The 115,343-nt window shown below is 75.2% G+C and carries 67 protein-coding genes and 4 pseudogenes (2 of these 71 cut by a window edge); 34 read left to right on the forward strand and 37 right to left on the reverse strand.

The window, feature by feature from the left end:
• Positions 1–169 carry the 5' end (the start) of a tyrosine-protein phosphatase gene (locus tag ACFVVA_RS01175; RefSeq protein WP_387684465.1) on the reverse strand. Its footprint begins 650 nt before the window's first position, so the window shows 169 of its 819 coding nt (coding positions 1–169); the start codon lies at positions 167–169; its stop codon lies beyond the left edge, outside the window.
• A 174-nt stretch (positions 170–343) separates the two neighbouring features.
• Positions 344–955 carry a TetR family transcriptional regulator gene (locus ACFVVA_RS01180; RefSeq protein WP_387684467.1) on the reverse strand — a complete coding sequence of 204 codons (612 nt, stop codon included), beginning with the start codon at positions 953–955 and terminating at the stop codon, positions 344–346.
• Positions 956–1,267: 312 nt separating this feature from the next.
• Between ACFVVA_RS01180 and ACFVVA_RS01185 the strand changes: the two genes are divergently transcribed.
• From ACFVVA_RS01185 to ACFVVA_RS01225, 9 genes and pseudogenes are all read left to right on the forward strand, one after another.
• Positions 1,268–2,833 (forward strand): ABC transporter substrate-binding protein, encoded by a 1,566-nt coding sequence (locus ACFVVA_RS01185; RefSeq protein ID WP_387684469.1) that lies wholly within the window; start codon positions 1,268–1,270, stop codon positions 2,831–2,833.
• Positions 2,830–3,798: an ABC transporter permease gene (locus tag ACFVVA_RS01190; RefSeq protein ID WP_387684471.1), complete on the forward strand. Its 969-nt coding sequence runs from the start codon at positions 2,830–2,832 to the stop codon at positions 3,796–3,798. The genes ACFVVA_RS01185 and ACFVVA_RS01190 overlap by 4 nt, the downstream gene beginning before the upstream one ends.
• Positions 3,785–4,768, forward strand: coding sequence for an ABC transporter permease (locus tag ACFVVA_RS01195; RefSeq protein WP_387684473.1), 984 nt, complete (start codon positions 3,785–3,787; stop codon positions 4,766–4,768). The genes ACFVVA_RS01190 and ACFVVA_RS01195 overlap by 14 nt, the downstream gene beginning before the upstream one ends.
• Positions 4,765–5,787 (forward strand): ABC transporter ATP-binding protein, encoded by a 1,023-nt coding sequence (locus ACFVVA_RS01200; RefSeq protein ID WP_387684475.1) that lies wholly within the window; start codon positions 4,765–4,767, stop codon positions 5,785–5,787. The genes ACFVVA_RS01195 and ACFVVA_RS01200 overlap by 4 nt, the downstream gene beginning before the upstream one ends.
• The gene (locus tag ACFVVA_RS01205) at positions 5,784–6,830 is read left to right on the forward strand and encodes an ABC transporter ATP-binding protein (RefSeq protein WP_387684477.1); all 1,047 of its coding nucleotides are present in this window, start codon (positions 5,784–5,786) and stop codon (positions 6,828–6,830) included. Before ACFVVA_RS01200 ends, ACFVVA_RS01205 begins: the two co-directional genes overlap by 4 nt.
• Before the next feature lie 284 nt (positions 6,831–7,114).
• Complete coding sequence (locus tag ACFVVA_RS01210) at positions 7,115–8,170, forward strand: NAD-dependent epimerase/dehydratase family protein (RefSeq protein WP_387684479.1); 1,056 nt, start codon at positions 7,115–7,117, stop codon at positions 8,168–8,170.
• 131 nt (positions 8,171–8,301) lie between these two features.
• Positions 8,302–9,024: pseudogene (locus ACFVVA_RS01215) on the forward strand (glycosyltransferase family 2 protein); the annotation flags it as partial.
• Between the two features lie 99 nt (positions 9,025–9,123).
• A complete protein-coding gene (locus ACFVVA_RS01220; RefSeq protein ID WP_387684791.1) occupies positions 9,124–9,651 on the forward strand; it encodes a DUF2064 domain-containing protein in 528 nt (175 codons plus the stop codon).
• Positions 9,648–10,322 (forward strand): SAM-dependent methyltransferase, encoded by a 675-nt coding sequence (locus ACFVVA_RS01225; RefSeq protein WP_359903868.1) that lies wholly within the window; start codon positions 9,648–9,650, stop codon positions 10,320–10,322. Before ACFVVA_RS01220 ends, ACFVVA_RS01225 begins: the two co-directional genes overlap by 4 nt.
• A 67-nt stretch (positions 10,323–10,389) precedes the next feature.
• On the opposite strand, the gene ACFVVA_RS01230 is transcribed toward ACFVVA_RS01225, so the two are convergent.
• The 12 genes from ACFVVA_RS01230 to ACFVVA_RS01285 all read right to left on the reverse strand — a co-directional run bounded on the left by ACFVVA_RS01230 (position 10,390) and on the right by ACFVVA_RS01285 (position 59,552).
• Positions 10,390–11,757, reverse strand: a complete 1,368-nt coding sequence (locus ACFVVA_RS01230; protein ID WP_387684481.1) for a hypothetical protein — start codon at positions 11,755–11,757, stop codon at positions 10,390–10,392.
• A 64-nt stretch (positions 11,758–11,821) separates the two neighbouring features.
• Entirely contained in the window at positions 11,822–12,676 is an 855-nt protein-coding gene (locus ACFVVA_RS01235) for an S-methyl-5'-thioadenosine phosphorylase (protein WP_387684483.1), read from the reverse strand.
• 122 nt (positions 12,677–12,798) lie between these two features.
• On the reverse strand, positions 12,799–13,287 hold the full coding sequence (locus ACFVVA_RS01240) for a hypothetical protein (RefSeq protein WP_387684485.1): 489 nt from the start codon (positions 13,285–13,287) through the stop codon (positions 12,799–12,801).
• Positions 13,284–14,501 (reverse strand): molybdopterin-dependent oxidoreductase, encoded by a 1,218-nt coding sequence (locus ACFVVA_RS01245; protein WP_387684793.1) that lies wholly within the window; start codon positions 14,499–14,501, stop codon positions 13,284–13,286. Before ACFVVA_RS01245 ends, ACFVVA_RS01240 begins: the two co-directional genes overlap by 4 nt.
• A 478-nt stretch (positions 14,502–14,979) precedes the next feature.
• Positions 14,980–15,492, reverse strand: a complete 513-nt coding sequence (locus ACFVVA_RS01250) for a GNAT family N-acetyltransferase (protein WP_387684487.1) — start codon at positions 15,490–15,492, stop codon at positions 14,980–14,982.
• Between the two features lie 148 nt (positions 15,493–15,640).
• Complete coding sequence (locus ACFVVA_RS01255; protein ID WP_316528801.1) at positions 15,641–15,844, reverse strand: MbtH family NRPS accessory protein; 204 nt, start codon at positions 15,842–15,844, stop codon at positions 15,641–15,643.
• Positions 15,845–15,893: 49 nt separating this feature from the next.
• Positions 15,894–35,777 carry a non-ribosomal peptide synthase/polyketide synthase gene (locus tag ACFVVA_RS01260; RefSeq protein ID WP_387684490.1) on the reverse strand — a complete coding sequence of 6,628 codons (19,884 nt, stop codon included), beginning with the start codon at positions 35,775–35,777 and terminating at the stop codon, positions 15,894–15,896.
• A 10-nt stretch (positions 35,778–35,787) separates the two neighbouring features.
• Positions 35,788–53,439, reverse strand: a complete 17,652-nt coding sequence (locus ACFVVA_RS01265; protein WP_387684492.1) for a non-ribosomal peptide synthase/polyketide synthase — start codon at positions 53,437–53,439, stop codon at positions 35,788–35,790.
• Between the two features lie 191 nt (positions 53,440–53,630).
• On the reverse strand, positions 53,631–54,998 hold the full coding sequence (locus ACFVVA_RS01270; RefSeq protein ID WP_387684494.1) for a serine hydrolase domain-containing protein: 1,368 nt from the start codon (positions 54,996–54,998) through the stop codon (positions 53,631–53,633).
• Between the two features lie 797 nt (positions 54,999–55,795).
• Positions 55,796–56,347 (reverse strand): gluconokinase, encoded by a 552-nt coding sequence (locus tag ACFVVA_RS01275; RefSeq protein WP_387684496.1) that lies wholly within the window; start codon positions 56,345–56,347, stop codon positions 55,796–55,798.
• 8 nt (positions 56,348–56,355) lie between these two features.
• Positions 56,356–57,726, reverse strand: coding sequence for a glucose-6-phosphate dehydrogenase (locus ACFVVA_RS01280; protein WP_387684498.1), 1,371 nt, complete (start codon positions 57,724–57,726; stop codon positions 56,356–56,358).
• A complete protein-coding gene (locus ACFVVA_RS01285; RefSeq protein WP_387684500.1) occupies positions 57,723–59,552 on the reverse strand; it encodes a glycoside hydrolase family 15 protein in 1,830 nt (609 codons plus the stop codon). The genes ACFVVA_RS01280 and ACFVVA_RS01285 overlap by 4 nt, the downstream gene beginning before the upstream one ends.
• 275 nt (positions 59,553–59,827) lie before the next feature.
• Between ACFVVA_RS01285 and ACFVVA_RS01290 the strand changes: the two genes are divergently transcribed.
• The gene (locus ACFVVA_RS01290; protein WP_387684502.1) at positions 59,828–60,874 is read left to right on the forward strand and encodes a lactonase family protein; all 1,047 of its coding nucleotides are present in this window, start codon (positions 59,828–59,830) and stop codon (positions 60,872–60,874) included.
• Positions 60,875–60,910: 36 nt separating this feature from the next.
• Here ACFVVA_RS01290 and ACFVVA_RS01295 read toward each other — a convergent pair whose 3' ends face one another.
• The gene (locus ACFVVA_RS01295; protein WP_387684503.1) at positions 60,911–61,369 is read right to left on the reverse strand and encodes a universal stress protein; all 459 of its coding nucleotides are present in this window, start codon (positions 61,367–61,369) and stop codon (positions 60,911–60,913) included.
• A 313-nt stretch (positions 61,370–61,682) separates the two neighbouring features.
• Between ACFVVA_RS01295 and ACFVVA_RS01300 the strand changes: the two genes are divergently transcribed.
• The 4 genes from ACFVVA_RS01300 to ACFVVA_RS01315 all read left to right on the forward strand — a co-directional run bounded on the left by ACFVVA_RS01300 (position 61,683) and on the right by ACFVVA_RS01315 (position 66,786).
• Positions 61,683–62,441, forward strand: coding sequence for a class I SAM-dependent methyltransferase (locus tag ACFVVA_RS01300; RefSeq protein ID WP_387684505.1), 759 nt, complete (start codon positions 61,683–61,685; stop codon positions 62,439–62,441).
• 293 nt (positions 62,442–62,734) lie between these two features.
• Positions 62,735–64,252 carry a Y4yA family PLP-dependent enzyme gene (locus ACFVVA_RS01305; protein ID WP_387684507.1) on the forward strand — a complete coding sequence of 506 codons (1,518 nt, stop codon included), beginning with the start codon at positions 62,735–62,737 and terminating at the stop codon, positions 64,250–64,252.
• Positions 64,249–65,583 carry a pyridoxal-phosphate dependent enzyme gene (locus tag ACFVVA_RS01310; RefSeq protein ID WP_387684509.1) on the forward strand — a complete coding sequence of 445 codons (1,335 nt, stop codon included), beginning with the start codon at positions 64,249–64,251 and terminating at the stop codon, positions 65,581–65,583. Before ACFVVA_RS01305 ends, ACFVVA_RS01310 begins: the two co-directional genes overlap by 4 nt.
• Before the next feature lie 12 nt (positions 65,584–65,595).
• On the forward strand, positions 65,596–66,786 hold the full coding sequence (locus tag ACFVVA_RS01315) for an aminotransferase class V-fold PLP-dependent enzyme (RefSeq protein ID WP_387684510.1): 1,191 nt from the start codon (positions 65,596–65,598) through the stop codon (positions 66,784–66,786).
• A 101-nt stretch (positions 66,787–66,887) separates the two neighbouring features.
• Here the strand turns inward: ACFVVA_RS01315 and ACFVVA_RS01320 are convergent, their stop codons facing one another.
• Entirely contained in the window at positions 66,888–67,598 is a 711-nt protein-coding gene (locus tag ACFVVA_RS01320; RefSeq protein ID WP_387684511.1) for a BTAD domain-containing putative transcriptional regulator, read from the reverse strand.
• A 505-nt stretch (positions 67,599–68,103) separates the two neighbouring features.
• Between ACFVVA_RS01320 and ACFVVA_RS01325 the strand changes: the two genes are divergently transcribed.
• From ACFVVA_RS01325 to ACFVVA_RS01355, 7 genes are all read left to right on the forward strand, one after another.
• Positions 68,104–70,611: a S8 family serine peptidase gene (locus tag ACFVVA_RS01325; protein ID WP_387684513.1), complete on the forward strand. Its 2,508-nt coding sequence runs from the start codon at positions 68,104–68,106 to the stop codon at positions 70,609–70,611.
• Positions 70,612–70,679: 68 nt separating this feature from the next.
• Entirely contained in the window at positions 70,680–70,862 is a 183-nt protein-coding gene (locus tag ACFVVA_RS01330) for a hypothetical protein (RefSeq protein ID WP_387684515.1), read from the forward strand.
• A 67-nt stretch (positions 70,863–70,929) separates the two neighbouring features.
• Positions 70,930–71,121 (forward strand): hypothetical protein, encoded by a 192-nt coding sequence (locus tag ACFVVA_RS01335; RefSeq protein ID WP_380545120.1) that lies wholly within the window; start codon positions 70,930–70,932, stop codon positions 71,119–71,121.
• 112 nt (positions 71,122–71,233) lie between these two features.
• Positions 71,234–71,584: a hypothetical protein gene (locus ACFVVA_RS01340; protein ID WP_380554559.1), complete on the forward strand. Its 351-nt coding sequence runs from the start codon at positions 71,234–71,236 to the stop codon at positions 71,582–71,584.
• A 42-nt stretch (positions 71,585–71,626) separates the two neighbouring features.
• Positions 71,627–71,818, forward strand: a complete 192-nt coding sequence (locus ACFVVA_RS01345) for a hypothetical protein (RefSeq protein WP_387684518.1) — start codon at positions 71,627–71,629, stop codon at positions 71,816–71,818.
• A gap of 178 nt (positions 71,819–71,996) precedes the next feature.
• The gene (locus tag ACFVVA_RS01350; protein WP_387684520.1) at positions 71,997–72,281 is read left to right on the forward strand and encodes a hypothetical protein; all 285 of its coding nucleotides are present in this window, start codon (positions 71,997–71,999) and stop codon (positions 72,279–72,281) included.
• Positions 72,282–72,307: 26 nt separating this feature from the next.
• Positions 72,308–74,614 (forward strand): SAM-dependent methyltransferase, encoded by a 2,307-nt coding sequence (locus ACFVVA_RS01355; protein WP_387684522.1) that lies wholly within the window; start codon positions 72,308–72,310, stop codon positions 74,612–74,614.
• A 63-nt stretch (positions 74,615–74,677) separates the two neighbouring features.
• Here the strand turns inward: ACFVVA_RS01355 and ACFVVA_RS01360 are convergent, their stop codons facing one another.
• Both ACFVVA_RS01360 and ACFVVA_RS01365 read right to left on the reverse strand, forming a co-directional pair.
• Complete coding sequence (locus tag ACFVVA_RS01360) at positions 74,678–75,547, reverse strand: PIG-L family deacetylase (RefSeq protein ID WP_387684524.1); 870 nt, start codon at positions 75,545–75,547, stop codon at positions 74,678–74,680.
• Positions 75,548–75,661: 114 nt separating this feature from the next.
• The gene (locus ACFVVA_RS01365) at positions 75,662–76,333 is read right to left on the reverse strand and encodes a hypothetical protein (RefSeq protein ID WP_387684526.1); all 672 of its coding nucleotides are present in this window, start codon (positions 76,331–76,333) and stop codon (positions 75,662–75,664) included.
• A gap of 171 nt (positions 76,334–76,504) precedes the next feature.
• Here ACFVVA_RS01365 and ACFVVA_RS01370 point away from each other — a divergent pair, with 171 nt between their 5' ends.
• From ACFVVA_RS01370 to ACFVVA_RS01380, 3 genes are all read left to right on the forward strand, one after another.
• Positions 76,505–76,933, forward strand: coding sequence for a hypothetical protein (locus ACFVVA_RS01370; protein WP_387684528.1), 429 nt, complete (start codon positions 76,505–76,507; stop codon positions 76,931–76,933).
• A complete protein-coding gene (gene fxsT / locus ACFVVA_RS01375) occupies positions 76,930–79,710 on the forward strand; it encodes an FxSxx-COOH system tetratricopeptide repeat protein (RefSeq protein ID WP_387684530.1) in 2,781 nt (926 codons plus the stop codon). Before ACFVVA_RS01370 ends, fxsT begins: the two co-directional genes overlap by 4 nt.
• A 121-nt stretch (positions 79,711–79,831) precedes the next feature.
• Complete coding sequence (locus ACFVVA_RS01380; protein WP_387684532.1) at positions 79,832–80,647, forward strand: SAM-dependent methyltransferase; 816 nt, start codon at positions 79,832–79,834, stop codon at positions 80,645–80,647.
• Positions 80,648–80,713: 66 nt separating this feature from the next.
• Here the strand turns inward: ACFVVA_RS01380 and ACFVVA_RS01385 are convergent, their stop codons facing one another.
• On the reverse strand, positions 80,714–81,793 hold the full coding sequence (locus tag ACFVVA_RS01385) for an inosamine-phosphate amidinotransferase 1 (RefSeq protein WP_387684534.1): 1,080 nt from the start codon (positions 81,791–81,793) through the stop codon (positions 80,714–80,716).
• 527 nt (positions 81,794–82,320) lie between these two features.
• On the reverse strand, positions 82,321–84,144 hold the full coding sequence (locus tag ACFVVA_RS01390; protein WP_387684536.1) for a hypothetical protein: 1,824 nt from the start codon (positions 84,142–84,144) through the stop codon (positions 82,321–82,323).
• Between the two features lie 264 nt (positions 84,145–84,408).
• Here ACFVVA_RS01390 and ACFVVA_RS01395 point away from each other — a divergent pair, with 264 nt between their 5' ends.
• From ACFVVA_RS01395 to ACFVVA_RS01405, 3 genes are read left to right on the forward strand one after another with little or no spacing between them, the layout of a single operon-like run.
• The gene (locus ACFVVA_RS01395; protein WP_387684538.1) at positions 84,409–85,368 is read left to right on the forward strand and encodes an HpcH/HpaI aldolase/citrate lyase family protein; all 960 of its coding nucleotides are present in this window, start codon (positions 84,409–84,411) and stop codon (positions 85,366–85,368) included.
• A 2-nt stretch (positions 85,369–85,370) separates the two neighbouring features.
• A complete protein-coding gene (locus ACFVVA_RS01400; protein WP_387684540.1) occupies positions 85,371–86,606 on the forward strand; it encodes an aminotransferase class I/II-fold pyridoxal phosphate-dependent enzyme in 1,236 nt (411 codons plus the stop codon).
• Between the two features lie 18 nt (positions 86,607–86,624).
• The gene (locus ACFVVA_RS01405) at positions 86,625–87,155 is read left to right on the forward strand and encodes a MaoC family dehydratase (protein WP_387684542.1); all 531 of its coding nucleotides are present in this window, start codon (positions 86,625–86,627) and stop codon (positions 87,153–87,155) included.
• Between the two features lie 91 nt (positions 87,156–87,246).
• Here the strand turns inward: ACFVVA_RS01405 and ACFVVA_RS01410 are convergent, their stop codons facing one another.
• The 4 genes from ACFVVA_RS01410 to ACFVVA_RS01425 form a co-directional block, all read right to left on the reverse strand.
• Positions 87,247–88,278, reverse strand: coding sequence for a zinc-binding alcohol dehydrogenase family protein (locus ACFVVA_RS01410; RefSeq protein WP_387684543.1), 1,032 nt, complete (start codon positions 88,276–88,278; stop codon positions 87,247–87,249).
• Between the two features lie 29 nt (positions 88,279–88,307).
• Positions 88,308–89,633 carry a peptide ligase PGM1-related protein gene (locus tag ACFVVA_RS01415; protein ID WP_387684545.1) on the reverse strand — a complete coding sequence of 442 codons (1,326 nt, stop codon included), beginning with the start codon at positions 89,631–89,633 and terminating at the stop codon, positions 88,308–88,310.
• A 209-nt stretch (positions 89,634–89,842) separates the two neighbouring features.
• Positions 89,843–91,531, reverse strand: a complete 1,689-nt coding sequence (locus tag ACFVVA_RS01420) for a CocE/NonD family hydrolase (protein ID WP_387684547.1) — start codon at positions 91,529–91,531, stop codon at positions 89,843–89,845.
• Between the two features lie 283 nt (positions 91,532–91,814).
• Complete coding sequence (locus ACFVVA_RS01425; protein WP_387684549.1) at positions 91,815–92,939, reverse strand: RICIN domain-containing protein; 1,125 nt, start codon at positions 92,937–92,939, stop codon at positions 91,815–91,817.
• A gap of 263 nt (positions 92,940–93,202) precedes the next feature.
• On the opposite strand from ACFVVA_RS01425, the gene ACFVVA_RS01430 reads away from it, so the two are divergent.
• The 4 genes and pseudogenes from ACFVVA_RS01430 to ACFVVA_RS01445 all read left to right on the forward strand — a co-directional run bounded on the left by ACFVVA_RS01430 (position 93,203) and on the right by ACFVVA_RS01445 (position 95,428).
• Positions 93,203–94,246 (forward strand): NAD(P)-dependent alcohol dehydrogenase, encoded by a 1,044-nt coding sequence (locus ACFVVA_RS01430; RefSeq protein WP_387684550.1) that lies wholly within the window; start codon positions 93,203–93,205, stop codon positions 94,244–94,246.
• A 48-nt stretch (positions 94,247–94,294) separates the two neighbouring features.
• Positions 94,295–94,582, forward strand: coding sequence for a hypothetical protein (locus ACFVVA_RS01435; protein WP_387684552.1), 288 nt, complete (start codon positions 94,295–94,297; stop codon positions 94,580–94,582).
• A gap of 91 nt (positions 94,583–94,673) precedes the next feature.
• Positions 94,674–94,797, forward strand: a pseudogene (locus ACFVVA_RS01440) (IS5/IS1182 family transposase); the annotation flags it as partial.
• 505 nt (positions 94,798–95,302) lie between these two features.
• Positions 95,303–95,428 carry a hypothetical protein gene (locus ACFVVA_RS01445; protein ID WP_387684554.1) on the forward strand — a complete coding sequence of 42 codons (126 nt, stop codon included), beginning with the start codon at positions 95,303–95,305 and terminating at the stop codon, positions 95,426–95,428.
• A gap of 180 nt (positions 95,429–95,608) precedes the next feature.
• Here ACFVVA_RS01445 and ACFVVA_RS01450 read toward each other — a convergent pair.
• The 6 genes and pseudogenes from ACFVVA_RS01450 to ACFVVA_RS01475 form a co-directional block, all read right to left on the reverse strand.
• Positions 95,609–96,568 (reverse strand): annotated as a pseudogene (locus ACFVVA_RS01450) (chitinase); the annotation flags it as partial.
• Positions 96,569–96,763: 195 nt separating this feature from the next.
• Positions 96,764–97,312 (reverse strand): annotated as a pseudogene (locus ACFVVA_RS01455) (carbohydrate binding domain-containing protein); the annotation flags it as partial.
• Positions 97,313–97,594: 282 nt separating this feature from the next.
• Positions 97,595–98,962 carry a hypothetical protein gene (locus ACFVVA_RS01460; protein WP_387684556.1) on the reverse strand — a complete coding sequence of 456 codons (1,368 nt, stop codon included), beginning with the start codon at positions 98,960–98,962 and terminating at the stop codon, positions 97,595–97,597.
• An 84-nt stretch (positions 98,963–99,046) separates the two neighbouring features.
• Positions 99,047–100,666 (reverse strand): S8 family peptidase, encoded by a 1,620-nt coding sequence (locus tag ACFVVA_RS01465; protein WP_387684558.1) that lies wholly within the window; start codon positions 100,664–100,666, stop codon positions 99,047–99,049.
• A gap of 318 nt (positions 100,667–100,984) precedes the next feature.
• Entirely contained in the window at positions 100,985–101,482 is a 498-nt protein-coding gene (locus ACFVVA_RS01470; RefSeq protein WP_387684560.1) for a MarR family winged helix-turn-helix transcriptional regulator, read from the reverse strand.
• 162 nt (positions 101,483–101,644) lie between these two features.
• Positions 101,645–103,006 carry a DUF3533 domain-containing protein gene (locus tag ACFVVA_RS01475; RefSeq protein ID WP_387684562.1) on the reverse strand — a complete coding sequence of 454 codons (1,362 nt, stop codon included), beginning with the start codon at positions 103,004–103,006 and terminating at the stop codon, positions 101,645–101,647.
• A 270-nt stretch (positions 103,007–103,276) separates the two neighbouring features.
• On the opposite strand from ACFVVA_RS01475, the gene ACFVVA_RS01480 reads away from it, so the two are divergent.
• Complete coding sequence (locus ACFVVA_RS01480; protein ID WP_387684564.1) at positions 103,277–103,951, forward strand: MerR family transcriptional regulator; 675 nt, start codon at positions 103,277–103,279, stop codon at positions 103,949–103,951.
• A gap of 45 nt (positions 103,952–103,996) precedes the next feature.
• Positions 103,997–104,920: an endonuclease/exonuclease/phosphatase family protein gene (locus ACFVVA_RS01485; protein WP_387684565.1), complete on the forward strand. Its 924-nt coding sequence runs from the start codon at positions 103,997–103,999 to the stop codon at positions 104,918–104,920.
• Between the two features lie 55 nt (positions 104,921–104,975).
• Here the strand turns inward: ACFVVA_RS01485 and ACFVVA_RS01490 are convergent, their stop codons facing one another.
• The 3 genes from ACFVVA_RS01490 to ACFVVA_RS01500 form a co-directional block, all read right to left on the reverse strand.
• On the reverse strand, positions 104,976–106,535 hold the full coding sequence (locus ACFVVA_RS01490; RefSeq protein ID WP_387684567.1) for a sialidase family protein: 1,560 nt from the start codon (positions 106,533–106,535) through the stop codon (positions 104,976–104,978).
• Between the two features lie 506 nt (positions 106,536–107,041).
• Positions 107,042–107,635: a hypothetical protein gene (locus ACFVVA_RS01495; protein WP_387684569.1), complete on the reverse strand. Its 594-nt coding sequence runs from the start codon at positions 107,633–107,635 to the stop codon at positions 107,042–107,044.
• Positions 107,636–107,921: 286 nt separating this feature from the next.
• The gene (locus ACFVVA_RS01500) at positions 107,922–109,466 is read right to left on the reverse strand and encodes an FMN-binding glutamate synthase family protein (protein ID WP_387684571.1); all 1,545 of its coding nucleotides are present in this window, start codon (positions 109,464–109,466) and stop codon (positions 107,922–107,924) included.
• A 356-nt stretch (positions 109,467–109,822) separates the two neighbouring features.
• Here ACFVVA_RS01500 and ACFVVA_RS01505 point away from each other — a divergent pair, with 356 nt between their 5' ends.
• Positions 109,823–110,590 (forward strand): SpcZ, encoded by a 768-nt coding sequence (locus tag ACFVVA_RS01505; RefSeq protein WP_387684573.1) that lies wholly within the window; start codon positions 109,823–109,825, stop codon positions 110,588–110,590.
• Between the two features lie 75 nt (positions 110,591–110,665).
• Here ACFVVA_RS01505 and ACFVVA_RS01510 read toward each other — a convergent pair whose 3' ends face one another.
• From ACFVVA_RS01510 to ACFVVA_RS01525, 4 genes are all read right to left on the reverse strand, one after another.
• Positions 110,666–111,538 carry a TauD/TfdA dioxygenase family protein gene (locus ACFVVA_RS01510; RefSeq protein WP_387684575.1) on the reverse strand — a complete coding sequence of 291 codons (873 nt, stop codon included), beginning with the start codon at positions 111,536–111,538 and terminating at the stop codon, positions 110,666–110,668.
• Positions 111,539–111,571: 33 nt separating this feature from the next.
• Entirely contained in the window at positions 111,572–112,267 is a 696-nt protein-coding gene (locus tag ACFVVA_RS01515) for a hypothetical protein (RefSeq protein ID WP_387684576.1), read from the reverse strand.
• The gene (locus tag ACFVVA_RS01520; protein ID WP_387684578.1) at positions 112,230–113,279 is read right to left on the reverse strand and encodes a GSCFA domain-containing protein; all 1,050 of its coding nucleotides are present in this window, start codon (positions 113,277–113,279) and stop codon (positions 112,230–112,232) included. The genes ACFVVA_RS01515 and ACFVVA_RS01520 overlap by 38 nt, the downstream gene beginning before the upstream one ends.
• A 67-nt stretch (positions 113,280–113,346) precedes the next feature.
• A protein-coding gene (locus tag ACFVVA_RS01525) for an amino acid adenylation domain-containing protein (protein ID WP_387684579.1) crosses the window boundary here: on the reverse strand, positions 113,347–115,343 show its final stretch. Its footprint extends 7,573 nt past the window's final position; only the last 1,997 of its 9,570 coding nucleotides appear in the window; its start codon lies beyond the right edge, outside the window — the gene reads right to left on this strand; the stop codon is at positions 113,347–113,349.

Below are 115,343 nucleotides of genomic sequence, written 5' to 3' on the forward strand. Positions count from 1 at the left end.
CGCCCCGGAGGTCGACGACGGTGGTGACGCCGTGCTCGCGCAGCTGGGCGACGATGTCCGCGTCGGCGGCGGGGAAGGGCTGGGCGGAGCGGAACACGGCGCCGGGACGGATCCAGCGGCTCGCGGGGTCGGCGAGCACGGCGGGGTCGCGGAAGTTGACCAGGGACATGCGGGGGCCTTTCGGGATGTGCGAAGGGTCTTGCGAGGGGTGTGGCGAAGGTGCGCGGCGGGGCCACGCGAGGGGTGAAGAGAGCTTGCGGAGGGGGGAGTTGGGCGTGCGGTGCCGTCCGGGCGGCCGGTGGCACGCCCGGGGACGGGAACAGGAACGGTGACGGGGCTCGGGTCAGCCCGCCGCGGCGAGCACGTCCCGGTAGGCCCTGACCCAGTCGGCCAGCGTGCCGCTCTCCTGGCCGATCAGGATGTGGCGCCGCACCATGCCGCCGAACATCGCGCCGAACGCGGTCGGGCGCAGATCGGTCTCCGGATCGGTGCCCGGGTCGGTGCCGAGCCGCTCGGCGGCGATGGTGACGGCGTGTTCGATGAAGGCGTCGATGACGACCAGGGCGTAGTTGTGGACGGAGTGCACGTCGAGCAGGCCCCTGCGCAGCCGCCGGCGGCGCTCGGTGTGCTCGACGGGCTCCTCCAGCCGTCCGCCGGTGACGGTCAGCGCGTGTTCGAGCGCGGCCCAGAGCGGGAGTTCGGCGGGGGCCGCGGCGAAGGCGTCGAGGACGACGTGGCCGAAGTCCCAGCCGAACAGCAGGGCTTCCTTGGCCGGGTAGTAGCGGAAGAAAGTGCGGTGGGCGACGTCGGCGCGGCGGCAGATCTGGTCCACGGTGGTGCGTTCGTAGCCCTGCTCCTCGAAGAGGTCGAGCGCCGCGGAGCGGATGCTGTCGCGGGTGCGCGCCTTCTTGCGGTCGCGCATGCCCGGCTCCGCCGCGGTGTCCGTCCCCTGCATCGTTCTTCCGCTCCTGTTCGGTGAGTTGGGTGTCCGAGCCGGTCCGAGTCGGTCTGTTCCGGTCCCGGGCGAGTGCCCGAGTCGGCCCGGGCGAGTGCCCGGTCCGGGTGTCGGTGGGGCCGCCGAGGGGGCGGCTGTCAGTACCGAATCACGTCCGACCGTGCTCGCTCAAGGCGGGAGCCGACTCTTCCGGGTTTCGTCATCCGAAGTTTGCACAACTGCCTTTTGGCAGTACTGCCACTTCCGAAATGGTGTGGACGTCGGCGGCCGCACTCCCCCTGGCCGCCCCCGCACCCCCCGAACCGAGGAACCATGAAGCGGCACACCCACCTCCTGGTAGCCGCGGCCTGCACGGCCGCGGTCACGCTCACCGCCTGCTCCGCCTCCGACGACGCCCTGTCCGGCACCGGCACCGGCACCGCCGCCGGGAACACCGGCGCGGCGGCCGACGGGCCGGCCGTGGACGGCGGCAAGCTCAAGATCGGCCTGGACCGGCCGTTCGCCAAGCTCGACCCGGCCGACGGAACGCTGATCCAGATGCCGATGATGGTCCTCGCCAACGCCCTGTACGACCCGCTGATGGTCAACGGCGACAACGGCACCGTCCAGCCGTACCTCGCCAAGTCCTTCACCCCCAACGCGGACGCCACGGTCTGGACCCTCGACCTGCGCGAGGGCGTGACGTTCAGCGACGGCAGGCCGCTCGACGCCCAGGCCGTCGCCGACCACGTCACCCGGCTCGCCAAGCCGGAGAGCAAGTGCGCCTGCGCCCTCGACGCGGCCGCCATCGGCTCCACCGCCGTCACCGGCCCGACCTCCGTCGCCTTCACTCTCAAGGCGCCCGACGCCGCCTTCCCGAACCTGTTCACCCGCTCGCTCGGCTACGTCTCCGAGGCGCCGTCCGGCGACTCCCCCGCCGTCGGCTCCGGCCCGTACACGGTCGAGAGCGTGCAGCCCGGAGTCTCCGTCACCCTGGCCCGCAATCCCGCGTACTGGGGTGCCAAGGGCCACGCCGACAAGCTCGTCTACCGGGTGCTGCCCGACGCCGACAGCCGCTACCAGTCGCTGCGCTCCGGCGACACCGACCTGATCTGGACCGAGACGCCCAGCCAGCTCAAGCAGGCCGCCGCCGACGGGCTGCGCACCGCCACCGGGCCCGGCTCCACCAGCACCGTGCTGTTCAACACCAAGGCCGCGCCCTTCGACGACGTCCGGGTCCGCCGGGCGGTGCAGTACGCGATCGACCGCGAGGCCCTGGAAAAGGTCGTCTTCCTCGGTCAGGGCTCCGTCGCGGACGGCCCGATCGGCTCCCGCTCCCCGTACCGCACCGCCGCCGGGTACCCGGCCCACGACCCGGCCAGGTCCCGTGCCCTGCTGGCCGAGGCCGGCCACCCCGACCTCGCCTTCGAGTACCTCGTCGACAGCCGCCCCGAGGCCCAGCAGCGCGCCACCGTGCTCCAGCAGATGCTCGGCGAGGCCGGGATCAGGATGACCGTCAAGCCGCTCGACAACGCGGGCCTGGGCACCGCGATGCTCCAGCGCAAGTTCCAGGTGATGGACTTCATCACCAGCATGTTCGGCGACACCGACACCGCGCTCAGCAGCCTCTACCTGCCGAACTCGCCGTACAACTTCATGAGTTGGTCGGACCCCGAGGCCCAGAGGGCGATCACCGAGGGCCGCGCCTCGACCGACCCGGCCAAGCGCTCGGCCGCCTACGGCCAGGCCGCCGCGCGGGTCGGCGGCGAGGCGCCGATGGTCTTCCTCACCGAGAACACCGTCGGCTTCCTCGGCACCGCCAGGGTCGGCGGACTGCCCGACCTGTCCAGGCGCACCGTCCTCAACGTCTCCCCCGCCACCCTGTGGGTGAAGCGGTGACCCCCCGCGCCCGGACCGCCCTGCGGTACGGCGGGCAGCTCGGCCGCGCCGCGGCCGTCCTGCTGCTGGTCACCGTCGGCGCGCTCGCCCTGCCCCACCTGATGCCCGGCTCCCCCGCCGTCGCCGCCCTCGGCCCCACCGCCACCCCCGAGCAGATCTCCGCCTACGAGGCCGGGCTCGGACTGGACCGCAACGTGCTCGCCGCCACCTGGCAGTGGATCGGCGACGCCCTGCACGGCGACCTCGGCCACTCGCTGTCCACCGGAGCGGCCGTCACCGGCGAACTCGCCGACCGCATCCCCGTCACCCTCGAACTCTTCCTCGCCGCCCAGCTGGTGGCGCTCTGCCTGGCCGTGCCCGTCGCCCTGCTCTCCGCCTGGCGGCCCGGCGGCACCTTCGACAGGCTCGCCACCACCGCCACCTTCGGCTGGCTCGCCGTCCCCGGCTTCGCCCTCGGCCTACTGCTCATCTGGATCGCCGCCGTCCAGCTGCGCGTCCTGCCCGCCACCGGCTGGACCCCGTTCACCGAGAACCCGGCCGAGAACCTGCGCCACCTGGTGCTGCCCGCCCTCACCCTCGGCCTCACCGAGGCCGCCGTGTTCACCCGCACCCTGCGCGGACAGCTGCTCGACACCCTCGACCAGCCGTACATCGCCGCCGCCCGCAGCCGCGGCATGGGCACCACCCGGCTGCTGCTGCGCCGCGCCCTGCGGCCGTCCAGCCTGCCGCTGGTGACGCTGATCGGGATCGGCATCGGGACCTCGCTGGGCGGCTCGGTGCTGGTCGAGTCGCTGTTCGCGGTGCCCGGGGTCGGCGGCCTGGTCTCCGGGGCCATCGCCGGCCGGGACTTCCCGGTCGTCCAGGCCGTGGTGGTGGTCAGCGCCGTCGCCGTGGTCGCGGCCACCTTCGCGGTCGACCTGCTGTACCGCACGATCGACCCGAGGATCGCCCATGAGCACCGCTGAGACCACCACCGCGACCGCCGAGAGCGCCGCCGGGTCCGTCAAGACCGTTGGGAACGAAGCCGGGACCGCAGGGAGCACCGACACCGCCGGGACCCCCACCGCCCGCCGCCGCCCGCCGGCCGGCGTGCTCGCCGCCGCGGCCTGGCTGGCCGTGGTCGCCCTCGCCGCCCTGCTGCTGCCCCTGCTGCCCGGCTTCGACCCGCTGCACGGCGACTTCGCCCACCCCTCCGCCGCCCCCGGCCCCGGCCACTGGCTGGGCACCGACGGCTCCGGGCGGGACATCCTGCAGCGCACCGTCGCCGGCGCCCGCGCCTCCTTCACCGTCGCCGCCCTGACCGTCCTGGTCGGGCTGCTCGGCGGCGGCGCGCTCGGCCTCGCCGCCGGCTGGTTCCGCGGCCCGGTCGACAAGGCCATCGGCTTCGCGACCGACCTGCTGATGTCCGTGCCCAGCCTGATCCTGGTGATGATCGTGGTCTCGATGCGCGGCCCCGGCCTCACCGTCATCGGCGGCCTGATCGGGCTGTTCACCGTCCCGCACTTCACCCGGGTGGTGCGCGCCGTCGTGCTCTCGCTCGCCGAGCGCGGCTTCGTCCAGGCCGCCCGCATGATCGGCACCGCCCCGCTGCGCATCCTGCGCCGCGAGATCGTCCCGCACGTCCTGCCGATCGCGCTCACCTTCGCCTTCACCGCCACCACCGTCGCCATCGTCGCCGAGGGCTCGCTCAGCTTCCTCGGCTTCGGGCTGCGCCCGCCGGAGCCCTCCTGGGGCGGCATCATCGCCGAGGGCCGCACCACCCTCGGCAGCGCGCCGTGGATCTCGCTGGCGCCCGCGGCGGTGCTCTGCCTGACCGTCCTCGCCCTCAACTACCTCGGGGAGCACCTGCGTTCGGGCGCTCCCGCCGCAGCCAGGCCCGCCGTCGCGAAGCCCACCGCTGCGAAGCCCACCGCCACGAAGGGAGCGCGCGGATGACCTCCGCCCCCGTCCTCGACGTCCGCTCGCTGGACACCGTCCTGCACACCCCCGACGGGCGGGCCCTGCACGTCCTGCACGGCGTCAGCCTCGCCATCGCGGCCGGCGAGTGCCTCGGCGTGGTCGGCGAGTCCGGCTCCGGCAAGTCCGTGCTCGCCCGCACCGTCCTCGGCGTCGAGTCGCGCACCACCAGGGCCGTCGCCACCGGCGAGATCCGGCTGAACGGCGAGGACCTGCTCGCCGCCACCCCCGCCCGGCGCGCCGAACTGCTCGGCACCGGCATCGCCATGGTCCACCAGGATCCGATGACCTCGCTCAACCCGGTCGTCCGGATCGCCGACCAGGTCACCGAGTCGATCACCAACCGGCGCCGCCTGTCCCGGCGCGAACGGCTGCGCACCGCCGCCGAGTTGCTCGCCGCCGTCGACGTCCCCGACCCCGCCCGGCGGGCCCGCGCCCACCCGCACGAACTCTCCGGCGGCCTGCGCCAGCGCGTCGGCATCGCCGCCGCCCTGGCCGGCGAACCCGCCCTGCTGCTCGCCGACGAACCCACCACCGCCCTCGACGTCACCGTCCAGCGCACCGTCCTCGACCTGCTCGACCAGCACCGGGTCGACCGGGGCCTGGCCACCCTGCTGATCACCCACGACATCGGCCTGCTGTACGGGCGGGCCCGCCGCATCGCCGTCATGTACGGCGGCCGGATCGTCGAGACCGGCCCCACCGAAGCCGTCACCCGGCACCCCCGGCACCCCTACACGGCGGCGCTGCTGCGCTCCGTCCCGCGCGTCACCGGCCCGCTGCGCCGCACCCTGCCCGCCATCCCCGGCTCACCGCCCGACCTCACCCGGCCCATCCCCGGCTGCCCCTTCGCCCCGCGCTGCGAGCGGGCGGCCGAACTCTGCACCACGACCGCGCCACCCACCCGCACGGCGGCGGACGGACACACCGCCGACTGCCACTTCCCGCTCACCGCGGCCGACAGCACCGCTCCCGAGGAACTGGAGTCCGCGGCATGACCACCGCACCCGACACCGCCGCACCCGGCACCGCCGGCGCCGGAACTGCCGCCGCCGGAACCACCGACGCCGGTACGGCCGTCCTGGAGGCCACCGGCCTCGGCGTCGTCCACCGCACCCGCTCCGGCCCGCTGCACGCCGTCAGCGGCGTCGACCTGGCCCTGTACCCGCGCCGCACCCTCGCCCTGGTCGGCGAGTCCGGCTCCGGCAAGAGCAGCATCGCCAAGGCCCTGCTGCGGCTGCCCCCGCCCACCACCGGCACCGTCACCCTCGACGGCACCGACCTCGCCACGCTCTCCCCGGGGGCCCTGCGGGCGGTCCGGCCCCGCCTCCAGATGGTCTTCCAGGACCCGCTCTCCTCCCTCAACCCGCGCCGCCGGGTCCGCGACCTCGTCGCCGAACCCCTCGACGCCCACCCCGACCCGGCCCGCGACCGCGACCGCGACCGCGAGGAGATCGTCACCCGGCAGCTGGAGGCCGTCGGCCTGCCGCCCGCCCTGTTCGGCGACCGCCGGCCCCACCAGCTCTCCGGCGGACAGGCCCAGCGGGTCGCCATCGCCCGGGCGCTGGCCGCCGGGCCGCGCGTCCTGATCGCCGACGAGGCGGTCTCCGCCCTCGACGTCTCGGCCCAGGCCACCGTGCTCAACCTGCTGCGCGACCTCACCGAGGAGCGCGGACTGGCCGGCCTCTTCATCTCCCACGACCTCGGCGTGGTCCGGGCGGTGAGCGACGAGGTGGCCGTGCTCCAGCTCGGCCGGATCTGCGAGCGCGGCCCCACCGAGGCCGTCCTCGCCGCCCCGGCCCACCCCTACACCGCCGCCCTGCTCGCCGCCGTCCCCGAACCCGGCCGCCCGCTGCGCGACACCGGCCTGCTCCCCGCCGACCCGCCCTCCCCGCTCGCCCCGCCCAGCGGCTGCCGCTTCCGCACCCGCTGCCCACTGGCGGACAGCCGCTGCGCCACCGAGGAGCCCCGGCCCCGGGAGGTGGCGCCCGGCCGTACGGTGGCCTGCCACCGCCCGCTGGTCGGCGCCGCGGAGGCCTGACCGGCCGGGGCCGTCCCGGTGCCCGATCGGGCGGCGGACGGGACCGGGTCGCCGGTGAACAGGGCGCGGTGCTTGCACCCGGCCGACCCGCCCGCGACGCCGAACGGCTGACGGGTGGCGAGCGCGCGGCGGCGGCGCTCCCCCGGAGTCGTCGCAGCCCGCACGGAAGCACCGGCCCCGGTCGGCCGCCCGACAACGGCGGCGCGGCCGAACCCCCGACCGGGGCATGACGCGACCGCCGCCTTCGGCCGTTCCGCGGTCGGGGCCCGGTAGCGTCACCGGTCATGAGGATTCTGGTCACCGGCGGCGCCGGGTTCATCGGTGCGGCGGTCGTCCGGGGCCTGGTGGCGGCGGGCCACGAGGTCCGTGTCCTGGACGCGCTGCTTCCCGCCGTCCATCCCTCGGGGATGCCGCCCGAGCTGCCCGCGGCGGTGGACTTCCGGCACGGGGACGTGCGGGACCGGGCGACGGTGGAACGGGCGCTGGCCGGAGTGGACGCGGTCTGCCACCAGGCGGCCATGGTCGGCCTGGGGACGGACCTCGACGACGCGCCCGCCTACGCGGGCTGCAACGATCTGGGAACGGCGGTGCTGCTCGCCGCGATGGCGCACTCGGGCGTGCGCGGCCTCGTCCTCGCCGGGTCCATGGTCGTCTACGGCGAGGGCCGCTACCGCTGCCGGCTGCACGGGGACGTCGCACCCGGTCCACGGCGCCCGGACGAACTGGACGCCGGCCGGTTCGAGCCGCCGTGCCCGCGCTGCGGTGCCGAACTCCTGCCCTGCCTGGTGACGGAGGACGCACCGACGGACCCGCGCAGCGTGTACGCGGCGACGAAGCTCGCCCAGGAGCACCTGGTCTCCGCCTGGACCCGCGCCTGTGCGGGCCGTGCCCTGACCCTGCGTTACCACAATGTCTACGGCCCCGGGATGCCGCGGGACACTCCGTACGCCGGGGTGGCGTCGCTCTTCCGCTCGGCCCTGGCCCGGGGCGAATCGCCCAGGGTGTTCGAGGACGGCGGGCAGCGCCGGGACTTCGTCCACGTGGCGGACGTCGCCGCCGCGAACCTCTCCGCGCTGGCGGCGCTCGGCGACCGCCCGCCGGGCAGTACCCGGGCCTACAACGTGGGCAGCGGCGAGGTCCGTACGGTCGGGGAGATGGCACGGGCGCTGGCCGCCGCCCACGGTGGACCGACGCCGGTGGTGACCGGCGAGTACCGGCTCGGCGACGTCCGCCACATCACCGCGGACTCCGCCCGGATCCGGGCGGAACTCACGTGGCGGGCCCGGGTCTCCTTCGCCGACGGGATGCTGGAGTTCGCCGCCGCGCCGCAGCGGGCGTGAGAACGGCGCGCGACGTCAGCCGTGCGCGGGTGCCGCCGGATCCCGTCCGATCCCCCGGACGGGTCGAGCCTCGCCGACGTCGTACCTCCGCAAGGCGCGGTTCGGCCTCGGCGGGCCGGGCTGCGGTTAGCGTGACCGGCGTGACTTCTCCCCTCCTTCCCGTCCCCGTCGCCGATGTCGTCCTTCCCTGTCTGGACGAGTCCGCGGCCCTGCCGTGGGTGCTCGGCCGTGTCCCGGACGGCTGGCGCGCGATCGTCGTCGACAACGGTTCGCGCGACGGCTCGGCGGAGTTGGCCCGGTCGCTGGGCGCCACTGTCGTCGAGGAGCCCCGGCGCGGTTTCGGCGCCGCCTGCCACGCCGGCCTGCTCGCCGCGACCGCCGGACTGGTCTGCTTCATGGACTGCGACGGTTCGCTCGATCCGGCCCAACTGCCCCGCGTCGCCGCTCCCGTGGCGGCCGGCACGGCGGACCTCGTGCTCGGCCGCCGCCGTCCCGCGACCGCCGGCGCCTGGCCGGTGCACGCCCGGCTCGCCAACACCGTCCTCGCCCGCCGGCTGCGCGCCCTCACCGGGGCACCGCTGCACGACCTCGGACCGATGAGGGCCGCCCGGCGGGAGCGGCTGATCGCCCTCGGGCTGGGCGACCGCCGCTCCGGCTATCCCCTCGAAATGGTGCTCGCCGCCTCGGCGGCCGGGATGCGGATCACCGAGACCGACGTCGACTACCTGCCGCGCTCCGGCCGCTCCAAGGTCACCGGGACCGTGCGCGGCACCCGTCAGGCCGTACGCGACATGCGGGCCGTGCTGGCCGCACCGCCGCCCACCCTGCTGGTCATCGCCAAGGCGCCGGTTCCGGGCCGGGTGAAGACACGTCTCACCCCGCCGTGCAGTCCGGGGCAGGCGGCGGTGCTGGCCCGGGCCGCCCTCGTCGACACCCTCGCCGCTCTCGACCGGATGCCGGCCGGCCGGCGGCTGCTCGTCCTCGACGGGGACGCCGGTCCGTGGCTGCCGCCCGGTTGGGACGTCGTCCCGCAGTGCGGCGGCGGTCTCGACGAGCGGCTCGCGGCGGCCTTCGCCCACGCTGCCCGGCGAGCTCCGGGATCACCCGCCCTGCTGGTCGGCATGGACACCCCGCAGCTGGACCCGGCCGTCCTCGCCGAGTCGCTCTCCCCGGCCCACCGCGCCGGTGCGGACGCCTGGTACGGCCCGGCGGCCGACGGCGGCTTCTGGGCCCTCGGCCTGGCCCACCCCACCGAGCGGCTGGCCCGACGCCTGCTCCGGGGGGTGCCGATGTCCACCTCCCGCACCGGCGCCGCCCTGCTCGACCGCCTCGCGGCCGAGCGCCTGACGGTCCGCCACCTCCCGGTGATGACCGACGTGGACACCATCCAGGACGCCCGCCGCGTCGCGGCCGAAGCGCCGCACACCGGGTTCGCCGCGCACCTGCGCACGATCGACACCGCCCCGGAGTTCGCCGGATGACCGCCCCGGCCGCCGCCTGGATCGACGACCCGTTCGCCGAGGCCGTACGCGCCGGACGCGGCCCCCTGTGGCTGCGTCAGGAGGACGGCTCGCGCATCGCACTCGACGTCGAACGGTGGTGCGCCCCCGCCGCCGGAGGCGACCACAGCCTGCTGCGGCGCTGCGTGGGCCTGGCCGCCCCGGTGGTGGACCTGGGCTGCGGACCCGGCCGGCTCGTGGCCGCCCTGCTGGCCCTCGGCGTCCCGGCCCTGGGAGTCGACGTCACCGGGGCGGCGGTGGAACGGACCCGCCACCTCGGAGGCCCCGCCCTGTGCCGGTCCGTGTTCGACCGGCTGCCCGCCGAGGGCCGCTGGGGCGGTGCGCTGCTCGCGGACGGCAACCTCGGCATCGGCGGCGACCCGGCCGTGCTGCTGCGCCGCGGCGCCGAACTCCTGGCACCGGACGGCGTCCTGCTGGTCGAGGTCGAGCCGTGGGAGCTCGACGAACGGATCACCGTACGGGTCGAGGGTTCCGACGGCCGCCTCGGTCCGGCATTCGCCTGGGCACGATGCGGCGCCGGGGCGGTCACCCGGCGGGCCCGCCGGGCCGGGCTCGTCGAGACCGAACGCTGGACCTCCCACGGACGGCGGTTCCTCGCCCTCCGCAAGTCCTCCGCCGGCACACTCGTGTGACGGGGCGCGTCGCCCCGCCTCCTCCGAGTCCGCGGTGCGCCACGCGCCTCGGAACGTCGGCGGCCGGTCAGGCCTTCGTCGTACCCGGCGCCGGACCGCGCGCCGGCCGCGGCGGTACGGCGCGGGACAGCCCACGCGCCGTCGGCACCGCGAGCACACAGGCCAGCGCGACCGCGTACGAGGACCGCTGGGCGTCCGCCCCGCCGACGAGGTAGAGCGCCTGTCCGGCCGCCGGAACGGCCAGCCACTCCCACCGCCCGTCGAGCGCGACCAGGGCCACCACCAGCAGGCCGTACCAGGGGTAACTCGGCGCGACGACCAGCAGCGCCGTTCCGGTCACCAGCAGGGCGCCGCGCCACGGTCGGCCGGGATCGCCGCGCAGCAGCACCCACAGGGCCACCACCGCCAGCACCAGCGCGGCCGCCCACGGGGCCCACCGGTCGGCGACGACGATCCGCAGGAGGCCGAACCGGTCGAGGTGCCCCTGCTCGTACCCCTCCTCCCGCAGGTATCCGGGCAGGTACCCCAGCACACCGGGCCCGGAGGCGACGAGGTAGGGCAGATAGACCGCCACGAACGTCCCGAGGGCCACTGCGAGCAGCAGCACGTCGGACCTGGTCGGACGCCGGGCCAGCAGCCCGGAGAGCGCTCCGGGCAGGGCGAGCGCCGGCAGCAGCTTGGTCGCGACCGCCGCGCCGAGCAGGGCGCCGCCGGCACCGGCCCGGCGACGGGCGGAGAAGCCCAGTCCGGCCACCATCAGGAGTGCGCCGAGGGTGTCGACGTGCGCGTCGTTGACCGCCCACACCGTCACTCCGGGGCACCAGCCCCACAGCGCGGCGCGTCGGCTGCCCCGCCGTGCCGCCAGCAGTGCGCCGGTGGTGGCCACGGCCAGCACGGCCCCCGCGGCCTGCACACCGCGGACGCCGCCACCGAACGGGTGCACGGCGAGGAACCACGCCTCCGCGACCGGCGGGTAGATGGTGTGCACGGCGGGCCGGTTGATCCGGGTGCAGTCGCCGTCCGCGGTCCGCCGCTCGTCCCACCCCGCACAGCCGTCACCCACCGGGAACAGGCCCGGATCGCGCAATCGGGCCAGCGCCGGGTCGTCCGGGGTGCGCGCGTAGGGCGAGGTGCCGGCCGCCTGGACGCGGCCGTCCCACACGTACCGGTAGGCGTCGTCGCTGGTGCGCGGTGGCGCCAACAGCCCGACGGCGGCGACGGCGACGCTCCCGGCCAGGACGAGCGGCACCACATGACGGTCGCCCACCCCGCGGAGCAGGACGAGCGCGAGGGTGAACAGCGCCGCGTCGAGGACGTACCAGCCGTACAGCGGCGCCCGGTCGGCGAGCGTCCCACCGCCGGTCACGGTCAGTGCCAGGGCAGCCGTCAGTGCGGCGAGGGCGAGGACACACGGCAGGAGGCGTCGGGTGAGCACGGGCCCACCCCGCCACCGTGGTGCCCCGTCACCGAGGACCGACAGCGCCGCCGCTGCGGCCCGGTCAGGCTCCGGGGACACCCGGAAGACCGGTGGTGAGGCCGTCCAGGGCGTGCGAGCAGACGCAGTCCCGGTCGACGGGCAGCAGTTCGATCGCCTTGAACAGCACCGTGCGCAGCCGGTCGACATTGCCCGCGAAGACCTTCAGCACCTCGGCCTGGGTGACGCCCTCGCCTGCCACAACGCCCGCGTCGTGATCGGTGACGAGCGCCAACGTGCTGTAGCAGAGCGCCAGTTCACGCGCCAGCGCGGCCTCCGGGTGCCCGGTCATGCCGACCACCGACCAGCCGTTCGCGGAGAACCAGCGGGACTCGGCGCGGGTCGAGAAGCGCGGCCCCTCGATCACCACCAGGGTGCCGCCGTCCACCGGCCCCCAGGCCGCCGCGGCGGCGGCGTCCAGGGCCGCCCGCCGCCCCGCCGGGCAGTACGGGTCGGCCATCGGCACGTGCACCACCTCGGGGACGGAGCCGTCCGGCAGCGGCTGCCCGTCGTAGAAGGTCTGCACCCGGCCCGAGGTCCGGTCCACGAACTGGTCCGGCACCAGCAGCGTGCCGGGCCCGTACTCCGGCCGCAGCCCGCCCACCGCGCACGGCGCGAACACCTGCCGCACCCCCAGCGCGTGCAGCGCCCAGAGATTGGCCCGGTAGTCGATCCGGTGCGGCGGCAGCCTGTGCCCGCGCCCGTGCCGGGGCAGGAAGGCGACCCGGCGACCGGCCGCCTCGCCCAGGAACAGCGCGTCGCTCGGCGGCCCGTACGGCGTGTCGACCCGCACCTCGGTCACCTCGTCCAGCAGCGCGTACAAGCCCGAGCCGCCGATCACACCGACCTCGGCCCGCGGCGCGTCCCCACGTACTGTCATGTGTTCCACCTCTCTCTCGGCGAGACCGTTCCGGCCACTGCTCGAACCAGCGGGCCTCGGGTCTCGACATCCGGTCCTACGGTTCACGAACCCCGCACCGCCGGTACGGGTCGGCCCGCCGCTCACCCGGGCGCGGACCGTCGGGATCGCCCGGCACGGCGCAGCTTGAGCGCGAGGGCGCCGGCCGCCGCGCCGAACAGGACTCCGCTGACGGCGAGCCACCGGCCGAGGTAGACCTCCTCCGACAGCCCGGTGGCCCCCGGGTACGGCTCGGACAGGTTCAGGACGAGGGGGAACCAGACGAGCAGCAGAAGGCCGGACAGGACGACCGGCACCCGCAGGTAGTTGATCCACTCGACGGTCGGAGTCCGCTCGTGGCGGTGGCGCAGGACGGACCGGGCGGAGAGGTCGGCGAGCGAGTAGAGCGGCAGCAGGACCAGGTCGTGGGCGAGGGCCCCGCCGACGAACCAGACCACCACCGCGAGGGCCCGGTCGGACACCAGCCGCTCGGCGGCGTAACCGGCGAGCGCGAACGAGGCGAGAAGCACGAGCAGGTGCATCGGCCCTGCGCCGTACCAGCGGGTGAGGCGGGCGGGTCGGGCCACGGTCACGCCCTGAAGGTGAGTCGGCCGACCCACTTGGTGTTGTTCACACCGGGGTTGGCGGGGACGATGATCCGGGCCGGGAAGCCGTGGTCGAGCGACAGGTCGACTCCGTTGACGTGCAGGGCCAGGAGGGACCGGGGGTCGCGGATCTGGTTGCCCCGCAGCAGCACCGAGGTGAAGGGACCGGGTGGCTGAACCGACTCCACCAGCACCTCGGCCGCACCGGACAGGCCGGCCAGGGCCGCCAGGTCGGCCAGCCGCAGTCCGCTCCACAGCTGGTCCTCGGTGGACCAGCCCTCCACGCAGGCGATCGGCAGCCGGGCCGACCGCTGCGGCATGGCCAGCAGCTGCTCGCGGGTGAGGACCAACGGCTCCGCGGCGCCGTGCAGTTCGAGGCGCCATCCGGGCCCGACGAGCTGCGGGGTGATCCCGACGGCGGCGGCGGTCTTGTTGATCTGGAAGCCGTTCGGGCCCTGCTCGGGGGCCCGGTTGTGCGGCGCCAGGAGCGCGGTCTCGCGGAGGCTGCCGCCCAGGCTCTGCCCGGCCGTCACCGCGAACAGGACGAGCGAGCCGCCTCCCACCAGGGCGAGCGCACCGCGCCGGGAGGTCGTCGGCGCGGCCGGCGAGGCCGCCACCAGGCCCCCGCCGTCGGAGGGTTCCGGCCTGGTCGCCGCAAGCCCGGTCCGCAGCTCCGCCAGCAGTGGACGCGACCGCAGGGCACGGCTCGCGCTGCCCAGCTTGAGGACCACGTGGACGGCGAAGGCGGCGATGAACACCCACGCACCGTAGAAGTGCAGCGGGTAGAAGGATCCCGGAAAGACGTAGTGCAGCTGGATGTTGAGGATCCCGGTCACGAACTCGAACACGGCACCGCCGACGAGCATCAGCAGCGACAGCCGCTCCAGCGCGTTCGCGGCGCTGCGGACGGGCGGCCAGGTGAAGAGCTTCGGGATCACCGACCACAGCTTGGCCAGCAGCACCGGAACCAGCACGACGCCGAGCGTCACGTGCACGCCCTGGGTGAGCCGGTACAGCCAGGACGGATCGGTGGGCCAGTCGAAGAGGTAGAAACCCAGCAGCCCCTTCTCCGGGGTCTGGTCGTTGAGCCGGCCCAGGCCGGGGTTGTACGCGGCATAGGACAGCGCCCCGGTCACGAACAGCACCGGGATCCCGGCGAGCAGGACGAACCCGAACACGGAGGTGAGCCACGGCCCGCGGATCGGGCTGCGCCAGAACGCCCGGCGGAACGGGCCGGGCGGAGGGGGCGTCCGACCGGCCCGGGCGGCGAGGGCCGCGCCGGCCGAGGCGAGGGACCGGCCGGCGGTTCGGGCCGCCCCGCGCAGCCTCCTGGCACCGCGCCCGGGCAGATCCCGCACCCTGGTGCCGCCCCGGCCCCGCGCGGGGTCCTCCCCGGGCGATCCGCCCCCCTGTCGGGCCCCGACCACCCGTCACCTCCAGCTCCGGAACCGTCCGTGAACGGGCGGGCCCACCGGCCTCCCGCGGTGAGGAGCGACGGCGACCGGGCCCGGCCTGGGCCGCCGGAACGAGAGCCGCACCGTCGGAACCCCGCCCGACAGCAAACCAGCAGCGCACGGACTTCACCGCAAGGCCGGACAGGCGGGGCGGCAACATCACCCGTGCGGAGGTATCCCGTCCCTGCCGCGGTCCCGGGTACCGAGCCGGCGGGGGCGGCCGGGGTCAGGCCTCGTCGGCGGTGGAGATGGCCAGCAGCTTCGTCACCGAGCCGTCGTCGCCGACGACGTCGCGCAGGTGCCGGAAGCCGATCCGCCGGCTCATCGTCAGGCTCGGGGTGTTCTCGGCGCCGACCAGGCCGTAGACCTCCTTGAGCCCCAGCTCGTCACCGGCGTAGCGGATCAGGCCGCGCACCGCCTCGGCGCCCAGGCCCCGGCCCCAGAATTCCGGGGCGAGCGCGGTGACCAGCTCGTGGCCGTCGACGTTCCCGGCGCGCTTGACCTCGGCGTGGCCCGCATACGCCCCGTCCAGCCAGAGGCCCCAGACGTCGAAGAGGTTCTGCGGGTAGACGTCGGTCAGGATCGCGCGGAAGAGCGTTCGGATGTCCGGCTCGGGCACGAGGTCCTGGCCCATCCAGCGGCACACGTCCGCGTTGCGCAGCAGGGAGACGAAGGCGTCCTCGTCCTCGGTCCGGTAGGGGATGAAGTCCAGGTGCTCGGTGCGCAGCGGAGGGGTCATGGTGCTCTCCTCGGGTCGTGGTGGTGCGGCGGCTCGGTGGTGCGGTCGTGCAGCGGTGAAGTGGTGGGGTGGTGGGGTGGTGGGGTGGTGGGGTGGCCGGGACGGGGCCGGTCGGCGTGGGCGCGACCGGCTGCCCGTCCCGCGGCGGTCAGGCTCCGGCGTTCTCCATGCGCTCGCGCAGGCTCTTCGGGCGCATGTCGGTCCAGACCTCGTCGACGTAGGCGGTGCACTCGGCCTCGGTGCCCTCGGTGCCGACGGGCTGCCAGCCGGCCGGTACGTCGAGGTCGGCGGGCCAGAGGGAGTACTGCTCCTCGTCGTTGCGCAGCACCTGGTAGCGGGTGTTCTCGTCCATGTCGGGCTCCTCTGTCGTCGGACGAACGGGTGTCGGTGGTGGTGTGCGGTCAGTGGCTTTCCCGGGCGTGCCGGGCGATCTGCCGCAGGGCGGCGGCGAAGTCCTCGGCCGCCCGGCGGACGGCCCCGGTGTCGTGCACGGCGGGCCGGTGGTGCCAGGTGAAGGCGAGGCGTCCGTGCTGGGCCGCGCCGACCACCTCCAGCGGGTGGGAGCCGCCGTCCCGGGGGTCGTGGTCCTGGCCGAAGGAGCCGAGTTCGGCGCGGACCAGGCCGTCGCCGGCGGTCTCGGGCCGGGCGTCCCACTGGCCGAGGTAGTTGAAGACGATCTGGCCGTGCCCGCCGGCGGCGAGGCGCTCGCGGATCTCGGGGGTGCCGAAGGTGCGCAGGGCGCCGAAGCCCAGGCCGTTGCCGGGCACCGCGCGCAGCTGTCGGCGCACGGACTTCACCAGGGCGCGCCAGTCGCGGTCCGGATCGGGCCGGTCGGCGTCGGGGACGTGGAAGGTGACGGGGTGGACGGTGGTGAACCAGCCGACGGTGCGGGACAGGTCGACGCCCTCCAGCAGGTCCTCCCGGCCGTGTCCCTCCAGGTCCAGGGCGATCCGCCGCTGTCCGCTCCAGCGGGCCAGGGCGAGGGCGAGCGCGGCGAGCAGCACGTCGTTGACCCGGGTGCGGTAGGCGGCGGGGGCGGCGCGCAGCAGTGCCTCGGTGTCCGCCTCGTCGAGTTCGACGGTGACGGCCGCGCTCTCGGCGGTGCCGGTGCCGGTGCCGCCGGGCAGGGCCGTCCGGGCGCTCACCGCCTCCTCCCAGTAAGGGAGTTCGTGGTCCAGGCCGCCCTCGGCGACATGGCCGGCGAGCCGGTGCGCCCAGTCCCGGAAGGAGGTGCCGCGCTCCCCCAGGGTGATCGCCCCGCCGCGGACGGCCTGCCGGTGGGCGCTCTCCAGGTCGTCGCGCAGCACCCGCCAGGAGACGGCGTCGACGACCAGGTGGTGGGCGACCAGGAGCAGCAGGGCGGGGTGCTCCGGGTGGCCGGTGAACAGGGCGGCGCGCAGCAGCGGACCGCGGGCCAGGTCGAAGCCGGCGTGGAGTTCGTCGGCGGCCTTGGCCATGGCCGCGTCGGCGGCCTCGGCGCTCTGCCCGGTCAGGTCGTAGCGGATCAGGAGGTCCTCGGCGGGGGCGGGCGGCGGGTTGAACTGGTGCCAGCCGGTCTCGTCGCGGGTGAAGCGCATGCGCAGCGCGTCATGGTGTTCCAGCAGGGCGTCGAGGGCGGCGCGCAGTGCCGTCGGGTCGGGGTCGGCGCCGAGTTCGAGCAGGGTGGACTGGTTGAAGTGGTGGTGGGCGGCGCGCGGGGTGGTCAGGAACCATTCCTGGATGGGGGTGAGCGGCAGGCCGCCGGTCACCGGGCCGTCGTCCGCGCGTTCGGTGGCGGTGCGCACGACGGTGGCGAGTTCGGCCACGGTCTGGTGGCTGAACAGGTCCCGGGTGGCCAGGTGGAGGCCGTCGCGGCGCAGCCGGGACACCACCTGCATGCTGAGGATGGAGTCGCCGCCGAGCAGGAAGAAGTTGTCGTCGGCGCCGACCTCGTCGAGGCCGAGGACGTCGGCCCAGATCCGGGCGATCCGGCGTTCGAGGTCGGTCTCCGGTGCCCGGCCGGGGCCGGCGGTGGCGTGGGCGGGACCGGGGTCGGGCAGGGCCCGGCGGTCGAGTTTGCCGTTGGGGGTGAGCGGCAGGGCGGCCAGCGGGACGAAGGCCGCGGGGACCAGGTGGGGCGGCAGGGTTTCGGCCAGGTGGAGGCGGAGTTCGAGGGCGGGCGCGCCCGTGGTGGCGTCGGTCGGGACGATGTAGCCGACGAGCCGTCCGCCGCCGGGGCCGTCGGCGCGGACGGTGACGACGGCGTCGCGCACCAGGGGGCTGCGGCGCAGGACGCTCTCGATCTCCCCGGGTTCGATGCGGAAGCCGCGCAGCTTGATCTGTTCGTCGGCGCGGCCGGCGAACCGGAGTTGGCCGTCGGCGTCGCGGCGGGCGAGGTCCCCGGTGCGGTACATCCGGTCGCCGGGGGCGCCGTACGGGTCGGGCAGGAAGCGCTGGGCGGTGAGGCCGGGGCGGCCGAGGTAGCCGCGGGCGAGGCCGGGGCCGGCCAGGTGGAGCTCCCCGGTGACGCCGGGCGGCACCGGCCGCAGGGCGGTGTCCAGGACGTACGCGCGGGTGGCGCCGCTGGGCCGGCCGATCGCGGGGGTGCCGGTGCCGGGGGTGAGCGGGCCGGTCCAGCTGGCGACGACGGTGGCCTCGGTGGGGCCGTAGGAGTTGATCATCCGTCGGCCGGGGGCCCAGGTGTCGACCAGGTCGGCCGGGCAGGCCTCGGCGCCGACCACCAGGGTGCGCAGGTCGGGCAGGGCGGCGGCGGTTGCGGGTTCCACGGTGGCCAGGGCCGCCGGGGGGATCAGGGTGTGGCTGATCCGGCGGGCGGCGAGGACCTCGGCGAGCCGTTCGCCGACCAGCGGTCCTTCCTCGCCGGTGACCAGGGCGGCCCCGGAGAGCAGGGAGATGCACAGTTCGAGCACGGAGGCGTCGAAGCTTGGCGAGGCGAACTGGAGCACCCGGTCGCCGGGGCCGACGGCGTACTGCTCGGCGGCGGCGGCCGCGAAGACGGCGAGGCCGGCGTGGGTCACCAGGACGCCCTTGGGGGTTCCGGTGGAGCCGGAGGTGTAGACGACGTAGGCCGGGTGGGCGGGGGTGAGGGCGGTGGTGCGGTCGGCGTCGGTGGGTGCGGTGTCCGGGCCTTCGGCGGCCCAGACCCCGGCCGGGTCGTCGAGCACCAGGTGGGCGGCGGCGTCGCGGACCATGAACGCGCGCCGGGGCTCCGGGTAGTCCGGGTCGACCGGGAGGAAGGCGCCGCCGGCCTTGGCGACGGCGAGCTGGGCGACCACCATGGCCGCGGAGCGGGGCAGGGCGAGGGCGACCAGCCGCTCGGGTCCGACGCCGCGCCCGATGAGCTGGTGGGCCAGCCGGTTGGCGGCCCGGTCCAGTTCGGCGTAGCTGAGTTCGCGCTCGCCGTCGAGCAGGGCGGGTGCGTCGGGGGTGGCGGCGGCCCGGCGTTCGAACAGCTCGGGCAGGGTGGCTTCGGGCACCGGGCGGAAGGTGGCGCCGGTCTCGGCGGGCGGCGTGTCCGGTCCGGCCAGCGGCAGCGCGCCGACGGCGCGGGCCGGGTCCTGGGCGACGGCGGTCAGCAGGGTGGCGAGCTGGCCGGCCATCCGCTCGACGGTGGCCGGGTCGAACAGGTCGGTGTTGTAGGTGAGCAGGCCGTGCAGCGCGCCGCTCCCGGTCTCGACGAACTCCAGCACCAGCTCGAAGGCCGTCCGTACGGCGTCGGGCTCGATGCCGGTCACGTCGAGGCCCGGCAGGTCGAGTTCGGCGGACGGCGCGTTCTGGAGCACCACGTGGACCTGGAAGAGCGGGCTGCGGCTGGTGTCGCGCACCGGCTGGACCTCGTCGACCACCTTCTCGAAGGGCACGTCCTGGTGAGCGAAGGCGTCCAGGACGGTCTGCCGCACCTCGCCGAGGAGGGCGTCGAAGGACTGGCCGGGTTCCACCCGGGAGCGCAGCACCAGGGTGTTGACGAAGAATCCGACCAGCTGCTGGATCTCGGGCCGGTGCCGGCCGGAGGTGATGGTGCCGACGGTGATGTCGGTGTCCCCGCTGAGCCGGGCCAGGTAGGCCTGGGCCGCGGCGACCAGGGTGGTGAACAGGGTGGCGCCGCGTTCCCGGCCGACCTCGGCCAGCCGGCGGGCGGTGTCGGCGGGCAGCTCCAGGCGGACGGTGGCGGCGTTGGCCGCGTTGGCGGCGCGCACCGCGGGCCGGGGCCGGTCGGTGGGCAGCCGCGGCGGTACCACGCCGGTCAGTTGGCGCTTCCAGTAGGCGAGCTGTTCCCCGGTGGGGGCGCCTTCGGTGCGCTGCCAGTGGGCGTAGTCGGCGTACTGCACCGGCAGTGGCGCCAACTCGGTTTCCGCGGAGTCGAGTTCGGCGCGGTAGAGGTGGGCGAGGTCGGTGAGCAGTACGCCGCTGGACCAGCCGTCGGTGACCATGTGGTGCAGGGTCAGCGCCAGCACGTGGTCGTGGTCGGCCAGCCGGGCCAGGGTGGCGCGCAGCAGGGGTCCGCGGCGCAGGTCGAAGGGGCGGGCGCGTTCGGCGGCGAGCAGGTCGCGCAGGGCCTGCGGCCGTTCGCCTGCGGGCCGGCCGGAGAGGTCGTGCAGCGGCAGCGGTACGACGTGCGGCGGGTTGACCAGTTGGACGCCGTGGCCGTCGACGCTGTCGAAGGTGGTGCGCAGCGACTCGTGCCGGGCCGTCAGGGCGTCCAGGGCCGCGCCGAGGGCGCCGGGGTCGAGGGTGCCGCGCAGCCGCAGCGCGAGCGCGACGTTCTCGGCGACGCCGGGGGTGAACTCCTCCAGGAACCAGAGGCGTTGCTGGGCGTGGGACATCGGGGCCGCGCCCGTGCGGGGCACCGGGACGACGGGCGGGCGGGCCGGGGTGCCGGACGCCTCGGTGAGCAGCCGGGCCAGGCCGGCCGGGGTGGGGTGGTCGAAGACCGCGCGGGGGCCGAGGTCGGCGCCGAAGGCCTCGGTGAGGCGGGCGGCGAGCCGGATGCTGAGGATGGAGTCGCCGCCCAGTGCGAAGAAGTCCTCGTCCGTGCCGGGCGGGCGGATGCCGAGGACCTCGGCGAAGACCTCGGTGGTGCGGTGTTCGGCGGCGGTGCGCGGTTCGACGCGGGCGCGGCGCCCGTGGCCGGGGCGTTCCTCGGGCGCCGGGAGGGCGGCGCGGTCGACCTTGCCGTTGCGGCTCAGCGGGAGGGCGGGGAGCGGGACGACGGCGGCCGGGACGAGGTAGTCGGGCAGGGTGCGGGCGGCGAAGGCCCGCAGTTCCTCGGGGTCGACGGCGCCGACCGGGTAGGCGACCAGCCGGCGGGCGCCGGGCCGGTCCTCCCGGACGACCACGGCGACGTCGGTGACCCGCGGGTGGGCGGCGAGGGCGGCCTCCACCTCGGCGGGCTCGACCCGGAAGCCGCGGATCTTCACCTGGTCGTCGGCGCGGCCGAGGAATTCGACGGTGCCGTCGGGGCGGCGCCGGGCGAGGTCCCCGGTGCGGTACATCCGGGCGCCGGGCGGGCCGGAGGGGTCGGCGAGGAAGCGGGCGGCGGTGGCGCCGGGGCGGCCGAGGTAGCCGCGGGCCAGGCCCTCGCCGGCCAGGTAGAGCTCGCCCGCGCAGCCCGGCGGGACGGGCCGCAGCCGGCCGTCCAGGACGTGCACCCGCCGGTCGTCCAGCGGGCGGCCGATGGGAAGGGTGTCGGGCACGGCGGCGGCGTCCGGGAGGGTGTGGGCGGTGGCGAAGGTGGTGGTCTCGGTGGGGCCGTAGCCGTCCGTGACGGTCAGTCCGGGGCAGGCCGCCAGGACGCGGCGCACGGCGGCGGCGGGCACCACGTCGCCGCCGGTCCACAGGGACCGCAGGCCGGTGAAGCAGTCCGGCGCGTCCTGGGCAAGCAGCCGGAACAGTCCGGCGGTGAGCCACAGTGCCGTCGGTCCGTCCGGTCCGGCGAGGCGGCGCAGCAGTGCGGCGTCCACCGGGCCGGCGGGGGCGACGAGCACGCAGCCGCCGTTCAGCAGCGGCGCCCACACCTCGAAGGTGGCGGCGTCGAAGGCGACCGGCGAGTGCAGCAGCACCCGGGCGCAGCTGCCGTCGGTGAAGCGGCTGTCGGTGGCGAGCGAGGCCACGTCGCGGTGCCGGACGGCGACGGCCTTGGGTTCGCCGGTGGAGCCGGAGGTGTACATCACGTACGCCAGCCGGTCGGGGTCGGCGGGCGGCAGGTGCGGGGCGGCCGCACCGGTTTGTGCGGCGGCGACCTGCTCGGCGGTCAGCCGGTGGGCGGCGCCGGCCCGGTCGAGCAGGGCGCGGCGGCGCTCCTCGGGGGCGCGCGGGTCGACGGGCAGGTAGGCGCCGCCCGCCTTGAGGACGGCCAGTTGGGCGACGACGAGTTCGGTGCCGCGGTCCATCGCCAGTGCCACCCGGTCCTCGGGGGCCAGGCCGTCGGCGAGCAGCCGGGCTGCCAGCCGGTCGGACCAGTCGGCGAGCCCGCGGTACGTCAGTTCGCGCTCGCCGTCGCGCACGGCGGGGGCGTCGGGGGTGCGGCGGGCCTGCTCGGCGAAGATTCCCAGCGGGCTGCGCGGCACCGGCGGGCGGGCGGTGGTGTGCCAGGAGGCCAGCAGTTCGCGGTCGGCCGCGGTGAGCGGGTCCAGCGCGGCGAGGTCGCCGTCCAGGCCGTCGGCGAGGCCGGTCAGCAGCAGGGCGAGGCGGTCGGCGGCGTCCCGGACGGTGCCCTCGTCGAACAGGGCGGGATCGTAGGCCAGGTCGAAGGCGAGCTGCCCGCTGAGGTGGGCGCGCAGGCACCAGGGGAAGGTGGTGGCGTCGTCGGCGCGCACCTCGACCACCCGCACGCCGGTACGGTCCGCGGCCGATTCGTCGACGGGGTAGTTCTCGAACACCAGCATGCTGTCGAACAGCGGTTCCCCGGCGGGCAGTTCGCTCAGGGCCTGGATGCGGGGCAGCGCCAGGTGGTCGTGGCGGCGGCCGTCGCTCTGCCGGTCCTGGAGGTCCCGCAGCCAGGGCAGCACGCCGCCGGTGGCGGGCGGCCGGACCCGGGCCGGCACGGTGTTGATGAACAGGCCGATCATCGTCTCGACGCCGGGCAGTTCGGCCGGCCGGCCGGAGACGGTGGTGCCGAAGACGACGTCCGCGGTGCCGCCGTAGCGGGCCAGCAGCAGCGCCCAGGCTCCCTCGACCAGGGTGTTGACGGTCAGTCCGGCGGCGGCGGCGTTCTCCCGCAGCCGGGCGGAGAGCGCCTCGTCGAGGGCGCGGTGGACGGCGGCGGTGGCCCGGGCCCGGTGCGCTCCGGCGGGCCGGCGGTCGTAGGGCAGCGCGGTCCGTTCGGTGAACCCGGCGAGGGCGCCGCTCCAGTGGTCCTCGGCGGCCTGCCCGTCCTGCTCGCGCAGCCAGGCCAGGAAGTCGGCGAACGGGCGCCGGACCGGGCGGGGCGCCTGCGGTCCGCCGGTGAGCGCGGCGTACTCCTCGCACACCTCGGTGAGCAGCTGTCCGGTGCTCCAGCCGTCCAGGATCACGTGGTGGGTGGACCAGAGCAGCAGCACCTCCTCGCCGGGCAGCGCGGCCAGGGCCAGCCGGCTGAGCGGCGCGGTGCCCAGGTCCAGCCCGGCGGCCCGCTCCTCGGCGAGCAGCCGTTCGGTCCCCTCGGCGCGCTGTTCGGCCGTCAGCGCGCGCCAGTCCAGGTGGCGGACGGGCAGGGCGGCGCGGCGCGCGACCAGCTGGACGGGGTGCGGCAGGCCGCGCCAGTGCACGGAGGTGCGCAGCGCCGGGGTGCGGTCGGCGACCTGCTGCCAGGCCGCGGCGAAGGCCGCCGGGTCGGCGACGCCGGCCAGCCGTACGGCGATCCGGTCCACGTAGGCGCCGTCCTCGTCGACCAGGCCGTGGAAGAGCATGCCGGACTGCAGGGGGGTGAGCGGCAGCACGTCCTCGGTGTCGCGGCCGTCGCCGACCAGGGCGTCCAGCCGCTCCTGGTCGAGGCCGGCCAGCGGGAAGTCGGACGGGGTGCGGCCGCCGGCGCCGGGGCTCGCGCAGTGCTCGGCCAGCTCGCGCAGCGCCTGGAGGGTCTGCTCGGCGAGGGCGCAGACGGTGGCCTCGTCGTAGCGGGCCGCGGGGTAGGTCCAGCCCAGTTCGAGCCGGCCGTCCTGGACCGCCCCGATGACGTCCAGCAGGTAGGGGCGGGGCTCGTCGGGGTCGGTGTCCCGTCCGGCCGGGGGCAGCGAGCCGCGCAGCAGCCCGTCGGCGGCGGCGCTGCGGCTGTCCCACTGGCCGTGGTAGTTGAAGCCGATCAGCGGCGCGGCCGCGCCGGCCGGGAGGGCGGACGGGTGCAGGTGGCGCAGGGCGCCGTGGCTGAGTCCGCGCAGCGGGACGGCGCGCAGCTGCTCCTTGACCGAGCGCAGGGTGTCGTGCCAGCCGGCCCCGGGGTCGACGTGCAGGGCGAGCGGGAACTCGGCGGTGAACCAGCCGACCGTCCGGGAGAGGTCCTGGTCGGCGAAGAGGTCCTCGCGGCCGTGGCCCTCCACCCCGATCAGTACGCAGTCGCGGCCGCACCAGCGGGCCAGGGTGCGGCCCAGCGCGCTGAGCAGGACGTCGTTGACCTGGGTGCGGTAGACCTCCGGGACGTTGCGCAGCAGCGCCTCGGTGGTCCGCTCGTCCAGGGTGACGGTGACGGTGGCGGCGGTGCCGTGGGTGTTGGGGCCGGGCCGCCCCTCGGGCAGCCCGGCCGGGGCCTCGCCGGTGCGGGTCCAGTACGCGCTGTCGCCGTCCAGGGCGCCGGAGCGGGTGTGCCGCTCCAGCCGGGCGGCCCAGCGGGCGTAGGAGGTGCCCGGCTCCGGCAGCCGGACGGGTGCGCCGGTGCGGGCGGCGCGGTAGGCCGCTTCGAGGTCGGCGAGCAGGATGCGCCAGGAGACGCCGTCGACGGCCAGGTGGTGGATGGTCAGGACGAGCTGGTCGGGCTGCCGGCCCTCGTCACGGTGCGGGCCGCCGTCGAAGAACAGGGCGCGCAGCATCCGGCCCTCGACCGGGTCGAGGGAGCGCTGCGCCTCGTCGGCGGCGCGCTGCACCTGCGCTTCCGTACCGGCCGGGTGGTGGGTGAAGACGCCGTCCGGTGCCTGCGCCAGGACCTCCTGGCGCCAGCCGGATCCGCCCCGGCGGAAGCGGGTGCGCAGCGCCGGGTGGTGCTCCGCCAGGGCGAGCACCGCGGTCCGCAGGGCGGCCGGGTCGGTGCCCGGGGCCAGGGCCAGCCGCTGGGTCATGGTGAAGCGCAGCGCCTCGCCCGCCCGGCGGCCGTCGAGGTACCAGTGCTGGATCGGGGTGAGCGGCGCCTCGGCGGGCTCGGCCTCGTCCGCCTCCGTCCGTTCCGACGACTCACCGGCGCACAGGGCGAGTTCGGCGACGTTCTGGTAGCGGAAGACGTCCTTGGTGGTGAGGGCGAGGCCGGCGGCGCGGGCCCGGGAGACGATCTGGATGCTGAGGATGGAGTCGCCGCCGAGGGCGAAGAAGTTGTCCCGGGCGCCGACCCGCTCCACGCCCAGCACCTCGGCCCAGATCGCGGCGAGCCGCTGCTCGGTGCCGGGCCGCGGGGCGACGTACGGGGTGGTGCGGTCCGGCTGGGCGGGCGGGGCGGGCAGGGCCCGCCGGTCGGTCTTGCCGCTGACGGTGCGCGGGACGCGGGCCAGCGGGACGAACGCGGTGGGCACCAGATGGTCGGGCAGGGTGCGCCGCAGCCAGGCCCGCAGTTCCTCGGCGGGCGGCACCCGGTCGCCGGCCGGCACCGGGTAGCCGACCAGCAGGGTCCGGCCGCCCTGTTCGCGGGCGGCGACGGCGCAGTCCACGAGGTCGGGGTGGGTCAGCAGGGCGGCCTCCACCTCGCCGGGTTCGATCCGGAAGCCGCGGATCTTGACCTGCTCGTCGGCCCGGCCGAGGAACTCCAGCTGTCCGTCGGCGTCCCAGCGGGCCAGGTCACCGGTGCGGTACATCCGGGTGCCGGGCGGCCCGTACGGGTCGGCGAGGAAGCGGCCGGCGGTCAGCCCGGGCCGGTTCAGGTAGCCGCGGGCGACCTGTTCCCCGGCCAGGTACAGCTCCCCGGGCATGCCGGGCGGCACCGGGCGCAGCGCGCCGTCGAGCACGTGGGCGGTGACGCCGCGGCCCGGCCGGCCGATCACCGGGCGTCCGGGGTGGTCCGCGCAGCGGGCGTAGGCGGCGTCGACGGTGCACTCGGTGGGCCCGTACAGGTTGTAGGTGCTGATGCCGTACTCGGCCTGGGCCGCGCACAGGTCCCGCCAGGTGGCGGCGGGGATCGCCTCGCCGCCGAGCTGCAGCAGCCGGGGGTGGTGGGGGGCGGGGGCGAACAGTCCGGCGGCGGTGAGTTCGCGCAGCAGGGAGGGGGTGACGTTGACGACGTCGAGCCGCTGGTCGACGATCCGGGCGAGGAAGGCCTGCGGGTCCAGCCGGACGTCCTCGTCGATCAGGTGGAGTTCCTGGCCGGAGACCAGCAGCAGCGGGCCCTCCCAGCTGGTGTCGAAGGAGAGGGAGGCGCTGAGGGCGACCTTCAGCCGGCCGCCGTCGGCGGTGTGCGGGGCGAGCATCCCCTCCCGGTGGTCGCGGCAGAGGTTGACCAGCTGGCGGTGCTCGACGACCACGCCCTTGGGGCGGCCGGTGGAGCCGGAGGTGTGGATCAGGTAGGCGGCGTTCCCGGGCAGCAGCGGGGCGGTCCGTTCGGCGTCGGTGAGGTCGTGGCCGGGCAGGGCCTCCCACGGCACCTCGCGCAGGGTGTGCTCGGTCAGCACCGTGCGCGGCCGGGTGTCGTCGAGCAGCAGGGCGGCCCGCTCCTCGGGCAGGTCCGGGTCGACGAACTGGAGGACGGCGCCGGCCTTGAGCACCGCGAACAGCGCCACCAGCAGGTCGGAGGTGCGCGGCAGCCGGACGGCGACCACCTGCTCCGGGCCGGCGCCGAGGGCGGCCAGGTGGCGGGCGAGGCGGTTGGCCCGGGTGTTGAGCGCGGCGAAGTCCAGGGTGGCGTCGCGGGCGACCAGCGCGGTGGCGTCCGGGGTGCGGGCGGCCTGCTCCTCGAACAGGGCGGTGAAGGTGGTGTCGGGCCCGGGCAGCGGCTCGCCGCGCCCCTGCCGCAGCACCTGCTCCCGCTCCTGCCCGGTCATCAGCGGCAGCGCCCCGACGGCCGTGTCGGGCGCGTCGGCGGCGGCCGCCAGCAGCGTGGTCAGCCGGTCGGCGAGCTGCCGGGCGGTGCGGGCGTCGAAGAGCCCGGTGCTGTACTCCAGGTAGCCGGTCAGGCCTCCGTCGTGCTCGGCGAAGTCGAAGGAGAGGTCGAAGGTGGCGTTGCGGACGGGCGGCGTGAGGGGCTCCACCGTCAAGCCGGGCAGCCGGGGCGCCTCGGCGCCGAGGTTGTGCAGCGCCACCATCACCTGGAACAGCGGGGTGCGGCTGGTGTCGCGCTCCGGCTGGAGGGCGTCCACCAGCCGTTCGAAGGGCACCTCCTGGTGGGCCATGGCGTCCAGGACGGTGGCCTGCGCGGCGGTCAGCAGCTCGTGGAAGGACTGCTCGGGGCGGATGTCGCCGCGCAGCACCAGGGTGTTGACGAACATGCCGACCACGTCGTGGAGTTCGCCCTGTTCGCGGCCGGAGGTGACGGTGCCGACGGCGATGTCCGTCTGCCCGGTCCAGCGGGCCAGCAGCACCTGGCAGGCGGCCAGCAGGACGGTGTAGAGGGTGCCGTCGGCCTCCCGGCCGCGCTCGCGCAGCCGGGCGGTCAGTTCGGCGGGCAGGGTGAAGGTGACCAGCGCGCCCTCCCGGGTGCGCTCCGCCGGGCGCGGCCGGTCGGTGGGCAGCTCCAGCGGGGCCAGGCCGTCCAGGGTCCGGCGCCAGTGGTCGAGGTCGGCCTCGGCGGCGGCGGTGCGGGTGCGCTGCCAGGCCGCGTAGTCGGTGTACCGGACGGGCGGCTCGGGCAGCCGCGGGCGGCGGCCTTCGAGGGCGGCGGCGTACAGTTCGCCGAGGTCGCGGCCGAGCAAGCCCATCGACCAGCCGTCGGTGGCGATGTGGTGCACCGCCAGGGCGAGGACGTGCTCGTCGGGGGCGGTGCGCAGCAGGCGGGCGCGCAGCACCGGGCCGGCTTCGAGGTCGAAGGGGGTGGCGGCGATCCGCTCCAGGCGGGCGTCCAGGTCGGCCGGCGGGACGTCCTCGCGGGGCAGTTCGACGGGGTGGGGCGGGCGCACCACCTGCCGGGCCCGGCCGTCGCGTTCGGCGTAGGTGGTCCGCAGTGCCTCGTGCCGCTCGACCAGGGTGTCCAGGGCGCCGCCGAGCGCGGCCCGGTCGAGGGTGCCGCGCAGCCGCAGCACGGACAGCGAGGTGTACTCGGTGCTGCCGGGCTCGAAGCGGTCGAGGAACCAGAGCCGCTGCTGGGCGTAGGAGAGCGGCGGTTCGCTGCCCGGGTCGGCGGCGGGGACGACGGCCGGGACGGCGGTCGGTGCGGCGCCCGGGCCCGGCTCGCCGAGCGCCCCGGCGAGGTCGGCGAGCACGGGGTGGGTGAACAGCAGCCGGGGCGAGAGGTCGGCGGTGCCGAAGGCGGCGCGCAGCCGGGCGGTGACCCGCACGGCGAGGATGGAGTCCCCGCCGAGGGCGAAGAAGTCGTCCTCGGCGCCGATCGGGCCGGCGTCCAGGACCTCCGTCCAGGCCTGGGCGACCAGCCGCTCGGCGGGGGTGCGCGGCGCGGTGCGCTCGCGGCCGGCGGCGTAGCCGTCCGGTCCGGGTGCCGGCAGGGCGCGCCGGTCGAGCTTGCCGTTGGGGGTGAGCGGCAGGGCGGCCAGCGGCACGTAGGCGGCGGGCACCAGGTAGGCGGGCAGCAGCCGTTCCAGGTGGGCGCGCAGCTCGGCGGCGCCCGGGGGCCGCCGGGGGTCCGCGCCGACGACGTGGGCGACCAGCCGGCGGGTGCCGGCGGTGTCCTCGTGGACGCCGACGGTGGCCAGGCCCACGCCGGGGTGGGTCTGGAGGGCGGCCTCGATCTCGCCGGGTTCGATCCGGTAGCCGCGGATCTTGACCTGCTGGTCGGCGCGGCCCAGGTAGCGCAGGGTGCCGTCGGCCTGCCGGCGGACCCGGTCGCCGGTGCGGTACATCCGGGTGCCGGGGGCGCCGAACGGGTCGGCGAGGAAGCGGGTGGCGGTCAGGCCGGGCCGGTTGAGGTAGCCGCGGGCCAGCCCCTCGCCCGCCACGTACAGTTCGCCGACCGCGCCCGGGGGCAGCGGGGCCAGGTCGTCGTCGAGCACGTACAGCCGCAGGTCGGCGATGCCGGTGCCGATCGGGCCGGGGCCGCCGGCGGTGGCAGTGGCGGTGGCGAGGTCCAGCGCGGTGTGGGTGACGTGCACGGTGGTCTCGGTGATGCCGTACATGTTCACCAGGCGCGGCGCGTCCTCGGGGTGGCGCCGGTACCAGTCGGCGAGCCGGGTGACGTCCAGCGCCTCGCCGCCGAAGACCACCGTGCGCAGTGCCAGCCGGGCGGAGACGTCCGGGAGCCGGGCGTCGGCGCGGGCCAGCTGGTGGAAGGCGGACGGGGTCTGGTTGAGGACGGTGACCCGCTCGTCGGCGAGCAGCCGCAGGAAGTCCTCCGGGGAGCGGGCGGTGTCCTCGGGTACCACCACGAGCCGGCCGCCGTGCAGCAGCGGGCCCCACAGCTCCCAGACGGAGAAGTCGAAGGTGTAGGAGTGGAAGAGCGTCCAGACGTCGTCGGCGCCGAAGCCGAACAGCTCCCGGGTCCGCTCGAAGAGCCGTACCACGTTGGCGTGCGGCACCACGACGCCCTTGGGGCGGCCGGTGGAGCCGGAGGTGTAGATGGCGTAGGCGGGGCTGTCGGGCAGCGGGCGGTGGCCGGGGCCTCCCCGCGGGCCGAGCGGGCCGGCCGGGCGCCGGGCCAGGTCGGCGCGCACCCCGGGGTCGGCCAGGGCGAGGACGGGGACGTCGACGCCGGTCGGCCCGTCCGGGGTCTCCAACGTCTCCGGGGCCTCCAGGGTGACCAGGGCCACCGGGGCGGCGTCGCGCAGCAGTTCGGCTCTGCGTTCGGCGGGCAGGCCCGGGTCGAGCGGCAGGTAGGCCGCGCCGGTCTTGAGGACGGCGAGGACGGCCACCACCAGTTCGGCGGTGCGGGGCAGCGCGAGGGCGACGTACCGCTCGGGGCCGGCGCCGAACCCGGCCAGCCGGTGGGCGAGCCGGTCGGCCCGGGCGTCCAGTTCGGCGTAGTCGAGGTGCTCCTCGCCGCAGGTGACGGCCTCGGCGTCCGGGGTGCGGGCGGCCTGCTCCTCGAAGAGTTCGACCAGGCTGCGCCCGGGCCGGCCCTGGGCGGTGCCGTTCCAGTCGACCAGCAGCCGGTGCCGCTCCTCGGCGGTGGTCCAGGCCAGCGCGCGCAGCGGGCGGTCCAGTCCGGTGGCCAGCTCGGTGAGCAGCAGGCAGAGCCGCTCGGCGAGGGCGCGCACGGTCGCGGCGTCGAACAGGCCGGGGTCGTAGCCGAGGTCGAAGCCGACCTGCCCGCCCTGGTAGGCGCGCAGCACCAGCGGGAAGCTGGTGGCGTCCCGGGAGGAGACCTCGGCCAGGCGCACCCCGGTGCCGGCGGCCCGGGCGTCGTCGAAGGGGTAGTTCTCGAAGGCGACGATGCTGTCGAACAGCGCGCTGCCGGGCGGGACGTCGCTGCAGCCGGTGAGTTCGGCGAGCGAGACCGCCGAGTGCCGGCGGGCCTCGGCCTGGTCGTCCTGGAGTTCCCGCAGCCAGTGGGCGGCGGTGCGGGCGCCGTCCACCCGGACCCGGGTGGGCAGGGTGTTGATGAACATGCCGATCATCGACTCGACGCCGGGCAGTTCCTCGGGCCGGCCGGAGACGGTGGTGCCGAACAGCACGTCCGGTTCGCCGCTGTAGCGGGAGAGCAGCAGCGCCCAGGCGCCCTGGACCACGGTGCCCAGGGTCAGCCCGGCGTGGCGGGCGGTGCGGGCGAGCCGCTCGGAGACCTCTTCGGACAGGGCGGCGCTGTGGCTGCCGGCCGAGCGGGCCCGGTGGGCCTCGTGCCGCACCCGGTCGGCGGGCAGCGGGGTGGCGGTGGCGAAGCCGTCCAGGACGGACCGCCAGTGGGCCCGGGCGGCCCCGGCGTCCTGCCCGGCGAGCCAGTGGACGTAGTCGGCGAAGGGCCGGCGCACCGCCGGGGCGGGCGCCGCGCCGGTGGTGAGCGCCGCGTACTCGGCGAACACGTCGGTGAGTACCTGGGCGAGGCTCCAGCCGTCCAGGATCAGGTGGTGGGAGGTCCACAGCAGCTGGACCCGGGCCTCGGGCAGCCGGACCAGGGTGAGCCGGGTGAGCGGGGCGGTGGCGATGTCCAGGCCGAGGGCGAGGTCCTCGGCGCGCAGCCGGGCCAGCCGTTCGGCGCGCTCGGCCGGGTCGGCGGCCCGCAGGTCCAGGTGGGTCACCGGCAGCCGGACGCCCCGGCGCACCACCTGGAGCGGGGCGGGGACGCCCTCCCAGACCACCGAGGTGCGCAGCGCGGGCGTGCGGTCGGCGACCCGCTGCCAGGCCAGGGCGAGGGCGTGCGGATCGGCGACGCCCTCCAGCAGCAGGGCGGCCTGGTCCAGGTAGACGTCGTCCTCGCCGCCGACCAGGCGGTGGAAGAGCATGCCCTCCTGGAGCGGGGTGAGCGGCAGCAGGTCCGTCACGTCCCGGCCGTCGCCGACCAGCCGGTCCAGCGTCTCCTGGTCGAGCCCGGCGAGCGGGAAGTCGGAGGGGGTGCGGCCGCCGGCGCCGGGGCTCGCGCAGTGCTCGACGATGGCGCCCAGGGCGGTGGTCACGGCCTCGGCCAGCCGCCGGACGGTGTCGGCCTCGTGGACCACGTCGCTGTAGTGCCAGGTGAGTTCGAGTTCGCCGTCGGCGACCACGGCGGAGACGTCGAGCAGGTGGGCCGGCGGCTCGTCCGGGGCGAGGTCCGGGCCGGGGGCCGGCCCGGCGGGGGCGAAGTCGCCGGCCTCGGGGGCGGTCCACTGGCCGTGGTAGTTGAAGCAGACCTGCGGCAGCGGGACGTCCCGCAGGGCCCCGGCGTCCTCGGCGGGCGAGCCGAGCCGGGCGAGGGCCTCGTAGCCCAGGCCGCGGCGGGGCACGGCGCGCAGCCGCTCCTTGACCTGCTTGAGGGTGGCCGCCCAGTCGGGGGCGTCGGCGGGGCCGGCCGGGGCGAGGGTGACGGGGTACTGGGTGGTGAACCAGCCGACGGTGCGGGACAGGTCGAGGTCGTCGAAGAGGTCCTCGCGGCCGTGGCCCTCCAGGGCGACGGTGACCCGCCCGGTGCCGGTCCAGTCGGCGAGGGCCCGGCCCAGGGCGCTGAGCAGCACGTCGTTGACCTGGGTGCGGTAGACCTCGGGGACCTTGCGCAGCAGTGCCGCGGTGGTGGCCCGGTCGAGCCGGCTGCGCAGGGTGCGCACCGTGCCGGCCGTGGGGGTGCCGGGCAGGTCGACGGGCAGCGGCTCGGCGGGGGCGGCGGTCTCGGCGCTCCAGTACGGCAGGTCGGCGTCCAGGCCGCCAGCCCGGACGAGTGCGGCGAGCCGGTGGGCCCAGTCGGTGAACGCGGTGGGCTCGGGCGCGGGTTCGGGGGTGGCGCCCGCGGCGGCCCGCCGGTAGGCCTCGGGCAGTTCGGCGAGCAGCACCCGCCAGGAGACGCTGTCCACGGCGAGGTGGTGGGCGGTCAGGAAGAGCTGGGGCCGCTCCCCGGCGGCGGGGCGGAACAGGACGGCGCGCAGCAGGGTGCCGGTGGCCGGGTCCAGTTCGGCGCGGGCGGCCTCGGCGGCCGCGGTCCGGTCCGCGCCCGGGTCGAGGGCGGTCAGCGGTCCTGCGGCGTCGGCGACCGGCTCCTGGCGCCAGTCGGTCCCGGTGCGGGTGAAGCGGGTGCGCAGCGCGGGGTGGGCGGCCACCAGGGCGGTCAGCGCCCGTTCCAGGGCCGGTTCGTCCAGGTCGTGCGGCAGGTCGAGCAGCATCGACATGGTGAAGTGGCGCAGCGGGCCGTGGGCGGCGAAGAACCATTCCTGGACGGGGGTGAGCGGGGCGGGCCCCTCCTCCCGGTGCCGCTCGACGGCGGCCCCGGCGCCGGCGGTGCGGGCGGCGGCGGCCAGGTCGGCGACGGTCTGGTGGCGGAAGACGTCCTGGGAGCCGATCCGCAGGCCTTCGGCGCGGGCCCGGGAGACGGCCTGGATGCTCAGGATCGAGTCGCCGCCGAGTTCGAAGAAGTTGTCGGTGACGCCGACCCTGGGCACGCCGAGCACCTCGGCCCAGATGGCGGCGAGGGTCTCCTCCTCCGGGGTCCGCGGGGCGACGAACTCCCCTTCCCGGGCCTCGGTCTCGGGGGCGGGCAGGGCGCGGCGGTCGAGCTTGCCGCTGGTGCCGAGCGGCAGCGCGTCGAGCACGGTGAAGGAGGACGGCACCAGGTGGTCGGGCAGCACCCGGCGCAGGGCGGCGCGCAGTTCGGCGAAGGGGCGGGCGGTGCCGTCGGCGAACACCAGGTAGGCGGCCAGCCGGTTCTGTCCGTGGGCGTCGGGGACGGCGACCACGGCGGCCGCGGCGACCTCCGGCAGGTCGAGCAGGGCGGCCTCGATCTCGCCGGGTTCGATCCGGTGGCCGCGCACCTTGACCTGGTCGTCGGCGCGCCCGAGGTACTCCAGGCGCCCGTCGGCGGTCCACCGGGCGAGGTCGCCGGTGCGGTACATCCGGCTGCCGGGCGGCCCGTACGGGTCGGCGGTGAAGCGGGCGGCGGTCAGGCCGGGGCGGCCGGCGTAGCCGCGGGCGACCTGCTCGCCGGCCAGGTGGAGTTCGCCGCTCACCCCGGGCGGCACCGGCCGGAGCCGCCCGTCCAGGACGTAGGCGCGGACGTTGGGCAGCGGGCGGCCCACCAGCGGCCGGTCCCCGCCGTCGATCCGGCAGGCGAGCGCGTCGACGGTGCACTCGGTGGGGCCGTAGTAGTTGTAGGCGGCCACCTCGGGGCGGGCGGCGAGGTCGCGCCAGAGCCGGGGGGCGACCGCCTCGCCGCCGAGCATCAGCACCCGGGGGCGGTGGCGGGGGTCGTCGAGCAGTCCGGCGGGCAGCAGTTGGCGCAGGTAGGAGGGGGTGAGGTCGAGGAAGTCGATCCGGTGGCGCACGACGTACTCGACCAGGGCGGCCGGGTCCATGCGGGTGGTCTCGTCGACCAGGTGCAGCGGGTGGCCGTCGGCCAGCAGCAGCAGGCCCTCCAGCGAGGTGTCGAAGGAGAGGGAGGCGGTCAGCGCGACGTTCAGCGGCCCGCCGCCGGCGTCGGCGACGAAGCCGGCCCGGTGGGCGGCGAGCAGGTGGGCCAGGGCGCGGTGCGGGACGGTGACGCCCTTGGGGCGGCCGGTGGAGCCGGAGGTGTAGAGCACGTAGGCGGTGGTCGAGAGGTCCGGCGCGGGGAGGACGGCGTCGCCCGTGTCGCCGTCCATCAGGTCGCGCAGGGTCTCCTGGTCCAGCAGCAGGGCAGGCTCGGCGTCCTCCAGCAGGTAGCGGACCCGCTCCCCGGGCAGCGCCGGGTCGAGCGGCAGGTAGCCGGCGCCGGCCTTCCAGACCGCGAGGACGGCCACCACCAGGTCGGCGGTGCGCGGCAGCCGCAGCGCGACCAGCCGTTCGGGGCCGGCGCCGCGGGCGACCAAGCGGCGGGCGAGCCGTTCGGCGCGGGCGTCGAGGGTCGCGTAGTCGAGCCGCTCCTCCCCGGCGACCAGGGCGAGGGCGTGCGGGGTCCGTTCGGCCCGGCGCCGGAACAGCTCGGGCAGGCCGACGGCTTCGACGGGCAGCGCGGTGGCGTTCCAGTCCCGGGTGACCCGCTCGGTCTCCCGCGCGGAGAGCAGCGGCAGGGTGGCGAGCGGGCGGTCCGGTTCGGCGGCGGCGCCCTCCAGCAGCCGCAGCAGCTGCTCGGCCGTCCGGCGGGCGGTGGGGGCGTCGAAGAGGTCGGCCCGGTACTCCAGGACGCCGGTGAGCGCCTCGCCGTCGGGGACGAACTCCACGCTGAGGTCGAAGGTGGCGGCCTGCCGGGGCACGGTGACCGGGGCGGTGGCGAGTCCGTGCGGGTCGCCGGCCGCGGCCGGGGCGGGGTGCAGCAGCACCAGCACGTCGAACAGCGGGTTGCGGCCGGCCTCGCGGGGCGCGCCGACCGCCTCGACGATCCGCTCGAACGGCGTGTCGCCGTGGGCGAGGGCGTCGTTGCCGGTCCCGGTGGCGGCCGCGAGCAGCTCGCGGAAGGAGGCGTCGGGCGCCACCCGGGTGCGCAGGACCACCGTGTTGACGAAGCAGCCGACGGCCCGTTCCAGCTCGGTGCGGGTGCGGCCGGCCATCAGGGAGCCGACGGTGACGTCCTCCTGGCCGGACCAGCGGGCCAGCAGCGCCTGGGTGCCGGCCACCAGCGCGGTGTTGAGGGTGCCCTGCCGTTCGGCGGCGAGTTCGCGCAGCCGGGCGGTGAGCGGCGCGGGGACGGTGAAGGTGTGCAGGGCGCCGGGGCCGGCCTCCTCGCCGCGCCGGGGGTGGTCCAGCGGCAGTTCCGGCGGCACCGCGCCGGCCAGCTTCTCCTTCCAGTGGGCGAGGTGCTTCTCCAGCCGCTCGCCGGAGAGCTGCTCGCGCTGCCACACCGCGAAGTCGGGGTACTGGGTGGCGACCTCGGGCAGCCCGGGTTCGGCGCCGCGGGCCAGGGCGTCGTAGGCGGTGCGGAGTTCGTCCAGGACGACGCCCATGGACCAGCCGTCGGTGACGATGTGGTGGGCGGTCAGCTGCAGCACGTGGGCGTGCGGCGACTCGGCCACCAGCAGGGCGCGCAGCAGCGGCCCGCGGGCGAGGTCGAAGGGCCGGGAGTACTCCTGGAGCAGGATGGCGTCCAGGCTCTCGCCGTCGGCCGGTGTGCGCACCGGCAGCTCCACCGGCCCGGCCGGAAGGACGGTCTGCACCGGCCGGCCGTCGCTCTCCGCGAAGGTGGTGCGCAGCGCCTCGTGGCGCGCCACCACGGCGGTCAGCGCCGCGGCGAGGGCCGCGCGGTCCAGCGCGCCGGTGAAGCGCAGGGCGACGGCGCTGTTGTAGCGCGGGTCGCCGGGGCGCAGCCGGTCCAGGAACCAGAGCCGCTGCTGGACGAAGGAGGGCGGCAGCGGCCGGCTGCGGTCGGCGCGCGGGATGGCCCGGTCGGCGGCGGTCTGCGCGGTGCCGGCCCGGCCGGCCAGCCGCCGGCGCAGGGCCTCGCGCAGGTCGGCGGGCAGGGCGGCGGCGCGGTCTCGCTTCGAAGTCGTCATGGTCGGCTCCTCACCGTTCGTCGTCGTCGGGGCGGCCGGAGGCGGCGGCTTCGTCGGGTCCGCCCAGGGCGGCGGCTTCGAGTTCGCTCAGCACCAGGTCCTCGACCAGGTCCGCCAGGGCGGCCACGGTGCGGGAGACCAGCACGTCGCGGGGGGTGAGCGTGACGCCGAAGGCGTCGTTGGCCCGGGAGGCGATCAGCAGGGCGCGCACGGAGTCGCCGCCGAGCTGGAAGAAGTCGTCGGTGGCGCCGACGCCGGTGTGCAGGGTCTCGGCCCAGATCTCCGCCACCGCCTCCTCGGTGGGGGTGCGGGGTGCGACCCGCTCGGCCGGCCCGGCCTCCTCCGGTCCGGGGGCGGGCAGGGCGGCGCGGTCGGTCTTGCCGCTCGCGGTGAGCGGGAAGCGCTCCAGCACCGCGAAGGCGGTGGGCACCATGGGGCCGGGCAGCGAGCGGGCGGCGAGGGCGCGCAGTTCGGCGCCGGTGGGCGGTTCGGCGCCGGGGGCGGCCAGCAGGTGGGCGACCAGCCGGGGCAGCCCGGGCTCGTCCTCCCGGATGCTCACCACGGCGTCCAGCACGGCCGGGTGGCGCGTCAGCACGGCCTCCACCTCGCCCGCCTCGATCCGGTGGCCGCGCAGTTTGAGCTGGTGGTCGGTGCGGCCCAGGTAGTGCAGTTCGCCGTGGCGGTCGCGGCGCACCAGGTCCCCGGTGCGGTACATCCGGCCGCCGGGCGGGCCGTACGGGTCGGCGGTGAAGCGGGCGGCGGTCAGGCCGGGGCGGCCGAGGTAGCCGCGGGCCAGGGCCGGTCCGCTGAGCCACAGTTCGCCGGGGACGCCGTCGGGCACCGGCCGCAGCCGGTCGTCCAGGACGTACGCGCCGGTGGCGGGCAGCGGGCGGCCGATCGGCGGGGCGGCGCCGTCCGCGGTCAGCGGCGCGGACCAGGTGGCGACCACGGTGGCCTCGGTGGGGCCGTAGGAGTTGATCATCCGGTGGTGCGGGGCCCAGCGGGCGACCAGGTCGGCGCCGCAGGCCTCGGCCCCGACGATCAGCGTCCTGAGGTCGGGCAGGCTGCCGGGGGTGTCGGCCGGCAGGGTGGCCAGGGCGGCGGGCGGCAGCAGGGTGTGGGTGATCCGCTCCGCCCGCAGCAGCCCGGCCAGCCGGTCGCCGAGCAGGGGGCCGGGCTCGGGCACCACCAGCCGGGCGCCGTGCGGCAGGGCCAGGCACAGTTCGAGCACCGAGGCGTCGAAGCTGGGGGTGGCGAAGGCCAGCACCCGGTCCCCCGGGGCGGCCCGGTAGTGCGCGGCCTCGGCGGCGGCGAAGGCGGCGAGCCCGCGGTGGGTGACGACGACGCCCTTGGGGGTGCCGGTGGAGCCGGAGGTGAAGATGACGTAGGCGGGGTCGTCCGGGTCGAGCGGGCGGGTCCGGTCGGCGTCGGTGGGCCGGTGGCCGGGGGCGCCGGCCGGCTCGGCGGCGAGGAGTTCGGCGACCTCCTTGGCGTCCAGGGTCAGGGCGGGTGCCGCGTCGCGCAGCATCGCCTCGATCCGTTCCTCGGGGTAGTGCGGGTCGACGGGCAGGAAGGCGGCGCCGGTCTTGGTCACCGCGAGTTCGGCGAGCACGGTGTCGGCCGAGCGGGGCAGCAGCAGGGCGACGAGCCGCCCGGGGCCGGCGCCGCGGGCGATCAGCCGGTGGGCCAGCCGGTTGGTGAGGGCCTCGGCCTCGGCGAAGGTCAGCTCCAGGCCGGCCGCGCTCAGCGCGACGGCCTGCGGCCACCGGTCCACGGCGGCCTCCACGAGGGCGGGCAGGGTCGCCGGGGGCACCGGGCCGGTCTCCGGGCGGGACGGGCCGCGCAGCAGCCGCTCGCGTTCGCCGGGCGGCAGCAGGTCGAGCCCGTCCAGCGGGGTGGTGCCGTCCGAGTCGGCCAGCGCGGACAGGGTGTGCAGCAGCTGGTCGGCGAGGCGCCGGGCGGTCTCCCGGTCGAGGAAGCGCGGGTCGTGGCCGAGTTCCACGGCGAGCCGCTCGCCGGGCGAGACCACCACGGTGAGCGGGTAGTTGGTGGCCTCCCGGGCGTCGAGTTCGCGCACCAGCAGGCCGTGCGCGCCGGCCGTGGCGTCGCCGACCGGGTAGTTCTCGAAGACCACCAGGCTGTCGAACAGCTCGGTGCCCGGCGGGACCCGGCTGAGCCCGTGCATCCGGGCCAGCGGCAGGTGGTCGAAGCGGCGGTCCTCGGCCTGCTCCTCCTGGAGGGTGCGCAGCCAGTCGGCGCAGGGCCGGCGGCCGTCGACGGCGACCCGGGCGGGCAGGGTGGTGATGAACAGGCCGACGATGCCGTCGGAGCCGGCCAGGTCGGCGGGCCGGCCGGAGACGGTGGTGCCGAAGCAGACCCGCTGTTCCCCGCTCCAGCGCGACAGCAGCAGCGCCCAGGCGCCCTGCACCACGGTGTTGAGGGTGAGGCGGTGGCGGCGGGCGAACTCCTGGAGCCGCTCGGTGTCCGCCTCGTCCAGCCGGTGCGAGAGCCAGTCCCCGGAGCGGGCCGTGTCGCCCGGGGCGGGGCGGCGGTCGTAGGGCAGCGCGGTGGGGGCGGTGAGGTCGGTCAGCACGCCGCGCCAGTGCTCGGCGGCGGCGCCGGTGCCGCGCTCCGCGAGCCAGCCGACGTAGTCCGCGAAGGGCCGGCGCTCGGGCAGTTCGGGCCGCTCGCCGCGGGCGAGGGCGGCGTGGGCGGCCAGCACGTCCGCGAGGACGTGGAAGACGCTCCAGCCGTCCAGCAGCACGTGGTGGAAGGCCCAGACCACCCGGATCCGGTCCGGGCCGAGCCGGATCAGGTCGAGCCGCAGCAGCGGGGCCCGGTCCAGGGCCAGGGGGTGGGCCCGCCGTTCGGCGAGCAGGTCCTCCAGCCGGGCTTCGCGCTCGGCCGCGCCCAGGTCGCTCCAGTCGTGTTCGGTGACCGGGAGCGTCGCCTGCCGGTGGACCGTCTGGAGCGGCACGGGAACGTCCCGCAGCACCACCGAGGTGCGCAGCACCGGGGTGCGGTCGACGACGTGCTGCCAGGCGGCGGCCAGCAGGCCGGGGTCGCGGGCGCCGTCCAGGACGAAGGTGATCTGCTCGACGTACAGGCCGTATTCGGCCTCGTCGAGGCCGTGCACCACCATGCCGGTCTGGGTGGGGGTGAGGGGCTGGATCTCCGTCACGTCCCGTCCGGTGCCGGCCAGCCGGTCGACGCCGGCCTGGTCGAGGCCGGCCAGCGGGAAGTCGGAGGGGGTGCGGCCGCCGGCGCCGGGTTCGGCGCAGTGGCGGACGATCTCCCGCAGCTCGTCCAGCAGTTCGGCGGCCAGCCGGGCGACCGTCCCGCTGTGGTGCACCTCGCGGGAGTAGGACCAGGTGAAGGAGAGCCGGCCCTCGGCGACCAGGCCGAGCACGTCCAGCAGGTGGGGGCGGCGGGCGGTGCGGTCCATGCCGCCGGTGAGCGGGCCGGCCGGGGCGTGCAGCAGGCTGCCGGGGGTGGCGTTCCAGTCCTGCCGGCCCAGGTAGTTGAAGCCGATCTGCGGCAGTGCGAGGCCGGGCTCCGGCTTGAGGTGGCGCAGGGCGCCGTGGCCGAGGCCGCCGTTCGGGACGGCGCGCAGGCTCTCCTTGACGGCCTTCAGGGCGGTGCCGGTGTCCGCGTCCGGGGGCACGTCCAGGGCGACGGGGTACATCGCGGTGAACCAGCCGACGGTGCGGGACAGGTCGACGCCGTCGAGGAGTTCCTCGCGGCCGTGGCCCTCCAGGGTGACCAGGACCCGGTTCCGTCCGGTCCAGCGGGCCAGCACCCGGCCGAGGGCGCAGAGCAGGACGTCGTTGACCCGGGTGCGGTAGGCCTCCGGGACGTCCTGGAGCAGCCGGCGTGTGTCCTCGGCGCCGAGGGCGAAGGTCAGCGACTCCTCGGTCCCGGCCGTGTTGGCGCCGTCGAGGTCGGTGGGCAGCGCGGTGGCCGCACCGTCGGCCAGGCGCTGCCAGTACGGGAGTTCCGCGTCGAAGCCGCCGGCCGCGGTGTGCGCGGCGAGGCGTTCGGCCCAGGCCCGGAAGGAGGTGCTCTTGGCGCCGAGGTCGGGCCGCTCGCCCGCGGCCGCCGCGCGGTGGGCGCGCTCCAGGTCCTCCAGCAGGATCCGCCAGGACACCGCGTCGACCACCAGGTGGTGCGCGGCCAGCAGCAGCACCGGGCGGGGGTCGCCGGCGAAGCGGCAGAGCGCGGCGCGCAGCAGCGGTCCGGCGGCCAGGTCGAAGCCCTCGGCGAGGCGTTCGCCGAGGTCGCGCAGGGTGCTCTCGCGTTCCTCGCCCTCGGCGGCGGGCAGCTCGTGGACGCGCAGTTCGGGGGCCTGGCCGGGCTCGGTGCCGTGCTGGCGCCACCGGCCGTCGGGGAGCGGCTCGCAGCGCAGCCGCAGGGCGTCGTGGTGGTCCAGGACGGCGGCCAGGGCGGCCCGCAGGGCGGGCTCCTCGGTGCCGGGGGCGAGGGTGAAGGAGACGGACTGGGTGAGCCGGGCGGGGTCGCCGTCGAGGGTGTCCAGCAGCCAGTGCTGGACGGGGGTGAGCGGGGTCTCGCCGGTGACGGCGCCCTGGTCGGCGTCCGTGCCGGGGCTCGGGGCGCGTTCGGCGGCAGCGGCGAGTTCGGCCAGGGTCTGGTGGGCGAACAGGTGCCGGGGGGTCAGCGCGAGGCCGGCCCGGCGGGCCGCCGAGACGATCTGGATGCCGAGGATGGAGTCCCCGCCGAGGGCGAAGTAGTTGTCGTCCGCGTTCACCTCGGGCACACCGAGCACCTCGCGCCAGATCGCGGCGAGGGCCTGCTCGGTTCCGGTGCGCGGCGGCCGGTCCCCGCCGGTGGCCCGGGTGGCCGGGACCGGTTCGGGCAGGGCGCGCCGGTCCAGCTTGCCGGTGGCGCCGAGCGGCAGCCGCTCCAGCGGCACCACCAGGGCGGGCACCAGGTGGTCGGGGAGGGTGCGGCCGAGGAAGGCCCGCCACTCGGCCGGGTCGGGCAGGGCGCCGTCGCGGGGCACCGCGTAGCCCACCAGCCGCTTGTGGCCGTCCTGGTCGACCACCCGGGCGGCGGCCGCCGCCACCTGCGGGTGGCGGGCCAGCGCGGCCTCGACCTCGCCGAGTTCGATCCGGAAGCCGCGCACCTTGACCTGGTCGTCGGCGCGGCCGAGGTAGTCCAGTTCGCCGTCGGCGCTCCAGCGCACCCGGTCGCCGGTGCGGTACATCCGGCTGCCGGGCGGGCCGTAGGGGTCGGGCAGGAAGCGCCCGGCGGTCAGGCCGGGGCGGCGCAGGTAGCCGCGCGCCACGCCGGTGCCGGCCAGGTACAGCTCCCCGGGCGCGCCGACGGGCACCGGGCGCAGCCGCTCGTCCAGGACGTAGGCGCGGGCGCCGCCGACCGGTCGGCCGATCGGCGGGTCGCGGTCGGGGTCGGCGGGGTCGCAGGTGTGGGCGGTGGCGTAGACGGTGGCCTCGGTGGGGCCGTAGATGTTCAGCACCCGGCAGCCGGGGACGGCCTCGCGCACGGTGCGCACGGTGCGGGCGGGCAGTCCTTCGCCGGCCAGCACCACGGTGTCCGCGCCGAGTCGCAGGGCGCCGTCGGCGAGCAGTCCGCCGAGGGCCGAGGGCACGGCGCTGAGCAGGCCGGCCCTCCGGGGGCCGGGGTTCTCGGCCAGGGCCAGCAGGTCGCGCAGGAGTTCCACGCAGCCGCCGGAGAGCAGCGGCGCGAAGATCTCGAACACCGACACGTCGAAGTTGAGCGAGGTGGCGGCGAGCACGTGCTCCAGTCCCCGGCCCGCGAACTCGGCGGCGGCCCAGTCGGTCAGGGCGAGCACCGAGGCGTGGGCGACCACCACGCCCTTGGGCCGGCCGGTGGAGCCGGAGGTGTGGATGACGTACGCGGGGTGCTCCGGCAGCAGGGCGCCGTGCCGTTCCGGGTCGCCGACGGCGTCGGTGCGGGCGGCGGCCAGCCGTTCCCGGCAGGCCGGGTCGTCCGGCACGATCCGGGTGTACGGGCCGTCGGGGAGCCGTCCTGCGGTCGCGGCGTCGGTGATCACGGCGTCGGGCCGGACGTCCTCGAAGAGGTAGGCGATCCGCTCGGCCGGGTAGCCGGGGTCGACCGGCAGGTACGCGGCGCCGCTCTTGAGCACCGCGAGCAGCGCCACGGCCAGTTCGGCGGTGCGGGGCAGCGCGAGCGCGACGAAGCGCTCGGGTCCGGCCCCGGCGCCGATCAGCAGCCGGGCCAGCCGGTTGGAGCGTTCGTCCAGCTCCCGGTAGGTCAGCAGGTCGTCGCCGGAGCGCACGGCCGGTGCGTCGGGGGTGCGGGCGGCCTGCCGGGCGAAGGCCTCGGGCAGGGTGCTCCGGGGCGCCCGGCGCACCGGGCCGCCGAGGCGTTCCAGCAGCTCGCGTCCCTCGGCCGGGTCCAGCAGCGGCAGTTCGCCGGCCGGCCGGTCGAGGCCGGCCGCCATCCCGGCGAGCAGGGTGCGCAGGCTCGCCCCGAGCCGCTCGACGGTGGCGGCGTCGAAGACGGCCGGGTCGTGGTCGAGGCCGACCTCGATGGACTCGCCGGGCGCCACCACCACCCCGAGCGGATAGCTGGTCGGCTCCAGCACGTGCTCGGTCTCCACGCCCAGGCCGTGCCGGGTCAGCGACCGGGCGTCGAAGGGGTAGTTCTCGAAGACCACGATGCTGTCGAACAGGGCGGTGCCGCCGGGCAGTTCGCTCCAGCCCTGGAGCTGGGCCAGCGAGACGGCGTCGTGCCGGCGGGCCTCGGACTGCTGGTCCTGGACCTCCCGCAGCCAGTCCAGCAGCGGGCGCCGGTCGTCGATCCGCACCCGGGTGGGCAGGGCATTGATGAACAGCCCCACCATCGAGGTGACGCCGGGGAGTTCGGCGGGCCGGCCGGAGACGATGGTGCCGAACACCACGTCCTCGCCGCCGCCGTAGCGGGAGAGCAGCAGCGCCCAGGCGCCCTGGAGCACGGTGTTGACGGTCAGCCCGGCCTGTCGGGCGGTGGCCCGCAGCCGCTCGGACAGCTCGGGGCCGAGGGCGACCTTCACCGAGGCCGAGGAGGAGGCGCGGTGGGCGTCGGCCGGGCGGCGGTCCCGGGGCAGTTCGGTGGGGGCGGGGAAGCCGGCCAGGGTGTCGCGCCAGTACCGCTCGACCGCTGCCCGGTCCTGGCCGGCCAGCCAGCGCAGGTAGTCGGCGTAGGGCGCGCGCTCGACCGGGGCGGGGCGGCGTCCGGCGGTCAGGGCGGCGTAGCGCTCGCAGACCTCGTCGAAGACCTGGGCGGCGCTCCAGCCGTCGAGCAGCACGTGGTGGAAGGTCCACACCACCCGCACCCGGGTCGGGGTCAGCCGGATCAGGGCCAGCCGCAGCAGCGGCGCGCCGCCCAGGTCGATCCCGGCCGCCCGGTCCTCGGCGAGCAGCCGGGCGGTGTCCCGCTCGACCTGCTCGGCGGGGTGGCCGGTCCAGTCGTGGTGGGTGACCGGGACGGTGGCCCGGTGCTGGACGACCTGGAGCGGTTCGGCGCCGTCCTGCCAGCTGAGCCGGGTGCGCAGGACGGCGTTGGCGTCGGCGGTCCGCTGCCAGGCCTCGGCCAGCGCGTGCGGGTCGGTGACCCCGGTCAGCACCAGCTGGACCTGGTTGACGTAGGTGTCGCCGTCCGGGTCGAGCAGGCTGTGGAAGAGCATCCCGGCCTGCATCGGCGTCAGCGGGTAGACGTCGGCGACGGTGCGGCCGTCCCCGGCGATCCGGTCCACCGCCGCCTGGTCGAGGCGGGCGAGCGGGAAGTCGGCGGGGGTGCGGCCGCCGGCGCCGGGTTCGGCGCAGTGGGCGACGATCCGCTCCAGCGCGTCGAGCATGGCCTCGGCCAGTGCGGTGACGGTGTCGGCGCGGTGCCGGCCGGCGCTGTAGTACCAGCCGATCTCCAGCTCGCCGTCCTCGACCCGGGCGACCACGTCCAGCAGGTGGGGGCGTTCGGTGCCGGGCGCCTCGGCGCCGCCGAGGCCGCCGGGGACGGCGCGGACCAGGGCGGCGCCGTCGGTGGACCAGTCGAAGCGGCCCAGGTAGTTGAAGCTCACGCCGGGGGCGGGGGCGTCGGCGAGTGCCTCGTCCCGGGCCAGGTGGCGCAGCGCGCCGTACCCGAGGCCGCGGTCCGGCACGGCCCGCAGCTGTTCCTTGACGGCCTTCAGGGCGGTGCCCCAGTCCCCCGCCGGGACGTCGAGGGCGACCGGGAAGAGCGAGGTGAACCAGCCGACCGTCCGGGACAGGTCGAGGCCGTCGAAGAGCCGGTCCTCGCGGCCGTGGCCCTCCAGGCCGACGGCGACGGTGCCGTGCCCGGTCCACTCGGCGAGCACCCGGCCGAGCGCGGTGAGCAGCACGTCGTCGATCCGGGTGCGGTAGACCCCGGGGACCTCGCGCAGCAGGGCTTCGGTGCGTGCGCGGTCCAGCCGGACGGTCACCTCGCGCAGGTCGGCGGCGGTGTTGCCGCCGTCGCCGTCCACCGGCAGCGGGGTGGCGCAGGCCCGGGCGGCGGCCGCCCAGTGGGCGCGCTGGTCGGCGAAGCCGCCGGCCGCGGTGTGCCCGGCCAGTCGGCGGGCCCACTCCCGGACGGAGCTGGTGCGGGCGGGCAGCCGCAGCGGGCGGCCCTCGACGGCCTGCCGGTAGGCGGTCTCCAGGTCCTCCAGCAGCACCCGCCAGGAGACGCCGTCGACCGCCAGGTGGTGGACGGCCAGCAGCAGCCGGTCGGGCCGGGCGCCGGCCGCGTCGGCCTGCGGGGTGGCCGTCGGGGCGGTGAACAGGCGGGCGGTGAGCAGCGGGCCGCCGTCCAGCCGGAAGGAGGCGTGGGCGGCCTCGGTCACCGCCGCTTCGGTGCCGTGGTCGTGGACCTCCAGCAGCTCGGGGGCGCTCTCCTCGGCGGGGGCGCAGTGCTGCCGCCAGGTGCCGTCCCCGGCGCGGGTGAAACGGGAGCGCAGCGCGTCGTGGTGGGCCCACAGGGCGGCGAGCGCGCGGCGCAGGGCCCGCGGGTCGACGGCCCCGGGGGCCTCCACTACGACGCACTGGTCGAAGTGCTCGGCGTGCGGCGGGTTCGGGTCGAGGAACCAGTGCTGGATCGGCGTCAGGCCGACCTCGCCGCTGACCGGCTCGGTCCCGGCGACGGTGACGGCGCTGCCGGCGGCCGCGGCCAGCGCGGCGACGGTGGGGTGGCGGAACAGGTCGCGCGGGGAGAGCGCGAGTCCGGCGGCGCGGGCCCGGGAGACGACCTGGATGCTCAGGATGGAGTCGCCGCCGAGCAGGAAGAAGTCGTCGTCCAGCCCGACCCGTTCGACCCCGAGCAGCTCGGCCCAGATCGCGGCGAGCAGCCGCTCGCGGTCGGTGCCGGGGGCGCGGTGGGGGCGGTCGCCGCCCGTCGACCGGTCGGGGGCGGGCAGCCGCCGGCGGTCCACCTTGCCGTTGGCGGTGAGCGGGAGTTCGGGCAGGGTGACGAAGGCCGCGGGCAGCATGTAGTCGGGCAGGTCGGCGGCCAGGTGGGCGCGCAGTTCGGCGGCGCCGGGCGGCTCGGCGCCCTCGGCCGGCACCAGGTGGGCGGCGAGGCTCTTGCGCCCGGCGTCCTGGTACAGCGAGACGACGGCCTCGGCGACGGCCGGGTGGGCGGTGAGCCGGGCCTCGATCTCGGCGGGTTCGATCCGGAAGCCGCGGATCTTGATCTGGTCGTCGGCGCGGCCGACGAAGTGCAGTTCGCCGTCCTCGCTCCACCGGGCGGTGTCGCCGGTGCGGTACATCCGCTCGCCGGGCGGGCCGAAGGGGTCGGCGAGGTAGCGGGCGGCAGTCTCGCCGGGGCGGCCCGCGTAGCCGCGGGCGAGGCCGGCCCCGGCGATGTACAGCTCGCCGGTGACGCCGGGCGGCTGCGGCTGGAGCGCGCCGTCCAGGACGTACACCCGGGTGTTGTCCAGCGGGCGGCCGATGGGCAGGACGGCGGGCAGTTCGTCGCCGGCCCGGAAGGCCCGGCGGGTGGCGAAGGTGGTGGTCTCGGTGGGCCCGTAGCCGTCGACCACGGTGAGGCCGGGGCAGGCCGCCAGGACCTTGCGGACGACGGCGCCGGGCACCGCCTCGCCGCCGGTCCACACCTCGTGGGCGCCGCGCAGGCAGCCCGGGTCCTCCTGGGCGAGCAGCCGGAACAGGCCGGCGGTCAGCCACAGGCAGCGCACGCCCCGCTCGGTGACGGCGTGCCGGACGGCGGCGGCGTCCAGGTCCTGCGGCGGGGCGAGCACGGCGGTGCCGCCGCGCAGCAGCGGCACCCACAGTTCGTAGGTGGAGGCGTCGAAGGCGTGCGGGGAGTGCACCAGCACCCGGTCGTGGCCGGCGAAGGCGCGGTCCAGGGCGAGCGCGGCGACGTCCCGGCGGCGCACCGCGACGCCCTTGGGGGTGCCGGTGGAGCCCGAGGTGAACATCAGGTACTGGACGTTGTCGGGGTGGACGGCCGCCGGGGCCGCCGCCGGCGGCCGGTCCCCGGGGAGGTCCACCCGCAGCACCTGCCCGGCGGGGCGCAGGCCGGCGGCGGTGCCGGCCCGGTGGGCGTCGGTGAGCAGCAGGTCGGCACCGGCCCCGGCCAGCATCCGGTGCAGCCGCTCGCGCGGCGCCCGGCCGTCCAGCGGCACGTAGACCGCGCCGGTGCGCACCAGTGCCAGCTGGGCGACGACCAGGTCGACGGAGCGTTCCATCAGCACCCCGACCGGCTGCTCCACCCGGACCCCGTGCGCGGTCAGCCGTCCGGCCAGCTCGGCGGCGCGGGCGTCGAGTTCGCGGTAGGTCAGGTGCAGGTCGCCGGCCTCCAGGGCGACGGCCGCGGGGGTGCGGAGCACCTGCGCGGCGAACAGTTCGGCGATGTCGGCGGCGGGCTCCTCGACGGCGGTGGCGTTCCAGTCGGCCAGGACGCGCCGGCGTTCCTCGCCGGTCAGCAGCGGCAGCCGGGCCGGCGGGCGGTGGGCGCCCCCGGGCAGGGCGGTCAGGACGGTGGTGAGCTGTCCGGCCAGCCGTCGCACCGTGGACTCGTCGAACAGCCGCGGGTCGTAGCAGAGCCGCAGGGACAGCTCCGGGCCCGGGTAGGCCAGCAGGGTGAGCGGGTAGTTGGTGGTCTCGATCCCGTCCAGGTCGCGCAGCCGCAGGCCGTGGGCGTCGGCCGCGTCCTCGTCGACGGGGTAGTTCTCGAAGACCACCAGGCTGTCGAACAGGCCGGTCTGCTCGGGCAGTTCGGTGCCGGCCCGCATTCTGGTGAGCGCGACGTTGCCGTGCCGCCGGTCCTCGCTCTGCTCCCGCTGCAGGGTCCGGAGCCAGTCGACCAGGGTGCCGTCCGCGGGCACCGCGGTGCGGGCCGGCAGGGTGGTGATGAACAGGCCGGTCATGGTCTCGACGCCGGGCAGCTCGGGCGGCCGCCCGGAGGAGGTGGTGCCGAACACTACCTCGGCCCGGCCGGCCCGGCGGCCCAGCAGCACCGCCCAGGCACCCTGGACCAGGGTGTTGAAGGTCAGCCCGGAGCCGCGGGCGAGGTCCTCCAGTGCCCTGGTCGCGGCGGCGGGCAGGGTGAACGGCACGGCCCGGGTGGACTCGGCGCGGTGGCTCTGCACCGGCTCGCGGTCGTAGGGCAGCGGTGTCGCCTCGGCGAGCCCGGCGAGGCGGGTGCGCCAGTGCCGTTCGGCCTCGGCGTGGTCGCGCCCGCCCAGCCAGGCCAGGTAGTCGCGGTAGGGCCGGCGCTCCGGCACGGTGCCGTACGGGACCTCGCCGTCCCCGCCCGGTCCGGCCAGGGCGGCGTGCACCGCGAAGACGTCCGAGAGCACCTGGAACAGGCTCCAGCCGTCCAGGACCAGGTGGTGGAAGGACCAGAGCACCCGCACCCGGTCGTCCGGGAGCCGGATCAGCAGCAGCCGCTGGAGCGGGGCCCGCGCCAGGTCGAGGCCGCGGGCCCGGTCGCGGTCCAGTAGTTCGGCGAGCCGGTCGCGGCGCTTCTGCTCGGGCAGTTCCCGCCAGTCCAGGTGGGTGACCGGGACGGCCGCCCGGCGGTGCACCACCAGCAGCGGCTCGGGCACCTCCTGCCAGCGGACGTGGGCGCGCAGCACCGCGGTGCGGTCGGTGACCCACTGCCAGGCGGCGGCGAGGCGGGCCGGGTCGGGCACGCCGTCCAGGACGAAGTCCAGCTGCTGGAAGTAGGCGCCGCTGTCCTCCTCGGCGAGGCCGTGGAAGAGCATGCCGGACTGGGTCGGGGTGAGCGGCAGCACGTCCTCCACCGCGCCCGGGTCGGCGCCGGTGATCCGGTCCACGGCCGCCTGGTCGAGCCGGACCAGCGGGAAGTCGGACGGGGTGCGCCCGGCGGCGCCGGGGCGGGCCGCGTGGCGGGCGAGGTCGGCCAGTTCCTCGGCGAAGCGCCGGGCCAGCGCCTCGACGGTCCCGCTCCGGTGGACGGCGGCGGAGTGGAACCAGGTGAACTCCAGCGCGTCGCCGTCGAGGCGGCCGACCACCTCCAGCGGGTGGGGGCGCGCCACGCCGGGGTCGGCGTCCAGCTCCAGTGGCCGGAAGGTGCCGCGGAACAGTCCGTCCGGGTCGTCCGGCAGGGCGATGCGGCCCAGGTAGTTGAAGCCGATCCGGGCGGCCGGGACGTCCGGCGCCGTGCCGGGGCGCCCGAGGTACCGCAACGCCTCGAAGCCGAGGCCGCGCCGGGGGACGGCGCGCAACTGTTCCTTGACCTGCTTGAGGACGGTGTCCCAGTCGGCTCCGGCGGGCACGGCCAGGGCGACGGGGTGGCGGGTGGTGAACCAGCCGACCGTACGGCCGAGGTCGAGCTCGGCGAACAGTTCCTCGCGCCCGTGGCCCTCGACGTCCACCACGACCCGCTCCAGCCCGCTCGCCCCGCACAGCGCCCGGCCGAGGGCGCTCAGCAGCACGTCGTTGGCCTGGGTGCGGTAGGTGTCGGGCAGGGTGCGCAGCAGGGCGGCGGTGTCGGCGGGGCTCAGCCGCACGGTGACGGAGCGTTCGGTGGCGTAGGTGTCGGGGCCGTCGAGCTCGGCGGGGAACGGGTCGCCGGGCTGCCCGGGCACGGCCCGCGCCCAGTACTCCGTCTCGTCCTCGAAGCCGCCCTCGGCGGCGAAGGCGCTCAGCCGCTCGGCCCACTGCCGCAGCGGCGAGGACTTGCCCGGCAGGGCGGCCGCCCCGTCCCGGCCCTCGCGGCGGGCGCGGTAGGCGGTGTCGAGGTCCTCCAGCAGCACCCGCCAGGAGACCCCGTCGACCACCAGGTGGTGGACGGCCAGGTGCAGGACCGGGGGCCGGTCCCCGGCGCGCTCGTGCAGCACGGCGCGCAGCAGCGGCCCACCGCCGCCCAGGTCGTGGGGGCCGAAGTGCGGGGTGTCCCGGTCCGGGCCGGTGTGCCGGGCCAGGGTGAGCCGGGCGGCCGGCTCCCGGATGTGCCAGCGCGCGGCGCCGGCGCCGTCCGGGGCGGTGAAGGCCGAGCGCAGCGCGTCGTGGTGGGCGACCAGGTCGTTCAGGGCCTCCTCCAGGGCCGCCCGGTCCAGGTCGCCGGGCAGCAGCAGGGAGAGCGCCTGGCCGAAGTGGCCGGCCCGGTCGGCGGCCCGGCCGAGCCACCAGCGCTGGATCGGGGTCGGCACGGCCTCCCCGGTGGCGGCCGCCGGGGCGGGCGCGGGCGGTGCCTCGGCGTCCTGCGCGGCCAGGGCGAGCGCGGCGACCGTCTGGTGGCGGTAGAGGTCCCGGGAGGTGAGCGCCAGCCCGGCCTGCCGGGAGCGGGCCACCACCTGGATGCCGAGGATGGAGTCGCCGCCGAGGTCGAAGAAGTTGTCGTCGGCACCGACCCGCTCCAGCCGCAGCACCTCGGCCCAGATGCCGGCGAGCACGCGTTCGGCGGGGGTGCGGGGGGCGACGTGGCGGACGGCGGTGGCGGCCGGCCCGGGGTCGGGCAGCCGGCCGCGGTCGAGGGTGCCGTCGGGGCCCAGCGGCAGGGCGGGCAGCGGCACCACGACGGCGGGGACCAGGTGGTCGGGCAGGGTCAGGGCGAGGGTGCGGCGCACCGCCTCGGGCTCGATCCGGCCGCCGGGGACGGGCACCGCGTAGCCGACCAGCCGCCGGGGGTCGCCGGTGAGGACGGCGGCCGCCTCGGCCACGCCGGCGCAGCGCCGCAGCGCCCGCGCCACCTCGTCCGGGTCGGTCCGCAGCCCGCGGGGCTTCGCCCACTGCTCGACCCGCCCGAGGTGCTCCAGCGCGCCGTCGGCGGTCCACCGCACCAGCTCCCCGGTGCGGTGGAGCAGTTCCCCCGGCGCGCCGTACGGGTCGGCGACGAACTGCCCGGCGGCGCCTTCCGGCTGCTCGGGGAAGTCGCCCGCGAGGTACAACTCACCGGGTATGCCTATGGGTTGGGGGCGCAGCGCGCGGTCGAGGACGTAGCCGCGGGTCCGGCCGGGCACGCCGGACGCGGTGAGCGCCCCGGGCAGCGCGGTGTCCGGCTTCCAGGCGTCGAGCAGCGCCCGCTGCTCCTCCTCGGGGATCAGCGGCAGCTCGGCGAGGGTGCGCTGCGGGCCGTCCGCCATCCCGGCGAGCAGGCGGTGCAGGTGGTCCGCCAGCGCGGTCACGGTCCGCCGGTCGAACAGGTCGGTGTTGTACTCGGCCGTCAGCGTGCAGTCGCCGTCGTCGTCGGGGGTGAACTCCAGCACCAGGTCGAAGCGGGCGGCCGGGCGGGGCAGCGGGTGCTCGGCGAAGCGCAGGCCCCCGGCGGGCGCCGGGGTGACGGGGGTCTGCTGGACGACGACGACCTGGACCAGCGGGGTGCGGCCGGGGTCGCGGGGCGGGGCCAGTTCCTCGACCACCCGGTCGAAGGGCACCTCGGCGTGGGCGAAGGCGTCCAGCAGGGTGGTGCGCATGCCCGCCACGAAGTCGTCGACGGTGGCCCGCTCGTCCACGTCGCCGCGCAGCACCACGGTGTTGACGAAGAAGCCGGTCACCTCCTCCAGTTCCCGCCGGTCCCGCCCGTTGGTGACGGTGCCGAAGGCCACGTCCCGCTGGCCGGAGTGGCGCGAGAGCAGCAGCGCGCACGCCCCGGCGAACAGGGTGAACACCGTGGTGCCGCGGCCGGCGGCGAGGTGGCGCAGCCGGTCGACCAGGTCGGCCGGCAGCCGGTGGCGGTGCGCCGCGCCGTTGGTGGTGCGCTGCTCGGGCCGGGGGCGGTCGGTGGGCAGGCGCAGGGTCGGCAGGTCGGCGAGGGTGTGCTTCCAGTAGGCGAGGTCGGGGGCGTGGTCGGTTCGGCGGTGCTGCTCCCAGTGGGCGAAGTCGGGGTACTGGAGGGCGGGGGCGGGCAGGGCGTCGGGTTCGCCGGTGGCCTCCGCCCGGTAGAGGGCGGCCAGTTCGCGGGTGAGGACGCCCACCGACCAGCCGTCGGTGACGATGTGGTGCTGGGCCAGCAGCAGCAGGTGCTCCTCGGCGGCGAGCCGGACCAGCAGCGCCCGGGCGAGCGGGCCCCGGGCGAGGTCGTAGGGCCGTTGCAGTTCCTCGGTCAGCAGGCGTTCGGCCGCCGGGGCGCGCTCCCCCTCGGGCAGGGCGCCGAGGTCCTCGGTGCGCAGCGGCAGTTCCGCCCGCTCGGCGACGCGCTGCACCAGTCGCCCGTCGAGGGTGGCGACGGTGGTGCGCAGCGAGGCGTGCCGGGCGGTGAGCCGCCGCAGGGCCCGGTCGAGGGCGTCCCGGTCGAGGGCGCCGTGCAGCCGCAGGGCCACGCCGGTGTGGTTGCCGGTGCCGCCGGGGGCGAGGTCGTCCAGGAACCAGAGCCGGCGCTGGGCGCTGGAGAGCGGCAGCGGCTCCCCGCGCGGGGCGGGCGGGATCGGCCCGGTCGGTGCGGCGGCGGGCACCGCGTCGAGCAGCGGGGCGAGGGCGGCGACGGTGCGGGCGGTGAAGACGTCGCGCAGGGTGAGCCGGACGCCGAGGCGTTCGGTGATCCGGGTCAGGGTGCGGGCGGCGAGGACGGAGTCGCCGCCGAGGTCGAAGAAGTCGTCCTCCACCCCCACGGCGTCGTGGCCGAGCACCTCGGCCCAGACGGCGGCCAGGGCCCGCTCCCGCTCGGTGCGCGGGGCGGCGCGTCCGGCGGCGGCCTGCCGGGCGGGTGCGGGCAGCGCCCGCTGGTCGATCTTGAGCTGCGGGGTGAGCGGGAACTCGGCCAGCACGACGACGGCGGCGGGCACCAGGTGGGCGGGCAGTGCGGCGGCCAGGGCGGTGCGCAGTTCGGCCGGGTCGGGGGCGTGCCGCGGGTCGGCGGGCGTGGCGTAGCCGACCAGCCGGGTGTGGCCGGGCTCGTCCTCGCGGACCGTCACGACGGCCTGGTCGACGGCGGGGTGGGCACGCAGCGCGGCCTCGATCTCGCCCGGTTCGATCCGGAAGCCGCGGACCTTGACCTGCCGGTCGAGCCGGCCGAGGAACTCCAGCTCCCCGTCGGCCCTCCAGCGGGCCCGGTCGCCGGTGCGGTAGAGCCGGGCGCCGGGCGCGCCGAAGGGGTCGGCGACGAAGCGCGCGGCGGTCAGGCCGGGTCGGCCGAGGTAGCCGCGGGCGACGCCCTCGCCGCCGAGGTACAGCTCGCCGTCGGTGCCGGGCGGCTGGGGCCGCATGGCCTCGTCGAGCACGTGCACCCGGGCGTGCGGCAGGGCGCCGCCGATGGTGGGTGACCCGGTGCCGGCGGTGAGCGGGCCGGTCCAGGTGGCGACGATGGTGGCCTCGGTCGGACCGTAGGAGTTGATCATGCGTCGGCCGGGCGCCCAGCGGTCGACCAGCTCGGCGGAGCAGGCCTCGGCCCCGACGATCAGGGTGCGCAGGTGGCGGCCCGCGCCGGCGGGGACGGTGGCCAGGGCGGCGGGCGGGATCAGGGTGTGGGTGATCCGGTGCTCGTCCAGGACGGCCGCGAGCTCCTCGCCCAGCCAGGGGCCGTCCGGGGGGATCACCAGGGTGGCGCCGGTGAGGACGGAGACGAACAGTTCCAGGACGGAGGCGTCGAAGCTGGGCGAGGAGAACTGGAGCACCCGGTCGCCGGGCCGCAGCGCGTAGTTCTCGACGGCCGCGGCGGTGAAGCCGGCGATCCCCCGGTGGGTGACGACGACGCCCTTGGGGGTGCCGGTGGAGCCCGAGGTGTAGATCACGTACGCCGGGTGGTCGGTGCCGGCCGGGGTGCCCGGCACGTCCGGGCCTGCGGGCGCGGCCGTCTCCAGGACCTCGCGGACGGCGGCCGGGTCGTCCAGGACGATCGCGGGGGCCGCGTCGGCGAGCATCAGCGCCCGCCGCTCGGCGGGGTAGCCCGGGTCCACGGGCAGGAAGGCGGCGCCCGCCCGGGCGACGGCCAGTTCGGCGGCGACCAGCTCCATGGAGCGCGGCAGGACCAGCGCCACCGTCCGCTCCGGGCCGGCGCCGCCCCGGCGCAGATCGCGGGCCAGCCGCTCGACGCGCTCCGCCAGGTCCCGGTAGGTCCAGCTGCGCCGGCCGTCGGTCACCGCGGGCGCGAGCGGGGTGCGGGCCGCCTGGGCGGCGAACAGCGCGTCCAGGGTCCGGGGCGTCGGGGAGGTGCCTCCGGGGGCTCCGGTGCCGCCGCCGGCCTGCGGCGGAGCGGACGGGTGCACGGGCTGGGCAGGCCGGTCGGCCATGGCGGAAGGTCCTTCCGATGGGGGCGACGACGAGGGCACCGGGGCAGGCGGTAGCCCGCCCTCGGGCCCGGAGGAACAGGGGAACGGGGGAACGGGAGCGCGGCGGAACGGTGGTGCGGCAGTGCGGCAGTCAGGCGCTGCGGTGGGCAGGCACTGCGGGGGTCGGGCGTACGGCGGCGGGGCCGACCGGCTCAGCCGGAGGCGGCCCGGCGGGCCGTGCGCCCGGAGACCTGCACCCGGTCGACGCGGCCGGTGGCCAGGTCCCGGTGGAAGCGTCCGCCGGGCTCGGGGCGGCCGGTGTCGGGGGCGAGCAGGTCGTAGGAGAGGTCGGTGTAGCAGCGCAGCGGGATCGGCGGGTCGCCGTCGACCGAGAGGGTGGCCGTTCCGTCGCCGGCCGCCTCGATCCGGTAGCGGACCGAGCCGTTGCGGTAGTCGCCCGCGCATCCGGCCAGGGTCCCGGGTTCGGCGAGCGGCACGGCCCCGCGCGCGTCCACCGGTTCGATCGCCGCGGGCACCCGCAGCCCGGCCGACTCCTCCAGTTCGGCCGCGAGTTCGCGCCAGAGCGCGGTGGCGGCGCCGGCGTTGCCGGTGAAGGCGACCACCACTCCGCTGTCCGGGTCGGCCCGCAGGTGGCAGGAGGTGCCCATGGCGTTGCCGTCGTGGCCGCACCAGAAGCGCCCGTCCTGCCGGTAGAGCGCCACGCCGGCGCCCCAGCCGTCCGCGAGCGCTCCCGGCCGGGCGGCGGGCTGCGGGCGGCGCATCAGCTCGGCGACGTCCGGGGGCAGCGTCTTGGACCGGCCGACCAGGGCGGCGCCGAGGGCGGCGAGGTCCGCGGCGCCCGCCAGCAGGGCGCCGGCCGGGGCTTCCAGCGGGGCCAGGTTCTGCCGGACCGCCCGGGGCCGGCCGGTCGCGGCGTTGAGCGCGTGGCCGGCGGCGACCGGTCGCCCGGGTGCGGCCGTGTCGACGAACACCGGCCCGGTGCCGAAGGGTTCGAGCAGCAGGGCGCGCACCGCCTCCTGCCAGGGCATCCCGGTCACCGTCTCGACCAGGCGCCCGGCGGCGACGTAGCCGGCGTTGGAGTAGGAGAAGTCCGTCCCGGGCCGGAACAGCGCGTCCGGGGCGGTGCACACGGCGGACAGGTAGCGGGTGGCGGTGGTGCGGGCGGCGGCGTCGGAGTCTGGCCCGGTGGGCAGTCCGCCGGTGTGGCCGAGGAGGTGACGAATCGTTACTTCAGGCAGCTGCCGGAGCTCCGGAAGGTGCTCGGCGGCCGGCTCGTCGAGGTCGAGGTCGCCGTCGTCGGCGAGCAGCATCACCAGGGCGGCCGTGTAGGGCTTGGTGAGCGATCCCACCGGAACGGCGGTGTCCTCGGTGAAGGGCTCCGCGGTGGCGGTGTCGGCCACCCCGGTGTGCAGGGCGACGGTCTCCGCGCCGGTGTCCAGCACCAGCTGGGCACCGGGCACCCGGTGGGCGCGCGCGAGCGTGTCGAGCCGGTGCTGCAGTTCGCTGCGCAGGACCTGCGGCACCCGTTCTCGTACGGGCGCCGGACTGGCGTAGGGCATGGCGGAAACTCCCGTTGACTGGTTCTCGGGTGCGGGCGCGCCGGGCGCCCGCGATGGAATTGCGGATCGGAGTGCGGCACAGCGGGGAATTTCCGGCCGTCGGCGCCGCCCGCTTCAGGACGCGCGGGAACGGGGGGAATCACGGGAAGCCCCGTCGCCCACGACCGGCCGGCCCGGCATCGGGATTCCCCGGGGCACCCGCGCACGGGCGCCGCACCCGCCCTCGCGGAGCCGTTCCGGGGCGCATCGACGTGCCCGGGGCGGACGGTGCGAATGCGACCCGAATTCCCCGCCGCACGATGAACGGCGGGCCGGCGCGCGGTGAACCGCGAACGGCCGAATACCCTTACCCCGCCGGAACGGTCGGACAGAATCCCGTACCCCGGCGACCAGCCGCTCTCCCGGCCCCCACCTGCGCAATGGCCGTACCCGGCATGTCCATCCCCCCTGTTTGCGATCCGTCCCCGCACCCGTCGCGCGGAACGCGCCGACGCGGCCGGGGAGCCGCAGAATCCCTGCCGTCCCGAACGTCCGGACGACGAACGCGCAACAGTCTTCACGGCGGGTCAGCCGCTCGCAACCCCTTCCGATTGAACGGAAAGCAACTCGGTCGGTAATCGGAACGCCAAAATCCCTGGTGCGACTCCCGGCCACGCCCGGAGCACCCGAGAACGGGCTCTAATTCTTTGGCCGAAAATATGAGGTTCAGATCTCACCAGCCACTCGAACAGCTATTCGCAGCAATATTCGAGTGATTTCCCGGGCGACTGTGACGGAAGTGCCGGAACGCAACGGAATCAATCGGGTGAGCCGTGAGTGAAACCGCCCGGACGCGACAACAGGTCCAGCGCGGCATCGACGATCACCCCGGGGGCCGGGCCGACGTCCAGCGCCGCACCCCGCTCGTCCGGCTGGAGCGGTTCGAGCGCGGCGAGCTGCGAACCGAGCAGCGACCCCGGCATGAAGTGGCCGGTGCGCCCGCCGATCCGCTCCGCCAGCAGCTCGCGGCTCCCCGCCAGATGCAGGAAGAAGGCGTCCGGGCCGGCCTCCCGCAGGACGTCCCGGTAGCGCCGCTTCAGCGCGGAGCAGGTGACCACACCGCCGGTGCCCGCTTCGTCCCGTTCGCGCAGCCACCGCCCGACGGCCTCCAGCCAGGGCCGGCGCCGCCCGTCGTCGAGCGGGATGCCGGCCGCCATCCGGGCGATGGAGTCCGGCCGGTGGAAGTCGTCCCCGTCCGCGAAGGGCACCTCCAGGCGCTCCGCGAGCAGCCGGCCCACCGTCGACTTGCCGGTGCCGGCCACCCCCATGACCACGACGCACGGGGCGCGGCGCTCGTTGCCCGGGGCCATCGGCGCCCCTACCCCCAGAACTGCGGGGGCGGCCCCTGCGAGCCGGCCGGGTACTCCTCCAGCGGCACCAGGCCCCGCTCCCAGCCGGTCAGCACCGGTTCGAGCACCCGCCAGGCCTCCTCGGCCTCGTCGCCGCGGATGGACAGCGCCGGATCCCCGTTCAGGACGTCCAGCAGCAGCCGGCCGTAGGCGGGCAGCTCCTGCGGGTCCATCCGCGCGGTCATCGAGAACGGGGCCAGCCCGTGGGCGTGGGCCCCGATGCCGGTCAGGTCCAGGGTCAGCCCCTCCGGCTCCAGCTCGAAGCGCAGCACATTGGGCCGGGCCTCCTCGCCCTGGCCGAACGGCAGGTGGGGCACCGGGCGGAAGTGCACCGCGACCTCCTTGCGGTCCTCGCCCAGGGCCTTGCCGCTGCGCAGCCGGAACCTCGTCCCGGCCCACCGCCAGCTGGTCAGCTCCAGTTCCACCTCGGCGAAGGTCTCGGTGCGGCGCTCCGGGTCGACGCCCTCCTCCTCGGCGTAGGCGGGGACGTCGCGCTCCCCGATCCGGCCGGGCAGGTAGCGGGCCCGGCGGGTGCGGTGCACCACGTCGTGCTCGGTCAGCGGCCGTACGGAGCGCAGCACGTCCACCTTGCGGTTGCGCAGGTCCCGTTCGCCGAGCGTGATCGGCGGCTCCATGGCCACCAGGCAGAGCAGCTGCAGCAGATGGTTCTGGATCATGTCCTTGAGCGCCCCGACCTGGTCGTAGTACCCGGCCCGGCCCTCCAGCGCCAGCGTCTCGTCCCAGACGATGTCCACCTCGGAGATGTGGGTGCTGTTCCAGATCGGCTCCAGCACCCGGTTGGCCAGCCGGCTGCCGAGGACGTTCTGGACGGTCGTCATGGCCAGGAAGTGGTCGACCCGGAACACCGCCCGCTCCGGCAGCAGGTCGGCGAGCAGCCGGTTCAGCTCCTGGGCGCCGGCCAGGTCCTCGCCGAACGGCTTCTCCAGCACGATCCGGCTTCCGGCCGGCAGGCCCGCCGCGTGCAGGGCGGTGATCACCGCGGGGAAGAGGGCCGGCGGGAGGGCGAGGTAGACGGCCACCGGTCCCTCGCCGGCGACGACCGCGGCCACGTCCGCGGGGTCGGTGACGTCGGCCCGCCGGTAGCGGACGGCGGCCGCCACCGCCTCCCTGGCCCCGGCCGGGAGGTCGCCGGCGTGCCGGTCGAGCCGGGCCGCGGCCCAGCCGCGGTACCGCTCGGTGTCCCAGTCCTCCCTGCTCGCCCCGGTCACCCGCAGCGAGTCGCCGACGTGTCCCGCCGCCCGCAGCGCGGCCAGCGCCGGCAGCAGGAAGCGGGCGCTGAGGTCCCCGGTCGCGCCGAGGATCGCGAGCCGGTCGATCATCCCCGCCCGCCCGTCCTCGCCCGGCCGAGGCCCACGCCGCCGGCGATGATCCCGATGTGGCTGAACGCCTGGGGGAAGTTGCCCATGAACTCTCCTGTGGACGGGTTGATCTGCTCGGACATCAGCCCCAGCGGGCTCGCCCGGGAGCACAGCGAGTCGTACAGCTCCTCCGCCTCCTCGATCCGGCCCTGGCCGACCAGGTTCTCGACCAGCCAGAAGCTGCACAGGACGAAGGCGCCCTCGTCGCCCGGCAGGCCGTCCGGGGACTCCTCGTGGAGGTAGCGGTAGAGCAGCCCGCCGCCCGCCGACAGGCGCTCGGCGACGGCCGCGGCGGTCGCCACCATCCGCGGGTGGTCGGCCGGCACCACCTGGCGCAGCGGGAGCGCGAGCAGGCTCGCGTCCAGCGCGCCGCCGCCGTCCAGGTGGGCGCTGAGGGTCCCGGCGTCCTCGTCCCAGGACTGCTCCAGGATGAGCCGGCGCAGTTCCTCGGCCGAGGCGCGCCAGCGGTCCGTCCCGGCGGGCCGGCCGAGCCGCTCGCCGATCCGCGCGGCCCGGTCCAGGGCCACCTGGCACAGGCCCGCCGAGTAGGTGAACACCCGGCCCTCGCTGCGCACCTCCCAGATGCCCTGGTCCGGCTGCCGCCAGGCCTGCCCGGCGGTGTCGGCCAGCTTGGCCAGGCCGGCCCAGAGCGCGGGCTGGATCTCGCCGCCGGCGCGCAGCCACTGCTCGGCGCAGTCCAGGATCTCGCCGTACACGTCGTGCTGGCGCTGGTCGGTCGCGCCGTTGCCCCAGCGCACCGGGGCGGAGCGCTGGTAGCCCTCCAGTTCGCCGTCCTCGATCTCGTCCGGCACCGGCCCGCCCCGCAGGTCGTACATGATCCGGGGCCCCCGGCTGGCCTCGAAGGCGTCCAGGACCCAGCCGAGGAAGGCGTCGGCCTCGCCCCGGAAACCGATCCGGCGCAGCGCGAACACGGCGAACGCCGCGTCGCGGATCCAGCTGTAGCGGTAGTCCCAGTTGCGGATCCCGCCGATCGGCGCGGGCAGCGAGGAGGTGGGCGCCGCGACCAGCGAGCCGTTGGCCCAGTCGTCGCAGAGCTTCAGGGTGATCGCGGCCCGCCGGACCAGGGGCTCCTGGGGGCCGTCGTACGAGAAGTGCCCCATCCAGCGGCGCCAGGCGTCGGCGGTGCCCTTCAGGGTCGCGTCGGTGTCGAAGCGGTGGTGGCGGTGGAAGCGGCCCCAGGACAGCACGAGGTCCAGGCGCTCGCCCTGCCGCAGCTCGTGGGTGCTGTGCAGGCCGGTCAGCGGACGGTTGGAGCGCAGGTGCAGGCGCAGGTCCGGGCGCCGGTGCGGCCGCACCTCCAGTCCGCTGAACAGGGCCCGGGCCTGCGCGCCGCCGCGCGGCTCCAGTTCCGCGCGCAGCCGGACGGTCCCGTCCAGCACCACGGCGGAGCGCACGAGTTCGCCCCGGTCTGCCGGTACGTCGTCGGTGAGGTCGGCGCCGGAGCGCAGGGTCAGCGCGTCGGTGACGCGCACCAGGCCGGTGGGGCCGCGCAGTTCGGTGATCAGGACGCCGGTGTCCGGTTCGTAGCGCTGCCTGGCCTCGACGAGGTCCTCCGGGGCGAGGGTGAAGTGCCCGCCGCGCGCGTGGTCCAGCAGGCCGCAGAACAGCGGTTCGGAGTCGAACCGGGGCAGGCACAGCCACGGGATGGCACCGTCCAGGCCGACCAGGGCGGCGGTCGCGCCGTTCCCGATCAGGCCGAGGTCCTCCAGCGGCAGGTAGCCCTGGCGCCGGTGGACGGGCCGGAACGGTGGGTCGGGGTCGTGCATGCCGCCTCGCTTCCGCAGTGCCGGGGGGAGTCGGTCGAAGGGGAGGTGGTCCCGGTGCGGCTCCCGCTCCGCCGGCGGCCGGTGACCGGCCGCGCGGCCGACGGCTCCCACCTTCCCGGGGATCGGGCCGGACCGCGATCCGGCCGCTGCCGGCTGCGGTGCATTCCGGTGAAAAGGACACGGCCCCGTGGCCCGCCGCCGCCCGCGCGGCCCTGCCGGGCACGGTGGGGCAGCTGCTAGCGTCTGAGCCCGGACGACGGACGACGGAGGTTGCTGTGGTGGACAGGGGCGCGGGGCGGGCCTTCATCGGGTCGTTCACCTCGACGGGCGGGCGCGGGATCGTCCTGGCCACGCTGGACCCGGACACCGGGGCGCTGACCGCCACCGGGGCCGTCGACGCCGTCGACCCGTCCTACCTCGCCCTCGGGCTCGCGACGGGCGGCCCCGTGCTCTACGCCGTGTCCGAGACGGCGCCGGGCGCCGTCACCGCCTACGACATCGCCGGTCCGGTTCCCTGCCCGCTCGGCACCGCGGTCCCGGTGGACGGGGACCACCCCACCCACCTGAGCCTCGTCCAGGGCCATCTGCTGACCGCCAACTACGGCTCCGGCAGCGTCAGCGTGCTGCCGCTCGCCGCCGACGGCACCCCGCGGCCCCCGAGCACCGTGCTGCGCCACCGGGGCAGCGGGCCGCACCCGGACCGCCAACGGGCCCCGCACGCCCACCAGGTGCTCCCCGACCCGTCGGGGCGCTGGGTGCTCGCGGTCGACCTCGGCACCGACTCGGTGCGGATCTGCGCCCTGGACCCGGCGACGGGAGGGCTTGCCCCGCACGCGGAGACCGCGCTGCCGCCCGGCACCGGTCCCCGGCACCTGGCCTTCCACCCCTCCGGCCGCCACGCGTACGTGCTCGGCGAGCTGCGCCCCGTGGTGACGGTCTGCCGCTGGGACGCGGCGGCCGGGGCCCTCGAACCGGTCGCGGAGGTCCCGCTGTTCCCCGAGGGCGTCGAGGGGCCGGCCTCCCCGTCGGCCCCGGTGGTCTCCCCCGACGGCCGGTTCCTGTGGGCGGCGGAGCGCGGCACCGACACCATCGTGGTGCTCGCCCTCGACGGGACGGGCGAGCGGGCCCGGGTGGTCACCTCGGTGCCCTGCGGCGGCCGCTGGCCGCGGGACCTGGTGCTGGGCCCCACGGGCACCCGCCTGTACGCGGCGAACGAGCATTCCGGCGACGTCACCTGGTTCGAGGTGGACGGCGCGACGGGCGTCCCCCGCCGGGCGGGCTCGCTGGCCGTCCCGTCGGCGTCCACCGTGCTCTTCGGCTGACCGCGGCGCCCGGCCCGCCTCCGGCCGCCCGACCGCTCACTCCTGCTCGGCGCGGACCACCACGACCGGGACGGTGGCGTGCCGGGTGCAGTGCTGCGCCACCGAGCCCAGCAGCATCCCGGTGAAGCCCCCGAGGCCGCGGCTGCCCACCACCAGCAGGTCCGCCCCTCGGGCCGCCTCGATCAGCGCCCCGGCCGGGGTGCCGTGGCGCGCCTCGGTGCGCACCTCGACCGGCGGCCGCTCCCCCACGGCCTGCCGGACGGCCCGGTCGGCCTCCTGCCGCGCCCGGCCCTCCAGCGCCGCCTCGTCGGTGATCCCCGGGGGGAACCAGCCGCGCGCGCCGTGGTACGTCGGGTACTCCCAGGCGATCACCGCCACCACCGCACCGCCGGTGAGCTCCGCCTGGCGCACGGCCCAGCGCAGCGCCCGCCGGGACGGCTCCGAGCCGTCCACCCCGACCACGATGCGGCCCTTGTCCTCAGGCCGGTCGGCCATGGTTCCTCCTCGACTCGACGGCGGCGGAGGATCGCACCGGTCGGTGGTCCGCCGTCACCGGGCTCGGTGTCCAGCCTGGTACCGACCGCGCCGGGCGCGCAGTGCGGCTGGTCCGGGCGGGTGGGTGGGCCGCGGCCGAGGACGGGCGGGCCCCGGGTCGGCGGCGCGGGCGCACCGACTGGAAACCTGCACATGAAAACGGATATCGTTTCGCCGGATTCCCCGCGCCGGACCGATTGCGGGGTCGGATGAACATGACAAACACTGGCAGAAGGCGAAGCCTCGAATGCGCACGGACACGGCGGGAGTCGGGATGCGAGTGGACGCCGCGCTGGCCGGGACCTGGGTGGACCGCTGGGAACGCCAGCAGGAGCGGTACGCGGTGGAGCGCGAGGAGCGCTTCACCGTCATCGCCGACGTGCTGGAACAGACCGTCGGACACCGCAGGCGGCCGCTCGTCGCCGATCTCGGCAGCGGCCCCGGCTCGCTGTCGGCACGCGTCGCCGCGCGCCTGCCGCACGCCGAGATCCTCGCCGTCGACATCGACCCGCTGCTGCTCGCCCTCGGCCGCGCCCGGCACCCCGAGGTCGCCCGCTGGATCGAGACCCTGATCGGCCGCCCGGGCTGGGTCGGGGACCTCGGGCTCGACCGCCCGCTGGACGCCGTGGTGTCCACCACCGCGCTGCACTACCCACCGCCGGACGCGCTGCTCGGGATCTACCGCGACCTCGCGGGCGTGCTGCGGCCCGGCGGCGTCCTGGTCAACGGCGACCACCTGATCCCCGAGGACCGGCCGCTCGCCGAGCTCGCCCTCGCGATCGGCCGGCGCCGCGCCCAGCGCCGGGGCGCCGACGCCGCCGAGGACTGGTCCCAGTGGTGGGCCGCGGCCGGGCGGGTCCCCGAGTTCGCCGACCTGCTGACGGCCCGCGAGCGGCAGCTGCCCCCTTCCGACGGCGCCGGCAACGGCCTGTCGGCCGCCCGGCACGGCGAACTGCTGCGGGAGGCCGGCTTCCGGCAGGCCGGACCGGTGTGGCAGTACGGCACCAGCTCCGTCCTCGTCGCCCTGCGCTGACCCCGGCCCGGAAAGCGATCCGGAACGACCCGTCCGGTCAGCGATCCGGAGCAGCAACTTCCGTACCGGCACAGTCTTTGCGAGGGCGTGGCACACGCGCCCTGTTGATCACCCAGGGAAACGGTTAGCGTTTCCCTCGGTCGCCGACGCCCGCCGCGGTGGGAGCCGCACGCGGCGTCCGACCGCGCGCGCCACGCCGACGCGCGGACCGCCGGGGGACGCGGGCCGACACGGGGCAGCCTGTCGGCGGCTGCGACCCCCTCCGCCGACTTCTCACGGAGAGCTGGTTTCGCATGCGGCCCTTACCGCTGTATCTCGAACCACGGCTGGAGCCCCCGCTCCGATCCCTCCTGGAGGAACGCGACCTCCTCCACACCCTCACCGACGCCCTGGGATCGCCCCTCAACCTGCTCCTGCCCGAGCAGATCGCCGAGAACCTGGCACGCTTCCAGGCCGTCTACCGCAAGCACCACCTCACCGGCCGGATCCACTTCGCCCACAAGGCGAACCGCTCCAGCGCCCTGGTCCGCCGGCTCGCCGCCACCGAGGCCGGACTGGACGTCGCCTCGCTCGCCGAGCTCCAGCACGTGCTCGGAGCCGGCTGCCCGCCCGAACGGATCATGGCGACCGGGCCGAAGAACCGCGAGTACCTCTGGCTGGCGGCCCGCACCGGCGTCACCGTCCACCTGGACTCCCGCGCCGAACTCGACGACCTGGCCGACCTGGTGCGCAAGCAGGCCCTGCCCCCGGTGCGCGTCATGCCCCGGCTGTCGGGCTTCCGGGCACCGGGGACCACCGTCCTCACCCGGCCGAGCCGGTTCGGCACCGACGTCGGCGAGCTGACGGAGCTGCTCGACGCGCTCGAACGCCACCGGGACGCCGTGGAGACGACCGGCGTCGCCTACCACCTGGACACCACCGGCGTACCGGAGAAGGCCGTCGCCCTGGAAACCTGCGTCACGGTGCTGAACGAGTGCCGGCGCCGGGGGCTGCGGCCCCGCACCGTCGACATTGGCGGCGGGTTCGGGGTCGACTACCTCGCCGACGCCGGCCAGTGGGAGCGGTACACCACCGAACTGACCCACGCCGTCCTGGGCAAGCGGCCCGCCCTGACCTGGCAGGGCCACGGCTACGGGCTGCGCAACGAGTCCGGCCGACTGCGCGGCACCCTCGGCCTGTACCCGGCGCACCGCCCGGTGGCCGCCGAGGCGTACCTGGACGAACTGCTCTCCTACCCGGCGCCCACGCTCGGACGGCCGCTCGGCACCCTGCTGCTGGAGAACCTGTACGACCTGGCGGTGGAGCCCGGCCGGGCGCTGGCCGACCAGTGCGGGGCCACCCTCGCCCGCGTCCTGGAGGTCCGGCGCACGGCGGCCGGCGAACACCTGGTGCGGCTGGAGATGAACGCCCGGGACGTCGGCCTGGAGGAGCACGGGGTACTGATGGACCCTCTGCTCATCCCCCGGCCCGGTGCGCCGGCCACTCCCCGTACGTCGGACGGCCCGCCGGACGGCCCGCCGGGGGACCCGGTCGGGGTCTACCTGATCGGCAACCTCTGCCTGGAGACCGACCTGATCACCCGCCGGACGGTCTTCCTGCCCCGCCTCCCCGCCCCCGGCGACCTGCTCGCCTTCGCCAACACCGCGGGCTACCTCATGGACTTCAGCGCCGGCCGCGCCCTGCGCCAGCCCGTGGCGCGCAAGGTCGCCGCGTACCGGCAGGACGGCGCCTGGCGCTGGCGCCTGGACGAGCAGTACTGGCCCGTCGACGTGACGGCCGCCGCAGGACACCGGGGGGACGGACAGGCATGAGGTACGACAGCATCACCGACGCGATCGGCAACACCCCGCTGGTCCGGATCGACCCGGCGGTCACCGGCCTGCGGCACATCGACCTGTACGCCAAGCTGGAGATGCTCAACCCGTTCGGATCCGTCAAGGACCGCGCCGCCTGGAACATGACCCGCGAGGCCCTGCTCGGCGCCGTCGAACGCGGCGACACCGTCGTGGAACTGTCGAGCGGCAACACCGCCAAGGCCCTCGCACTGATCGCCGGCCTGCACGGACTGCCCTTCAAGAGCGTCACCAACCGGATGAAGGTCCCCGAGGTCAAGGACCTGCTCCTGCTGCTGGGCGCGGAGATCGAGGAACTGCCCGGCCGCACCGAGTGCCTCGACCCGACCGACACCGACGACCCGCTCACCCGCATCCACCGGATGCTCTCCGAGACGGACTCCGGCTACCTGCACACCGACCAGTACTACAGCCCGCTCAACCTCGACGCCCACCTCACCGGCACCGGGCCGGAGATCGTCCGGGACCTCGACGGCCGCGCCCCCGACCACTTCATCGCCTGCGTCGGCACCGCCGGCTCGTCCACCGGCGTCGCGGCCGTGCTGCGCGCCCACAACCCGGCCGTCGAGGTACTCGGACTGGTCGCCCACAAGTCCGACTTCATCCCCGGCATCCGCACCATCGACGAGGTGCACGAGGTCGGGCTGTTCGACCCCGCCACCTACGACACCATCGCGTCGGTCACCTCCGACGAGGCCATCGAGGGCATGCTCACCCTGCTGCGCCGCTGCGGCCTGCCGGCCGGCCCGACCGGCGGCGGCGCCCTCTTCGGCGCACTGCGCCACCTGCGCACCGTGGACGCCGAGTTGACGCGACGGGGAGGCGGCGAACGGCACACCGCCGTCTTCATCGTCTGCGACCGGGTGGAGAGCTACCTCAGCTACGTCCGCCGCCGCCGGCCCGAGCTGTTCAACCAGCCCGCCCGGCCGAACTCGGTGGAGGCCGTGACCCCGGCCGAGCTGGCCGCCGCCCGGACCGTCGAGGTCGACGCCGCCCGGAAGTGGATCGCCGAGGACCGGCCGCTCGTGGTCGACCTGCGCGGTCCGTTCGCCTACGCGGCCCTCCACATCGAGGGCTCGATCAACATCGTCGACGAGCTGTTCGACGAACTCCTGCACGGCGGACTGCCGTTCGGCACCCACCAGCCGGTGCTGCTGGCCTGCCCGGTCGGCGAGAAGTCCGCCCGGTACGCCGCGCTGCTCGCCCGGATGGGACACCGGGACGCGCGCAGCCTGACCGGCGGCATCATCGCCTGGCGCGACGCGGGCGCCCCACTGGTCCGGGACTGAGCGGAGCCGGCCATGACCACCCTCACCGAGCTCCACGACTGGCACCGCGACCTGCGGGCACAGTTCCCCATCATCACCGGCAACCCGGACCGGGCGTACCTGGACAGCGCGGCCACCTCGCAGAAGCCCCGGGCGGTGCTCGACGCCGTCCACCACTACCTGACCACCGCCAACGCCAACGCCGGCCGCGGCACCTACACCTGGGCCAACGCCACCACCGCGCTGGTCGACCGCACCCGCACCCGGGTCGCCCGCTTCCTCGGCGACCCGGCACCGCAGCAGCACTCCGGCGTCCATTTCGTCAGCGGCACGACCGAGGGGCTGCGCACGGTGGCCCGGGACTGGCTCCCCCAGCACCTGCGGGACGGCGACGAGATCATCGTGCCGTTCGCCGACCACCAGGCGAACGCGCTGCCCTGGCTGGAGGCCCAGCGGCTGCTGGCCGGCCAGGGCGTGCGCGTCACGGTGCGCGAGCTGCCCTACGACCCGGCCTCTCACGACTACGACCACCGCGCGCTGGCCGGACTCGTCACCGACCGCACGGCGTTCGTCGCCGCCACCCATGTGCACCACGTGTACGGCGGCGACATGAACGTCCACCGCATCCGGGCCGCGGTCGGCCCGGACGTGCCGATCTGCCTGGACGCCGCGCAGAGCGTCGGCCACCTGCCGGTGGACGTCGGCACGCTGGACGTCGACTTCGTGGTCTTCTCCGGGCACAAGGCCATGGCCCTGCCCGGCACCGGCGCGGTGTGGGCCCGCAACACCCGGGGCCCGGTCTTCACCCCCGGCGGCTGGAGCGGCACGCCCAACACCTGCGGGATCGCCGCTCTGGAGGCCGCCCTGGACTGGCTCGACGCCGCCGGGCCGGACCGCGTCCGACGGTGGAACACCGCCCTGGCCGCCCGGCTCACCGACGGGCTGCGCACCCTGGCCCCGTACGAGGTCCTCGGCTGCCGGTCGAGCCTGGCCGCCGACTCCGCGGTCCAGCAGCGCGAGGGCATCGTCACCTTCCGGCACCGCGGGATCGGCTCCAACGACCTGGGCTTCGTCCTCGACAGCCACGGCCTGATGGTGCGCGCCGACGGCCACTGCCAGGCAAGGGCCGGGGAGCGCGAGAGCTCGGTGCGGGTGAGCCTGCACGTCTACAACGGCCCGGAGGAGATCGACCGGCTGCTCTCCGTGCTGCGCGGGCTGCGGTAGCGGCGGCCCGGCCCGGGCACGGCCTTCCGCGCCCGGGCCGCTCCGCCGACGCGGAGTCCGGCGCGGAGTCCGGCGCGGAGCCCGGCGCCGCCGGCGGGCCGTCACATCCGCTGGAGGTTCCGCACCAGTCCGGTCATCTTCGGCGAGGGGGCGACGTTGAGCTCCCGCTGCAGGAACGAGCGGTAGTGCTGGTACGAGCGCAACGCGCTGGCGAGGTTGCCCTCGGCGAGGTGCACCTCGACCACGATCCGGTGGGCCGTCTCACGGACCGGGTCGATGGCGATCGCCGCCAGCGCGGTCTGCAGCGCCGACAGATAGCGCTCCGCGTCGCACAGTTGGTGCGCCAGCCCCTCCAGGGCGTACAGCCGCAGCTGGTCCCACCGCTCCCGCTCCAGGGTCAGCCACTCCTCCTCCCAGCCCGGCAGCAGCTCGGCGGCGAGGTCGTCCACGATGTCGTCGCAGCTGACCGGCAACCGGTCGAGCCCGGACACGACCTGCCGTGCGGAGCAGCGCGCCGACCGCAGGTCCACCCGGACCGCCGGGGCGAGGCGCAGCCACTGCCCCGGGCTCTCGACCGGTATGGCCCGGCCGCGCCGCACGTGATAGAGGGCGGTGCGCAGGTTCGCGGCCGCGCGGTGCTGGGTGCAGTCCGGCCAGAGCCGTTCGGCGACCGCCCCGCGCTGGACGCCGCCGTCGTGCAGGGCGAGGAACGCCAGCAGGTGCTGAGCACTCACCGGAAGGGAGACACAGCGTCCCGCGTCGGTGGCCTCGAAGCCCCGCAGCAGCTCGATGCCCGGTCCGTCCCACAACACACCCCCACTCTGTCCCGACAGTCCGTCGCCCGCACCCGTTCGGACGTGCCCCGGTTGCGGCCGGGGCCCGTCACGGCCGTGTCCGTCCGGCCCCGGAGCACCGTCGCGCGTGCGTCGCACGCACGTTGTGACGGCGTCACGGTGACGCCGCCCGGGCGTCACGGCCGTCGTCGCCGACCGTGACGGCAACGCCCCGCAGTCGACCGGCCGACACCCTAATGGGCCGCCCCCGAACGGGTGTTGGAGGATTCTTCGGTCCGTCGTGGACATCCGGCCCGGCCCGCGGGACCGCCGACGGTCACGGCGCGTGCATCGACCGGGCCGTGACGCGGCGAACGGCCGCGGCGGATCCGTCACGAGGACGCGACGCGCCGGCGACGGCACCCGCGCGCCGGCTGTGACGCTCCCCGGCACACTCCCGCGACGGCCGCGCCGTTGACTGGCACCACCTGCTGCCCGGTGGAGCGCACCCGACGCCCCGCCCGACACCGGAAGGCGATTCCCCATGGAAGCCAGATCGGTGCTGCACGACGTCCGCGCCCCCGAGGACGAACTCCTCGGCGACCCGGCCGTGTGCATCGCCGTCCTGGACGGTCCCGTCGACCTGTCGCACCCCTGTTTCGCGGGCGCGGACGTCACCCGGCTGGACACGCTCGTCGCCGAACCGGCCGGCAACGGCCCGATGTCGCTGCACGGCACCCACGTCGCGAGCCTGCTCTTCGGCCGGCCCGACGGTCCGTACGCCGGGATCGCCCCGCGCTGCCGCGGACTGGTCCTGCCGGTCTTCACGGACGCGGGCGAAGGCCGGGTGCCGCAGCTCGACCTGGCCCGGGCCGTTGAACGCGCCGTGCAGGAGGGGGCGCACATCATCAACATCAGCGGCGGCGAAGCCGGCACGGACGCCCAGCCGGACCCCGTGCTGGAGCGGGCGCTGCGGGTGTGCGACGAGAACGGGGTCCTGGTGGTCGCGGCCGTCGGCAACGACGGCTGCGACTGCGCCCAGGTGCCGGCCTCCGTCCCGACGGTGCTCGCCGTCGGCGCGGCCGGACCCGACGGCGAGCCGCTGGACATCAGCAACTGGGGCTCCGCGTACGCCACCCACGGCGTGCTCGCCCCCGGGAGCGACATCGAGGGCGCCGCCCCGGGCGGGGGCGGCGGCGCCCTCACCGGCAGCAGCTTCGCCACACCGCTGGTGGCCGGGGTCGCTGCCCTGCTGGTCGCCGCGCAGGTGCGCGCGGGGCGCCCGCCCGACCCGCGGGCGGCCCGCCGGGCCCTGCTGCAGGGCGCGCGGTCCGTGCCCTGCGCACCCGTCGACGCACCGGAGTGCCGGCGCCGGCTGGTCGGCCACCTGGACGCGGCCCGGGCCTACGAGCTGATCACCCGAGGAGACCTGACGGACCGGCCGGCCAGCGCCGGGACCACGGCGGACGCCGCCCGCCGCACCATCCCCTCCCCCGAGGTCGGGGCCGCCGCGGCCGGCGCACCCTCGCTGCTCGGGGCCTCCCCTTACGACTCGCACGAGGGAGCCAGCACCATGGACACCCAGAGCGTTCCCGTCGCCACCGCCGAGGCCGTTCAAGCCCCCCAGGTCGCAGCGGCCGCGCAGGCCGTCCCGGGCCCGGAGGCCGTCCAGGCCTTCCAGGCCGCACCCGCCGCGCAGAGCGCACCGTACGAAGCCCTCCCCCCGGCCGGAGCCGTCACCGGGGTGGCGGGCGCCACCGCCGCGGGCGCCCAGCCCGCGGGCGCCACCGCCGTCCCGCCGCCCATGCCACTGACCGCGCCCGCCGTGGCCGCGCCCGCGCCGTCCACCGGCGCGACGGTGTCCGGCCAGGCCCCGGCAGCCCCCTGCGCGTGCCAGGGCGGCGGGCCCTCGGGGGCCGGGCTGCCAGGGGCCGTGCCGTCGGGGTCCGTCCCGTCGGGCGGCGCACCGTCGGGCGGCGGCGTCCGGCCCTCCTGCGCCTCCACCAACAACCGCCCGCTGGTGTTCGCGATCGGCCAGGTCGGCGTGGACTTCCTGACCGAGGCCCGCCGGGACAGCTTCCGCCAGTTGATGGACCCCGTCGAGGTGCCGGTCGAAGGCAAGCCCGGTGTGACGAAGGAACTGCCCGCCAATCCCTACGACGCCGACCAGCTGCACAGGTACCTGACCGCCAACCCGTGGGCCTCCGACAAGGTCACCTGGACGCTGAACCTGGAGAGCACACCCGTCTACGCGATGGAGGCCGAACCCGCGGCCGGCATGGACTGGACCAGCAACCCCCTGGTGCAGCTCGGGACGAAGGAGGAGGTGGAGGCGATCGTCAACGACCGCAGCAAGCTCGCGGACACCCTGCTGGCACTCGCCGCGCCCGCCGCCCCGGTGTCCACGATCTACCGGTCCTTCCGGGACGCCTACCTCGGCCAGCACAAGTACACCCAGGACGAGGACGGCTACATCTCCCGGATCTCGATACCCGGCCGGTTGACCGACCGGACCGTGCGGCTGTTCTCCGGACAGGTCGTGCCGGTCGTCGAGGTCAAGAGCCGCGGCGTCTACATCTGGTACCAGAAGCAGCTGGTGGACGCCGTGGTGAAGGCCGTCATGGGCCAGGCGCACCACGAGTCGCTGACGGTCGACGAGACCTACGTCCGCAAGACCATGGACGCGTTCCTCGACAAGGTCTACTACCAGTTCCGCAACCTCGGGCAGACCTCCGCCGACCGGGCGCTGAACTCCGCCGGGACGAACGCGTTCTCGATCGCCGGCCCGATCAGCAAGGCCATGCTGCTGGGCCAGAGCATCCCCAGCACCGTGACGGAGGCCGGCAAGCCGATCTCCCTGTACTGCATCGACACCATCTCCGTCGCGAAGAGCCCGTACTGCCGCATGGGATCGGACTGCCAGGACGTGAAGGTGACCTTCTTCGACCCCGAGGACGACCGGCGCGCGCGGGTCTCCATGCTGTTCACGATCGACGTCAGCGACGAGTTCCCCGTCACCCTGGCGCCGGCCCACCAGTTCCTGGAGTCCTGAGCACCCGGCACCGTCGGTGTCCACGCCGACCGGACGCCCCCACGCCACCCGCCAGGAGGAGACGGATCATGAAAACCCCCGCAGGGCTCCCCAAGCCCACTCCGAGACTGCCGGTCCTCGCCCCACCGGTCCGCCGGGACGGCCGGGACGAGGCCGGAACGCTGCCCGGCAGCCCGGGCGTCGTACCGGCCCGGTCGGCCTGCGCCGGCCTCACCGGCCCCGCCCGGAGCATGTGCTACGCGGCCCTCTGACGCCCCGCCCCGACGGGCCCCGCCGAGGACGGAGTGCAACCAGCACGACGAGAAGGGATGAGCGGAAATGACCAACGAAGAATTCCGTGAGGAGCGCCGGACGTGGACCCCCACGCCGCAGCTTCCGAAGCTGGCGGAGCCGGTGGACCGCACCCGCCGCACCGGCGGCGCCCTGGGCAACACCCCCGGCGTCGAGGCCGACTTCGACTGGGGCAAGCTCGCAGGCACCCTGGCGAACGTGGCCTCCAGCATCTTCTGATGAGGCACCCCGCGCCGGCGACGGGCCCCGGAGGGTCCGTCGCCGGCCACCCGCCCGGTGACACCGCCTCGTACGGCCTGTCGCCGGAGCACCGAACAGGAGAGACAGGACCATGTACGAGCAGCCGCCGCCCCAGGTGCCGCCGATCGACCGCACGGTCGGCTACGACGCGTACCTGAAGGTGTACAAGGAGACCGTCGACGTCGGCGACGACCGGAACGCGGCCGCGCGGCCCGTCCGGGCGCCCGTCGGATTCACCGGCGGCCCTCGGCCGACCAGCGTGGTGGCCCCCGCCTTGGAGGAGGACGCCGATCCCACCGAGCACGCGACCACACTGATCATGGACGGCCCCGGAGGGATCTACGGCCCCAGCTTCGCGGACCCGGCCCCCTGGGCCTGCGGCGGCGCCCCCACCCCCGGCTGCCTGCCGCCCCCACCCCCCGCCATCGGAGGCCTCTACTGAACCCTGCCGGCCGTCCCCGTACACATGAAGGGAAGAACGATCATGACCACGGAAAACGTCCGCGAGGAACGCCGGGCGTGGTCCCCCACCCCGCAGCTCCCCAGACTGGCCCCTCCGATCGACCGCACCCACCGCAGCGGCGGCGCCCTGGGCACCACCCCCGGCGTCGAGGCCGACAGCTTCTGGGACATCATCAAGACGGTGGCCCCGATCGCCGCCAGCGTGCTGCTCTGACGGGATCCCCCCACGGACACCTCGTCCCTACCGTGCCGACCGCGCGGCCCATCCGCCGCCCGGCCGGCACTCCGCTGCTCCGCAGGTGCCGGGTCGCCCGACCCCCTGTCCGGCCGAACGTCCGTTCAGTAGCATGAACCCGCCTCCGCCCGCGGCCCCGAGGGGACGAGTGACCGCCATGACCACCCTGACCGCCAGCGCCCCGCCCGTCGACATCCTGGACATCGACGTGGACATCGACCTGCTCCTGGACGACGACGGCGACGCCGTCGCGGACGCCGCCCCGGCTCCGGGAACCCTCCTGTCCGGAGCGCCGGTGCTGATGACCCCGCCGCAGAGCACCCAGGCCGTCTTCGAGTTCGACCCGCCGGTCCAGCTCGACCCGCCGCTCCTGGTGGACGCACTGCCGCCGCAGGTCACCCAGGCGGTCGTGGTCGACCTCCCCGGCCTCGCCGACCGCTGACGACCGCTGAAGGCCCGCGCCGCCGCATGGACCCCGACCTCCCCGCCGCGCACCGCTACACGCGCCCCTTCGACCGCTTCCCCTCCCGCCGCGAGCACCAGGACCGGTGGGCCGAACTGTCCCGCGCGATCGCCGCGGCCGGCCCGCCGGGCGGTGAACCGTCCGAGCGGAAGGGCGAGTTGACCGTCCTCGGCTCCGGCATCGAGGCCGCCGGCTTCACCCGCGCCGACGAGCGCCTGCTCCGCGAGGCCGACCACGTCTTCCACTGCGTGGCCGACCCCGCGACGATCGTGCGCATCAACGCCTGGCGCCCGGACGCCTACGACCTCGGCGTCCTCTACGACGACGCGAAGGACCGCTATCTGACGTACGTCCAGATGTCGGAGGCGGTGCTGCACTTCGTGCGGGCCGGACGCCGGGTGGCGGCGGTCTTCTACGGCCACCCGGGCATCTTCGTGCTGTCCAGCCACCGCGCGGTGCGGATCGCCCGCCGCGAGGGCCACACCGCCGTGATGCGCCCGGGCATCAGCGCCCTGGACGTGCTCTGCGCCGACCTCGGCGTGGACCCGAGCACCCCCGGCATGCAGACCTTCGAGGCCTCCGACCTGCTGATCCGCGACCGGCGCCTCGACCCCGGCCTGCACCTGGTGCTCTGGCAGGTCGGCATCGTCGGCGAACTCGACTACCGGCGCGCCGGGTTCACCAACCGCCACCTGCCCGTTCTGCTGGACCGGCTGGAGGAGGTCTACGGGCCGGACCACACCGTGGTCAACTACATCGGCGCCCGCTACCGGGGCCTCGACCCCGTCACCGCCCGGTACACCGTCGCCGCCCTGCGCGACCCGGCCGTGCAGCGCACCGTCACCAGCGCCTCCACCTGGTACCTGCCGCCCGCCGTCGCCGCCCCGGCCGACCCGGGGGTGCTCGAACGCCTCGGCCTGCTCGAACCCGGCCGGACCGTGCGCCCGCCCGACGGCCCGCTGCGGGTCGTCGACGCGTACGGCCCCCGCGAACTCGCCGCCCTGCGCGGCTTCGCCGACTTCCGCGTCCCGGCCGGCTACCACTGGCAGGAGGACACCCCCGGTGCCCGCTTCGCCCTGGCCCTCGGCGAGGACGGCGCCCTGCGCGAGCGCTACGTCCGGGATCCCGCGGCCGCCGTCGCGCACTGGGCCCCGCCGGACCTCGGAGCCGACGAACGCGCCCTGCTGGCCCGGCGCGAGGACCTGGCCCTGCAGGCCGCCGCCCGGGGCGTCCCCCGGCGGCCCGGGCCGGAGGCGGCGCGCCGGGTGCGCACCCTGCTCACCCGCAAGTCGGAGGCCCGCCGGCTGGCGCGGGACGGCGCGGCGGACCGGCCGTCGATCCGGCGGGACCTGGACTCCGTCCTCGCCGGGGCCCTGTACCCGTGGACGGGCCTGTACGGCACCGCGGACGGCGGCCTCTCGGTCTACGTCCTGGGCCGCGCGACCGACCCGCCCCGACACCGGGTCCACGTCGACGGCCGCCGGGTGACCGACCCGCGCTACGCCCACGGCGTGCTGCGCTGGCGCGCGGCGGACGGCGGCGCCGGCGGGGAACTGCGGACGGAGTTCGGCCGCGACGGGCGGCGCCGGCTGACCGGGACCGTCGCGGGCGCGGCGGTGCGCCTGACCGAGTACCCGCTGCCGGAGGTACCGCCGCTCGCCGACCTCGTCGGCGGGTACCGCGGCGAGGGCGTGCGCGTGGACGTCGTACCCGGCGCCCCCGGCTCGGCTCCGCGTCTGCGCGTCACCGTCGACGGCGAGCCCGTCACCGCCGCGGTGGTGATCGGACCGGCGGGCTTCGAGGTGGACGGCGTCACCGTCCCCTTCTCCGCCGCCGTGGCGGAGGCCGCCCCGGGCCTGTTCGGGGACTACCGGCTTCGGCTGCCCGACCGCCCGGGCGGCGCCCTCCTGGAGGTCGCCGCGGACGGCGTCGTGCTCGACGGCCGGCCCGTCCCCGGGGCCGGGCCGAACGGACGGCGGCTCGGCTGGCGGGACGGACCGGAGCTCCTGCCCTCCGCCGACCTCACCCTGCTGCTCGACCCGATCACCCTGCACCCGATGCTGCACGGCACTGGTCGGACGGCGGACGGCGAACCGTTCCCGCTGCTCGGCATGGTCCCGGTCGACGACGAGGCCGCCCGACGGCTCGCCGCCCGGCCGCGCTTCGGCATCCCGGCCGGTCCCTGGGCCCACCTGACGGCGCTCGCCGCCGGGGCGAGCCACGACGGCGGGCTGTTCTGGTGGCACGGCTGGGAGCAGTCGGCCACCGCCCTGCGGACCGTGGAGCAGGCCCTGCGGGACGGCGGCCGGTAGCGCCCGGCACGGACCCGGCCGGCGACGGCCGGGTCCGTACGGACAGGGGAACGGGAACGGGGATCAGCGCAGGCCGGCGAAGAGGTCGTTCTCGGGAAGGGCCGCGCCGGTGGTGTCCTTGACCCGCACGAAGGTCTCCACGCCCATCAGCTCGGTGAACCGCTCCTTGCCCATCTTCAGGAAGAAGATGTTCTCGCCCTGGCTGGCGTGCGCGGCCAGGGCGTCGAACTTCCGGCCGCCGAACGCGGTGGTGTCCACCCAGGTGGTGATCTCCTCGTCCGGCAGGCCGATCTCCGACATGTCCGGCAACTCGGACGCCTCCGGCTCCTCCGCCGCCCCGGGCTCCCGAGCCCCCTCCGGCTCCTCCCAGTCCGCGCCGAACTCGCGCATGACCTCGCCGAACCGCTGCATGGCCGAGCGCGGCGCCGTCGTCCAGTAGACCTTCGGCGTCGGATCGGTCAGCTCCAGCGCCGCCATGGTGATGCGGTTGGCCTGGATGTGGTCGGGGTGGCCGTAGAACCCGTTCTCGTCGTAGGTGACGACCACGTCGGGCCGGTAGTGCCGGATCAGTTCGGCGAGGCGGGCGGCGCCCTCCTCCACCGGCGTGCGCCAGAACGACCCGGGCTCGTCGTTGCTCGCCCAGCCCATCATCCCGGAGTCGGCGTACTCCAGCAGCTCCAGGTGGCTGACCTTCAACACCTCACAGCTGGCCTCCAGTTCCTGCCGGCGCATCGCGGCGACGGCCTCCGGGTCGTGGCCGGGCTCGCCCGGCTTGACCCCGCCCGGTCCGTCACCGCACCGGCCGTCCGTGCACGTCACGAGGACCGTGCGGACGCCCTCCGCCGCGTACCGGGCGAGGACACCCCCGGTCCCGGTGGCCTCGTCGTCGGGGTGGGCGTGCACCGCCATCAGCGTCAAGGGCCGGTCAACCATGAAAATCCATCCTCCGATGTGAAAAGTACTCGCCCCAGTCTGCGCCACCGGGCGGGGTGGTCGCCGGGGTTGTTCCGTTCTGCGTCGCGCACCCGGCAATCCGCGAGACGGCCGCTACTCACGTCCGGCGGCCAGGGTGACCGGCAGGCCGGCCTCGATGCGGCCCAGCAGCCGTCCGCCGTGGACGCCGGGGGTGTCGAAGACGCCCTGGCCGTCGGGGTCGTCGTCGGCGCCCGCGCTCAGGACCTCGGGCACCAGCACCGCCGCCGCCGCGGCGGGCGCCTCGGCGCCGGTGGGCGCCGAGTAGGCGGCGGCGAGGTACGCGGGCGCCAGGACGGGGCCGTGCAGGGTCCCTTCGACCAGGTCGGGCTCGAATCCGGCGGACAGCACCGTGACCCGGGCGCGCAGGTCCCCGTGGACCATGACCAGCTTGTCCGTCATGTTGCCGACGAAGGCCTCCACGTGGACGCTGCCGCGGACCAGCAGCTTGGCGTCACCCTCCAGGTACACGGCGGCCGCCCGGAGGTCGCCCAGCACGATCAGCGCGGAGCAGCCGTCGTCGACGGTGAGGACGGCGCCGCCGACGTCGAGGTCGCCGTCGACGACCAGGCCGGTGCCGTCCAGCTCCGCGGCGTCGAGGTCGAGGTGCCCGTCGATCGCCAGGGCCCCGGCGTGGACGTCGTACGACTCCTCGTAGAGGTTCTCGTACGTGGAGACGGGCAGGCCGCGGCGCTCGAACAGGGCGACGGACTCGTCCCAACTGTGCAGCGTGGTAGTGATGTTCATGGGGCAGACTCTGCCATGCGGCACTGTCAGTCGATCGCAACCGGATCGAGACCGATCGTTTCGCCCGTCCCGGACCCGCCGCTCCCCCGGATTCCCTACGCTGTGGCCGATCCACTGCGGCCGGCCCGCTCCGGCCGGCCGCGTTCGGTCCGGGATTTCGAGGGGGAGCCCATGGAGCTCGACGCGTTCATGGAACTGGCCGGCCCGCCGATCGGCGCCGCGATCGCCGCCTACGGCGACTCGGTGCTGACGCAGGCGCAGGACGCGGCCGCGACCGCCACCGTGGGCCTGGGCACGCGCATCCTCCAGCGCGTCTGGAACCGGCGCGACCAGCGGCAGCGCGAGGACCTGGAGACGAACGTCCTGGAGGCCGCGGAGGAGGGCGCGGGCGCGGACGCCCAGGGCGCGCTGCGGCAGGCCGTGCGGCGCACGCTCCACCAGGACCCTGCGCTGCTCGCGGAGCTGGCCGCACTGCTGGCGCGAGCGCAGCCGGCGCCGGTCAGCATCGTGGTGAGCGGCCAGGGGGCCGTCGTCAACACCGGCAGCAACAGCGGGACGATGAGCAGCAGGACCGTCGTCCACCGGGACGACACCCGGTGACGTCGCCCACCCACCACTTCAGCGGTGCCGGACAGATCGCCAACTTCAACAGCTCCAACGACGGCCTGATGGTCACCCAGGTCACGACGATCGTGCTGCCCGCCGAGGCGCTGCGCTCCGCGGCCGACACCCCGGCCGTCGACGTCGTCCACCTGCTCCGGCCGAACGGCCGCTTCACCGGCCGGCAGCGGGAACTGGCCGCGCTGCGGGAGGTGTTGAGCGCCGAACGCACCGGGCCCGGCGCGGCGACGGCGGTGCTCCACGGGCTGGGCGGGGTCGGCAAGAGCACCCTGGCGCGGCAGTACGCCCAGAGCTTCCACGCGGCGTACGACCTGGTCTGGTGGATCGAGGCGTCCTCCCCGGGGGCCGTCGAGGAGGCCCTGGCCGAGATCGCCCGGCGGCTGAACCCCGTGTGGGCCGGAACCGCGCAGCGGCCGGAGCTGACCGCCTGGGCGCTGGCCTGGTTCCAGCACCACACGAACTGGCTGCTGGTGTACGACAACGTCGAGGACCCGGCGCTCCTCGCGCCGTTCCTGGGCAGCCTCACCGGCGGGCACCACCTGGTCACCACCCGGCTCGCCGACGACTGGGACGCGGTCGGCGTCGACTCCGGCGACGCGCTGCTCGCACTCGACGTCCTCCCCCAGGAGCATGCGGCCGAGCTGCTGTGGTCCTGGGTCTGCGAGTGGGACGGGTCCGACGAGTCCCGCTGGGAGGTCGGACAGCTGGCCCGGGAACTCGGCGGCCTCCCGCTCGCCCTCGACCAGGCGGGCGCCTACCTGCGCCGGACCCGCACCACCGTCGCCGCCTACCGCGGCCGGCTCGGGCTCCAGCTGTTCAGGACCCCGGCCGGCCGGGACCCGCAGCGCACCGTCGCCAGGGTCTGGCAGGTCACCCTGGCGGCGGTCGCCGAGGACGACCCGGTCGCGGTCGACCTCCTGCACGCCCTGGCCTGGCTGGACGCCGACGGCTGCCCGCGCGACCTGGTGCACCGGCTGGCCCCGGACGAGATCGCGGCCGACGACGCGCTCGGCGTCCTGTACGCCTACAGCATGATCGGCTACGCCTGGCGCGACGTCCGGGTGCACCGGCTGGTCCAGGGCGTGCTGCGCGCCGACGCCCTCGCCCGGCGGCCGGCGGGGGCCGCTCCCCGGGGCCGGCACGAGGCCGAGCAGGCCCTGCTGCGGACCGTGCGTCCGGCCGGGCCCGACCAGGACCCCGACGCCGCCGAGCTGGCCCGCCTGGTCGGCCAGATCCGTGCCCTGGCCGTGACCGACCCGCGGGACAGCTGCGACTCGGCGGTGTTCAACCTCTACGCCGGCGCCGCCCTGAACCTGGAGGCCCGGGGGCAGACCGCTTGGGCGCTGCCGCTGTACGAGGGGTACGACGCCCAGATCCGGCACGGCTTCGGGCCCGAGCACCCGTTCACCCTGGTGGCCCGCTCCGCACTCGCCCGGGTCCACCTCGCGACCGGCCGGCCCGACCGGAGCCTCGGGATCCTCGGCCCGCTCCTGGAGCAGAGCCTGCGGGTCCACGGCCCCGGGCACCTCACCACCCTCAACATCCGCAGCAGCCTCGCCTCCACCCACCAGGCCCGCGGCAGTGTCCAGCAGGCGGTCGAGGAGTACGAGAGGGCCGCCGACGACAGCCGGGCCGCCCTCGGCCCGGGCCACCTCAGGACCCTCACCCTGCTGAGCGACCTGGCAGGCGCCCACGCGGCCCTCGGCCGGTTCGACCGGGCCATCGGGATCTACGAGGACCTGCTCGGCAGGGACCCCGCCGACACCGGACCCGACGACCTGCCAGGGCCCATGGCCGGGCTCAACGGCCTGCGGCTGCGCAACAACCTCGCCGGGGCGTACGAGACCGTCGGCCGCTACCGGCAGTCGATCGCCCTCTACCAGGAGGTGCTGGCCGACTTCGAGGAACTCGTCGGCTCCGAACACCCCGACACCCTCAGCTGTCTGAGCAACCTCGGGTACGCCCACCACGCGGCCGGCGACCTGGAACGGGCCGGGGAGATCTACCAGGACGTCCTGACCCGGCGTGCCGACGCCCTGGGCGAGGAGCACCCCGACACCCTGCTCAGCCGGAGCAACCTCGCCCACCTCTGCCTGACGAGCGGTGACATCGCGACCGGGTTCGACCTCTGCCGCACGACGCTGGCCCAGCGCACCGGTGTGCTCGGCCCGGAACACCCCGACACCCTGGCCAGCCTCTCCATGCTGGCCTCCGCCCATGACGCGGCGGGCGAGCCGGAACGGGCGCTCCCCCTGTTCGAGGAGGCCCTCCGCCTGCGCCGCGAGGTCCTCGGCCCCGACCACCCGGACACGCTGCGCAGCGCCGGGAACCTCGCGGTCGCCTACCACGGGCGGGGCGAGTCCGCCCGGGCCGTCCCGCTGTTCGAGGCCGTGCTCGCCGAACAGGCGCGGGTGCTCGGCCCGGAGAGCCGCGACACCGTGCTCACCCGCAACAACCTCGGGGTGGCCTGCCGGGGCGCGGGCGACCTGGAACGGGCACGGTCGCTGCTCACCACCGTGCTGGAGCAGCGCACCCGGCTGCTGGGCCCGGACCACCCGGACACCCTCGGCAGCCGCGCCGCCCTGGCCCGGGTGCACGAGGCGGCGGGCGACCTCACCGCGGCCGTCGAGGGGTACCGGGCCGCCCTCGCCGGGCTGACCCAGGCGGTCGGGACGGACCACCCCGTCTCCGTCGTGGTGGCGGGCCTGCTGGCCGAAGCGCAGCGCACGCGCGACGATCCCGGTCCGCGGCGGTAGCCCGGCGGGTCAGTGGCCGGGCGGGTCAGTGGCCCGGCGGGTCCGCGCGTGGTGCCGGGCCGGGCCGGGACGGCTCTCCTACCATCGGGGCGACAGCGGATCCCAGGGACGGGTTGGCCCCATGACCGACGGCACCACCGGGATCGACCGGTCGAAGCCCAGCATCGCCCGCGTGTACGACTACCTGCTCGGCGGCACGGACAACTACGCCGTCGACCGCGAGGTCGGCGACTTCTTCCTCCACGAGCTGCCCGGTTCGGTGGCCATGCCGTTCGCCAACCGCCGGGCCCTGGTCCGCGCGGTGGGCGCCATGGCCGGCGACGGCGTCCGCCAGTTCGTCGACCTGGGCAGCGGCCTGCCCACGGCCGAGAACGTGCACCAGGTGGCCCGGCGGCACCGCGCCGACGCCCGCGTCGTCTACGTCGACAACGATCCGACCGTGCTCGCCCACGGCCGGGCGCTGCTGGCCGCCGACCCCCGCACCACGCTGGTCCGGGCGGACCTGCTGCAGCCGGAGGGGATCCTCGGCGACCCCGACGTCCGGCGCCTGATCGACTTCGGCGAACCGGTGGGAGTCGTCTTCAGCGCCGTCCTGCACCACCTGGAGGATTCCGAGCGGCCCGCCGCTCTCGTGCGCTGGTGGGCGGAGCGGGTGCCCCCGGGCAGCCTGGTCTACATCTCCCACTTCCGCTCCGGCGGGAACGAGGAGACCAGGCGCATGGAGCGCAAGCTCCAGGAGAGCTTCGGCCGCGGCCGCTGGCGCACCGACGAGGAGATCCTCGCCCTGTTCGGCGACCTCGACGTGCTCGAACCGGGGCTGGTGCCCTGCCCGCTGTGGCGTCCTGAACCCGCGCCGGGCAACGGTGGCGCCGCGGCCGAGGGCGACCTGTCGGTGTGGGAGCGGCTGATCTCCTGCGGACTGGCCCGCACGTCCTGATCGTCGCGGGCCCCGTCCGCGAGGGCCCGGCCGGCCGCCGCCGGCCGGGCTCCCCGCACGTCCCGGTCAGGACAGGTAGTCCTCCAGCCCGCCGTCGCGCCGGGTGTCCAGGGTGACGCAGTGGAAGCCGCCGCCGAGCGCCCGGGAGTGCCGCAGCCGGTGCGGCAGGACGGTGATCCCGGCGTGCTCCAGCTGCTTGATCAGGCTCTCCTGGCCGGACTCGACGATCGCGGTGTCCGGGGAGACCATCAGCAGGTTCATGCTGATCCAGCTCTCGCTGAGCGCGTGCTCGGGCGTGTCCCCGGTGGGCTCGGCCGGCGGGCACCACAGGATGTCCCAGCCCTTCAGCGGCGCCGGGACGGTCTCCGGGCTGATCCGCTCGGGGTTGAGCAGCACCAGCCCCGGCCGCAGCAGCGCGATGGTGCTGTCGATGTGGGTGTACCCGTAGATGTCGCGCAGCGGGTGCAGCCGCAGGCCCCCGTCACCGAGCAGGCCGAGGGTGGACTCCAGCCACCGCAGGCCGAGCTCGTTGCCGCTGCGGGAGACCTGGTAGAACACGTCCCGGCCGAGCCTCAGCACGTTCGCGGCGTCGAAGACCGGCTCGGCCTCGCCCAGCAGCGGCAGCCCGTCCGCGTCGAACTCGAAGAGCTCGTCGCCCAGCTGCGGCCGGGGGGCGGCCACCCAGCGCGCGCCGCGGCGCAGGTAGTCCTGGAAGAGCCCGCGCAGGCCGAACACCTCGAAGTAGCGCTGCCGCATCGGGCTCGCCACCTCGATCAGTGTCTCGCCGGCCACCAGGGTGAGGTCCCGCGGGCAGTAGGAGTGGAAGCCGCCGTCGGCCTCCCAGAGCGGGGAGGCGAACCCGGCCGCGTGGTCGACCGCCTCGGGCCGGTGGACGGTGACGCCGAGGCCGCGCAGGGTGGCCACCAGCGCCTCCAGGTCCTCCTCGGTCTCCTCGACGACCTGCCGGGGGTAGGGGCCCGCCTCGATCGAGGCGAGGTCGGCGGCACTGGTCTTCGGGAAGCAGGACAGCCAGGAGGACGGCTCGGTCTGCTCGGGCAGCCGGGCGCCGGCGGCGGTCCCGACCACGATCTCCCGCAGTGTGGTGAATTCGTCCCAGCTGTGGACCGGACGGGCCGAATCGGACATGACTCTCCCTTGACACGGGTTTGGGGAAACGCGGAAAGGACGGCGGACGCGACGGCTCGGACCCGCGCGGCTTCGAACCGCGCCACAGGACGGCAGCGCCCGGTGGGCTCCGAAGGACCGCGGGCCGTCGGCGGAGCGGGGTCCCCCGGACATGCGGAAAACAGCGACGGAAATCGGGACGGATTGATCGCCGGACCGGCTCCGGCCGACCACGGCGTTACGGGAAATCACCGGCCGGGCAGCCGAATTCGCATTTCGGAGGGCCGGGATCGCCTGTCAAGCTACCCGGACGACCGACGGCGGCGCAAGGACCGTGATCGGCACCGGACGCGCCGCCTCACCGGGCCTCCGGTCGGCCCGTCCGTTGTTCAACTCCCCCGCGCCGAGGCTGATCAACACCCGGGCCACGGCCCGAAAGCCGCCCCCGGGAGCCGACCCCGGGAGCCGACCCGGGCGAGGGCCGGCAGCCGGCCCGGACGCGGTGCCCGTGGGACCGGCCGTCGCCACCGGGCCGCGCACTCCGGGTCTCACCACCGCCAGGCCCGGCGGATCCGGCTCCCGCCCGCCAGGGCCAGCAGCGCCCCGCCCGCCGCGGCGACCCCGGCCACCGCCAGGTTCTGGCGCTGCGCCCGGCGCCGGCCGGCGGCCTCCGCCCGGGCGGAGGCCGCCAGGAAGGCCCGCTCGATCCCGGCCGCGGCCAGCTCGCCGGCCGCCACCCGCCGCTTGAGCTGCTCCAACCGGACACCCCGGCAGAGCAGTTCGGGGTCCTGGTCGGCGGCCTCCCAGCCCCGGGCGGCCGCCGAGAGCCTGCGCTGCTCGCCCAGCGCCTCGCGGCCCTCCGCCAGCCACCCGCGCAGCCGGGGCCAGGCCTGCGGCAGCGCGTGGTGGGACAGCTCGACGGTGTCCCGGTCCACCACCACGAGCCGGGCCCGGACCAGCCGTTCCATCACCTCGGGCACGCCGGGATCGTCGAACTCGGCCCGCCGGACCGGCTTGCGGGCGCCCTCGTCACCCCCCGGCACCAGGTCTCCCCCCGATAAGAGCCCGCCGCCCGGCGTCAGTGCGTCGCCCAGGGCCGTCGCGCCGCCGGCCGCCTCCTCGCCGGCACCGAGCAACTCCCCGCCGAGCCGCAGGAACACCGCCCGCGCCCGGGCCTGGCCGGCCGGGTCCAGCCCGTTGTACAGCGACTCCGCCGTCCGGGCCAGCGCGCCCTCGAAACCTCCGGTCGCCTGGAATCCGGCCAGGGTGAGGGCGTTGCCGCTGCGCCGCCGCCAGGTCTCCAGCAGTGCCGTCGACACCAGCGGCAGCGCGCCCGGCTGCTGCGCGGCGGTCGATATCAGGACGGCCAGCAGGGCGCCCTCGACGGTGCAGCCGGACCGCAGGGCCGGCTCGGTGATCGCCCGCCGCAGCTCGTCCGGCGCCGGACGCCCCACCGACAGCACCGCGTTCCGGCCGGCCTCGGCCAGCCCCGGGTGCTCGGCGAACAGCGGCCCGCACTGGTCCGAGCGGAGCACCAGCACCACCCGGCACCGGGCCGGCACCGCCACCGGCAGCCCGTCCGGCGCCTGCCTCGCGGCGCCCGCGGCGGCCGCCACCAGCGCGTCCAGGAAGCGCGCCCGCTCGGCGGCGTCCCGGCAGCGGGTGCGCAGCTGCTCGCCCTGGTCCACCACCAGCACCGGGTCGCCGGCCGTCGGCCCCGAGGCGCCCCGCGCGCTCTCCCCGACTCGCTGCCCGAGCCGGGCGAGCGCGAGCGCGTACGCCTCCATCGGTCGTTCGCCGGGAGTCAGCAGCGCCACCGGGACACCGCCGTCGGCCGAGGGCCGGCCCGCTCCGCCCCCGGCCCCGGTTCTCCGCCCGGCCGCCGCGCCGGCGCCCGGAGCCCCGCCGAGCCGGGCCAGCAGACCGGCTCTGACCAACGAGGACTTGCCCGCCCCGGACGGCCCGGAGAGGATCACCAGCCGCCGTTCGGCCAGCAGGGCGGCCAGCCGGTCCAGCAGCGCCTCGCGGCCGAAGAAGCGCTCGGCGTCGGCCGCCTCGAACGCGGCCGCACCCGGGTAGGGGGCGCTTCCGGCGTCCTGGGAGCGCCGCCGGGCCGCGGTGTCGGCGGCCAGTTCGGCGGCGAGCAGCTGCCAGCGGTGCCGCCACTCCCGCACGTCCCCGCCGCAGGCCTGCACATAGGCGACGGTGACGGCGAGGCTGGGCAGCCGCCGGCCGCCCGCGGCCACCGACAGGCTGGCCGCCGAACAATGGGCCCGCAGGGCGAGTTGACGGTACGGCGGACTTCCGGCGCGTTCCCGCAGGGCCCGAAGATCGCCCGCGAAGCGCAGCAGCGGCCCGTCCCCGGGGTCCAACGGACTTTCCCGACGCGGCACTACGGCCCCCTTCTCCGTTGATGCGGTGTCCTGAAACCTCGACTGCCCACGCGCCACACGCGCCGCGTGCGCCTCGTGTCCATCCCCCGGTTATTCATCATGCACAGCACCCGTTGGCGTCAAACAATGGTGCGCGCGGGTCGGTTGTTCCGAGTTGATGTTCAATGTCCAGCCGTACGGCGCCGAACAAAGCCGGTGGGATAGAACCGGACCCCGCAGCCTTCGGCGACTTCGGAGACATCCATGAAGTTCACGCGGTACTGCCGTTCCCTCCTGTCCACACCCGCGATGGCAGTGGAGCGGTACACCAAGAGCCATCAGTCCGGGGCCGACATCGCCATGGTCGATCTGGAGGATTCGGTCCCACCCGCCCGAAAGGAGGAGGCCCGTCGACTGGCCGAGGAGTTCTTCGCGCTCCCGTCCGCCAAGCTCGCGCGCAGCGCGGTGCGCATCAACACCCTGTCCGGACCGGACGGGCTGCGCGACCTGATCGCCATCGCCCGGTACCGCGTCAAACCGGACCTGGTGCTGATCCCGATGGCGGAGTCCCCCCGGGACATCGAGATCGCCGCCGGCGCGCTCGCCGCGGACTGCCCGGAGACGGAGTTCCTGGCGGTCGTGGAGACCCCGCTGGGCATCGAGCACGCGCCCGCCATCGCGGCCGCCGGACACCGGCTGCGCGGGCTGGTCTTCGGCTCGGCGGACTACGCCTTCGCGGTCGGCGCCCGGCTCTCCTGGGAGGCCCTGGCCCACGCCCGCGGCCGGGTGGTCAACAGCGCCCGCGCCGCGGGGGTGGAGGCGATGGACGCACCGTTCTTCGAGGTCTCCGACCTCGTCGGACTGCGCCGGGAGGCCGGGCTCGCCCGGGACTTCGGGTTCAGCGGCAAGATCGCCGTCCACCCGCGCCAACTCGCGCTGATCAACGAGCTGTTCAGCCCGGGCGAGGAACTGCTTGAGCGCGCCCGCCGGGTGGTCGCGGCCGGTCTGGAGAACGGCCGCTCGGTCACCGTGGTGGACGGGGTGATGGTCGGCATGCCGTTCTTCGAGGCCTCGCAGCGTCTGATCGAGCAGTTCGACCCGCCCCGGCCCGACGGTTCGCACCACCCGCAGCACCCCCACCGCGCGCAACACGCGCAACACGCGCAGCACCAACCGCAGGGCCACGAGCCCACCGACCCCCCGAACCACGCGACGGAGAAGTGACGATGACCGAAGAATCCATCCTCGGCCCGCGCCGGTACCGCAACGCCGAGGCCATGCTGGCCAGCGCCGACCCGGTCTGGCAGGCGGCCGGCGCCAACGGCCTGATCGGCATCACCGCGGACTCGGAGTCCAACAACCGGCTGATCGTCCGCGAGACCGGCCACGAGTTCGCCAACATGGTCTCCTGCTCGTACCTGGGCCTGAACAACCACCCCGCGGTCCTGGCCGGCGCGGTGGACGCGCTGACCGAGTCCCGCAGCACCTCGCTGGTCCTCTCCACCACCCGGATCCGGCACAACCTGCTGGTGCGGCTGGAGGAGGAGCTCGGCGAGCTGTTCGGCGCGAACATCCTGCCGGGGGCGTCCTGTACCACGCTCACCGCGGGCATCCTGCCGCTGATCGCCTCCGGCCACCTGGACGGCACCTGTCAGGGCGGCGGCGGCCCCCGGGTGATGGTCTTCGACCGCTTCTGCCACTTCTGCATGGCGTACATGAAGCCGGTCTGCGCGGACGAGTCGCTGGTGCTGACCTGCCCGCACAACGACCTGAACTACCTGGAGGACATCTGCCGCAAGTACCCGCGGGTCGCCTACGTCGCCGACGGCGCCTACTCGATGGGTGGCACCGCGGCCCTCGACGGGCTGCTCGAACTCCAGGACCGCTACGGGCTGTTCCTCTACATCGACGACTCCCACTCGCTGTCCATCGCGGGCGAGCGCGGCGAGGGCTACGTCCGCTCCCGGCTGGAGATGAACCCGCTGACGGTGATCACCGCGAGCCTCGGCAAGGCCTTCGGCACCAGCGGCGGCGTCGCGATGCTCGGCAACCGGGAGCAGTTCGAGTTCCTGCACCGCCACGCCGGCCCGATCGGCTGGTCGCAGAACATCCCGCTGCCGATGGTCGGCGCCTCGCTGGCCAGCGCCGCCATCCACCGCTCCCCCGAACTGGCCGACCTCCAGGGAGCGCTGGCCCGCAACATCGAGCTCTTCGACGAGCTGCTGCCGACCACCTTCGCGGGCAACGGCCTGCCGGTGCGCCGGGTCGACGTCGGGGAGGCCGAGCGGGCGGTCAAGCTGTCCGCCCAGCTCTTCGAGCGCGGCTTCTACAGCTCCGCGGTGTTCTTCCCGATCGTCCCCAAGGGCGAGGCCGGGCTGCGGCTGATGCTGCGCGCCGACATGGACGAGCGGCTGATCCGCGAGTTCGCCGGCCACGTCAAGGAACTCACCTCCGACCTCTAGGACCTGGGAGCAGCCGCGATGGACACCACCGAACCGGCCGGCTACCGGCTGATCGGCGAGCGCCGCTACCGCGAGGTGGTCGGGCGCTACTACGAGGAGTTCGAGGTCGGCGAGGTGGTCGAGCACCGCCCCGGGCGGACCGTCACCGAGCTCGACAACGTGCTGATGAGCATGCTGAGCATGAACGACGCCCCGCTGCACATCGACGCCGCCTACAGCGCGCACACCCCCTGGGGGAAGCCGATCGTCTCCAGCCTGGTGACGCTCAGCATCGTCGGCGGGATGACCGCCCGCTCGACGAGCGGGCGCACCATCGCCAACCTGGGCTGGGAGAACATCCGGATGACCCACCCGGTGTTCGCCGGCGACACCCTCTACGCGGAGACGGAGACCCTCGCCAAGCGGCTCTCCGAGAGCCGCGCCGGGCAGGGGATCGTGCGCTGCCGCACCACCGGGACGAAGTCCACCGGCGAGGTCGTGGTGGTGTTCGAGCGCAGCTTCCTCGTCCCGCTGCGCGGCCACGGCCTGGACGAGGTCGCCGGGTACTGACCCGGCGCCGGGCCCGACGGTCTCCACCGTCGGGCCCGGCACGCGGGAGGGGAGGGCGGCCGGCCGGCCGCCCTCCCCTCGCGCGCTTCGTTCACGCCTCGCGGCGGACGTCCACCAGCACCTTGCCCATGGTCTGCCGCGCGGCCATCGCCCGGTGCGCCGCGGCCACCCCGGACAGCGGCACGGTCCGGTCGATCCTCGCCACCAGCCGCCGCTCGGCGGCGAGCCGGAACAGGTGGTCGGCGATGCTCTCGAACAGCGCCCGGTCCGTGAGCACATGCCTGAGCCAGAAGCCCTGCACCCCCGACGAGCGCTCGGTCAGCTCGCCCATCGTGAAGCCGTCCTCCACGCCCTCCCGCGCCCCGACCGACACCAGCCGCCCGAAGGGTGCCAGTCCGGCCAGCCCGGCGCGCAGCACCCGGCCGCCGACCGAGTCCACGAACAGGTCCAGCCCGCCCGACTCCGCGAGCCGCTCGCCCAGGTCGGGGTCCTCGGAGTCCAGCACGGCGTCGGCGCCCAGCGAGCGCAGGAACTCCCGCTTCTCCGGGGTGGAGGCCAGGGCGACCACCCGGCCCGCCCCCAGCTCCCTGGCCAGCTGCACCGCCAGGTGGCCGACCCCGCCCGCGGCCGCGGACACCCCGACGGCGTCGCCCGGCCGCAGCCGCCCCGCCAGGACCAGCGCGCCGTACGCCGTCGCCCCCTGCTCCAGCAGCGCGAGCGCCTGCTCGTCGTCCACGCCGTCCGGCACCTCCACCGTGTGCGCCGCCTCGGGGACGGCCACCTCGGCGTACCCGCCGCCGGTGCGCAGCAGCGCGACGACCCTCCGGCCGTCCTCGCGGCGCCGCCCGACCGCGTCGACCCCGAGCACCACCGGCAGCGGGAGCTGCAGGTACTCGCCGGCGCGGATCTCCAGGTCGGCATAGTTGAGCCCGGCCAGGGTGACGTCCACCAGCACCTGGCCCGGCCCGGCCACCGGTTCCGGCACCGTCTCGATGCACAGCTCCTCCGGCCCGCCATAGCGATGGATCAACGCCGCGCGCATCCCCTTCCCGTCCCGTTCCGCTTCCGCCTGGCCCACGGTCGTCTCCTCCACGGTCGTCCCGATCTCGGTCGTCTCGTTCACGGTCTCGTCGTCCACGCCCGCCCCGGGCCTCATCCGGCGAACAGCGCGAGCAGCGCGCTCTCCAGGGCACGGACGGCCTCCGGGCTCTCGGCGACCACGCAGTACATCACCGAGCCGTCGGCCGGCCCGAAGTCGTTGCTGAACAGCACGCCGGTGCCGGTCCGCGGGTCGAAGGCCAGCCCGGCCGCGCCGAGCGCCGCCACGGCCTCGGCGAAGGACGGCACCTTGAGGCCGGCGAGCTCCAGCAGGTGGCGCGAGCCGCGGTGCTCCTCGCGCAGCAGGCGGGCGGCGAAGATGTCGTGCAGGTGGCTGGAGCCGGTGAGCCGGCCGTTGGTCTCGTGGAAGTAGATCTCGCCCCCGGGCGTCAGCACGGCGTCCGCGCTGACCGTGCCCCGGTAGCCGATCACCCGCAGCGACTCGCACAACCGGGCGCCCTGCTCGACGAGTTCGGCCAGGACACTCGCGTCCGGGGTGACCGGCGGGGTGATCTCGCCGACCACCACCGGCCGCATGACCATCTCGCCGCAGCCGGCGAGCACCACGGCCGCGTCGTCGACGAGGAACTGGGCGTACAGCGGCGCGCAGTCGGGGAAGTAGCGCTCCACCACCACCCGTTGGCCGCGCCCGCCGGTCAGCCAGGTCCACCGCTCGGCCACGTACGCGGCCACCGCCGCCCGGTCCGGCAGCGGCACCACCCGCTCGGCGCCGACCGCCTCCACCTTCTCGTCCCGGGCGAGGATCTCGTTGCCCAGGCCGCCCACCTGGTACTCGACCTTCAGCATCACGCTGTGCCCCTGCCCCAGCAGCTGCTCGACGGCGGCCTCGACCTCGGCCGGCGAGCCGGCCACCGTCCCGGGCGGGATCGGCACCCCGACGCCGGCGGCCAGTGCCCGGAACCCCGCCTTGCTGTTGACCAGGGCGTTGCCGCCCTGCGCGGCGAAGGGCAGGCCGGGCATCGCGTGCGCCAGGCCGAGCGCGGCCGCCAGCCCGGCCACCGCGCCGTTCGGCGAGACGGCCAGCACCTCGTCGACGGTGCGCCCGTCCAGGACGCGGCGCAGCTCCGCGAGGAAGCCCGGGTCGACCAGGCGGTCGGTGGTGAGCGCCTGGTCCCCGTGGGCGCCCGGCGGCGGCACCACGAAGGTCAGGCTGTCGGCCCGCACCCCGGTCAGCCCGGCGACGTACGCCAGGTACTCCGGGTCGGGGCCCCAGGGCAGCACCAGGACGTCGCCGTCCTCGGCCCACCAGAGCATCCGCTGCGCCCCGCACCCGGCGAACAGCTGCTCCAGCGGCGTCGCCCCGGTGAGGTCCCCGACCATCTCCTCGGTGCGGTTGTTCGCGATGCAGAGCGTCGTCATCTGGTGAACTCTCCCGGTGTCCGGCGCTGTCGCGGCCCACGCTCCTGGTCCCGCGCACGACACGGGTGTGGCGTGCGCTACTGGTGTAGCGCACCGGGGTTGTTCTGGTTCGGCCCTCGGTCATTGAACAAAACGCCGAACAACCGGCGGCCGGTCCGCCGCTGGGCGGACCGGCCGTTGCTGCGGTGGCGCCCTGCGGGGCACGGGCGTCAGTCCAGGGTGCCGAGCGGGATGTCGAGGTAGGACTCGGCGCCCTGGGGCGAGGTGAACTCGATGCTGGTCGGGGTGGAGTTGGCGTCGGCGAAGAACTGGTCGTGGGTGCCGATGACCAACTGGAGCACCCGGCCCCTGGCCAGGACGTAGTGGGCGGGCTGCAGCGGGAAGGTCACGGTGGTGGCCTGCCCGGCCTGCTTGTTGGTGAGGGTGTACGGGGCATGGGTGATGATGCGGGCCGTGCCGGTGGCCGGGTCGCAGTCCAGCAGGTAGGCCACGATCGTGGCGTCCATCGCCCGCGGCGTCACCGTCACCCGGAGCTCCAGGTCACCCTGGACGCGCATGGGCTGCTGCAGCGGCGCGGTGGTCCAGATCGCGGCGAGCTCGCGGTCGACCCCGGCGGTCCTGTAGACGTGCGGCATGCCGAGGCGCTCGACCAGCCCGGTCTGGACCAGCTTCGGGGCGACGACGACCGCGGTGTCCCAGCCGGTGGCCCGGACGGAGCGGGACCAGCCCGGCTGCGGCTGCCCCTCGGCCAGTCGCGCGTCGCTCCGGCCCGCGGCCGCACCGGCGAGGTGGAACCGCTTGCGGGGCAGGGCGTAGTCCGCCCAGCTGTCGTGGCGGAGTTCGGACAGGAGGTTGTGCATGTACTCGGAGCGGATGCCGAACTGGGGCGCCGCCCCGTCGCCGACGGTGCCGCCGAGGTGGTGGTCCATCCAGCGGTAGGCCATCTCGGTGGGCTTGGAGATGAGGCCGGTCAGGCCGGGGAGTTCGCCGTTGCCGTGGTCGCCGACCTGGACGAGCAGCGACTTGGGGCCCTGCAGGCCGGTGAAGAGGTCGACGACGGCGGGCACCGAGAAGATCGTCTCGTGCCAGGCGGTGGTCAGCAGGATCGGCGTCCGGGCGTCGTTGTAGGCCTTCAGGTGGTGCCTGGGCGACCGGACCCGGGCGAACTCCCTGACCTCGTCGTCGATGGTGTTGTTGCGGATCTTCTCGATGATCCCGCGGAACTCCTTCGAGCACCGCTCCTCGCCGAACAGCCGCACCAGCGCCTCGAAGGCCTTCAGGTGGCGGGTGCCGTTCTCGTACAGCGAGGCGAACAGGTCGCCCCAGGCGCTGGTGCCGACCACGGCCTTGACCCGCGGGTCCTTCGCGGCCACCAGCAGGCTGGTTCCGGCGCCGTAGGAGGATCCGAAGAACCCGATCCGGTCCGGGTCGACGCCCTCGATCTGGACCAGCGCGTTGATGATCTCGATCCCGTCGGCCACGTCCTGGGGCCCGGCCACGTGGATCTCGCCGCCGGACTCGGCCAGTCCGCGCTGGCTGTAGGCCAGGACGGCGTAGCCGCCGCGGGCCCAGCGCGGGAACATGCCGAGGTAGGCGTTGCGGCCGATCCCGATCAGCGGCGCGGGCATGACGACCGCGGGACAGGTCTGCCCGGGCGCGAGGTTGCGCGGGATGCTCAGCGCGGCGTCGATCATCGTCCCGTCCGCCATGGCGATCGAGAACTCCCGGTACCCGGCGGTCTCCGCGTACGTTTCGTACTCGTCGGCCAGACCCCACTGGTCGAGGCGGCCTATCCGGCGCGGCGACGGGTCCAGCATTCCTTCGCGGATCGCGTCCAGCCTGGCGAGATCCTCGGCGCTGAGCGCGAACGGGGTCTCCGGGGTTCCGTCGATGGACATGGCTGTGCCCGCCTTCCGTGGCAGTGATGCTGACGAGGTGTCAGAGACATGCTCGCGTCGTCGCGATCATTCCCGAGGAAGATCTCCCACCTATCACTCGAACGAGTGATCGGCATCGCCTCTGGACCGCAGCGGGCTCCCTCCTGGCGTACAGGCCCCGAGCGGCTCGCACCTCCCGCCCGTCCCCGGGGAGCCGACCCTTGACGTGCCGGCTCCCCTGCGCGATCCACGGGCCGTTCACCGGGGACGTTCCGTGCGCGATGCGGCGTGGCGGGATCCCGCGTCAGCCCTTCTCGCCGTCGGCCCAGGTGATGTCCATCTGGTCGATGAAGTAGCGGCCGTCGAATCGGAGGAAGACCTTGGACGAGGTGTCGTTGTCCGCGATCCAGGTCTTGTTCCACTGCACGACGGTGCCGGCGCCGTCGCGCTTGGGGAAGTAGAGGCCCTCACGGCGCTCCGGCTGGTTGTAGAAGCCGTGCCCGTTGGCCAGCCGGTACGGCGTCCGGACGAGGGAGCCGCTGTAGTCGTCGTAGAGCGCGGCTGGGAAGTTGGTGCGGGCGACGAGCTTCGGCGGGACGTAGTGGACGTCCACCTCGGCGGAGTCCACGTAGCGGGCGGGTTCCCCCTTCAGCCGGTGGAAGGCCCTGCGCGCGGCGCCCGCCGTGTCGTAGCTGTCCGTGAAGATCACGAGACTTCCCTCCCGCCCCTCCTGGTACCAGTCGCCCTGGGAGTACTGGTCGAAGTCGAAGGTCTCGATGCGCGTGCCCGGGGTGAGGAGCTCGCCGGGGACCTCCCGGAAGCTGGTCTCGTCGTAGATCTGCTCGATGGTTCGCACGCGCTTCTCAAAGCGGCGGGCCGGCACCCGGACCCGTCCCGTTCCCACCGGGAGGTCGGTGACCTTCGGCGCCGGAGCGGGCGCGGGCTCCGGCGTCGGCGCCGGGACGGGCGCGGGCGCCCAGGCGGTGCAGGCCAGGTCCTGGGCCCCGGCGCCCTTCTCCAGCACCAGCGGTCCGCCCGGCCGCTCGGCAGCCGGTTCGGCCAGGCCGAGGAGGCAGTTGGAGGAGTCGTGGAGGGCCATCAGCCGACCGGTGTCGCGCTGGACATAGGCCCGCCACGCCTGTCGCCAGTACGAGGAATCGCTGCCGGTGTCGGAGAACTTGGGCCGCAGGGTGACCGCGGCGCCCCGGCTCGATTCCTCGGCGGTCAGGTAGAGGCCGGTGGCGACGTGCCGGATCCGGTGGTTGATCACCCGGAACCGCTCGGCCACCCACTGCTCGCCGTCACCGCCGGTCTCGGGCCCGAGCACCACGGGGGTGCCCGCCGGGCTTCCCGCCGCGGCGCCCGCCACCAGGCCGGGAATGCGGTGCAGACGGAGCGTGAACACTTCGGTGGGCCAGTCGACCAACATGGAGAACACCTTCTCGTCAACCAAATATGACAGGACGTCACATCATGATCACCCACTCGGGTGCGGTCGCGCCAGGCGCCTCCTGGCCTGCCCGACCGTGCGTCCCGGGGCCGGCAGAGCGGCGCACCGTCCTCGTGGGTACCGTGGATGTGCTGGTCGACCGACCCGTCCGGCTCACCCGACCCGTCCGGCCCGGCCGACCCGGCCGACCCGGCCCGATCCGACCATCGCGGTTCCGTCCGCAGAAGGGGGAACGAACTCCCATGACCACCACCGTCGCGGCCTACGCCGCACCGGGCCCCAAGGCCCCGCTGGAACGCACCACCATCGAGCGCCGTGCGGTCGGCGAGCACGACCTGCTGATCGACATCGCCTTCGTCGGCATCTGCCACTCCGACATCCACCAGGCCCGCGAGGGCTGGGGCGAGGCGATCTTCCCCATGGTGCCCGGGCACGAGATCGCGGGCGTCGTCACCGGGGCCGGCCCCGGCGTCACGAGGTTCCGGGTCGGCGACCGGGTCGGCGTCGGCTGCATGGTCGACTCCTGCCGCACCTGCGACAACTGCCGGGCCGGCCTGGAGCAGTACTGCGACGACGGCCCGGTGTGGACGTACAACTCCGTCGGCAAGGACGGCCGGCCCACGTACGGCGGCTACGCGAAGAACGTGGTCGTCGACGAGAACTACGTGGTGCGCATCCCGGACGCGCTGCCGCTGGACAGGGCCGCCCCGCTGCTGTGCGCGGGCATCACCACCTACTCCCCGCTGCGGCACTGGAACGCCGGGCCCGGCACGCGGGTCGCCGTCGTCGGCCTCGGCGGGCTCGGCCACATGGGCGTGCAGATCGCCCACGCGCTCGGGGCCGAGGTCACCGTGCTGTCCCAGTCCCTGCGCAAGAAGGACGACGGCCTGCGGCTGGGCGCCGACCACTACTACGCCACCAGCGACCCGGCGACCTTCCAGAAGCTCGCGGGCACCTTCGACCTCGTCCTCAACACCGTCTCCGCCCCGCTCGACTTCGCCGCCTACTTCTCCCTGCTGCGCACCGACGGGGCCATGGTCAACGTCGGCCTCCCGGAAGAGCCCGTGGAGGTCGACCTCCGGCGGCTGGCCGGCAAGCGCCGCAGCATGAGCTCCTCGGGCATCGGCGGCATCGCCGAGACCCAGGAGATGCTGGACTTCTGCGCCGAGCACGGCGTGGCGGCCGAGATCGAACTGATCGGCGCCGACCGGATCAACGACGCCTACGAGCGCGTCCTCGCCAGCGACGTCCGCTACCGCTTCGTCATCGACACCGCCACCATCTGACGACCGGCCGGGCCGCGCCGCACCGGGCCGAGCACCTCGGAGAAGACCGTGCAACCGATCCTGGTGACCGGGGCCGCCGGCGAGTCCCACCAGCACTGGCAGCAATGGCTGGTCGAACAGGTGCTGACCTGGTCGGGCCTGCCCGTCGTCGAGGTCCGGCCCACCGTGTTCCTGGAGAACCCGCTCTTCCGGGCCGGACTGTCCTCGATCGCCAGGGACGGCACCGTCAGGCTGCCGTTGGGGCGGGCCAGGACCTGCCCCGTGGCGGCCGCGGACATCGCCGCGGTCGTCGCGGAGGTCCTCGCCGACCCGGCCCCGCACCTAAGGCCTGTCTGATAATTGATCTTGTGGCTGGTCGAGGTGAGTTGGCGGATTCGGCGTGGGAGCGGATAGAGCCCTTGTTGCCGCAGGTGGACGGGCGTGGCCGTTCCGCGCGATCGCCACCAGGTTCGACAAGCTCGCCGACCGCTACCGCGCCGGAGTCGTCCTGGCCTCCCTGATCCTCTGGCTCCGCGAACCAGCCAGATGATCATTTGCCAGACGGGCCTTAGCATGCTGACCTGTACTGCGCCGAGGTTCGCGAAAGGATCACCGGCTCGGAGCAGTGCTCGGCGTTCGGACTCAACCCCTCTGGCACACTCGGACGCCATGACGAAATGCCGTTCCTGCAAGCAGGACTACGACGAGACCGACGCCGCTGCCGTCAAGCACCACACGGGGGCCTTCGAGTGCAACTGGCCTTGCAGTCAATGCAAGGGCAAGCCCGAGTGCTATACGTGCGACAACGACGCCTGCTTCTGCGGCGGGCACTGAGCCCAGGCACGACGAAGCCCGCCACCAAGAGGTGGCGGGCTCGGTTGTGCTGCCACTCGACCACAAGTTGGTCACCCACCCGCGACCGGGCGGCGCTCCCAGAACGGCCCGGCCATCGCCTCGGAGGCCTCCGAGGCCCTCGGCCGGCCCGTCCGTTACGTCGACGTCCCGCTGCGGGAGTGGATCGACCACGACCTCGCACCGCTGGAGCTGCCGGAACACGTCCTCCAGCACATCTCCACCATGGCCCGCCTCCACGCCGAGAACCGCTACGACCGCCGGGCCGACGGCGTCCGGCAGGTCACCGGCCGCCCCGCCACCGGCGTGAGCGACTTCGTCCGGCGGAACGCCGACCTGTTCACCGGCTGACCGCCGGCTGACCATCGGGGACGCAGCGGGCCGGCGTCTTCTTCGAACAGCCCCCGCACCCGAGGGCTTCGACGACCCGCGCCCCGGAGCGGTGCACCGGGGCGCGGGGACGTCAGGGGAGTTCAGCGGGACGTCAGCAGGAACTCCCGGGGTTCCGGGGGTTCCGGGGGTTCCGGGGTATCAACGCCCCTGGAGGCGCTTGACGTTGTCGCCGAAGGACCAGCCCTTCGAGCCGTCCCAGTTGAGCGACCACGTCATGAGCCCCTTGAGCGAACCGCTGAAGGCGTTCCACGACTGGCCGACCAGGCCCGTGTCCATGTAGCCGCCGCCCGCACCGGGCTGGGCCGGCAGGCCGGGCACCTGCTTGTCGTAGGGCACCCGGATGGTGGTGCCCTGGATGGTCAGGCCGTTGTTCAGGCAGGTGGTCTGCGCGGTGAAGCCCTGGACGGTACCGGCCTGGTAGGAGTCGCCGGAGCAGCCGTACATGCTGCCGTTGTAGTACTGCATGTTCAGCCACCACAGCTGCCCGTTGTCGGCGTACTTCTTGACGATCGGCAGGTAGGCGCCCCAGATCGACCCGTAGTTGACGCTTCCGCCGGTGACGTACGCGGTCTCGGGGGCCATCGTCAGGCCGAAGCCCGCGGGCATCTGGGACAGCACGCCGTCGATGATGCGGATCAGGTTGGCCTGGGAGGCGGACAGCGTGTTGATGTTGCCGCTCCCGGACAGGCCGGTCTCGATGTCGATGTCGATTCCGTCGAAGTTGTACTTCTTCAGGATCGGGACGACGGTCGCGACGAACTTGTCGGCGACGGTGCTGGAGCTCAGGTCGATGCCGGCGGCGGCGCCGCCGATCGACATCAGGATCGTCGCCCCGGCCGCCTTGGCCTGGCACATCTCGGCGGGGGTCGAGACCTTGACGTTGGTGTCCATGCCGTCCTGCCACAGGACGGTGCCGTCCGAGAGGATCACCGGGAAGGCGGCGTTGATGACGTTGTAGCCGTGCGCGGCGATCCGGCTGTCCGTGATGGGCGTCCAGCCCATGCCGGGGTGCACGCCGTTCAGGGCGCCGTCCCAGTTCTCCCAGTACCCCTGGAGGACCTTGCCGGACGGCTTGGGCTTCGTGGGGCAGGTGTCGCTCGGCGGTGTGGTGGTGGGCGGCGTGGTGGTGGGCGTCGTCGGCGGCGTGCTGGTGGGCGGCGCGGTGGTCGGCGTCGACGACGTCGGAGGCGCGGTGGTCGGGGTGGTGGCGGTCGGCGAGGGGCTGCTGCCGCCGGGGCCGGTGAGCGACACGTCGTCCGCGTAGAACGCGGGCTGCCCGTACCAGCCGTGCAGGAAGACGGTCACCGAGGTGGTGTTCGCCCCGGTGGTGAAGCCCACGCTGAGCTGGCTGTACGAGGCGCTGTTCGCCGTCCAGGTGGAGGCGTTGGTGACACCGGTGCCGGTGGCGCCCAGGTAGATGTAGCTGCCCTGGACGTAGGCGCTCAGCGTGTACTGGGAGTTGGGCTGCACGCTGATGGTCTGGGTGCACTGGGCGGTGTCCTGGCCGGTCGGCGTGGCCTTGAGCGCGGAGACGCCGGAGTGGACCGGGCTGCTCACCGCCGCGCCCGCGCCGCCGGAACAGGTCCAGTCGGAAAGCCCGTTCTCGAAGCCGGGGTTGGCGACCAGGTTGGGGGTGGCGGCCCCGGCCGTGACGGTGCCGGCCACGGCGATGCCGGCGCCGATGACGGCCGCGGCGCTCACCCCGGCGAGGAAGCGCTTCAGGACGGTCGGCCCGTGCTCGGGGCGGCCGGTCCGGTGGACCTGTACTGCGCGTTCCACGGTCGCCCGCTCCGGGCGGAATCCGCCCGACGGGCGTGGGGTGCGCGACCTCCGACGAAACATGCTGTGCTCCCTTTCCGCCGAGCGTCATGGACATGACCGACGCGTGGGGGCGTGACGCCCGGCTCTGGGTGAGGTGGGGGAAACATGTGGGGCTGTGCCGGACCGGATCGTAGGAGGGACGGCAAGGGGAGTCAATAGGTCTGGACCAATTAGGTCTGGACCAATTGCGGGGGCGCGGCCCGACATCGCGACCGACCGCACGCCGCCGCCCGGTCCGCTCCGTACGAGCGGGCCGGGCGGCGGCGTGGTACGACGGCCGTGGTCAGTCCACCGCCGCCCCCGCTACCCGTGCGCCGCGGCGGCGGCCGCCGCGAGCGTGGCGACCTGGGGCTTGCGGATGTCGGAGTGCGCACCGGAGAACGGCTCGCCCTCCACGTTGTTGATGACGGCGGCGGCGTTCACCCGGTAGAAGGTCCCGGGCACGAAGGCGTAGTCGATGCCGCCCTCAGCCGGCATCACCCGGTCCCCGGTCGGCGCCACGGCCTGGTACCCGTCCGCGCCCATGCCGTCCCAGCGTCCGGCGACATCGGCCTCGGAGTCCTGGCGGGCGAGGAAGGACGCCTTCGGGTACCACACGCCGACGGCCCAGTCGTGGACGCTGTAGGTGGAGACGAGCGGGCCGTGCACCCGGTCCGCGAAGGCGTTCAGCGCACCCGCACTGCCGAAGGGGTTGTCCTGGGCGTGGGCGAAGCACCAGTGCGAGAACGCCCCCTGGATGAGCAGGAGCGAGGTGACCGGGCTGTCGGCGGGGGCGCCGACGCCGGCCAGGGTGAAGGAGACCAGCCGGGCACCGAAGCTGTGGCCGAGGAGGTGCACCCGCAGGCCGGGCGAGCGGCCGTGCAGGGTGGCCAGCAGCGGCCCCAGGCCGCCCCGGCCGATGTCGCCGGCCCGGGCCTTCATGATCGAGAACGAGAGCACCCGCAGCACGTCCTTCGCGCCGTTCACGGCGTGCTGGAACCAGTCGCCGATGCCCTGCGTGGAGGAGCCGGGTGGCGCGCTGCCGAAGGCCTCGGCGGCGGCCTGGTACGACGTCCTCGGATCGGTGTCCAGGAGCAGCGCGGTCTCGCCCGCGTCCTCGAACTCGCCGTCGGGCCCGGGCGGCGGCACCAGGGACCGGATCAACTCGTGGATCCCCAGCAGTCGTTGCTCCTTGGCCGCATCGGTCTCGGCCGCACCGGCCGCCGCCACCGCCTCGTCGATGCGTCGGCCGATCTCGGCCACTGTCTGCTGCTGCTCGGGGTCGGCGAAGCCCTTGCCCAGCGACGCGGCGATGTCCACCCCGGAGACGGCCGCCGTTCCGGCGCTGAGGTCCAGCAGGGCGCCGTCCCCGGCCTGGGGCGAGGCGACCGCCGGTGGCGGGGTCGCCGGCGTGGGCGGGAACCAGAGCGCGGGCCAGTAGACCCCCGCGAACCCCAGCGTGCCCAGGTTCGCCGCACCGCTGCCGGCCTGCCGGATCAGCGGGAACATCACGTCGTAGAGCTCGCGGGCGCTCTGTTCGTCCACACCCCACCCGTGGCTGAACACGAACAGGTCCGTGACCCCCTCGGCCGTCACCTCGTCGAGGAAGTCACCCGCCGCCGGCGCGGTCAGCACCCCCTTCTCGTCGAAGGTGAGGTCCCACACGGGCTCGTCGGTCGGCAGTCGCCTCATCGCACATGACCTTTCGGGTGGCCGTTCGTCGGTTCGTCCGTGCGTCGGTTCGCCGGTTCATCAGTTCGTCGGTTCGCCGGTTCGTCACACGTTCGCCAGCATCCGCATCAGGTCCACCAGGCCCGCCCCCTGGGCGTACCGCTCCCGGCCGAGGTCGGTGGCGGAGGCGGTGAGCAGGCTCTTGACCTCCCGGGGTCGGCCGATGAACTCCGGGCGGGCGGACAGGAAGGCCGCGATCACACCGGACACGTGCGGCGCCGCCATCGAGGTGCCGGACTGCTCGGCGTACGTCAGCAGACTCTCCGGCACCGGACCCCCCGGGGCCGGGGTCAGCCCGGCGGTGGCCCGCACGTCACCACTGGCCGCCGAGGCGATCCACTCGCCGGGCGCCACGACGTCCGGCTTCATCCGGCCGTCGAGCGTCGGGCCCTTCCCCGAGGTCCAGGTGACGCCGAACGCGTGCGGCGCCTCCCGGTGGGTGGAGCCGACCGCGATGCAGTCCTCGGCGTGTGCCGGTTCGGTGATCGAGCCCATGACGGCCGAGGTGTTGGCGGTGTCCCGGGCCGTGCTCCGGGCACCGAAGTTGCCGGCCGAGATCACCACGACCACGCCGGAGGCGACCACCTGGCCCACGGCCTGGCAGAGCGGCGACTGGCCCGCGGCGTACTGGTCGGGCCTCCACTCGCAGCCGAGGCTCATGTTGACGCCGTGCACGCGCAGCACCGCCGGGTCCACGTTGACCTCGGTCCGCAGGTAGGTCAGCGCGCGGATGACCGCGCTGGAGGAGGTCACATAGGTGCCCTGGCGGCTGAGCCTCATGACCTTGATGCTGACCAGATCGCAGTCCGGCGCCATCCCGGACAGCCGGTCCGCGCCGGTCCTGGCGACGAATCCGCCGTCCCCGGGCTCGTCCGGCGTCGCCACCCGCGGCGTCATGCCCTCCGGGGTGCAGCCCGCGATGATGCCGGCGACGTGCGTGCCGTGCCCGCTGTCGTCCACGAGCGGCGACGGCGGGTTCTGGCCCGGCGCTCCGCCGGGCGGCTGCGCCACGGGGTCGTCCGGGTTCACCAGGAAGCTGAAGTCGCGGTGCAACCGGGTGGTCCGCCCCTGCGGCAGGTCCTCGCCCCGCCCCTCGGCCGCGAGCTCCAGCCGGGAGAAGTGCGGGTGGGCCGCGTCGATGCCGCTGTCGATGACCGCCCACACGATCCCGCTGCCGCGCGCGTCGTAGGCGCGCCAGGCGGCGTTGGCCTTCACGGTGGGTGCCGAGCGGTCGATCTGGGGATCCAGCGGATAGTCCGGCCACACCCGGAAGATGACGGGCGGCCGCCCGGTCCGGACGGCGGACTGCCGGTCGTCCTCCACCAGCTCGTGGAGGTCCCCCCGGGAGAGGACGGTCTGGTACAGCTTCGGCGCGACCAGCGCGAGCCCCTGCGGCACCTCGGGCTGCACGTGGCTCCCCGAGGTGACCTCCACCGGCCACCACCCGCTCGACCGCGCCGCGTAGTGCTCCCAGAGCGCGTAGAACTCGTCGCGGACCGCCTGGAGTCCGCCGGGAAAGCGCAGGTTCAGCTCGATCAGCATCGGCACCTGCCGCTCCGGGTCGGCCGCGGGCTCCGCGGCCTCGCGGAGCACGACGGCGGGCGGGGACAGGTTGAGGTCACCCACGATGGGCGACCGGAAGGGGCTCTCCGGCTCGTACGCCATGACCGTTCTCATCTCCCGGGGCGGGCGCGGCGGCCGACCCGTCGGCGCCACCGCTCCTGCTGCGAGTGTCAGCCGGTCCCACACCCGCTGCAACTCGCCGGAGCCCGCCCCGGCACCGCCCTCCTCCCGTGCTCGACGACGCCCGTTCGCCCCCACCGGTCCGGCCGTTTCACCCCCTCTCCCCCAGGACCGGCCGGGCAGCGCGCACCGGAACGCGGACGCTCCCGCCGTCGCGAAGGTGACGGCGGGAGCGAAACGGCCACGGGAGTCGCGCAGCAACGGGCACGACGACGCGAGGGCACGAGGGCGCGAGTCCGGTCAGGACTGCCGACCGGGCCAGGGCGCGCCGCTGTGGCCTTCGAGGAGGTGTTCCAGCCGGGTGAGCAGGCCGGCGAGGGCCTGGCGTTCCCCGTCGTCGAGCCCGGCCATCAACCGCTGTTCCATCAGGCGGTGCCGGGCGATGACCTGGTCGACGAGGCACAGGCCGCGGTCGGTGAGCCTGAGGTGGATGATGCGGCGGTCGCGTTCGTCGCGCTCACGGGCGATCAGGCCCTTGCGTTCCAGCTGGTCCGCGCGGGCCGTCATGCCGGAGCCGGTGACCATCTCGCCGGCGGCCAGTTGTCCGGTGGTCAGGCGGTGGGAGGGCCCGGCCCGGCGCAGGACCGCGAGGACGTGGAAGTGGGCGACGGTGAGCCCGTGCTCCTTGAGGGCGGGCGCCAGGTGCCCCTTCCAGAGCGCGATGATGCGGTACATGCGGTCGAGCGGCCGTACGGGCGGGGCCGACGGGGGCGGGGGTGCGGGCGCGTCCTGGGACATGGCGGTTCTCTCGGTGGTGCTGGTTCGTCGGGTCGCCGGTTCATCGGTTCGCGCGCTCGCCGCCGGCTGCTGTCTCCGAGGCGGCGCCCGGCGGACCGGCGGTCACGGCGCGGGTCCGGTGCCGACCCGGGGAGGGCCGGCACCGGACCCGTCACGGGCGGGTCACCCGGCCGCCGGGGCCGGCTGCGGCGCGCGGGCGGGGCTGCGGTGCAGCCCCTTGCGGTCGTAGAGGCGGGTGACGGCGAGGCCGAGGGCGACGGAGATCGCGAAGCCGATGCCGACCATGGCCCAGGCACGGCCGAGTCCGGCGTCGGCCTGCGCGCCGAAGTAGAGGATGGAGCGGACTCCGTCGACCACCTGGCGGAAGGGCTCGAAGTCGGCCAGGAACCGGTAGAAGTCCGGCAGCGCCTGCAGCGGGATGGTGGCACCGGCGGACGGGATCGCCAGGCCGACCAGCACCAGCATGGACACGATCGGGCCCGGGGTGCCGAAGGCGGCGAGCAGGGCCAGCGCGGTGATGCCCATCGCGGCCGTGGCGCAGGTCCCGAAGAGCCACAGCAGGGGCAGGTGGGAGGCGTCGATGCCGATGACGCCGACGGCGGCGGCCATCGCGAGGGCCGAGGTCAGCGCGGAGAGGGCGACCATGAGCACCGAGGCGACCGCGAAGTGGCGGGTCCGGCTGATGTGCTGGGCGGGTGCCGTGCTGCGGAACGGGCCCTTCTCACTGGAGATGTAGCCGAGCGCCGTGTCCACCTGGGTGTGGATCACGTTGGCGCCGAGCATGCCGCCCAGGACCAGGACGAGGGTGTAGAAGAAGGCGCTCAGGCCGAGGCCGCTGTGGTGGCCGAGCGGGTGGCCCTCCTGGATCACGGCCTTGACCGGGTCGGTGACCATCAGCTGGGCGGCGGCACCCGGCGCGGCCTGGTGCGCCGCGGAACCGTCCGCCGCGGGCGCGCCCGCCTGGTGCGCGGCCTGCTGCTTCGCGAGCTGCTCGGTGAGCTGATGGCCGAGCTGGACGGACGTGGCCTGGACGACGTTGCGGTTGATCTCCGTGGCCATGGAGGAGCCGAAGCTTCCGGCCGCGGGGTTGGTCAGCACCGTGATGGTCGGGGGGTGCGGGTCGTGCTGGGCCGGTCCGGCGAGTGCGGCGACCGTGGCGGAGAAGTCGTCCGGGATGACGAGCGCCCCGAACACCTTGTCCTTGCCCAGGAGGTCGTCGGCGGTGGCGCGGTCGACCTGCTTCCAGGAGACCTTGCCCTTCAGGTCGTCGGCCCCGGTGACCTGCGCGACGATCTGCGCGCCCAGGTCGATCCGCTGGCCGGCCACCTGGGTGCCGCGGTCCGCGTTGACCAGCGCGATCGGCATGTCCTTCGTCGAGCCGACCGGGTCGTTGTTGGCCCCCAGGTAGAGCAGGGACAGGACGAACGACAGCAAGCCGAGGATCACCGCCGACGGCAGCCACAGGCTCTTCCTGCGCAGCAGTCCGCGGGCACTCACGTTCACGGCACGGCTCGGCTCAGACATCACTCCTCCCGGAGTTCCGGGGCGGGGCAGGGGTCGTGGCGTGGCGCCCGGTTCCGGTGGGGCTTGGGGCTGGCATGGTGCTCCGGTTGCGGTATCGCGCCGTGACGGCGCTCCAGGTAGGGACGAACAGCCGGTTCCCGGCGTTGTGGCTGTTCAAAAGCCCAACTGGAACCTTCACTATCCAGCCCGATAGTGGCACTATCAGTGAACGGAGTCCATTCGACGGCCTGCGAGACTGATCACAGACACCGAGTCCGAGCGAGAGCGCGCATGAAGATCTCCGACCTGAGCCGGCAGTCCGGGACACCGGTCGCCACCATCAAGTACTACGTACGCGAGGGCCTGCTGCCGCCCGGACGGCCGCTCGGCGCCACGCTCACGCTCTACGGCGACGAACACGTCCAGCGACTGCGGCTGATCCGCGCCCTGACCGCCCGCGGCGGCCTGTCCATCGCCGCCACCCGCGACGTCCTCGCCGCACTCGACGAGCCCCTCGACCCGCTCGCCAGGCTCGGAGTCGTCCACTACGCCCTGCCCACCCCCGTGGACGCCGCCGAGACGGAGGCGGTGGACCAGCAGGCGCACCGGGTCGACGAACTGCTCGCCGCCATGGGCTGGGCCGTCTCCGGGGACTCGCCGCACCGCCGGGCCCTCGCCGCGAGCCTGATGGACCTCGACCGCCTCGGCGTCAGCTACCGCACCGAGGACCTCCTCCCCTACGCCGAGGTCGCCGCCACCGCCGCACGCCTCGACCTCGACCAGCTCGAAGGCATCAAGGACCCCCTGCGGCTCGCCGAGCACGCCGCCATCGTCGTCCTCCTCCTCGAACCGGTCCTCGCCGTCCTGCGCCGCCTCGCCCAGGAACACGAATCCCAGCGCCGCACCGCCTGGGCCCGCACCACCGAGAAGCCCGAGGAGAGCGAGAAGCCGGGGAAGAGCGGCTGAGCGAGGGCGCCGATGCGGCCCGGCCCGTTGCTGTACCGTCCATCCATGATCGGCTCCGCGCTGGTGCGCCTGGCGACCTTCAACGTCCTGCACGGGCAGCGGTTCCCGGCCGACGGCCACCCGCCGACGACGGCCTCCGGCGACGCCACCGCGCGCCCGCTCGTCGACGCCGTCGCGTCGCTGGACGCCGAGGTGGTGGCGCTGCAGGAGCTCGACCGCTTCCAGCAGCGGTCGGGCCGGGTGGACCAGGCGCGGGCGGTCGCCGAGGCGACCGGTGCCGCGGACTGGCGCTACGCCTCGGCCTTCCACGCCCGGGCCCTGCCGGGCCGGACCTGGGTCCGCGACCGGTCCGAACCGGGGCTGCGGGTGTACGGTCCGCCGGGCGCGGGCCACGACGGCGAGGTTCCCTCGCACGGCATCGCGCTGCTGTCCAGGCTGCCGGTCCTCGGCTGGCGGGCCCGGCGGTTCGGCGCGCCTCCCCTCGCCGTCCCGCTGCGCCTTCCCGGGCGGGCGGGCCTCACGGTGATCCGCGACCATCCGCGCGTGGCCCTGGCCGCCGTCCTGCAGGGGCGGCGCGGCCCGTTCACCGCGGTGGCACTGCACCTGTCGTTCGTCCCGGGGTGGAACGTCGGCCAACTGCTCGCCGTGCACCGCTGGATCGCCGACCTTCCCCGGCCGCACGTCCTGCTGGGCGACTTCAACATCGTCGGCACGCTTCCCGCCCTCGCGCTCGGCGCGGCCGAACTCCTCTCCCCGTCGGGGTCCTCGAAGCCCCGGCCGATCGGCCCGCCGTCCCGCTCCGGCTGGCGTCAACCGGCCCGGGTCCGGACCTTTCCGTCGCACCGCCCCCTGGTGCAGCTCGACCACGTCCTCGCAGCCGGGCTCGAACCGCACCGGGCGGCTTCGGTGCGGGCGCCCAGGACGCCGATCTCGGACCACCGGCCCCTGGTGGTCGAACTGCCGCTGTAGGGCGGGCCCGTCCTCCCGTCGGGTGGGAGGACGGGCCCGACCGGTCAGCGGCGGGTCACCAGCTGGCCACCGGCGAACGGTGCCGTTCCCGGTCGGGCGGTGCGGTGACGACGACCGGCCCGGTACTGGAGGGAACGGTGCCGGGCCGGACGGCGAGGCCGCCCGCGACGGCGTACATGGCCTCGTCGAAGGCCTGGCCGCCGGTCGGCGTCCTGCCGACCGCGAAGACGGCCACGGCCCTGCCGTGGAGGACGGACGTGGAGAGGTAGTCACCGACCATGCCGCCCCCGCTCGTGGCGGCGATCCGGGACACCGACATCGGGCCGGCGACGGTCCGCGGCGCGCTCCAGGTGGCGCCCCCGTTGGTGGAGGAGACGAAGCCGACCTCCAGCTCGCAGGTGTCGGCGGTGCAGTCGGTGTTCGGGTAGAAGTAGTAGTACAGCCCGAGTTTGGCGGTGCGACCGGCGGTGGTGCGGTCGACGCCGAGGCCGGGGATGAAGTGGTCGACACCGCTGGTGGTGGGGTCGATCGGCACCCGGGTCACGGCGGACCAGGTGGTGCCGTCGGCCGAACTCGCGTAGACGATGTCGTTGGCCGCGCAGCCGGCCCGGAAGCGGCAGTCCTGCCAGGCGACGTAGACCCTGCCGTCGGCGTCGATCTCCGCCGAGGGCAGGCCCTCGCCGTCGCGCAGCCCGCCCGCGACCTCGTGCGCGACGACGTCGGCGACCAGGGCCGTGGAGCTCCAGGACCTGCCGCCGTCGGTGGAGGTGAAGGAGCGGATCGAGGTGGTGTCGGTCGAGAAGGGAACCACTACCGTCCCGTCGGGCCGCACCAGCGGCTGGCCGCCGAGGCCCAGGTTGACGCCGGACGGGCCGGTCGGGGCGGACCAGGTGGCGCCGCCGTCCCGGGTGGCGGACATGACCATCAGGTTGTCGGAGGAGGGGATGTCGACCTCGACGTAGCAGGTGCCGAAGTACAGGCTGGTCGGAGTGTTGTCGCAGACGATCCACTCCTTGTCGTAGGCCTGGCCGTCGTGGCCGACCGCCCGCACCGGGTCCTGCCAGTGCAGGCCGTCGGCGGAGCGGCTGACGGTCACACCCACCGGATTGCGTCCCGAGTCGATGACCAGGCCGGCCACCATCCAGGTGCCGTGCCTGGCGTCGTAGGCGACCGCGGGGTCGGAGGCGCGGGCCCAACTGCCGCCTCCCCAGTGGGTGGTGAGGCCGGGCAGCATGCCGCTCCGCCAGCTGCGCCCGCCGTCCGACGAGGTGTTCCAGCCGAGGCCGGCCGCCCCGCCGTCGGTGAACCGCCCCACCTGGGCGGCGGAGACGATCGTGCCGCCGTAGGCGAAGGTGTCGGGCTCCACCTCGGTGGCGTACTGGCTGCCGGCGCTGGTGAACGGGTCGCTGCTCACCCGGACCAGGGCCGGTCCGCCGCCGTCGACGGTCAGGGCTGTCGGGTCGGCGCCGGACGTGGCGGCGCCGGCGGCGCGGGCCGGCGCCGCGGACGCGCCGGCCGGGCTCGCGTTCCAGGCCGCGCCGGCCAGGACGAGGGCGGCCGCCGCGACGGCGGCGAACGGCCTGCGCCAGGGGGTGGGGGTGCGCGGGTGCTTCATCCGAAGCTCCTTCGCGTGAGGGGTGGTTCGGACGACCCGGCGGGCGCGGCATACCGCACCTCGTGGTCCTTGCCCTTGCCCCGGTGCGCGGGCTCGGGCGCGATGTCGGCAGCGGCCGCCGGGCCCCTCGGCGAGTGGGGTGTCGTGATGGCCGGCGGCGCGGGAGTCGGCGGACCGCGCGAGCGCGACGATCAGTCCTCTTCCCAGGGGGGAGCGTGACACGGAACGTCCCTCCGACCGCCGGGGATCCCGGCAGGCGCAAGGGTGAAGGGCGCCCACATGGCTGTGCACACATGTTCGCAAATCGGAAGTGTGAGCCAGATCATGACATCGCACAAGATGTACGGCCGAATCTCACGGAACGACGGCTTGGGCGTTTAATCCCCTGCGCGGAACGGGAATCGGGCCCACACACAAGCCCGGATCCACGTCCGCACCCACGCCCACGGCCCCAGGTCCTCCGCCGGGCGGGCGAGGACCTGGGGCCGCAGAGCCGGTCAGGAGGATTACACGGGGAAGGGCCAGGTCGGGCACCACGGCCAGACGATCTGACCGGGGAGCGGCGGGCCCCACGGCGGGCAGGACGGGAGGGGCGCCGGGGTGGACGGGGCGGAGGTCCACAGGACCTTGCCGTTCAGGACGACCGCGATCGCGCCCTCATTGTAGATGGCCAGCTCGGCGCCCGGGCGGCCGCCCGTCTGGCTGTTCCACAGCGGCGTGTTGGCGGCGGAGTACACGACGAGGTTGCCGTCGCCCTGCATGACCAGCACGTTGCCGTCGGGCATGGCGCCGGGAGCCACCCAGACCGGCTTGTTGTCGCGGTAGAGCACGACGTTGCCGTCGCCCTGCATCGCGAACATGACCCGGCCGTCCGGCGAGTACCACGCCTGGTTGCGGGAGATCGCGGTGTTGCCCGGGATGCGGGTGGGCGTGGACAGCGCCGCGACCGCGGCGGGCGCGGCGGCGGGCGCCTGGGCGACCGACGGGGCGGCCGGGGACGGCGCCGCCACGGCGGCGTGGGCGGTCCCGGCGGTGAGGGTGGCGAACCCGACGGCGGCGACGGCCGCCAGGGCGGCGGCCCGGGTGCGGAGAGTGGTCATGGCGGGCTTGGGATCCTTCCGGACGGGACGGCGGGCCACGGGGGCCGCCGTTCTGACGGCGCGTCAGCCTGGTCCTGCGCGCCGGGCGCCCAGGCTATGGCGGCCGTCCCGGGAGGCTGCGGCAGATCGACCGGCAGCTTCCCGGCACCCCCTCCGGTCCCGTCCGCCTCCCGCCACCCCTCACGTCCCACCGGCCTCCCGGCCCTCCCGGCCTCTCGCGTGACGACCGGTCGCTGTCACGCGAGGGCCCGGAGGCGGGTCCCGTGGAGCCGCTTCGGGCGGTGCCTCAGACCGCCGGCTTCCGGACGGCGGCCGACTCACCGGTGAGGAGCGCCGTGATCTCCTCGGCGAGGTGCGGGCCGAGCTCGCCCCAGCCCTCCTTGTAGCCGTAGACACCGGCGAGGGTGCGGGCCTCGTAGTCGCCGTTCATGATCTCGAAGTCGTCGGCCGTGATGAGTGCCGGGTGGGCGACGCCGACGGCCGCCGAGACCTTCATCAGCTCCCTGCGCAGGGTGCGCAGGTAGGAGGCGGCCCGGTCGGCCTTCGAGGCCGGGTCGATGCCGCGGGCCAGCCACGGGTTCTGGGTGGCGATGCCGGTGGGGCACTTGTCGGTGTGGCACTTCTGTGCCTGGATGCAGCCGATCGACAGCATCGCCTCACGGGCCACGTTGATCATGTCGACGCCCAGGGCGAAGGCGACGGCGGCGTTCTCGGGCAGGCCGAGCTTGCCGGAACCGATGAAGGTCAGTTCGTCGGTCAGCCCCAGCTCGGCGAAGGTGCCGTAGACCCGGGAGAAGCCCATCCGGAACGGCAGCGACACCGAGTCGGCGAACATCCGCGGCGCCGCCCCGGTGCCGCCCTCGCCGCCGTCGATCGTCACGAAGTCGACCCCGCGGTCGCCGCGCGCCATCAGCGAGGCCAGCTCCTGCCAGAAGCCCATCTCCCCCACCGCGCTCTTGACCCCGACCGGCAGACCGGTCTCGGTGGCGAGCAGTTCGACGAAGTCGAGCATCGAGTCGACGTCGCCGAACGCGGAGTGCCGCGACGGGGAGGCGCAGTCCTGGCCCGCCGGGATGCCGCGGATCCCGGCGATCTCGGCCGTCACCTTCGCGCCCGGCAGCATCCCGCCCAGCCCCGGCTTGGCGCCCTGGGAGAGCTTGATCTCTATCGCCTTGACGGGCGCGCCGGCGACCACCTCCTTGAGCTTGTCGAGGTTGAAGGTGCCGTCCTCGTTGCGGCAGCCGAAGTACGCCGTGCCGAGCTGGAGGACGAGGTCACCGCCGTTGCGGTGGTACGGCGAGAGGCCGCCCTCCCCCGTGTTGTGCATCGTGCCCGCGAGCGCCGCCCCCTTGTTGAGCGCGGTGACGGCCGCGCCGGAGAGCGATCCGAAGCTCATCGCCGAGATGTTCACCACGCTCGCCGGCCGGAAGGCCTTGGCGCGCCCGCGCGGCCCGCCCAGCACCTTGGCCGAGGGCAGCGGGGCCTGCGGGTCGTGCGCGTCGGGCAGCGTGCCGGCGAAGGTGCGCTGCTTCAGGTAGGCGTGCCCCTGGACGTGCTCGACGTCGACCTCGGTGCCGAACCCGAAGTAGTTGTTCTCCTCCTTCGCCGACGCGTAGATCCACGTGCGCTGGTCACGGCTGAACGGGCGCTCCTCCTCGTTGGAGGTCACGATGTACTGCCGCAGCTCCGGCCCGATCGTCTCCAGCAGGTACCGGGCGTGCCCGACCACCGGGAAGTTCCGGAGCAGCGCGTGCCGCTTCTGCACGAGGTCGCGGGCTGCCAGGAGGGCCACCGCTGTGGCGGCGGCCGCGCCGATCTTCCGGGCTTGCATGGACGTTCCTCCTCGATGTACGGCTCCACCGCCGGGCGGTGGAGCCGTCGTGTCGTACGGGGTGCGGGACGGCGGGGACACGGCCAACCGGGCAGCAGCTCCGTCGAAGAATGCGACACGATGCTAGAAGGCCGCGCCGACCCTCCTGCGACCAGGGGGTATACGACGAGGCCGTCGTGGATCGCGGTCGGGCCGAGGTGCGGGCGCCCCGGGAACACCTCCCCCGCCGTGTGCGCGCCTGTACGATCTTCTTACCGGAGCGGCCGGTGAAGCTCCACTTCTCCACCGCTCCAGCGGACTTCACCGGTTCGGCGTTCTCGCCCGGGTCGGGGACGAGCCCCTGAGGAGCAGAGCGGATGACCACTCCCGAGACCTTCGCGGCCTTCTGGTCCTCCCTCGGCACGCTCGCGTCGGCCCCGGTCGGGGTGGCGGCGCCGGGTGGGGGGCCGGCCGTGCCGCCCTGGCTGGCGCAGGTGTCGGAGGCGCTGTTCGAGGGCATGGACGCCGACGCCGCGCGGGCCTGGGCACGCCGTGTGCACCGGGAGCTGGAGCGGCTGAACGGCAGGGTGCCCTTCAGTGTGGTCCACGACTGGTACTGCTCCGCCGTCGGGCCGGTGCTGGCCGAGGCGAGCGCACGGCGCGGCGGGTCCGTCGCGCCGCAGCAGGGCGTGCTCGCCTTGCACGCGGACGCCCTGGGCGGCGGTCGGGTCGACGAGGGCACCTGGCGCGCGGCGCTCGAACCGGAGCTGCGGGAACTCTTCCACCACGCGTACCCGTACGCCGAGGCCCACGCCGCGGCCGCGGCCGCCGCCGGCTCCTACGCGCTGGCGAACGGCTACGACGCGGCCGAGGCGGCCCAGTACGGCGAGACCTACGCGGAGCTCAACACGACGGCCAACGTGCGGGCCCATGCCGACGCGAACGCCCTGGCCAACGCGGCCGCCGTGGCGGCCGCGTACGCGGCGGCGGACCCGGCCGCCTACGCCGCGACCTGGCCGTCCGCGCGGGTCCGCGCGGTGGTGCTGGTGCACGCCGACCGGCGGGACGAGCGCGGCGAGCGCGCCACCTGGGCGCGGCTGGCCGACGGCCTCGCCGCCTGCCTGGCCCACGCGGAAGCCGCCTGACCCGGACCTGAGTCCGGGACCCGGGGTCCGGGATCCGGGTCCGGGCCCCGGGCTCAGGTCCGGCTGCGGACCGGCTCAGCCCTTGAGCGGCCCGCCGTTGATCGCGACCCGGCGACCGTAGCGGGTGTGCGGGTGGTAGTCGTACGTGGCGTGGTGCTGGACGCAGCGGTTGTCCCAGAACACCAGCGTGTTGGGGCTCCAGCGGATGCGGCAGCTCAGCAGGGGCCGCTGGGCGGGCAGCGCGCAGAGCAGGTCGAGCAGGGCCCGGCTCTCGTCGGGCGACAGCTGGGGGATGCGCGCGGTGTACGCCTTGTTGACGTAGAGGACCCTGCGGTCCGTGTCGGGGTGCCGCACCACCAGGGGGTGTTCGCTCCTGGGAATCACGTACCCCTCGGGCGGGGTGTAGCCCTGGAAGGCGACGAGGCCGTCGTGGATCGCGGTCAGGCCGTCGAGCAGCTCGCGCATCGTCGGGGACAGCATCTCGTACGCCAGGTGCATGTTGGCGAACAGGGTGTCGCCGCCGCTGCCCGGTTCCGGCACGCGGGTGATGTGGAGCATCGACCCGAGCGAGGGTTCGGCGTCGGCGGTGCCGTCGGCGTGCCAGCCGTTGCCGGCGACGTTGTCCGCCTCGGCGCCGGTGCTGATCTCCAGGATGTACGGATCCGCGTCGACCGGGGGCGGGTTGACCGGGCGCAGCTCGCCGAAGTGCCCGGCGAAGCGCTTGTGGTCCTCGTCCGTCAGCTCCTGGTCGCGGAACACGAGGACGTGGTGGTCGAGGAACGCCTGCTTCAGCTCGGCCACTTGATCGTCCGACAGCTCCTTCGAGAGGTCGACGCCGGAGACCTCGGCGCCGATCACCGGAGTGACCGGGGCGACCGTGACGGTCCGGTACTCCCTGGCGGGCCTGGTGGTGACGGCCCTGACCGCGTCCAGCTCGTACTGCTCCATGACCTGCTCCTGTGGTGGGGGGATTCGGTGTCGTCACAGCCCGCGTGCCAGCAGGTCCGCGAGGACCAGCCGGCCGAAAGCCAGGTTGCCGTGGATGGAGTCGTCGGCCTCGCACAGCTCGGGGCGCTGGAAGCCGTCCGGTCCGGTGGTGCGGGACCGGAGGTCGACGAGCTCGACGCCGAGCGCGTCGAGCGCGCTCCGGACCGTTTCCTGCGCGGCCGTGAACACCACCGGGTCGGACTGCTCCGGTACGCGCTGCGGCGGCAGCACGGCCAGCACCCGCAGGCCGAGGCCGAGCGCGTGGCGGTAGAAGGCCAGCGCGTCGCGGACGGTGGCGCGGACGACGGCGTCGAACAGCGGACCGGAGAGGAAGCCCGGGGCGAAGCCGCCGTCGCGGCCGCGGTGGAGGTGCCAGTTCTCGCGGGTGGCGACGAAGTGCGCGCTGAGGCCGAAGGTGGACACCAGGGGGACCGTGAGGTGCCCGAGGCCGTCCGCGTCCATGCCGGCCAGGAAGCTGCGGTAGTGGGCGTCGGCCTCGGCCTTGTGGAACACCACGTCGTGCTCGCGCGGCGCGAAGAAGTCGTCGGTGAACTCGCGCCCGGCACCGATCGGGCCGCCCTGGAAGGGGATCCGAGCGGCCTTCGCGGCTCGTCCGATCGGGCCGGCGTGCGAGTCGCCGAGCAGCAGGAACCTAGCGGGGGCGGTAGTAGTCGAGGACGGCGTCGTCACAGGTGTCCACCCCCTTCGGTCCCGCGGCCGGCGTACCGATTCGGACCGGTCGCGGATCCGCCGAGGGCCGCGACAGCCCGGCCATGAAGTGCCGCATGACGAAGTCGACGCCCTCGGAGGTCACTTCACGCAGGTTCGGCGCGTAGAACCTGCTCCGGAACGGGAGGCCGGTGATGAGTTCGTACGACGGGAAGTAGTCGACGTCGTCGAGGTCCTCGGTCAGCTGCCCGGCCACCGTCCGCAGCAGCGACTTGGAGTGGGTGTTGGCGGTGAGCGCGTGGCCGCCGGTCGCGGTCGCGGTCAGCGGAACCGGTGAGACGGTCAGCAGGACCCGCAGCCGCGGATTGGCCTCCCGGGCCAGTGCCACGGCGTCCGTCAGGTCGCGGCGGACCTCGTCGAAGGTGAACCGGTGGAGGACGTGGCGGTCCGGGTCGAAGGTGCCGCGCACGGTACCGGGGCAGGACGGCAGGACGGTGCCGTCGGCGCGGTCCCGCCACGCCTCGGTCAGGCCCAGGGTGAAGACCAGGCAGCCGGCCTCCGTGACGGCCTCGCGGATGGCGGCGAGGGTCGTCCCCCGGGCCGCCAGCATCTCCTCGGCCGAGGCGTGGCCGCCGGGTTCGACGGACGGACGGCAGGGGTCGTGGTACCTGCCGTCGTCCAGCCACGCCCCGGTGGGCGGGGTCGTGCGGCCGAAGGCCCAGGAGAGCCACTGCCGGAGCACGGCGGCGGTGTAGATGTTCCCGGTGCGGAACGAGAACACCCCGTAGTGGCGGGCCCTGCGCTCCTGCTCGGTCAGCCCCGGCGGGGCCGGCTCCGCGTCGCACCAGTTCATGCCCCGCTCCAGCAGGGCACGGCCGATGTGCGCGGCGAAGCAGGACCCCGCGGTGAGGATCGGCTCGTCCTGCCCGATCGCGAACGCGGGCGTCCAGAGGTCGTCGATGGCGAGCGGGTCCGGCTCGGCCACGGCGGAGCGCCAGAACGAGCGCGCCGGTAGCGCCTGGTAGGGGTTCACGGGGGATGGTCTCCGATGGTCGAACGGCGGCGGTCGAAGGAGGCGCGGGTGCGGGGAGCGCGCCGGATCACGCCCGGGGGCGGTCGACGCCGTCCCCGGGCGGGTCGTCCGACGCCTCGGCGATCGCCGCCGCCACCGCGTGCACATGGGGCGGGCGGACGATGCCGTAGTGCGTCGTGTCGAGCCGGTGCCAGGTGCTGGGTTCCGGGAGGTACGGGCGCCACAGCTCCCGCTGCCGTTCCGGCGACCCCGCCCACGGCAGCCCCTCCACCGGCCGCCCGGCCAGCCACAGCCGGCTGGGCGTGGCGCTCAGCATCGGCATCCGGTAGTCGGCCATGCTCCGCAGGTTGGCCCGGCAGCACCGGACCAGACGTTCGGCGTAGCCGTGGGCCTCGGGACCGGCCGGCACCGACCCGCCCTGGCCGAGCTCGTGCGTGAACACCGCCTGGAGCTGCGCGTCGTCGTACTCCTGGAAGAGCCCGCCTGAACCGGGCGGCGGCGGGTCGATCAGGTGGACGCCGTGGACCGGCCGGCCGATCGCCTCCGCCTCCGCGGCCATCCCCATCACCGCCCAGGCACCGAAGGACCAACCGGCCAGGTGCAGCCTCCGGGTGCCGTCCGCGAAGCGTGCCCGCAGGGCGGCGGCGTAGCGGCGGGCCCGCTCGGACAGTGTCCAGTCCGCGGTCCCGGGCCGTTCCAGCGCGGGGTCGGCGATCAGGCAGACGGTCGGCCGGGGGCCCAGTGCCGACACCAGGGACCGGTAGGCCTGGATGTCGCCGCCGACCGGGTGCACCAGGCACAGCACGTCGGTTCCGGTGCCCTGCTGCCAGATCTCCGGAACCACGCTCTCCGTGCCGACGGCCCTGGCCGGTGTCGCCTCGGACAACCGGGTGAGGATTTCGGTGAGGGAGACCCGGTGGCTGAACCGTGACAGTTCCAGCTCGACATCGAAGTGACGTTTCACCAGGCCGATCAGGTCGAGCAGGGTCAGCGAGTCGACGCCCAGGTCGTAGAGCGAGGCGTCGGGATCGATGCGGTCGAGATCCAGCCAGTCGCACAGCCGGTCGTGGAGCAGGGCGGCCGCGCTGTCGTCGGCCGCATGGGCCGCGTCAGCCGTTGCGGCCGTAGCGGCCCCCATGGTGCCTCCGGCGGACACCGGCGCGGTCCCGGTGGGCAGGGCAGGAGCGGGCGGCACGAGGGCCCCGGCGCCGGGCGCCGAGTAGAACGCGCGGGACGCGTGGAGGTCGGTGGTGGAGACCAGCACCTGCGGCAGCTGCAGTCCCATGGTCCGCGCGAACACCCGCTTGCCCTCGGCCACCGTCAGCCCGACCGACAGGTGCGCCCGGTGGCGTGCGTCGGCCCGCGGCGCGCGCAGCGCCATGCCGGCCTCGCTCCACACGTCCCAGTTCACGCCGAGCCGGACCGTGGTCCCGGCGTCACCGGACGACCGGTACTGGGCGAAGCCGTCGAGCAGGCTGTTGGCGGCCGCGTAGTCGAACTGGCCGACGCCGCCGAGCTCCGCGGACATCGACGAGCAGTACACCGCCACCGACGGCCGGTAGCGCTCGATCACCTGCTCGACCAGCAGGGCACCCTGCAGCTTGGCGGCGGACGCCCGCCCCATCGCCGCGGCGTCGCGCCGGGCGATCATGCCGCCGCTCGCCGCCCCGACGGCGTGGATCACGCTGTCGAGACGGTCGGTGCGACGACCGATACGGGCCATCACCTCCTCGGGCGCCGACTCCGCGAGATCGGCTTCGACCAGCTCGACCCGGTCGGCCCAGGGCATCAGCTCCTCCGGCAGCCGAGGACTCCTGGCCAGCAGCAGGACCCGGGCGCCGCCGTTCTCCAGCAGCCAGGCGGCGATGCTGCGGCCGATCCCGCCGGTGCCGCCCAGCACCAGGTGCACGCCTCCGGAGGGCAGCCCGACGGGGCCCGGGCCGGCCGTGGACACCGGCAGCGTGACCTGTTCCCACCAGTGGCCCTGGCGCAGCGCCAGCCGGCGCGGAAGGGCGGCCGCGGCCGCCGGGGTCGCGGCCTCGGTCAGCAGTGCCGCCAGCGGTA

This window comes from Kitasatospora sp. NPDC058048, from assembly GCF_042885555.1.
GTDB classification, from domain to species: Bacteria; Actinomycetota; Actinomycetes; order Streptomycetales; family Streptomycetaceae; genus Kitasatospora; species Kitasatospora lactacystinica.

Coding starts and splice junctions, on each gene's coding strand:
- ACFVVA_RS01330 (WP_387684515.1), top strand. CDS start 70,680: ATGAAAACCCCCGCAGGGCTCCCCAAGCCCACTCCGAGACTGCCGGTC.
- ACFVVA_RS01505 (WP_387684573.1), top strand. CDS start 109,823: ATGACCACTCCCGAGACCTTCGCGGCCTTCTGGTCCTCCCTCGGCACG.
- ACFVVA_RS01460 (WP_387684556.1), bottom strand. CDS start 98,962: ATGAGGCGACTGCCGACCGACGAGCCCGTGTGGGACCTCACCTTCGAC.
- ACFVVA_RS01305 (WP_387684507.1), top strand. CDS start 62,735: ATGCGGCCCTTACCGCTGTATCTCGAACCACGGCTGGAGCCCCCGCTC.
- ACFVVA_RS01340 (WP_380554559.1), top strand. CDS start 71,234: ATGTACGAGCAGCCGCCGCCCCAGGTGCCGCCGATCGACCGCACGGTC.
- ACFVVA_RS01395 (WP_387684538.1), top strand. CDS start 84,409: ATGAAGTTCACGCGGTACTGCCGTTCCCTCCTGTCCACACCCGCGATG.
- ACFVVA_RS01195 (WP_387684473.1), top strand. CDS start 3,785: ATGAGCACCGCTGAGACCACCACCGCGACCGCCGAGAGCGCCGCCGGG.
- ACFVVA_RS01365 (WP_387684526.1), bottom strand. CDS start 76,333: ATGAACATCACTACCACGCTGCACAGTTGGGACGAGTCCGTCGCCCTG.
- ACFVVA_RS01205 (WP_387684477.1), top strand. CDS start 5,784: ATGACCACCGCACCCGACACCGCCGCACCCGGCACCGCCGGCGCCGGA.
- ACFVVA_RS01295 (WP_387684503.1), bottom strand. CDS start 61,369: ATGGCCGACCGGCCTGAGGACAAGGGCCGCATCGTGGTCGGGGTGGAC.
- ACFVVA_RS01250 (WP_387684487.1), bottom strand. CDS start 15,492: ATGACCCCTCCGCTGCGCACCGAGCACCTGGACTTCATCCCCTACCGG.
- ACFVVA_RS01260 (WP_387684490.1), bottom strand. CDS start 35,777: ATGACGACTTCGAAGCGAGACCGCGCCGCCGCCCTGCCCGCCGACCTG.
- ACFVVA_RS01220 (WP_387684791.1), top strand. CDS start 9,124: ATGCCGGCCGGCCGGCGGCTGCTCGTCCTCGACGGGGACGCCGGTCCG.
- ACFVVA_RS01275 (WP_387684496.1), bottom strand. CDS start 56,347: ATGGCCCCGGGCAACGAGCGCCGCGCCCCGTGCGTCGTGGTCATGGGG.
- ACFVVA_RS01225 (WP_359903868.1), top strand. CDS start 9,648: ATGACCGCCCCGGCCGCCGCCTGGATCGACGACCCGTTCGCCGAGGCC.
- ACFVVA_RS01335 (WP_380545120.1), top strand. CDS start 70,930: ATGACCAACGAAGAATTCCGTGAGGAGCGCCGGACGTGGACCCCCACG.
- ACFVVA_RS01370 (WP_387684528.1), top strand. CDS start 76,505: ATGGAGCTCGACGCGTTCATGGAACTGGCCGGCCCGCCGATCGGCGCC.
- ACFVVA_RS01255 (WP_316528801.1), bottom strand. CDS start 15,844: ATGGACGAGAACACCCGCTACCAGGTGCTGCGCAACGACGAGGAGCAG.
- ACFVVA_RS01270 (WP_387684494.1), bottom strand. CDS start 54,998: ATGCCCTACGCCAGTCCGGCGCCCGTACGAGAACGGGTGCCGCAGGTC.
- ACFVVA_RS01285 (WP_387684500.1), bottom strand. CDS start 59,552: ATGCACGACCCCGACCCACCGTTCCGGCCCGTCCACCGGCGCCAGGGC.
- ACFVVA_RS01425 (WP_387684549.1), bottom strand. CDS start 92,939: ATGTTGGTCGACTGGCCCACCGAAGTGTTCACGCTCCGTCTGCACCGC.
- ACFVVA_RS01500 (WP_387684571.1), bottom strand. CDS start 109,466: ATGCAAGCCCGGAAGATCGGCGCGGCCGCCGCCACAGCGGTGGCCCTC.
- ACFVVA_RS01510 (WP_387684575.1), bottom strand. CDS start 111,538: ATGGAGCAGTACGAGCTGGACGCGGTCAGGGCCGTCACCACCAGGCCC.
- ACFVVA_RS01385 (WP_387684534.1), bottom strand. CDS start 81,793: ATGTCCGATTCGGCCCGTCCGGTCCACAGCTGGGACGAATTCACCACA.
- ACFVVA_RS01445 (WP_387684554.1), top strand. CDS start 95,303: ATGGCCCGCCTCCACGCCGAGAACCGCTACGACCGCCGGGCCGACGGC.
- ACFVVA_RS01235 (WP_387684483.1), bottom strand. CDS start 12,676: ATGACAGTACGTGGGGACGCGCCGCGGGCCGAGGTCGGTGTGATCGGC.
- ACFVVA_RS01200 (WP_387684475.1), top strand. CDS start 4,765: ATGACCTCCGCCCCCGTCCTCGACGTCCGCTCGCTGGACACCGTCCTG.
- ACFVVA_RS01310 (WP_387684509.1), top strand. CDS start 64,249: ATGAGGTACGACAGCATCACCGACGCGATCGGCAACACCCCGCTGGTC.
- ACFVVA_RS01280 (WP_387684498.1), bottom strand. CDS start 57,726: ATGATCGACCGGCTCGCGATCCTCGGCGCGACCGGGGACCTCAGCGCC.
- ACFVVA_RS01465 (WP_387684558.1), bottom strand. CDS start 100,666: ATGGCGTACGAGCCGGAGAGCCCCTTCCGGTCGCCCATCGTGGGTGAC.
- ACFVVA_RS01415 (WP_387684545.1), bottom strand. CDS start 89,633: ATGACGACGCTCTGCATCGCGAACAACCGCACCGAGGAGATGGTCGGG.
- ACFVVA_RS01180 (WP_387684467.1), bottom strand. CDS start 955: ATGCAGGGGACGGACACCGCGGCGGAGCCGGGCATGCGCGACCGCAAG.
- ACFVVA_RS01210 (WP_387684479.1), top strand. CDS start 7,115: ATGAGGATTCTGGTCACCGGCGGCGCCGGGTTCATCGGTGCGGCGGTC.
- ACFVVA_RS01380 (WP_387684532.1), top strand. CDS start 79,832: ATGACCGACGGCACCACCGGGATCGACCGGTCGAAGCCCAGCATCGCC.
- ACFVVA_RS01315 (WP_387684510.1), top strand. CDS start 65,596: ATGACCACCCTCACCGAGCTCCACGACTGGCACCGCGACCTGCGGGCA.
- ACFVVA_RS01300 (WP_387684505.1), top strand. CDS start 61,683: ATGCGAGTGGACGCCGCGCTGGCCGGGACCTGGGTGGACCGCTGGGAA.
- ACFVVA_RS01495 (WP_387684569.1), bottom strand. CDS start 107,635: ATGACCACTCTCCGCACCCGGGCCGCCGCCCTGGCGGCCGTCGCCGCC.
- ACFVVA_RS01480 (WP_387684564.1), top strand. CDS start 103,277: ATGAAGATCTCCGACCTGAGCCGGCAGTCCGGGACACCGGTCGCCACC.
- ACFVVA_RS01485 (WP_387684565.1), top strand. CDS start 103,997: ATGATCGGCTCCGCGCTGGTGCGCCTGGCGACCTTCAACGTCCTGCAC.
- ACFVVA_RS01430 (WP_387684550.1), top strand. CDS start 93,203: ATGACCACCACCGTCGCGGCCTACGCCGCACCGGGCCCCAAGGCCCCG.
- ACFVVA_RS01355 (WP_387684522.1), top strand. CDS start 72,308: ATGGACCCCGACCTCCCCGCCGCGCACCGCTACACGCGCCCCTTCGAC.
- ACFVVA_RS01490 (WP_387684567.1), bottom strand. CDS start 106,535: ATGAAGCACCCGCGCACCCCCACCCCCTGGCGCAGGCCGTTCGCCGCC.
- ACFVVA_RS01350 (WP_387684520.1), top strand. CDS start 71,997: ATGACCACCCTGACCGCCAGCGCCCCGCCCGTCGACATCCTGGACATC.
- ACFVVA_RS01345 (WP_387684518.1), top strand. CDS start 71,627: ATGACCACGGAAAACGTCCGCGAGGAACGCCGGGCGTGGTCCCCCACC.
- ACFVVA_RS01470 (WP_387684560.1), bottom strand. CDS start 101,482: ATGTCCCAGGACGCGCCCGCACCCCCGCCCCCGTCGGCCCCGCCCGTA.
- ACFVVA_RS01405 (WP_387684542.1), top strand. CDS start 86,625: ATGGACACCACCGAACCGGCCGGCTACCGGCTGATCGGCGAGCGCCGC.
- ACFVVA_RS01420 (WP_387684547.1), bottom strand. CDS start 91,531: ATGTCCATCGACGGAACCCCGGAGACCCCGTTCGCGCTCAGCGCCGAG.
- ACFVVA_RS01400 (WP_387684540.1), top strand. CDS start 85,371: ATGACCGAAGAATCCATCCTCGGCCCGCGCCGGTACCGCAACGCCGAG.
- ACFVVA_RS01265 (WP_387684492.1), bottom strand. CDS start 53,439: ATGGCCGACCGGCCTGCCCAGCCCGTGCACCCGTCCGCTCCGCCGCAG.
- ACFVVA_RS01325 (WP_387684513.1), top strand. CDS start 68,104: ATGGAAGCCAGATCGGTGCTGCACGACGTCCGCGCCCCCGAGGACGAA.
- ACFVVA_RS01185 (WP_387684469.1), top strand. CDS start 1,268: ATGAAGCGGCACACCCACCTCCTGGTAGCCGCGGCCTGCACGGCCGCG.
- ACFVVA_RS01360 (WP_387684524.1), bottom strand. CDS start 75,547: ATGGTTGACCGGCCCTTGACGCTGATGGCGGTGCACGCCCACCCCGAC.
- ACFVVA_RS01475 (WP_387684562.1), bottom strand. CDS start 103,006: ATGTCTGAGCCGAGCCGTGCCGTGAACGTGAGTGCCCGCGGACTGCTG.